The following is a 115,343-nucleotide window of genomic DNA, read 5'->3' as shown; positions in this document are numbered from 1 at the left end:
GGTAACAAACGGTGATTGTCAGACAGGCAGTTCTCCTGACTCCGGATCTTTGCTTGCTTAACCCTTCCCAAGATTTCATCCCAGTGGCATTTCTTAAGCTTGCTCCCCGTTACAGTGGCGGGACCGCGCCGGCATTTAACCGGTCTTCCCTATTAAGCCGTAAGGCACCTATCTCAACATATTTAGTTTTCTTATATGAAAATAGCATATCACCACAGGAAGCGATTGTCAATCCATTAGTCCCCGGCACTGACTGCACCGATAAAAAAACAATACGAATTTACTTAGATTTATGTGTATTACATAATTTTAAAAAATAAGGGTCAAATTGACCCGCGCCATCGCGCTAAGTTCGAAAGGAGTTTGAAGAAAAATGACTTAAAATATTAAAACTCCTGCCGTTTAAAAGGCAGGAGTAATAAACAGTATGCTAAATAAAAACTCCTGGCAGTTAACCAGGAGTGAATTAAGCTAGTACGCCATAAAGCGTATACTGTAATCCCCTCCCCATACCTCGTGGGTAACAAACGGTGATTGTCAGACAGGCAGTTCTCCTGACTCCGGATCTTTGCAGTTGCTTAAACCTTCCCAGGATATACATCCCAGTGGCAAATCTTAAGCTTGCTCCCCGTTACAGTGGCGGGACCGCGCCGGCATTTAACCGGTCTTCCCTATTAAGCCCGTAGGGCACCTATCTCAATAATATGTAATTTTTGGTTTATGAAGTTAGCATAACATCCTGGAAAACGAATGTCAATATCTCGTCCATTTTTAAAATTCATGATTTTTTCATAAGTTCTGCATAAGTTCTTCATATTTGTCATCTATACTGTACTTAAATCTTGAAGCAAAGGGAAGGTGTAGTATATGACAATGACTCATTATATGGAATTACTGGCTGTCAACCAACCATGGAACCTTATTATTTATATGGTTATCCCGGTAGCATTGGCAGAAGCACTTGTGGCAACAGAATTCTTCACGGTGTTTCTCCGCGGTTCTAATGCCGGCGGTTGGAAAACCCTGAACAAATGGATTGGAATTGTCCTGGGTTTTTATTTTTTAGGAATTTTCCTCAATTTGCTGATTACAGTTGTCCCCAGCATTGAGTGGCGTGGGATTGCTGATATCCTGGCAGTAGGTTCCTATCTCAGTGGTGTTATTCCCCTCTTTAGTATTGCCTTGCTTGAGCTTGGTGTGATTGGCAAAGGAAAATCGACAGATGAGAAAATGAAGCTCCACTTTATTCTTTTGACCGTCTTCCTTATAGTGGCACATATAGCCATGATCTTCGGCATGGTTGACCCGACAATTATGGGATGGAATTCCAACCCCAATAGCCATATGCAACATATGGGACACTAGTGAAAAAATGAAAGCAGCGCTTCCACCAGGCGCTGCTTTGTTATCCTTGAACAAACAATGATATCCAAAGCTTCTCGGAGCTTTGGATAGAGGATTGCTAATTGACAATTACTACAAAACAATTTATAGTTAAAGTAGTATTTGAATCATGAAGATTCAATAGGTCTGGTATGAAGCCTAAGGAAAAATCCTGGGTTGTTCATGCCTTTTTTTATTAATTGCTTTATCAGGAAGGTGACATTATATGTGTACTACCAAGTTTTGGACAGATGCCTGGCAGGAAGCGAGAGACACTGCCGGTCAATCAGGTTCTGACAGCAAACAGAATTGGCAGCAATTTTGGAATAATTTTGCCGAACTTCACGCCTTACGCAACCGTCAAAGCCGTCCTATATATAATGCCATTGTTGATGGACTTGTTGCTGACGGAGTAATAACCCCCTTTAGCACAGTTCTCGATATTGGTTGTGGTGCTGGTACTTACACACTGCCGTTAGCCAATAAAGCCAGACAGGTTACCGGACTGGATACAGCCAACCAAATGCTGTCCATGCTGCAATCGGAGGCTAATCATGAAGGCCTTAGCTGCCGGATCACCCCAGTCCAAGGTGATTGGCTGGATATCCCGGTCGAGCCAGCTTATGATGTGGTTTTTGCCGCTAATACGGCGGCCATTAATGACTATGACAGCTTAATGAAAATGAACAGTGTGTCGCAGCGAATCTGTTGTCTTATCGGGTTTGCCGGTACATATCACATTAAGGTACGTACCCTCCTCTGGGAACACCTTATGGGTACTCCACCTGAAAATGCAGCTTTTGATATACAATATCCCTTTAATATTCTCTATCAGGAACGGTTTCTCCCTAACATCAAATTTTACAGTTATCGGGAACGCTACCGGGAAACCCTGCCTTATATGATTGAATACTATACCAGCTACTTTAAGTTATTCGGCCTGGAAGGACCTGAAACAACAGCAAAAATCACCGAGTTTTTAGCCAATCGAGCGGTTGACGATTATTGCACCGAGCTCATTACTACAACCATCGGCGTGCTGTGGTGGCGTGCAGACCGCAAGACAACTCTTCTGGAATAGCAGGAAAACAATAACAACCCGGTTACCCGGGTTGTTTATTTTAGTTATTTACCAGCCTTTTCCATGCACAAGATCACTCACCTTAAGTACAGCTTCTTTAATGGATACTACTAACGGCCGGGTTTCCAAGCCAACAATGTCAAAATGATGCTGGTTAACAGGCACAAGTACCTTATGGGCATCAGACGAAGCCACAGCCTCAGCAATTTTTGGGGTTATTTCCCCCATCAAAGAATTAGGAATAATAATGCCAATGGGTCCCACAACGACATCCACTTTACGAATTGATACAACAACAGCATTTTCTCCGGTTGCGCCACGCATCGCTCCGGCTCGTACCATATTGTTCGTTGCTAGAGCGTTGGTTCCTAGTGCGATAATATCTACTTTTTGTCCCAGTTGTGCCGAAAGCTGAGTAACTAACTGTACCCCCAGACCCCCGCCCATACCATCAATAACTGCAATTAACATGAAATTGACCACCTTCCGCCTAAAACTGGACGATTGCCGTATGTATTCGGCAACAACTACCAAACTCCTGCAAACTTAGCATACTGGTTACAGCCAACAAACAGAATTGGCATATGCGTAAAAAAAGCCGCGAAAATATCGTTCGACACGAATACCTTCATGGCTACTTTCTCAAAATATAATATATAGGTTTTAAAAATATTCCAAACAGAAACACCACACCGAATTCCTACGGCCTGAAGCGGCTTCAGCCACCTCGTTATTGCAATTGTACCAAATTTCACTTTTGTGTGTCAATAAAAAAGTGCATATTACCCTTAAATACCGGTTTTTACTAAGAAAAGAATTGACAAGCTCCCGTAAAGTAAGAGATAATGATATTGTGAAAAATTACATTATGTTGAAAGCTAAAGGTATGAAGCCTTGTCGGGAAAACGCTCCCATTAGGTTTTTGTGCCTTTTTTTGCTAAATAAATAAAAAAATCATGAGGAGGTATTTGCTATGACTAATCGCCCTATCGATTATCAGAAAGCTATTGATTTTCACGGACACTGCTGTCCCGGCCTAACCATTGGCTACATGGCCGCCAAAGCGGCATTAGCCCATCTTAAGGTGGAACGCGCCGAAGATGAAGAGCTTGTAGCTATTGTCGAATCCGACGGCTGTGGGATTGACGCTATTCAAGTTCTGTTAGGCTGCACCATTGGTAAAGGCAACCTGATTTATAAGGACTACGGCAAACAAGCCTATACCATTGGCAACCGTAAAACCGGTGAGGCTGTGCGGATTGTGGCGACAGGTGATATGACGCCACTGACACCAGATCAACAGTTTCTCCGGACTGCCGTATTCAGCGGACAGGCTACTCCTGAACAAGAGGAAACCTGGCAAACGCTTCAAGCTGAACGTACTACCCGAATGCTGGCCACCCCGGCCAGCGAACTATTTAAAATCCAGGACGTTGAACTAAATCTGCCATCGGAAGCTAAAATATTTAACTCCGTCATTTGTGAATACTGCGGCGAAAAAGTTATGGAAGCCCGCGCCCGCTTAAAAAACGGCAAAACTGCCTGCCTTGCCTGCACCGAAGAATATACCCGGGGGTGGTAAGCTTTGACTGGCATCCACCGTTTGCTGGCAACATGGTTAACCGTATTTATCCTGTTGTCTGCCGGTTGCGGCAGCCAACAGGCCGGTCCGGCTGTCAATTCCCAAGTATATACCATTGCCGATGCCACCGGTGACTATGGTTTTCCTTCGCCGTTTGCCCATTACTCCCGCGGACCCGGTTATATCCGCATGAGTATGATTTTCGATACCCTAGTCTGGAAAGATGCCAATGGCTACGTTCCGGCACTTGCCGCCAAATGGGAATACCTTCCCAATGAAAACGCCTACTTATTTAACCTGAATGAGTCCGCTACCTGGCATGACGGCACCAAGATTACCGCCGACGATGTCGTATTCACCTTTAACTATCTGGAAAAACATCCGTATCAAGCGACAGATACCAGCATGATCCAAACAGTAACTGCAATTAACAGCAATACGGTAAAGATTTCTTTGTCCCGCCAGCATGCACCGTTTCTAGACCAGATAGCCGGAACAGTCCCCATACTGCCGAAGCATATTTGGCAAAACGTCGATGACCCCCTTCAGTTCCAGCAAAAAGAAGCTTTAATTGGTTCCGGTCCATATAAGCTTGTTGATTACAACAAAGAGCAGGGTTCTTATTTATACGAAGCCAACGATGGCTACTATCAAGGCAAGCCCAAATGTAAGCAGCTAAAATTCATCAAAATGACAACAGAAATGTCGGTTGCCGCCTTAAAGCAGCAGCAGGTTGACATTGCGCAAATTCCGCCCGAACTTGTTGACTCCCTAAAACAAGCCGGGCTTGAGATTCTGACGATGCCGCATGACTGGGTTGCCAAATTAGTATTTAACCATCAAAAAGAGCCTTTTAGTAACGTGGAATTCCGCCAAGCTTTAGCTTATGCTATTGACCGGCAGGCTCTTATTACAACAACGCTGCGCGGTCAGGCACTGTCCGGCAGTCCGGGAATACTGCCGTCAGATAGTGAATGGTACAATCCTGCTATAGCGGAAGCGTATCGCTACAGCCCTGATACTGCTGGCAAACTGCTAACCAAACTAGGCTATACCAAGGCAGGTACTTACTGGGAGAAAAATGGGCAACCTTTAGAAGTTGAATTGCTTGTCGGCCCTAATGCCGGAAATGCCGGTACTGTAGGCGAACGCCAAGGAGAATTTATCAAAAACCAGCTTGAGCAATTTGGTATTAAAATAAATTTGAGGACTTTGGAAAGCAAAACGTTAGACAGCCGGGTAAAGGAATGGAAGTTTGATCTGGTCTTAAACGGCCATGGCGGCCTGGGTGGTGACCCTGACTTCCTTACCAATATTATTACCGGCAAAAGCTTCAACAGCGCCCGTTATTTTAGCAACAGTAATCTGAACACATTACTTGCCAAGCAAGCTGCTACCTTGGATAAAGCAGCACGCAATCAAATTTTATGCGAAGTCCAGACTGCTTTTGCCAAAGATCTGCCGGCATTGCCCCTTTACTATCCTAATTGGTATTATGCGCACACCAAGAAAGCTGACGTGTACTTTACTAAACAGGGTGTCGGGTCAGGCGTTCCCATTCCTCTAAACAAAATGTCATTTGTCAAATAGGGAGCTTACTATGCTAAACACCAAAAAGTTGGTTGATTATGCTGTTGCTCTGGTTGTTATTTTTCTCCTAAACTTCATACTCCCCCGAATGCTTCCCGGTGACCCGCTGCATGCCATCTACGGCGACGAGGCGCTTTTATCCATGACGCCGGCGATGCAAGCTGAAATCATTCACCGTTTTGCCCTTGACCGGACTTGGAGTGAACAGCTAATTGCCTATCTATTGGCGCTTTTACGCGGGGATTTTGGTTATTCCTACTTTTATCATGCTCCTGTTACGAGCGTCATTGCCGGTGTATTACCCTGGACGCTGTTATTAACCGGTTCAGCCTTTGTATTATCAACACTTCTGGGCAGCTTGCTGGGAATTGAATCAGGCTACCGCCGGGGCAGCAAAATTGACGGTTCCCTTATGGGGTTTATGATGGTAATCAGCGGCTTTCCTGATTTTTTTGCGGGAATTCTGCTGCTTTTAGTATTTGGCGCCTGGCTGGCCTGGCTGCCCTTATCCGGAGCCATTACCCCGTACAGCGGCTTTACCGGAGCAGCGCTTGTTGCCGATATTGCCAATCATTTAATCTTGCCGCTGTCAGCCTTGGTATTTATCCGGATGACTGCCGCCTATTTATTCAGCCGCAGCGCTATGATTGGAGTTATGGGACAGGCCTATATCCGCACAGCCCGGGCGAAAGGCTGCCCTAGCCCGGCCATTCGTTACCGTCATGCAGCACGAGCTGCTCTGCTGCCAATGGTTACTGCCGCCGGCGTACGCTTTACCCATGTAATTAGCAACGTACTGTTTGTCGAGACTGTCTTTTCTTATCCAGGGCTTGGTTCCCTACTTTATAAGGCTGTCCTGACCCGTGACTATCCGCTGTTGCAGGGAATTTTACTGCTGGCTGCCATGTTGGTGCTCACCGTTAATCTTATAACAGATTTGCTGTGTGTCCGGCTTGATCCACGGATAGCGGCAGTACCGGACAAGGTTAGGGAGATAAACCATGCATATCCAGTATCATAATGAACTAGTCCAAAGCCAGTGGGGCCGCATCGGACTGCTGCTGCTTGCTACGGTATTGACAGCCGCCTTTCTGGCACCCGCTCTTGCCAATTACGATCCATCATCCTATACTGGAGATATATTCCACAGGCCCTGCGCCAATTACTGGCTGGGAACCAATGAGGTCGGACAAGATATTTGGTCGCAGCTAATCTACGGTGCCCGTACCTCACTAGCCATCGCCTTTGGCACCGCTTTACTTGCCGTAATAACAAGCTTGCTATCTGGTGCCCTGGCGGCAATCCTTGGCGGATTATATGACCGTACTATTATGCGCATTGTCGATATATGTCTGGTTATTCCGCCGGTAATTGTTATCCTGCTGTTTGCTGCCTACCTTAGTCCTGGCATAACCATACTGATAGTATTGCTGGCCGCCTTCCTCTGGCCTGAGGGCGCCCGCATTATCCGGACGCAGACATTTGCTTTAAAAACTAAAGCAAGCTATGCAGCCGCTACTACCTTTGGCGCGACAGAAACCTACCTGTTAAGAAAGCATATCCTGCCTGATTTAAGCCCCACTCTTTCCACCTTATTCATCCAATATGCCCGCCGTGCCATTTTTATGGAAGCCGGATTATCTTTTTTGGGCATTAGTGACCCTACACTCATAAGTTGGGGAAAAATGATCCACCAAGCTCTTGCCTTTACTTATATGGATGTATGGCAGTGGTGGTTACTACCACCCGGCTTAGCCGTATCCCTGACAATTGCCGGTTTGGCGTTTATCGGCTTACCCCTTGAAACATCTCTTGACCCTAGACTGCGGCAGGAAAAGAGGTAATTATGGAACAAAAACCTTTGGTACTTGAAATCAAAAACCTAACTGTCAGCTACAACCAGTCTACTGTACTCAAGGATATTAACCTGACACTGAAAGCTAACCAAACCTTGGCCATAATCGGCGAATCCGGGGCTGGAAAGAGCACACTTGCCCTTAGTATTGCCCGGCTCTGTGCCGGCAGTACTGCCGGGGAAATTCATTTTAACGGCAACAATCTACTAGAGGAACAAGAAGAACAGCTTCGCCACATTCGCGGCAACGACCTGGCACTGGTATTCCAAAATACCGATAACGCCTTACATCCGCTGTACCCTGTTGCCGGACAAGTTGCGGAAACGGTACGACTACATAATAACCTTGATAAAGCAGCCGCTCATGAGCGGGCGCTAGAAGCTCTGGCCGCTACCGGACTCACCGGCGGTTTAGCCGCCGCTTACCCGCACGAATTAAGCGGCGGCCAGCAGCAAAGGGTACTCATTGCCATGGCGCTTGTTAACAATCCCAAGCTGCTACTGCTTGATGAGCCAACCGCCTCGCTTGACCCGCTGACCAAACGGGAAATTACCGCCCTCTTAAAACAATCAGCAAATGAGCGGGCTGTTATTATCATCACTCATGACATTGCCACAGCCGCTGAATTGGCTGATACGGTAGCTGTCTTATATGGCGGCCGGATTATAGAAACAGGTTCTACCCGGACGATATTGGAAAATCCTCGCCACCCCTATACCCGCGGGCTGTTAAGAGCCTATCCCAACATGACTACCGTAAAAGACCTGCAAGGCATTCCGGGCTCTATGGAACATAACCTTCCCGGCTGTCCGTTCCAGCCGCGCTGTACTCAATCGCTGCCCATTTGCGCTACCAAGGTGCCGCCGCTTACAATAACCAACGACCGTGCGCTGGCCTGCCATCGCGGCGGTATTATACCAGTCCTTGAGGTAGCCGGCTTAACCAAGACCTGGGGCGAACGCACGGCCGTAAAAAATCTCGACTTAACCTTGTATGAAGGGGAAACTCTAGCTATTGTCGGCGAAAGCGGCTCGGGCAAGACAACACTGGCCAAGGCCATCATCGGGCTTACTCCTCCCTCATACGGCGAGATAAAGCTTAACGGCCTGCCGGTAAAAGAACGCAAACAAGCCTTTTACCAACAAATCCAGCTAGTCTTTCAAAATCCCAAAGACGCACTTAGCCACCGTTTGACTGTCGGCCACTTAGTTAAGGAACCACTGGATATTCAAAATATCGGCACGGAAGCAGACCGGAAATCGCTTGTCAAAAACCTGCTTGCCGAAGTTGAGTTACCAACAGATGAAGTTTTCCTGCATAGATACCCCCATGAGTTGAGCGGCGGCGAAGCCCAACGGGTTGTCATTGCGCGGGCTTTAGCTCTTAACCCGAAAGTTCTCATTGCTGATGAACCAACCTCAGCTTTGGATGCCAGTATCCAAGCTAAAGTAGTTAAGCTACTGCTCCGGCTGCAGGAAACCCGTGGCCTAGCCATATTGTTTATCACCCATGACATTGCCTTAGCACGAAAACTCAGCGATTGTCTAGCCATTATGCAGAATGGACAAATTATTGAACAAGGCTTAGCTTATAAAATTACAACTGCACCAGCTCACCCCTATACGCAAAAACTTTTGGCTGCAGCCGCCCACCTTCACTGGCGGCAAGATTTCTAAGTAATTTTCAAGAGGTGATTATAATGTATAACGCCCAGTTCTGGGCCAAAGCCTGGGAAGAATACCGTCAGTCCGCCAACAGACGTCGTCCGGACCCTAACGCCTGGATTGAATATTGGAATTGTTTTGCCAGCCGTTATGCCAAACACAATGAAGCCACTATGCAAGTTCATCAGAATATCATTGATAATCTTGCTGTCCAAGGCACTGTAAAATCCGGCGATACCCTGCTTGACATTGGCTGCGGCCCCGGCACCTACGCTTTACCGCTCGCTGCCAAAGGAGTTAAAGTAACCGGGTTGGACACTGCCAAACAAATGCTGGATACCCTGCGTGAAACAGCACATACAACAGGGCTGTCCGAAAACATCTGCTGCCTGCAAGCAGACTGGCGTAATATTGCGCCAGAACCTGCCTATGATGTAACCTTTGCTGCCAAGAGTCCCGCCATTTACGACTATGACAGCCTGATGAAAATGACGAAAACAGCCCGGCGTACCTGCTGCCTGATTGGGTTTGCCGGTCAACATGACTTGAACTTGCGCCGCCTGTTATGGGAAAAGATTTTAGGCGAACTGTCTCCTGCCCCCTCCTTTGATATCATTTATCCGCTCAACATCCTCTATCAGGAAGGCTACCGTCCCAATATTACCTTTTACAGTTACAGCCAATCCCATGACGAACCCCTGGATTATTTGATACCCCACTATATCCGTTATTTTGCTATGTTCGGCATAAATGGAACTTTTGTAGAAGACAATATCCGGAGTTTTTTAGAAAACCGCGCAACAAACGGCATGTGTACCGAACAAACGGCCACTACTGTTGGCGTAATGTGGTGGAATGTAAATAGGTCCTAGCCACTGAGCATGAATGCTGGTAAGCCATATGAAATGGCGGCCTTCAAACCTATTGTAAAATAGATAATACAGTAAGAATTGACCATGATGGTCTGTTTTCGGCATGTATGCCGGAGAGCGGATGATTGTGGTCAATTTTTTTATATGAAAGCAGGTGAAAACAGCAACTACCTATCAGTTAACTTACGAAAGGAGAGCATGATTTGTATAAACATAGTAAGAATCGTACAGCCCTGTCATTGGCAGTGGTATCCTGGCTTTGCTTTTCGTGCCAGCTTCCAAGCTTGGCCGCTCCGGAGGAAGCACCCGAATACAACCTGGAAACCGTCATTGTTACAGGTAAAAGTATAAATGACAATAATGAAACCCAAAAAAAAGTTTCAATTAACGTCAAAGATAAAATTGACGCCGGACAAATTGCCAGTGTCACCGACCTGTTGCGGGATGTGGCCGGTTTTACTGTCAAAACTGACCCTCAGGCCGGAACACAAGTGACCATGCGCGGGGTCAGCAATGATCGCTTCTTGGTGGCAATTAACGGCAATATCCTGGAAAACCAGGGTGGTTTAATGCGCGGCCGCGGCTTAGAATGGGATATGATCCCCATTAATAATGTTAAAAAAATTGAAATCATCCGTGGTGCCAGTTCTGCCGTGTATGGCGGCACCTGGGGCGGTGTTGTCAATATTGTGACTATGCAGGAGCCCGGTGAATTTAAAACCGATATTAAAACAAGCTATGGCAGTAACAATACCAAAAAGTATTCACTAACCAACCAAGGGACAACGGAAAACGGTAAGTTTTCCTGGACAATTAATGCCAACAAACGCGAATCTGACGGTTTTTACCGCAACAACTGGAACGATAGCAAGGACTTCAACCTCAATCTGGCTTACAAACTGCCGGAAGACAAAAAGCTTACCTTTGCCTGGACACATATGAACCGCAAGGAAGGTTCGATCACCGGTAACTATCTTGGTTCTACTAATGGGTATGACCCCGATTACCCGACAATTCCGGACGCACCTTCTTTTGGCAAGCCACCTTCTGCTTGGATTGACGGCAGTTACCGCTTCTGGCGCGGCAACAACTATTCCTTGAACTATAACACGGATTCTTCCAAGCTAAATCTATTTAAGAACGATCAATTCCGCGACGAGTGGGTCCGTACTAAGCTCCAGCCTACTCTGGCCAAAAGTTGGGAATCCAACTTAGATACTCAAGGTATCAACTGGCAGCGAACCGTAAAGTATGACAAGCATAAACTGACTTATGGCATTCAGTACCATGACATGGATTATGATCTTGTCAGCTCACAATCAGACTTACAAACTAGCTTGTCCAGTGTATTTTTGCAGGACAACTGGCAATGCCGGGATAACCTTGTTATCGGACTGGGAGCCAGGTATGACCGGCATAATCTGGATATGACAGTTTCGGATCCAACTCTCAAGCAAAAACCCCGCAATGATACAACCTCTCAACTTAGCCCCAAACTTAGTGTTACTTACAATGTAAACGCCAAAGAGGCTTTCTTCTCCAGTATCAGTTCCGTTTTCCGTCCGCCTACCGCCTCTGACTACTATCGTTGGAGCGGCAACTATTTTGACTGGGCTCCCGGCAGCAATCCCCGGCTGGGCGCGGCGGCACTGGGCTTTAAAAACCAGACTGAATGGCAACAAGCTATGGGAGTACTGGAACCAGAACACGGTATGTCCTACGAGCTTGGCTGGAAAAAACGGTTTAACGACAGACTCAACTGGCAGATAACTGGCTACCTAAATGACATTGATGATTATATAAATACCTACAATCCGCCTGGAAGCAAAGGCTACCCGCCGACCTATAATATTAAGAATGCTAAAATTAAGGGTTTAGAGGTATCTGCCGATTATGCGTTAAGTAATACCATTACCCTGGTTTCAGCCTTCACCAATCAAATTGGTTCCAAAAGCGGCGACAATATGGATCCGGGCGGAACGACTTTAAGCAATATCCCCCGCAATACATTAAATGTCGGAATACGCTACAATAATAAACAAGGCTTCAGCGCTGCGCTGGATACCCGCTATACCAGCGAGCGCCACGCCAGCGGTACAGTCCTGGGCGGCTATACAACGACCGATTTAGCCTTTGCCCTACAAAAAAAAGATTCAGCCATAACTTTGGCCATTAATAATATCTTCGATAAAAAATATGAAGAAACCTCCGGCTACGAAATGCCAGGTACTACTTACAGCATAGCCTGGCAAAAAAGCTTATAAGAAAAGAACTCGCAATTAATGCGAGCCTAATCCCTTCATACTATTTTTTTCTGAATGAACGCAGGTAAGTTGAAATACTGATGCCGATCAGGCCAACCAGGGAGATGGCTAACAGTAATTCTTCCATACGCAACCGCTCCTATTAACGTAATATGTTTGTTCTATTATATGTAACTTTTCGAGGAGGGTGACAACAGGTTGGTTAAATAATACGGAAAGGAGAAACAATACATATAAACATTTACAGTTTTGCTTGAAAAGAAGCCTAAATGAAAGGGCCTGAACATTAATTTCGTTCAGACCCTTTTGCTTTAAACCATTTTATTTAATTAACCCAAGTTTCTCCAATACATTGGTTCCCAGCGCTGCATAACTTTCCGGCTTTTCCCCTGGTGCCAGTGCAAAGTTTTTAATTATATTTACAAAAACCTCCGGTTTGTCATAGTAATCCAGGAGGAATAGATCCATTTTTAGTTTACTTTCCCACGGAAAACCCTTGCTATTGTCAATGCCACTGATTGCATTTGCTTGAGAAAAATCAAATGACAGTACTAAACCATCACCAGTCTGAGTTTTGCTGTTCCAGCGAATATATATGCCTGCCAGATTTTGGGCTTCAGGAATCAGTCTCTCTTTCCCATTATTGTCAAGCGGCAATATCGCCATGCCCGATTTGCCCGGAGTTGTATTCAGCAAGGTCTGAAGAGCATCTTCCTTGCACCAGACCGGTGTGGAAATAATGTAATATTTCTCGTCAGCCGATCTAAGCGGCAGCTGCTTGTCCAAATAATTGGCAATAAGATAACCGCTGTTAACACCAGGACACAGATGATCATGATACAGCGCCGCTTTAACAAAATCATAAGGCGCACCGGCAGCAGCCACATTGGCTAAAGTAACCAGAGCAAATTCTTTGCCGTTAAACACTTTGGCCTTTACTTGATCATTCCAAGCCGTTGGATTAGCCAAGATAGTTTTTGCATCAATATTGGCGGCCGATATTTTGCTAAACAACCGGTCAGTGGCAATAAGTCCAACCGGTTTTCCATTACCTAGATTAGCAGGCACAGCTTGGCTGTTTACCTCACAATACACGCTGTTGCCGGTATCCTTGTCAAATACCAGGAACCACAGCGGATTCTCCCTCGAACTATGAGCTTCCAGCAGATTGGCTTTGCCAATAGTTGCACCGGTAGCTTGCGAAAGTCCGTCAATGCAGCCTTCCGTTGATGAACCTTGAACAACAGCATAGCCGGCATTTGTAAGCACAATAACCTCAGCCGGTTTACTCCCCATCAACCGCCAGGCTTCGACCGTGCCCTGTTTTGCAACATCACGCCAAAAGCCATAATTAGTTGTATTGCCTGCGGCGAAAGTTGCTCCAGGTTGTCCCACAACTCCCAATATTACCAACAAACATAAAGTCACCCGGAAAAACGAATTCATTTTACTACACCTCACTCCAGTTAATAGCAAAACAAGACCTACCCTCCCCCTCCTTTCCATAGACATCCGGGCACCATTGCGACAAACTCGGCTACCTCTCAGCTGTTAATCGTTCAGATATTTCCCGGGAAATGACACTAACCGACAACAGACCGGTGCACCCATACCGCCAAATAAAAAAGGCATGCGCAAACAGGGAACTTCAGTTCCTTATTGGCTTCATACCTTATGTCACAAATAATATACGTCTTTTAAGAAGCAACCCTAGTTAGAGTTTTCACAACTCCTCTATTATTATTTTACCGCATTCTTGATTTTTTGTAAACATATTCCTTATTGGGATTAAATTCACATGTAATGTATTGACATAGTTTTACATAAAAGTGTATGATTAACACAGATGCGAGAATCATGAAGATTCTAAAAATAAGGTATGAAACCTAGGACTTTCCTATGGGTTCATACCTTTTTTATTTTTCTACGGAAAGTATAGCCTTCGCCAAGACCCGGTGTCAGCCCGATTTACTTTATTGGTGGTGTGTCATGCATAACAATAGCTTATTCCAAAGAGTATTTCAGCTATTTCTTACTTTGTTCGTCGTTCTAAGTATTAATTTTGCTCTCCCCCGCTTAATGCCGGGAGATCCGGTCATTACATTACTAGGACAGGATGTGACTGTAGTAACAAATTCTAATTTGGCTGAACTAAGAAGCAAGTATGGCCTTGATAAATCTCTGGGCTATCAGTATGCGGCTTACTGGCAAAACTTGTTCCAGGGCGAGCTTGGCTACTCGTCTCACTACCGTCAGCCTGTAACCGAAACCATCAAAGACCATTTAAGCTGGACGCTGGCTTTATTAATGCCCGTGATTGCATTTTCCACGTTATTGGCCACTATTCTTGGTACTTTTGCCGGTTGGAAAGCAGGTTCAAAACTTGACTACACCTTAACCTTAGGCTCACTTCTTACATACTCCTTGCCACAATTTCTCATCGGCATGCTGCTGCTCAAAGTATTTGCCTTTGAACTGCGGCTGTTCCCGTTAGGCGGTCTGGGTTCAGGCAGCAGTGATTCCGCCTTAACTAATTTCCTGGATACAGTTTGGCACTTAACTTTGCCGGTACTGGCCTTAACCATTTCGGCCACGGCGCCTAAATTGCTGGTCATGCGCAACAGCGCTGCGAAAGAGCAGCAGCAAGACTATATTACCTATGCAACCGCCAAGGGGTTATCAACCTGCCGGATTTTATCTGTCCATCTGCTGCGTAATGCCTGCCTGCCTTTACTCAGTTTACTCGCTTTGAATATTGGGTTTATTGTATCCGGAGCGCTAGTTGTAGAAATTGTGTTTTCGATCAGCGGCATGGGTACGCTCATTTATGAAGCAGCCATTTACCGCGATTACCCGCTGCTGCAAGGTTGTTTTTTAATTCTAACAGTGTTTGTAGTCTGTATTAATACACTGGCTGACTTTCTCTATCGGATTATTGACCCGCGAATTACTAACCCACTCTAAAATACGGAGGCTTTTCATGTTTCGATCCCGTCTATCGCTGCCAATGTACTGCGGCCTGTCGCTGCTTATGATATTAATACTGCTGGCGTTGTTAGCACCAATGTTAGCCCCTTATTCACCGTCTGAACGGTTTACACCTTTTGCCTTACCTTCAGCAGCACATCGTTTAGGCTGTGATGATATCGGGCATGACATTTTGAGCCAGCTTATCTTTGCCAGCCGTGTCTCCCTGCTTGTCGGACTTACCGCAGCAGTAGCTTCGGCCGGGTTAGGTACAGCTATCGGTGTTCTTTCGGGTTATTGCCAGGGGTACACTGCTCTTTTTTTCAATAGCATCATACACATTGTCTTACTTATTCCGGCACTGCCGCTAATGCTTACATTGGCCGCCTATGTTGGACCAAGTCTTGGCAATATTATCGCCATTATCGGCTTGTTGGGCTGGTGTTCCACCGCCAGAGTAGTTCAAGCCAGAGTACTGCAGCTTAAAAGTATGCCGTATGTCGAAGCCTTACGTAGTCTGGGCATTCCTGAACATCAAATAATTGTAAAACATATTATTCCTAATGTCTATGAAGTCATTGCCGCCAAATTTATTCTCGCAGTGGCATATGCCATGCTGACTGAATCAGCACTTAGCTTTCTCGGCCTTGGCGACCCAATGACCATAAGCTGGGGTACTATCTTATACTATGCTTTTCATCGCGGCGGCTTTGTCAATGACCTATGGCACTGGTATCTGCCGCCCGGATTATGTATCGCAGCCGCTACTTTGGCCTTTACCCTGCTAGCCTTCTACCTCGAACAAAAAGCGCAACAAGCTAAGATATTAACGGAGGACTCAGCTCATGCTGCTTAATCTCGACAAATTGCAAGTTTACTTTACCGTTGGCAGGTCGGTCCTGCAGGCAGTTAATGAAGTCGATCTGTCAATTACCGAACGAACCAAAACAGCCATCATTGGCGAAACAGGTTGCGGCAAGTCAGTGTTGGCAGCTGCTATTGCCGGTATCTTACCCGATAATGCCCAAGCTTCTGGAACGATTACCTGGGAAAATACCCTACTGTCACCTAAGCTTCTGCGCACCATTCGCGGCAAAGAATTGACACTGGTGCCGCAAAACCCGCTGGGAAGCCTCAATCCGGTACTTACGGCAGGGTGTCAGGTCAGTGAAACTCTGGCCAGAATTAAGCCTGAGCTAACTTCGGCCGAGCGGTATCATAACACCCTAGAGTTGTTTGGTACTGTGGGCTTGGCTCAGCCGGGGACGGTTTATCGTGCTTATCCCCACCAGTTGTCCGGCGGTATGGCACAACGGGTATTGCTAGCTGCCACTATAGCCGGCACACCCAAGTTAGTTATCGCGGATGAACCAACAAAGGGCCTGGATATTAATACCCGCAATCAAAATGTTTTACTCATGCACCAAGTATTTGCCGCCAGTGCTCTCTTACTAATTACACACGATATTGAAGTGGCTGCCACTTGTAATTCGCTGATAGTCATGTATGCCGGCGAGCTTGTGGAAGCAGGTTCAGCCAAAGAAGTATTAAAAGATCCATTACATCCTTACACCTGTCAACTATTGCATTCCCACCCCTCACACGGTCTAACACCTATTCCCGGATTGCCGCCTGACCTTACCAGCCTGCCGGCCGGGTGCCGTTTTGCCAACCGCTGTGCACTTTACAATAAACTAAATAACTCGCAGAAGCAGCTTTGCCTCACCGAACATCCTCCTCTGAAACCACCTGGATCAACCACTGCTGTGAGGTGCTGGCATGCTTGAAGCAATCAACCTAACCAAATATTTTACCCAAGGCTTACTCAACCAGAAAACCATTTGTGCGGTAGAGAATGTCTCCTTCCAAGTGCCACCGGGAAAAACGCTGGGGATTATGGGAACCAGCGGCAGCGGCAAAACTACGGTTGCCAAATTACTAGCCGGACTTATCCGGCCTACGGCCGGCCAAATTGTATACAAAGGCACTGTTCTAAGCGAATTATCCTCAGCCCAGGCAAGACTTTTCCGGAGCAAGTTGCAAATGATTTTTCAGCATCCCAGCCTGGCGCTTGACCCCCGGCAGACAATTGTCGACGCACTCTTAGAACCATTATTCGTCCATAAGTTAATTGATTCCCGCCGTCAAGGCTTGGCTAAAATAGACAGCCTGTTACATCTTACCCAACTGTCAGCGGACATCCTGCCTAAATATCCTTGGCAAATCTCCGGTGGACAAGCCCAGCGCATAGTTATTGCCAGAGCGTTGGGGCTGGAGCCTGAGCTTCTCATTGCCGACGAGCCTACTGCCATGCTGGATGTATCTATACAAGCCCAAATACTAACCCTGCTTAACGATATTCAGCGCCAAACAGGCCTCAGTCTTATTTTAATTTCCCATGACCCTGACGTTATAAGAGCTTGCGCTGACCGCATGATTGGTATGGAAGAAGGCAAAGTGGTCATGAACGGAATTCCTGCTGCTATTCTTCCCCCATCAGACGGCTTATTTGCTTTGCGCAATACCTTGCCAACCTATAATACCGGAGGATTATGATGAGAAAAATCACTTTAGTTGCGCTATCTTTACTGCTTGCTGTTACCAGCCTGTTCACAGGCTGCGGCAGTAACAAACAACCAGTTAGCGGCAATTCCTCAAACATCCCCTCCCTAACCATCGGGACAACCATGAAGGTAGAAGGCATCAACATTGAAGATTATTATTTTGGGATACTGCGCGGCATTTTTACGCACAAAGGTCTTGTTAAACTGGATGAAAACAGTAACTTTACCGGTGATATGGCTAAATCCTGGAGTACCGCTGACGGTCAAATCTGGACATTTCTTTTGCAGGATGGTCTGACTTGGCACGACGGAACTAAGGTCACCGCTGCTGATGTGAAATTTGCTCTGGAATACAACATGAAACACAGCGTCGAATATCGAAGCCACTTTTCCTTAATAAAATCCATCAGCACTCCTGACGAAAAGACGGTTGTCATTACTTTAAGCAAACCTAATCCCCGTTTTCTTGTCAATCTGCTCGTCCTTAGAACGCTGCCACAACATATTTTTTCTGCAGTAGACAATCCGGCGACGTACAACGATCCCAAAGCCGCTATTGGCTGTGGACCGTATGTGTTTGAGAAACTGGATACTAAAGCCGGTATTATTACCTTCAGGGCCAATACGACGTATTTCCGTGGCCCACCGCCTATTCCCGAAATAAAAGTACGGCTGTTTAAAAACCCTGACGCACTCTATATGGCCCTGCAAAACGGCGAGATTGCTTTACCCTACACTTATTCGGCAGGAACCGACCCCATCTATGCCGCCAATCTGGCGAAAAACCCACAAATCAAACTTACTAACATCCCCAACCTGGGTGTCAGCAAAGCGCTGATCTTCAATGTCACTAAGCCGGTTGTCAATGACCCCCAGGTACGTACGGCCTTATCCTATGCTATTGACTATAACGAACTTGTCCGCTTGTTCGCGCCCACTAGTGGAATAGCGCCAACTGCGGGCTTAGTACCGCGTGGCACACCGGGATTTGTTGAAACCCGCCCCTTAGAGTTCAATCCTGAGCATGCAAAACGGTTATTGGAACAGGCAGGATATCACCTTACCGACAGTAATATCCGAGAAAAGAACGGACAACCACTAACCTTCGAACTGCTCATTCGAAGTGATATCCCGGAGAACATCCGGTTAGCCGAATTGCTGCAAAAATATTTCAATAATATTGGCGCTAAACTTACCCCTAAAACAGTTGATATCACCCTATTTCAAACCATTATCGATAAGGATAGATCACATACCAGTATGCTCTCCCGCACCACTCCCTGGGGTATGATGATGTGGGCCGGAATGGGTACAGGCTATATGGATGCCCGCAATATCGGCTGGGCCATGGTGAGTGATGCCAAATTTATAGACCTTATCGACAATATGAATAGTACTCTTGAACCAGAGGCCTACAAAATACACAGTGCTGCCTTGCAGCAATATTATGCGGAAAACCTCCCGGCCATTCCTCTCTATTGGGACAGCTTCATCCAACCGCATAATGCAGCTCTGACAGGCTGGAAGATTAGCCCGATGTACGGCGTTCTTAATGAAGAAACCTGGTACAACCTAAAAAATAGTACCAGGTAAATGAGAGGAGATAAATTATTATGAAGAAAAAACGACACAAGCTAACCCTTATGACCGCACTTGCCGGCATGCTACTGACCAATTCGGCAGCATTGGCCGCCCCAGCCGAAGACTCTCAGCAATTTGAATTAGACACAGTTGTTGTCACGGCTACCAAAACTGAGAAAAAGATCAAGGATGTTCCGGCTAGCGTATCGGTAATAACTGCTAACGATTTAGCCAAAGCAAACATTCAAACCCTTGACCAGGCGCTGCATTACGTCCCTGGCATGTATGTAAAAGAATCGGAAGGAATGATGGGAACAAAGATTTCGCTGCGCGGCATGTCACAAAGCCAAGTACTTGTGCTCATGGATGGAATACCCTTAAATAATGGTTATTCCGGCGGCGTAAACTGGAGCAATATTCCTATCGAAATCATAGATAGAGTAGAGATTACCAAAGGCTCATTTTCCTCCCTGTATGGTACAAATGCTATGGGGGGTGTTATTAATATTATTACGAAAACCGATGCAAAAAACCAGACGATCGCCAAGGGCGGGGTTGGTGGTAATGGCACAACCACTAGCTCCTTCTTCACCAGCGGACAAAGCGATAATAACAAATTTCATTATGTTATAACTTATGACAAGCGGGATGTTGATGGTTATGTAAATCAGCCTGAACAATTGCCCGGAGGACTCCGTTATGGAAAATTTACCACCAAGAATGAAAACACCGGTATAAAATTAATATATGATTTCAGTGAGGGCGAACGCCTATCCTTATTGCGGACAGAAAGCGATTACACATATGGCTATTACGAAGGCGGCAAGGATAAAGGCCAGCGCAAATTGGAACTCACAGGAATTAATTACGAAAAAAAGTTAGATGATACCAAAGAACTCAAAGTGCATCTGGGAGAACAAAACTATAAAAATTACTGGCAAATCGCCAATGGCGTTGGCCCCAATCCCAATCCTGTCAAAACCAAAGAAGCAGATGTTAGTTTAAGCTGGGCATTTAATACTAAGAATCTGCTTACTATCGGTGTTGCCACCAAAGAAGACAAGGGGGTCGCAATACAACAGTGCTGGAAGCCTCACAGCGACTGCTATCACTAAAACTAATGCGGTTTATCTTCAGGATGAAATTACTCTAAATCCCAAAAGCACCCTCTATTTAGGTGCTCGTTATGATGAATGGAAAACCAGCGACACAGTGAAAAACGGCAAAGTCATCGCCGACAGAAGTATAAGCAATGTATCGCCAAAAGCATCCTTCCATTATAAGGCAGATAGTAAAGTAACCTTATACGCCTCAGCCGGAAAAGCTTTTAACAGCCCAACAATTATGAACATAGCCTTTGATTATGTTAACCTAGGTGCAAACTCAGAATTACAACCCGAAGAAATTACCTCCTATGAAATAGGTGCTTATTTAACTGCTAGCCCTAAAACTACAACAAAAATTGCTGTCTTTAAAAATAATGTATCAAATTTAATTTATCAAAATACCACCAAGAAACGTTGGGAACAAGCAGATGCAGAAATACTTGGTTTTGAATTAGAATTCAAACACAAATTTACTCCTGAATTGAGCGGATTTATTAACTACACATATAACGATACCGAATTTACTAAATTTACGAAAGACCCTACCTGTACCGGTAACCGCATTCCGACAGTCCCCATGGATACTCTGACCTTTGGTTGTACTTACGCAAAAGATAAATGGACGACCAATTTACTTGGACGATATATTGGTACTGCTTATGAAAATGAACAAAATACCATTGGGTTCATGAGCCATTTTGTTGCCGATGTAAAACTTAATTATGCCATGTCGAAAAACACCAGCTTGGCATTATCTATTGATAATATTTTTGATAAAAAATATAGCCAGCGTCTTGACAATTTTGATATTTATGCACCTGGACGTGTTGCCTATCTTGAACTAACTCAAAAATTCTAAATAGACTGCTGTACATAAAAACACCGACACTAACATGCCATACCACTTGATTAAAATCCATCTCTTTTGGGTAAAATCTAATTGGAGTGCGCAACTCCCTAAAGCCGGAGTCTCTGCATGAAGCAGAGCTCTGGCATTTTTATTTACGCTGTAATGAAGAAACTCCCAGACATACAGCGTTTATTAACCAAAATCAAAGTTCTAATTAAACAAAAACTCTTTTGTTTTTACTTACCAAACTTCTCCTACATCTCTGGACATTTTGCCATACGGCAGCAGTAAAGCATCAAGCCCGGCACATAAAAAATGCCGCAAACAAAAAGACCATCTGCCCTATACCAATAAAACTCATGTGAGAGCTTTGTGGGTCAAACAATGTACTCCTCCTTTCACAACAGATTGATGCTCTTTTATGCCAATAAAAAAAGTATGAACAAACAAAGGAAAATTCAAATTTAAATTTTTATCTAATCGAGAACGCTTGCGCTTCTTGCCTCATATTATGGTAATAGGAAGTCCCTTATTAATTAATGGAGGAGATTTAATGAAGCGATATAAATCAATGTCAGGTATGAATTCCTGCAAATCTATGGATTCCTGCAAATCTATGGATTCTTGTAAGGCTATGGATTCCTGCAAAGCCATGGATTCCTGCAAGGCTATGGATTCCTGCAAAGCCATGGATTCCTGCAAGGCTATGGATTCCTGCAAATCTATGTATTCCTGTAAATCTATGGATTCCTGTAAAGCCATGGATTGCTGTAAATCTATGGATTCCTGCAAATCTATGTATTCCTGTAAATCTATGGATTCCTGTAAAGCCATGGATTCCTGTAAAGCCATGGATTCCTGCAAAGCCATGGATTCCTGCAAATCTATGTATTCCTGTAAATCTATGGATTCCTGTAAAGCCATGGATTCCTGTAAAGCCATGGATTCCTGCAAATCTATGGATTCTTGTAAATCTATGGACAGTATGCAATCTGCAAAGTGCATGCATTGTTCGAAAGCAATGCATTGCATGAATTGCATGGCGTACTAGCAAAAAAAGCAAGGTAACCTTTAAACAAAAGCCCGTAGCATGTTCCAAATCTGGAACATGCTACGGGCTTTTCATATTTTCTAATTTCAATACCACTACGAAACCGTTAGCTTGGTTAATGTAGTTTGGCTAATTGGATTTGCAGTATAGCGCTCCTTTAACGCTTTATATACTTTTTCATGTGACATATACGAACATCGTTGACTGTATTTACATTGATCACATTGCCAACAGGAAAGATATCCGAAGGTATCAAAAAATTGTCCTGCACCACCAAATTCATTAATCACCCCTTGAATCATATCTGGCTGGTACATGGTACTTAGAAGGTCAATGGCCTCCTTCTCCGCTATGCTGTCGGCACGTGTCCCCAAATAATCTCTTACACATTTGTAGAAACATAATAGACCCCTGTCAAACATTTCCGGCATATACTTTGCCCGGTGCAGGAATTTGTCAAAAGTATAATAAGCGTTAGCAAAATCACCTTGACGATAATAAAGCGCTCCAACAAATAAAACATTATTGGCGTAGTACCATGGAACAGGAGCTTTAATCGCTATATTTAACCAATTTTCTACCGGAGCGCTGCCATTTTGCATTTTACCGAAGAAATCAATTACTTCATCAATTTCTTTTGCTGATAAGGCCGCTAAATTTCTAATATACCGTTTCAACTTATTGTATTGTACATATTCCTCTATTTCTTTCACATCATAGAAATGTTCGATTTCGCTCATGCCCGGCACAATAATATGAAAACTGGGAAATTCCAAAATTGAATTATCCCGAACAAAAACATGGTAGCCTAATTTTTGGACTAGCTGAACTAAATAGTCAAGTAACTGTTTATTATTATATGTTTTCAAATCAATAAACTCGGTAAATTCATAGCTGGCGGTACCTCGGAAAAATCCGGCATGATAGTACCCAGAACCATTTACCAGTATTCCGAGCAAATTTTCATGTTCTTCCTCAACGGGAATTTTGTAAGAAAACTCTTTTACGCCCATCATATTGCGAATATCCTGCCCCTGTAACAGCTCAGTCAGTGTCCGTTCAGCCGCTATCGCAAATATCGGATGGGCGCCAAATTTTACGAAATAACTCTGGTCATCCTTGTTAATAAAAATAACGCCCACTACCGGCAAACCTTTGCCAAGTGAACAATCTTTTAGAATGACAGTGAAATTTCCGCTTCTTTCAATCTCTTCAATCATAGCAAATATTTTAGGATATTGCTTCAAATATTCCAGCGGAATATCAGGCGGAGCCATTTTGTCTAACACTATTCTCATATTTACATAGCGTTCTAATACTTCTGATAAGCCTTGTACCAACGCTTCTTCCGGCGTGTTACCGGCACACATTCCATTAGACATATACATTTTGGAAACCATCTTTATCGGAATATGCGATATGCGACTAGTAGTCATATCGAAATAGGGTAAGGCGATAAAATCAGCAGGAGTTTCCTCATAGGAAACTTGCATCCACTTTTTGAGCAATTCCTTACCATCCATGTTTTGCGGGACATTGTCAAGTTGAATCTTCGACCAGTCTTCGCCGCTATTGATAAAATCCTCCATGCTAATCTGCTTCTCATCAGGAGCGTAGTAAAATCCCTGAAATTCCAGCGCCTCTTTACTCAAATCAAAATTTAACCGAAAGAACGCTTGGTTTTGTAATCTTTCCATAAGTTCGGCGTAAGCACTTGCCAAAGCATATTCATATGTTGTCCCCTTACCGTTTGTCGATATCTGTGTGTTTCTAATATTGACCGTAACTGAATAAAATCCATCAATAGAATTTTTCCAACTGGACTCAACTGTTAGAATGTCCAAATCAGCAAGAATACTTCGTATTTTATTGATAGTTTTTAACGGTAATTCATCCTTGTATTTACAGGCACTTAAGGTCATTCGTAATCACTCCATCCTTAATTTGCAACCTCAGTGCCAGTATATTCTTGAATACAAAATGTGTTACTGAAATACAAATGCACATTAATCCCTTCAAACATTTGCAGCATGATAACCCGGCTTTCCCTGACTCGTAATGGCTCCCAGGCCCTAGCCAAACGGTAAATAACATGTCTGTCTAATCAGGATGAAAAAGCCATGAAGAATTACGCGGACGCCGCCCTTATGGCGTCTGTTAATAACCTTCATGGCTACTTTTTTTGAATTATGATTTATTCTTTTAATTTAATTAAGAGAATGTAAACCATTTATTCCACATTCATGTAAAAGTTCAAAATTCCACTCTAATCACGGCAATGCGCCAAAGTCCAAATTCCAACACCTGTTAAAGCAATTGTATATGTACTCAAAATCAGCACCGGAATCCAGGAAATACTGCCGCCAGCGCCAAGTATCCTCAGCGCATATGTCGCATGTGTCAACGGCAAAATCTCAATGACCCAACGCAAAACTACCGGCAAACTGTCAATAGCAAAAAAAGTGGCACATAAAAATGACATAGGCAACAAAAAGTAAGTGCTAACGTTCCCCATATCCTCATGCGAATCAATTACCATGGCGGCAACAACACCCATCGCGGCAAACAAAGTACATACTAATGTCAGCACCAATAAGAAGCCTACATTTATTGCAATTGTAGCGCCAAAAAAATGCGCCAGAATAAAGATAACCGCGCAGGATAACAAGCCCCGCAAGGTACCTGCCAAAATCTTGCCGATTACAAAGGCTACCGAACTAACCGGAGCAATAAGATACTCCTCAAATGATTTGTGATACAGACGCATCATATTAAGCGGTGAGGCTACGGAATTAAAGCTGATATTCATGGCATTCAAAGCAATGATTCCCGGAACAATGAAGTTCAGATAATTTCCGCCATTCATCTGGATACCTCGTCCAAGCCCCCAGCCGAAAGCTACCAGATATAAAATTGGGGTTACCATCCGTGACAGGATAAACTTAAGCATACGGCGGTTTAGCACCAGCCAGTCACGCCAAAACACCGTATATATATCGTAAAAAAACATTATCCTGCCACCTTTCGCCCGGTTAACTCAACAAAGGCATCTTCCAGGTTAGATCGGCGGATAATGGTATCTACTGATAAACTGCCGGCAAAAACGCTGGCCTCACACCTATTGGCAAAGAACCGGTAATCTGTCTCGCCGGTTTCATTCCATTCAACAACAAATTCACCCAGACGCCGGCATAGTTCCACCGGGCTGTTAAGGGCAATCAACTTGCCTTTATCAAGAATGGCAACACGTTTGCAGAGATTTTCCGCTTCTTCAATATAATGAGTAGTTAACAGCACAGTAATGCCGTCCCCGTTTAACCTACGCACCAAATCCCATAATCGCCGCCGTACCTGTGGGTCTAAACCAACAGTAGGCTCATCGAGAAACAATATTTGGGGACGGTGTAAAAGCGCTCTGGCAATCATCAAGCGGCGTTTCATACCTCCGGAAAATTTCTGCACCATATCACTGCTTCTGTCGGCCAGTTCCACATACTCTAAGAGTTCATCAATGCGCTTATTGCGTTCAAGACAAGGCATATGATGCAAGCGGCCATGCAAGTCGAGATTCTCCCTGGCCGTCAAATCAATATCCAAATTAAAATGCTGCGGCACAAACCCAATAGTTTTCTTTATCTCCAAATCGTTTTCCGGCAGTTTCCAGCCGTTGATGGTAATCGTACCAGCAGTGGATTCTGTCAGCATTGTTAAAATGCGGATAGTGGTCGTCTTGCCCGCACCATTTGGCCCTAAAAGGCCAAACGTTTCTCCCTGTTCAATAGTAAGGCTGAGTTTGTCGACTACAGTACGCTCCCCGAATTTCTTAACAAGACCGTCAATCACAATCATGTGTCCAACTCCCATCATTTATGCGCATGGGTATGCGAATTGTGATAGGAATGATCATGGTTATGCATATGTTGATGTCCCACAATTTCCTGAAGCTTCTTTTGGTCTGAACCAATTTCCTGGAACGGTTTTTTACGCATACGGTGCATAAGCGCCAGTTCAACCACTTCCGCAACATCCGAGCGCTCGACCTTATCCCGGCCATTAAGTGCCGCCAATGCTTTGGCAGCCTTAAGCATTACCAAGTCGGCGCGATGGCCGTCAACGCCCATCTGAATAGCAATATCGGCAATATTATACAGCACTTCGTCATCATAGCTGACTGAAGTCAGCAAGTTCTGGGCTGCTACCATCTTGTCCCGGAGTTTGGTTTGTTCCGCTTCCCACTGATCGGCAAACACTTCCTGGTCTTCTTCAAACGCCGTCCGGCGTTTAATAACATCAACACGCTTGGACGGATCAGTAATGCCTTCAATGGTAACACACAAGCCAAAACGGTCAAGAAGCTGCGGTCTCAACTCGCCTTCTTCCGGATTCATCGTACCAACAAGAATGAACTGAGACGGATGGGAAAAAGAAACGCCTTCCCGTTCAACAGTATTTACTCCCATAGCCGCAGCATCCAGAAGTACGTCAACAATATGATCATCCAAGAGATTGACCTCATCCACATAGAGAATCCCGCGATTAGCTTCAGCTAATACCCCAGGCTCAAATTTTTTCTCGCCATGTTTAATAGCATGTTCAATATCAAGGGTGCCGACAACCCTGTCCTCAGTTGCTGATACCGGCAAATTTACCACTTTCATAGGACGCTTGGCCCGCGGCAGTATTTCGCCGTTTACATAACGTTCATGACACTGCGGGCAATGCATTAACGGCTGATCCGGATCGCAATGGTATGGACAGTCGGCCACCACTTCAATTTCTGGCAATAGTTCAGCTAAAGCCCGCACTGCCGTTGATTTTGCCGTTCCTTTTTCGCCACGGATAAGAATGCCGGACAGACGCGGATTGATTACATTGAGCATCAATCCTTTTTTCATGCATTCCTGGCCGACAATAGCCGAAAACGGATAATTTCTTGGTTTATGATTGTGCATGCTTCATTCTCCTCTTTTCTACAACAATTATTTAAGCAAGCGCGCCGCGAACAATATCTACCAGGCTATCTACTTTCAACTGATCAATTGTATAACACTCAGCGCCTAACCGGCCTGCCAGTTCCTGCGCCTTGCCAAACGACAGCAGTCCTTTCTGCTCGGTATCCACAACAATGTATTTGATATTAAACTCTTCGCGCATACTGTCGGCTACCCGGTGGGCTTCCGCCAGCGGCTTATCTTCAGCCATGGCGACATTGGCCTTGCCGTCAGACAAAATGACAACAATAGGGCGCATATGCGGACTCCGCTTCAAGTGCTGCCTTATTACCTCCTGAGCCTTGGTAAGTCCCGCCGCTAACGGCGTTTTCCCGCCGACCGGCAGCTCAACCAAACATTTTTGTGCCATCTCCACGCTATTGGTTGGCGGCAGTAATACTTCGGCTTGATCGCCTTTAAAAGCCACCATGCCAACCCGGTCACGCTTCTGATAAGCATCCTGCAATAAAGATAATATTGCGCCCTTGGTTTCAATCATGCGCTGCTTGGCGCCCATCGAGCCACTGGCATCCACGACAAACAGCATAAAGTTGCCAATGCGTTTTTCCCTGACTTTTTCCCTGATATCACTTGTTTCTATAACCAGCGCCATGCTATTTGACTTACGACTGCGCTGGAAAGGTGCCGCTGCCCGGATAGTAGCATCAATAGCCAAATCATCCCGCTCGCGGTGGCTGGTACTCTTTACATAGCGGCCAACGCTGGAATCGGTTTTGGTGCGTGATCGCCGGCCGGAACCGCGTCTGGCCTGACGATCTTTACCCATGCTAATACGCTTGATGGCAAAAGGCTTGCCAATGGCAAAAACAACTTCGGAAGACGGATTAGTTTGACTATTATTGTCTTTATCATCCTTATCGTCCTTGTTGTCTTCCTGCTGCCCCTCCTGTTGCTGATTATCAGGCGGTGGGGGAGGCGGATTTTGCTGCTGTTCCTGCTCATCGTTCTCATTCTCAGGCGGTTCAGGCTGCTCCTGTTCCTGGTGCTCAGGTGTTTTTGACTCCTCTGGCGGCTCGCGGCGGCGGTGCGCCAGCACCAGTGGCGCAATATCCAGCACATCCTCTTCCGTTACCTCCTGATGTCCGCGCCAAGCAGCCAAGGCTACCGCCGCCCGCACCAACATAATATCTGCCCGGTGACCGGCAGCATAAGCTTCTGCACACAGTTGGCTGATCATGGAATAGCGGTCTTCAGGCAGTACTACTTCCGACAGTAGTTTGCGGGCAGTGATTACCTTTGCCCGTAAAGTATCCTGCTCTTTTTGCCAAAGCTCCCGGAAAGACGCCGGATGTGTTTCAAAAGCTTCCCGGCGCTTGATGATTTCGACCCGTGCCTCCCTGTCGGCAAGACCTGACACTTCAACGCACAGCGCAAACCGATCCAAAAGCTGCGGTCTTAAGTCTCCCTCTTCAGGATTCATTGTTCCGACAAGAATAAACTCAGCCGGGTGAATTATGCTGATACCTTCGCGTTCGACTACATTAATGCCGCTGCCGGCAGCATCTAAAAGCACATCGACAATATGATCATCCAGCAAATTGATTTCATCAATATAAATAATGCCTCTGTTGGCTTCTCCCATAAGACCTGGCATAAAAGAACGCTGCCCGGCCTTGATTGCCTGTTCAAAATCCAGACTGCCCACTACCCGGTCTTCTGTTGCCGATACCGGAATGTCAATAATCGGTACCGGCATGGTGAAGGTGGGAAACTCCCCTGCCAAGCTGCGGCACTCGCCGCAAGCTTGGCTTTTATCCTCCGGGTCACAGTGATACGGACAGCCGGCAACCGCCTGCATATCTGGCAGCATTTCTGCCAAACCTCTGACAGCAGTCGATTTTGCCGTTCCTTTTTCTCCGCGAATCAATATCCCCCCAAGCTGGGGATTAACAGCATGTAATAGCAGCCCCAGCTGCAATTCCTCCTGACCGGTCAAAGCCGCAAAGGGATAAATAACGCGGCGCTGTTTACTATGTTTTTGCACATTATCGCCTCAACTTTATTGCCGGTACAGTAAGTTCCGGCCGTTGTGTTTCTTAAAGCCGCTGTTAGGAAATATTACATCTTTTGAGATTTAGAACTTATGTGAAACTTGAATGCTGTATGTTCTGCCTGGAGCTACATAGTAATCGAAATATTGGCGGTCAAACAGGTTATCTACCCCAAGAGTCACACTGTTATTTTTATCCCACTGATATTGCACATTGGCATTTACAATAAAATAAGGATCATATGACTGAGGAACGTCATTTACAACATCCGTATTATCATCTTTACCGTATCGCTTACTGACATAGCTGCCGAATACATTGCCAGACACTTTGTCCTTTTTATAATCAAATCCAAAGTTAACTATTTGTTTTGGTATCCCTGTAACTTGCTTGCCTTCACTTGCTAAATTAACAGAATTTTTACTGATGATAGCATTTTGCCAAGTATAGTTAAAAAATCCGGACCACTCTGTATTAAACTTATGACTAAGTTCCAACTCCACACCATTAGTCGTCCCCTCGCCAGCATTTTCATACCGCTGCGGAGTTAATGTCACTCCATTTTGAACAATTGGCAACAATGTCTTTTTGTACACCATGTTATCAATTTTATTATGGAAATATGAAATATTAGCAGTAGTGTTTTCGCTAAGCTGTTTACGCCACCCCAGTTCTGCCGTCGTAACAGTTTCGGCTTTAAGATCTGGATTAGCCATATATAAAGTACCCGTCGTACCATCACTATTGATTGACGTCCAGGTACGGTACATATTATACATATCAGGAGGATTAAACGACTTACCTGCTGATACATATATTTGTGACGAATCATTTTGCTTATATAATAAGGCTACTTTTGGACTAAACGCGGAGTCACTACGGTCATTGCCATTGTTTATTTCGTCCTGATTTTTCCATGAGTCATAGCGTCCCCCTATAGTTAAACTGAATTTATCGTTAATCTTGTGCTCGTTTTGTACAAATAGGCCTACAGTCTGTGCTCGCCCCTCTGCTTCCGACTTTAGCGTTAACTTACTTGTCTTGTTGTTCCAATTTTTAAGATTAGTTTCCATGTTGTGAATCCAATCATTACGATAATTAATACCAACTACCATACGATTTTTTTCATTTAACTGCAATTCTTTTTGCAAATCCATATTCCATCTGCGGTTAGGCGTTTCACTAATAGACGGAATCGAGGTGGAACTGGTAGGTGGAGTGATATACCAATTACTTGCCATATCGGTTAGACCTAAATTAAATACAATCCCGTTTTCCTTATCTTTGTACCCTAATGAATAAACATTAGTTTCTTTGCCACCCGGCCCGGATAAAAATGAATAAGCTAAACCATTGGTATAGGGTGTCCCATCACTTTTTACAAGATAGTTATGCCCTTGACCATATCCATATTCACTTTTATCATGTTGAATGCCAAATGTTAAACTGCGCTTATCGTCAAAATTATAAACAAACTTAGCATGAACGTTGTCTTGCTCCCAAGTGTTGTTCCCCTTGTCGCCGATAATGTAGGTTTTTGCCCCAGTAATATAATCAGCCGTATCTCTATATCCGGTAACATTGCTGGATTTATTTTTAGAAGTTGTTAATGAAGAGGCATATCCGTCTGAGGTTTTTCGCTCGTAGCCTAAACGATAGCTAAACTTGTCACTTAACTTATCGCCAACTTCCAACTGCTGAGTCCAAGTATTATAGCTTTCATATTTTAATGATATCCGCGCATCGCTTTTCCGCGGATTTTTTGTAATTATATTAATAACACCCCCCATTGCCTGAGCACCATAAAGCGCTGAGTTAGAGCCTTTTACTACTTCGATACGTTCAATACTTTGCATGGGAATAGCCGCCCAGTTAACTGAACCAGCGTAAGCCTGATTCAGAGGCTGGCCATCCAGTAAAACGAGAGTCCGGCCCGAACCACTAAATCCTCGCAAACTAATAGATGCTGTAGTATCTGTAATGCCTTTCGATCGCTTATCAAACACCCCGCCTGCCATCCGCAGTGCCTGGTCAATTGTTTGCACATTCATCTTTTCAATATCTTTGGCGGTAATGACAGTAACGCTTGCCGGCACATCTTTAACCGATTGCTCTACTTTGGTTGCCGTAACAACAACAGTATCCATGTCATATACCGGTGTTTCTTCAGCTTGTGCCACATTTAACATGGCGCTTGAACCCAAAACCAATGCCATAACAATAGATCTTTTCAAGAACTCGTTTCTTTTTTTACTATTCATGAATTCTCCCATCCATTTTTACAAATTTATTGAATTGTGCCATTCCTATTTATACAGCTTGGCTTTCCAAGCCGGAACATCTTCAGCGGTCAGGATATCAATGCTGCTGCCCTGGTACTCGCCGTCCACATCGCCCATACGTTCTTCCATCCAGCCTTCAATCTCCATATAGGTCTCTTTAAGTTCATCAAGCACATCCTTGTCGGCTTGCCACAAGCCCCGTTCGGCAGCTTCCAGCAAGCGGCGGTTGATCTCCTCCATCGCCCAGGGATTATTCTCCTCAAACCATTCTCGCATCTCCTGGTCAAGCACATAGGTTTTGGCCAAGTCGTCAAATACCCAGTCGGCCACCTCACCGGTTGTCGCTTCCCAGCCATAGACATGGGCAATACGTTTAGCCATATCGCCTGCCCCTTTATAGCCATGGCGTTTCATCCCGTCAATCCAGTCCGGATTAAGAATCTTAACCCGGATGATATTATTGATTTCCTCCGCCAGCGTGGTCACGCCCGGACGTTCCGGGTCTCGGGTATCACCAAAATAGGTCTTGACCTTGCTCCGGCTCTCACTACGTGCCGCAGCCGTTAAGCCGCCGTAATAGGAGAAGTGGCAGCAGCAGCCAAAGATATCGTACTCATCTGTTGCCGCTTTGTTATAGGTCAAATCAACCGTAGCCAACTGACGTTTAAACTGCTCGCCAGCCGCTTGGCCGCCACGGTTCTTGCCGTAGGCATAACCGCTCCAGTGAATGAATATGTCAGCAAGGTCTTTTTCTGTTTTCCACGCTGAAGCATGAACAGCCAGGCTGACACCAGCGCCATAGGTATTCGGTCTGCTGCCGAAAATCCGCGCTGTAGCCTGTTCCCAGGATTCAGGAGTATTTTCCCCGGCTACTGCCAGTTGTTCTAAAGCGTGTTTCCTTATGTAATTTCTTTCACAAGATTCATTAAGCGTGGCCACCGCCCGGATAGCTTCATCCAAATACTCAATAATGCCCGGGAAGCAGTCGCGCGTCACTCCGCCAATACGCAGCGTCACATCAATCCGCGGCCGCCCCAGCTCTTCCAGGGACAAAATACGGAACCCCTTGACCCTGCCCCCGGCAATCCATTTGGGCTCTACACCTAAGAGCGCCAGAATTTGCGCCACCTGCTCGCCATCTGTCCACATACAGTCGGTAGCAAACAGCACCATGCCGCAATTTTCCGGAATCCGTCCGGTATCTTCCTTATGTTTGGCAATTAACGCTTCGGCCAGTTTTTGCCCAACCTTCCATGCCGCCTTGGTCGGAATACGTTCAGGATCGGCGCTGTAGAAATTACGGCCTGTCGGTAAAATATCGGCTCTTCCTCGGGTTATTAATCCTGATGGCCCGGCTGGCAGGTAACCGCCGTTAAAACCGTGCAACAGGCTGTCAATCTCCTTTGAGGCCGCGAGACCGGTGGCAATGTTCTTGACCTTGTCCAACCAGAAGCCGAGTTCTTCCACCTTGGCCAAATCTTTTAAACTCTTACCCATTACCTGTTTGGCTAAGACCTTAAGGTCTGTTCCCGCAGCACATTCGATAAATTTTCGCACAAACTCTTTTACCTGGTTATTGGCATCATCGAGTACCAAACCGTAATGCTTGACAAAATCTGTATTCCAAGTTTGCGGATTGTCCTTTACTTCGTCATAATCTAACCCCATAAGCTCCACCACTAACCGGGTCAGCGTTCCCTTCTCACCGGTATCATGCTTTAAGACGGCCTGAATAAAGCTAATCCCGCGCTCGTCTTGAGGAATATCACCAAAAACATGCAGTCCGTCCTGATGCATCCGGTTTTTCAGCTTGGTAATCAAACCATGAAGTTTCTCTGCCACCACTTCAAACGCTCCGTGATTATAGCCGATATCCTCCATCAGCTTAGCCTCTACCGCTTTTTCCATAATCAAATGTTCCAGCTCATGGCTGCGGGTCGGGTCGGTATGCCTGGCCTGGATGTATTGATCAAGGCAGTGCTCTAATTCCTCAATATTGCCATAAGTGGCTGCTTCCACCATAACTGTCTGCATATGCCCGACTAAGGCTGCATAGCTGCGGCGTTTGGCAATCGTGCCTTCCGGCGGGTTATCTGTGTTATAGATATATAAATGTGGAATTGTACCTAGAGTAATTTCCGGAAAGCAGTTTTCCGACAATCCTACCGATTTTCCCGGCAAAAATTCAAGATTGCCATGTGTCCCGACATGCACCAGTACATCAGCTCCCCACATATCCTCCAAATAACGGTATGTAGCAACATACTGGTGCGTAGGCGGACATTCCGGATCATGCAGAATTTTACAAACCTGGCCGTCGCAACGCGCTCCGGCACACCCCCGTTTAGGCTGACAGCAAATGACGACATTGCCATATTCCACGCCGGTTATTAAAATTTTGCTATCATAAACCATGGCAGCAGGCACGCCGTCCTTTTCTTCGCCGGGCGGGTTCCCCCAGGTCTCAATCATCGACTGCTGCGCCCTAGCCGGAAAAGTATCAAACCAGCGCCGGTACTCGTCTGCTGTTAAATACTTGATTATGCCGCCTTTTTGCACAATCTCCTCGATTGGTGTCCAGCGGAAATCCGAAATAGCTTTTGCGCCCATAATGCGGTCAATCAGTTCTTTACCTGATACAGGCAGATTTTCAATACTGTACCCGGCTTCTTGCATGGCTGCCATAATACGAGCGACACTCTCCAGCGAATCCAGATTGGCCGCACCACCGACTGCCAGTTCTACACCATGACACGGACTATTATGTAAAATAAAAGCCACCTTGCAGTCTGCCGGCTTTTTCCGCCGGAGTTCAATCCATTTGCTTACCCGCCGGCATAAATACCGTACTCTCCCGGCAATCGGACGGTAGTTTTCCAACGAGCCGCCAATCCCCGGATCCAGAGTCCTGTCCAAACAACCGATTACAATAGGCTCAATAACACCGTTCATCTCCGGCATGGAAACCGACATTACCAGTGACGCTCCGCCGATACCTTGCGAATCGGCCCTCCACTCTGCCTCGGTTTTCCCGTAAGTAAACAGCGCCTTGATAATCGGCACATCCAGTTGTTTTAAGAGTTCTTCCCCGGCCGGTTTGGCTATCCGCTCGGTCTCACCCTGCTTAACCAGCAAAAACGACTGTACGTTAATTAAACAATCAATGATAGGGGTATTGTCTTGGGAAAAATATTTTTCAATGACATAAGCATTATCGCGCGAGCCTGTTTCTATATCATGGCGGCCTGTACTAAAGACCGGGATGGCATTTAGCCCAAGCCCATCAAGCTCGCTGACAATAGCATCTATACTCTCAGTATTAAAATTCACCCACAAATGGCGGTAAAATAAAATGCCTACCGTTGGTCTGCCCGGACGCCAGCCTGGACAATTACCCATAAAATCGGCGGCTCCCTCATATAGGCGTTCATTTCCTGGGTAATAGATCCCCTGCCAGGAAATTTCTTCAGGGGGAAGAACCGTAACAGCAGCGCCCCAAACCTCTTTCATGATATACAGTAAGGCATTTTTGGCGTTTTGTTGACCGCCCATTGTCAAGTAACGTTGTACAGTCAGAGCTGTTTTCGCGCCAACAGTATTGTAGGACAGTAAACCCGGATCATAGCCAAAAGCTACTATCGGCTTTTGCACCGATATCTTACCGATATCACGAGCCATTTCCTCCCAGCTACCGTTGGTAGAAGGAAAGAGGAACAGCGTATCTGCCTCATTCTGCAGGTACTGCAAAAAACTCTCCCGAAATGTTATATCTTCCAGATCACGAATACTGCACATTCTGAGCTCCAGACCGGAAATCTCCTTGGCCGCAGCCGCCAACGGCGTCATGTAACTTGTCCACATAATTGCTCCGATTTTTATCACAACATTGCCCCCTTCAAAGTAGACTTAGTCTCAACTCCATTTTTCCGAAGCTGATTCTTAACACTGCTTACTCTTAAGACAAAAATCTTCTGGCAAATTCATAGACCGGAGCTGTTTTACTGACCATCATCGCCAGGCAGCCTGCCAGAATTTAACAGTCAGGCGAAGTTAAAAATAAAAAGCCATGAAAAATAACCCCCATTATATAACAGGATGTGTTCACCTTCATGGCTATAAATTCGCAGAGTATTATATTTTTGTATACCGGAATACTAGCGACGGCTTAAAACCATTGTCTTATACTTTGACACCCAAAGCTTTTAATAGTTTCTTAGCTAATTCTATTGCTTCCTTTTCTTCCGGTGGAATGTTGGCCAGCAACGCTTTATACGTGGTGATTGCCTCTTGGTTACGCTTTAATTTTTGGTAACACACACCTTTTACCAAATAAGCGCCCGGACGTTTCGGGTTAAGCTTAATGGCCTGATCAAAATCCCCGATAGCTGCTTCAAGCTCATTTTTATAGTAATAGCAGGCACCGCGCCGGAAATACGCCTCAGCATACTTGGAATCTAATTTGATAATTTTATCAAAATCACTCCAGGCAGCATCATAAGACTTGTCTTCATAATAGGCCAGACCACGCTCCATATAAGCTGGCACATATTCCGAACTTAGCTCAATAGCATGGTTAAAATCGGCCATTGCCAACTCCTTTTCCTGAGTATTGTGGTATGCCCGCCCTCGTTCGACATACAACGCAGGATTATTGGGACTATCACCAATAGCCCGGGTAAAATCGGCAATTATCTTTTGATCGGCGGTTGTACCGGCTGCTCTTCGGCAGCGTAAACAACGGCTACACCGGCAAGCATTAGAACAATCATTGAAAAACAAAACAACTTTTTCAAATAACTCCTCCTAAAAATAAAAAGCCAAAAAAGATCATGTCTCCATCACGAGACATGAAACCTTCATGGCTTCTCTAAGTGTCATTCAAATGCCTTTTAATTCATTTCGGTACTGCATTCATGCAGCATTTATCCCCATCTAATTATGTCACAATTTTCACTTACTTGTCAATATAGAACATCAGGGATATACAATAATCCCTTTTGCTTCCACATTATAAAACTCTTTTTTCATCTGTTTATAAACTTCATAAGGGTCAATGTCCGAGAATCTGTCCGGATACATGGTTTTCACCATATATAACATACCAATAACACTGCCTTCCGGCGTCGTTCCAATATCCTGTGCCAACAAAATGACTTTGTTGTTTTTCACAGCCGCCAACTCATTCCAGCCAGGCCGGGAAATTACATTGTCATAAAGAGACTTCGCAGCTGCCTCGGCTGTGTAACCTTCTCCCATTGCCCGGTTATTGCTGGAAATGGTTTTTACAATAACCTGGGGATTTTTTTGCAGCACCCACTCGGCGCTGACTTTGGGGTATTTCACATTCTCCTGACTGGCAATATTGATACCGCCAGCCCTATTAACCAACTCATCGCCGCCTGTTCCCGGTGCTACAGTTGCATAATCGCCATAACCCTCAAAATATACGGTAGCCTTATCCTCTGATTTAATATCCTTGACCCGGCTTTCAATAAGGTTCCGGTACTTCATAATAAAATCAGCATACTTTTGCGCCTCAGCCTCTTTATTAAACAGTTTTCCTAATGTGTGAATTTCATCCAGTAAAATAGACGGCAGGTAAAATTCAAAAAATATTACCGTAATACCGGCGTCTTCCAATTGTTTTACCTGCGTCGGGTTAATCGTAGTATTCCCCAGCACGGCATCAGGCTTTGCCTCAATTATTTTCTCCACATTAGGCTGCCTGAACGTTCCAAAAACCGCCTTATTGGCCGCCGCAGGCTCGGTTTGCTGTGTACTGTCATTGACGCCGATAACGGAATCGGCAGCACCAATTGCCGTAATCATATTAAATGTTGAGGAATTTAAAGCAATTACCCGCTGCATCCTGACCGGAATCTTGATTTCTCTACCGGCTACATCTTTGATTGTTGCACTAGCTGCCGAAGAACTTACAGCTGGTTTTGCAGTTTCTGTCCGGCCACAGCCGGTAAATAGCAGTGCTGCCATAATAACCGCCAGAGCTGCCCAGATTGTGTTTTTTCTCATTTTTTACCCCTCTCTAACCTGCCGTTTCTGCAAGCGGTTCTATGGGTATAACATAATGGCCGTATTTAGTTTCGATAATAGCGGCCGAAACATTGTATACTTCCTGGATATTGTCTGCTGTAATAATCTCATTTGGTTTTCCCACTGCATAAATAGAACCTTGCTTCAGCATCACCAGAGTATCAGAAAATCGGGCTGCAAGATTCAAATCATGTACAACCACAATAACTGTCCGTCCCTCAGTCTCAGCCAATTGCTTAATGGTTGCAAAAACCTCAAGTTGATGTCTGACATCAAGGTTGCTTGTCGGTTCATCAAACAGGAATATCGCAGGTTGCTGCGCTAAGGCACGGGCGACAAATACTTTTTGCTTTTGCCCGCCGCTTAACTGATCAAGCGGCCGCTCGGCCAAATTTTCTATCCCCAAAAAATTCATAACCTGCGTAACCACCCGAAAGTCCTCGTCGCCGACTTCCCAGGCTACATGCGGTTTTCGCCCCATTAACACAGTTTCCAGTACGGTAAAAGAAAAAACATCTCTGGTGTTTTGTGGAACATATCCCATAGCTTTTGCCAACTCACGCGAGTTTTTCCCGGCAATATCCTTGCCGTCTAAATGCACTGTGCCTGTTTGCGGTTTTAATAAGCGAACCATGCATTTTAACAGTGTGGATTTTCCTGCGCCATTAGGACCAACAATACTCACAACTTGCCCCTGCTGTACATCCAGACTGACATCCTGTAATATGGGATGACTGTTGTAGGAAAAGCAGACATTTTGCACTGCAATATTCATGTTATCAACCTTTTCTTATTCTGGATTTTAGTTAAATTGTTTTTTCTTTAAAAGCATATAGAGAAAATACGGTCCCCCAAGCAAACCTGTCACAATACCAACCGGAATCTCTACCGGCGAAACGATTGTCCTGCCTACTGTATCTGCACAAAGTAGAATTAGCGCCCCCATGATACAGGAACAGGGAATTAAAAATCTGTTATCACTGCCGATGAGCATCCGGGATATGTGCGGCGCAATCAGTCCGATAAAACCGATGATACCGGTAAAAGCAACCGTGGCCGAAGCCGCCAGTGTGGCTACTGTAAGGCAAATAAACTGCAACCGTTTAATATTCACCCCTAGATTGGTCGCCACTGCTTCACCAGCCGCAAGGGCATTCATGTCCCAGGCGTAACTCACCAAAACCAGCATACAAATGCTTACAACAGGTACCAATAACCCAACCGACTGCCAGGTTGCTCCCCACATCCCACCCATCAGCCAAACAACAAGGTCTTTTAAGGCGTCATTATTGGAAAAATACTTCAAAGCAGATACTCCGGCAGAAAAAATATAGCCCAAAGCAACACCGGCCAGCACCAGCGTTGCCGGAGAACCACCCTTCATCCGGGCAAAACCAATAATAACGAAAATAGTAATAAAACCGAAAATAAAAGCATTAAAAACAATAAAATAGGGTCCCATACTGTCAAAATTGCTGCCAAATAAGCCTTTTCCCAACACAATGGCAATGGCTGCACCTAGGGATGCCGCCCCTGACATTCCCAGTGTGTATGGACTGACCAAGGGATTATGGAGAATGCCCTGCATAACAGCCCCCGCTCCAGCTAGGCTTATGCCAGTAAGAATAGCTAATAGGACACGCGGAAACCTAAGTTTCATTACAATGGTGTCAGCCAGATTATTGGTATATTCGTACTGAGTATAAAACACCTTATTACTGATGGACTTAACTACATCACTGACACTTATGGATGCTGTGCCAATCGAAATAGAGAATAGCACCAGCATAGTCAGAAACAAAATCAGTATAAATAAAATGAAATATTTTTTTCCTGTCTGCCTGACATATATCTCTTTAAGTTTTGCTGCACCAACATGAGTACAAACACTACTGCTAATGTCCGACAAAATTCTTCACCTTCCCCTTATCCGATGACCAAGTTTCTCTAAGATCCCGCTTATACAAGCGGATTAGTAATTCGACTAAACTTCAGATGGGTAAAAATAACCCACCTGAAGCTAACTCTCACTTTATTACTTATCTGGATATGCATATGCTTTTTATTCAAGCTAAACCCTTCGGGAATTCTGTATCAGCCTGGCAAAACAAGAGACGTGTCAGGTGATATATGTATAAAATAAAACAGCTCACCTTTTGCACGCCACTTTCAGACAAGGCTCAGCGTGCTGTCAAACCACCATCAACTGTCCATATAGCTCCGGTAACAAACGATGCAGCATCTGAAGCAAGAAAACAGACTACTTGTGCGACTTCTTCCGGCTTTGCAATTCGGCCCAAAGGATACAGATTTTTCAAAGATTCAACATATTGTTCTGAATCTTTAGCTTCAGATATTTGCCTTTCCAGCATAGGAGTTGCCACATCACCAGGACATATGCAATTCACGCGAATACCATATGGAGCTACTTCTAACGCTAATGCTTTTGTAAAAGCGATAATTGCCCCCTTCGCTGCGCAATAAGCTGTACATAGTAGATTTCCGTTGAGCCCAGCATCAGAAGAAATATTGATGATCGCACCACTTACTGCTTTTCGTAATTCGGGCACAGAAAACTTCGAGATAAAATATGTCCCCTCAATATTTGTGCTTATAACAGAATGCAAGTCCGCTACTGTAGTCTCAGCTATCAACTTTTCCAAGTAACACCCTGCCGAATTTACGACTATGTCCAAGCATCCATAATAAGCTACTGTACGCTGTACAATCTGCTGACATTCATCACACTTTGCAACATCACCCTGAATAAATATTGCAGCCGCACTTATTTCTTTTAGAACATCTAATGCCTTTTCCCCCTTGGTGGAATTACGACCATTTATTGCTACTTTGGCACCAAGCTGCAACAGCAATTTAGCTACTGCCAAGCCAATCCCGGAAGTTCCTCCTGTTATTAGGGCTACTTTGCCATTTAAATCCTCAGTCATATATAAGCCTCCTTAAGCGCTCCTGGACAGCCCAGATGTTTGCCACCCTATGTATTATGCTCCTCAGGATAACCCCAAGTCCCTTGCAGCTTTAGTCTCCAAAACCTCTCCAGCATTTCTTGGTGCAGAGCCTGAGGGTCAAGATCGGCAAAAAGTTCCGGGTGGAGCCAGCGGGCATAGTAATACAGACCAATAATCTGTCTGGGCCCGGCACACATTTTGGAATGAATAATATATACCCTGCCTGCTTTGACTGCGGCAAGATTTTTCAGGCCTTCCCGCTGCATGATTTCTGTCCGAACCTGCTGCAGGGATTCTTTAGTAGGTATGGCAGCACGGTCAGCATTGCGGAAAACCTTAATGATAACATCCGGATTTTTCTCCATTACCCATTCCACACTGACAATAGGCGCTCTGACTGATTGCTGCCCTACACAGTTTATCCCGCCAGACAATGCAAATTTGGCTTCTTCAGAGTTACCCATCAGAAAAGTTCCCCAAGGGGTCTCCAACGGCATTTTGCCTATAGATGTAGTTTGATAGGGAATAAATGATTCGTAAAACACCTTAGGCAGCTTGTCCTGCGGCAGTTTTTTCGTCCGTTCTTCAATCACAGCCATTTTTGTCTGAATAAACCGGCACAGTTCTTGTGATTTTGATTGTTGATCCAGCAGCTTTCCCATCTGCCCGGCAAAGAACTGCAACTCTTCAAAGGTCCAGGCTCTAAAACACAGAACCGGTATCTGGCATCGTTCCAGTTCGTCAATCACTTCTTTTTTAGTCCATTGATAGGCTATGACCAAGTCCGGCCGCAATTCCAGAATCTTTTCCAAATCAGGTGTTACCGAAGAATTTCCCACAGATTGTTTGCCTCGCAGTTCAGTGAAATCTTCCGCAAGCGGATTACAGATACCGACAATCCGGTTTCCGGCATTCAGTGCACAGAGCACTTCGGCTGGATAACCGTTCAAAACCACTATTCGTTCTGGACTCCGAGGGAAAATTACCTTTCTGCCTGCCTCATCCTCAACTGTTATGCCTGCCGTCATTACCTGGGTTACCTCCGGTAACCCAGGTCCGGCGGCTGGTTTAACGTTTGTATAAACCAGCACTACCGCGCCAGATAACAATAGCGCAAATATCAGCCAAATCCCTAGCCTTTGTTTCATTTTTTCGCATTCAACCTAGCTCTAACTTCGTTCATCTTAGCATTCCAGTCGGCAACATCTTCTGTTGTCATAACATCTACAGCTCCTCCTTGGAAATCGCCCTCTAGCCACCCCTCTACTTCCAGATAGAGAGATATTTACTGCGTCTGGCACCAGTGTATTGCTTATTATGAACAATACACCTATCCTGCAAAGCAATGATGCGCTGCACCTGTTTAAGAATGTCCGGCTCATGAGTAACAATAATAAGTGTTCGTCCCTGTCTGTTCAGCTTTTTAAAAGCACACATAGAGGGAAACGGTAGTATTTTCTGTCATTTTGTACATTATCTTTGTGTCTGCCTACGTTTTCGGGCGCTACGGTGCTTTTAGTCACCTTGGCATCAGTGTGTAATTAATAAAACTACTCCAGGCATCATTTATAAGCTTATTCAAGCCAACTTCTAATCCGTTGATTCTTGCCTTACCGGAGTTACATCTATTCGCACCTCGTGCTTTTGAATAAATTCATCATCTACCGGCCTTGCAGTAAAGCCTCCTTGAAATAAATATAGCCATGATAAATAAACATACCCGCTCGTGCAGATTCTGTTCACCGTCATGGCTAACGATATCCATAATAATTCAGTTACTGCCAAACCAAAAATAAAGAAAACACGGCTCGCGCCAAGCCTTGGTGAAAGCGGAAGCCGAAAGTTGCACTTTCTGTTAGAACAAAAAAGACCATGAAAGATAGTCGTGTTCCCAAGACTATAGCCTTCATGGTCTATTCACTCTTAATTCTGTTGTTTCAACGTAGAAACAGTCTTTACCTAAATAGTAGCTTCAGCTACCAACTATGTTACATTTTACACTTGCTTCCTTTCTCTGTCAACGAAATTTTTGTCAATTATCTAATCAATTTGTCAATTCAGATTATATTTTTTGTTGAACAAGGGTATTTTTCAGCTAATCCGGTACTCAGACTATAAGACAATTGACTAAGGCATGAAGTAACGTTCATCTGACTAAGCGAAATATGCTCAGGTACACATACCGATACAGCGGAAAAATTGGCAATGCCTTTGATTCCGGCTTTTACCATACTATTAACTACCTTCTGCGCCTGTTTATATGGCACTGCGATTACCCCAATAGAAATATGGTGGGACCTAATCAATTTTTCCAAACTCGCAGGCGGATTTATCGTCAGCTGCATCCCCGGAACTTTGTAACCGCCATTTCTTTTATCCAAGTCAACAATTGCAGCAAATTCAAACCCAGGCGGAAGCAGTTCCCGGTAGTTCCCAATACCGGTCGTTGGGATATCATTACCAACAAACATTGCCCGCCATACCGTATTATAGCCCATTATATGACCAATCCAGGACAGTAGATAATCTACTTCATAACCTACGCCCTTAGTACCAAATCCGCCAAAATAGGCTAAATCCCGCCGAATCACCGAAGAGGCAATCCCTGTCCGTTTGCTTAATTTATTAGAGGCAAACAACACTTCTCCCTCATCCTTCATCTTCTTTAATGTATTATAGTATACCGCCATTCTGCCAACAGTCAGCTTGGATACATCTTCCCGCGCCTTAACCATTTCCTATCAACTCCTATAATGTTATTAAAAGAAAAAGGCATGAACCAGCAAAACATCGCCGGTTTCATACCTACGCTTACCTTTCGTTGTCTTAATTTTTGTTAGTTTCCGTTCTGCGCAAATTTCCTATTTGCGCAATTCTTATCATAACTAACCAGCTTTTACAGCTTTAATAAAATAGCGATCATCGGCATCCAACACTTCTGTGACTTGATATCCAGCAACTATCAGCCATTTTCGCAAGGTTTCCCCCGATACCAGGCGATCATCTTTAACCACCTGACTGCCTTGATGGATAGCATTAACCTGCTGTCGTGAAATATCATGCATAATAACTAACATTCCACCAACCTGCAGGTAATTGTGGACAAGGTTCAGAAACTGCTGTTTGTCCTTGATATGAGGAAAAAAGTTAAAGCATATCACGGCATCCATAGCACCTTCAGGCACAAACTCCATAATATCGGCAACAATAAAATTGATATTGCCCAGACTGTCATACTTTTCTTTGGCTTTATCCAGCATATTAGCGGAAAAATCTACGGCCGTGATTGAACCGGCAGAACCAATCGCTTTCTTAATAAAAGGCAGCAATATCCCTGTGCCGCTGCCGGCGTCCAGTACTTTTTCCCCCTGTCCTAACCCGGCCAATGCCACCAGCTCGGATATCTTCCTGGCATCCGCTAACCGGGTGGTATCCCAGGAACTTGCCAGCATATCGAAAAATACCCGTTCATCAATCATAAATTTTCACCTGCCTTAAATAATCCTGGAACAGCCTCCAGCCTTTTTACCAACAACGGGACAAATAGCATTTGAATTACAATTCCGGGTAAGCCCGTAGTAATTGCCCCGATAACAAACAAGAGCGGCTTAAGGTTAACGCCCAGTATGGCTACCATCCCGGCTACGGTTAAGCCAGCCACCAATCTCCCAACCGCCATAGCACCTAACAGTGACCAAATTAGCGGCAGCCGCTGCTGCCGGTAAAGATATCCGGTCACTGCCCCATAGGTTCCCAGTTCGGCTGCCATAACAGGCAACATCGGCATTAACGGCGGCATACCGGTAGTCAGACTGCTAATAAGCGGCGTCAGCACCCCAACAGCCAGACCACCTTTCATCCCCAATAGCAAACCCGCTATCAATACCGGGATATGCATTGGCAGAAATATTGATCCTGCCCCGCCGCAAAAGTGAAAGGCGACAGGAAGTATTATCCCAAAAGCAATTAACACAGCAATATTAATTAATTTGCGAGTATAGCTCATGCTGCACCTCCACTATCGACTATATTTTTTGCGTCAGGCTGACATAGTAGGAGCGTCCTGGTAAAGGATAGCCAATTTGTTCAACATATTGTTTATCAAAGAGATTATCGACATAGAGGCTAACCGATCTTGTCTTATCGAGTTCACGGACTATTGCCAGATTGTGCGTTGTATAACCGCCGATTTCCCTTATAGTATTATTATTATAGAGTGCCTTCTGCGAACTTACAAAGTTTACACTATAGCGCAGTTGCCACGGCTTGGCATCATAATTATAGGCAAAAGCGGCTTTATGACGCGGCCGATAATCAAGCTCCCCGGCCAGCCCGGCATTGGTTAAGTCGGAACCCGCCTTAGCCGTATGCTGGTTGGTATATGTAAACATAATTTTATTGGCATCATTGAGCCTATAGACATTCTCCCACTCAGCGCCCCACACCTTGACCTTATCGATGTTGTAGCACCAGAAGGGGAACGTGTGCTGAAAGTTAATGTAATCATTAATATCTTGACGATACAAAGTAACTTTTGTTTGGTACTTATCACTGACTTTTTGTTCTGCCCCGATTTCATAACTGTATCCTTGCTCAGGCTTAATTTGTTTATGATATCCGGGATTATTGACATCCGGCCCGGAATTGGCGTTATACTTCATGCCCCACCAGTAATACTCGGCCATGGATGGAGCCCGCCATAATTTGTTTACAGAGATAAAGGTTGTTGTCGTATCATTATTTTTAAAGGATAAACTTATTTTTGGTGAAAGTTCTCCGGTATCAAAATCCCGCATCATAGTGGCTCTGGCATCATCCTGACTGGCAGACAAGTGGTCATATCTAAGTCCCAGATAAGCCGACCATCTGTCGTCGATTTTGAAGCTGTCATCGATATAAGCGCCCCACAAATCAATCTTCTGGGAAGGGTATATGTCATTTGCTTTTTTCGGGCACACATCAAAATAACCATAGCCATAACGCAGTTGCTTATATTCACCGCCATAACCGATAGTATGAGCCCCGGCTTTCGTTTGTCCGGAAAAACCAATGCTGTCTGATTTATCACTTACCACCGTTCGGTCAAGCTCAATTTTGGTTCCTTCGGGGTTAAAATTGACTTCCCGCCGTTTTTCATCATTTTTCCAGTAGTCCAACCGCCAATATCCTGTTTCGGTATTATGTTTATAGCTTAAATCATAATAAGTATTATACTTTTCCCAAAAAGCTCCCGGATTCGGCTTGGTAAAGATTCCTGCATCCGGCGACAGCATTTCCCCGTCACTCACCGGAAAACCCGGATCATAATTTGCCCCTGGCTTATTTTCCATAATAAAACCACGTTTGGTCTCGGTTCTGTTAACCCCAACGCTAATGGTATCCTTTGCGGTAATATTATAACTTAGTCTTAGTCCGTATTGGTCGGCATCATAGTCATTGTTACGCAAAAAAGCATTGGCTCCCGTCTTGTTGGCGATTACATGGAAATTCAACTTATCCGTTGAGCCAGCATAATTAAATAAATAATCATACCGTCCCCGGCTGCCTCCCAGGATATTAATTTCGCCGCCGTCTGCTCCCTTTTCCCGGGTAATAATATTAATTACCCCGCCCAGTGTGTTGCCATGGGCAGCTGATTTGCCGCCTTTGATAATTTGGATCTTCTCAACGATATTGAGCGGAATTGTTGTCCAGTCAACATACTGGCCGCCCATAACCCCGGCTGCATTAATCTGTCGGCCATTTAAGAGTACGGTATACCGTCTGGCATCAAACCCCCTTAGCTTTACCGTAGTATCCTGATTATCACCGGCTCCTGCCCGCTGCTGGATATCAATCCCGGCAGATCCCCGCAATAATTCCGGAATTGTGCTTGCTTTTCCCGGGCTAACTGTTTTAACGCTGATCGTTGTATCAGCGTTATCTTTTTTTACGTTTTCGGCCTGGATAACAATTTCTTCTAAACTATACGTAGGCGTTTCCTGGGCTGCAACGGGTATTCCCGCCAGCATTACACTGGCTACGGCCGCAATTGCAAGTGCTTTCTTAGTCCGTCTCATGCGCATCTCTCCATTACTTATTTTTCAAAATAAAAAAAGGTATAAAAACCTAGAGGATGCTATCCCCGAGCGGTTTCATACCTTTATTTCAACTATATATGGTTGGCTTATAAGACAAGATTTCTTGTACAAGCTTTCACAACTTGCATTACAAGAATAATTTTACATTAGTGTAATAATTTTGTAAACATCTAATTTGAATATTTAATCTAGCCGGAATCGTACCGGCAACCTGGTAAAACACCGCATATTGTGCCCATTCTCGTCTTGGGCCGGCACAAAACGCCATTTGCGGACTGCCCGCACAGCCGCTTCGTCCAGTGAACTCCGTCCCGAAGAACTCACTACCTGCACGGCACCCGGACGGCCGTTTTCCAAAACTTCAATACTTATGTATACCGTACCTGTAGCACCGTCCTGCCTGGCATCTTCCGGATAAACAGGTTCCACACTACTTAACACCCGTGGCCCGATTTTTTGTCGGGGAGCTGCCGGCGCGGAATTGCCTGAGCTGCCTGATCCAACTGGTGCTACAGCAGGTACGGCATCATCACCAGAACCTCCTGACGCCCCCGTTCCCGTAGATGGACTATAGCTTTCGGCTACCTCACTCTCAGTACTTGCCGGTACACTAGAATTAACCATGGGCCTTTGGGCGGCGACAGACTGCACCTGCTCGCTCTTCACAGATTGACTAATTTGAGTAGTACGCGGGGTAGTAACTGATACAGGAGCCGGTTCCTTTATAGCTGCATTACTGATTAATTCCATCTCGATATATTCGGGCTCTGTTACCTTGCTAAATATAGCGCCTGCCAACCAGCCCGCAGCCAATATTACCAGACAGTTAATCAAGCAGGAAGCAATCAAACCCTTCCGTAAGTAAGAGTTACTTGTCATACCCTCACCTCTGCCCTTGATCGGTCGCTACAGCCACTTTTTTTACTCCAAGAGATTTAAAATCATCAAGCACCTTAACAACGCGCCCATATTCTGCTTGTTTATCAGCCCTCAGCACAAAGGCAGTATCGCTCTGCTGGGCAAGCTGAGCCTGAATTCGTGCTTTGAACAATTCAGGTGGCAGTTGTTCTTGCCCGATATAAATAGCACCATCACGGGCAATTGTTACCGTAACGTTCTTGGCAAAATCAGTCTGTGATGTGCTGGCCTGCGGCAGATTGACAGGCAAAGTCCGCTGCTCCACCATATATAATGTACTCATCATAAAAAAGACCAATAGGAAAAAGATAATATCAATCATCGGAATAATCATGAGTTTGGGCTGGCGCTCAACTCTCATATTACGCAGTTTCACGGCGGTCACTCCGTCTCTTAGCTTCAATTAACATAGAACCGTATTGCTCCATGTCATTAACGATAGTATCCAGCCGGTGACTAAAATAGGTGTGGACAATGAGAGCGAGTACAGCTACACACAGCCCGGTGGCTGTAGCTACCAGAGCTTCGCCTACACCGCCGGTAATGGCGTGCGGCTGGCCGGACTTGATTGTCATGATACTGAAGGAAGAGATCATACCGATAACCGTCCCCAGTAAACCTAACAGCGGCGCCATGGTAACAATCGCATCAAGATACCCCAGCCGTTCCCGCAGTCTGGCAGCAGACTGCGCAGCAGAGTTGGTCATCGTGCTCTCTAAATCGCAGGCATCAAAACTTATATTAGCCAAACCACGTGCCAACATTTGTGCCGTAACACCTGAGGCGCCTTCACATACCCGTTGTGCGCCCTGCCAATCCCTATTTTCCAGCCGGGGAGTCAATTCTGTTATCAGGCTGTTTGTGTCTGTCGCCGACTTGCGGTAAATTAAAAACCGTTCAACGGCAATTGTCATTACTATGAGCGAGCAAAGCAACAGGGGATACATAACAAGTCCGCCTTTTTTGAAAAGTTCAATGCCGTTTATAAAAAGTTCCATCACCCAACCTCCTATTCGATAAAGTAGCCTTGCCATTTGGTGGTATGTTAGGCACCTGATGGTTAGCTGCCCTTATCCCGTCTAAAAAAGCTATACTGCCTGTTAAAGTAAGAATAAGAAACTTGCCGGGACAAAATAAAACCACAAAAACATACGGTCAATTCATAACCATATACCTTCGTGGTTTCCTATTCTGTCATTATTTTAATGTCTTTTCAAAAACTGCACGTTCACAGCCTTCTTGACTGTATTTGTTAAAATAATAACATACTTTCCTTATTTTGACAAGATAAAATAAGACAATCCCTTAGATATTGTTCGCAACTTATCCCAATTTTCCCACTAATAAAAAGTGTCCTTTTGCTCATCATATAATAGCACCATTTGAACCAAGCGCCCTAACGCTAACAATTGAACAACTTGTTACTATAAAAGGGGGCAGCCATGTCTGAAGCAATCGAATACTCACTTAGAACAGCCTTGTCCTTCTTTCTTTTGCTCCTATTAACTCGTACCTTTGGCCGGAAGCAGCTTGCCGAAATCACTTTATTTGATTTTATCAGTACAATTACCCTGGGTACGCTGGCGGTTTCTTCCTTAATAACCCCTATTTTAAACCTTGTCACAGGCCTGATTACTTTAGCCGTATGGGCCGGTTTAGTTATGGTAAGCAATTTTCTTAGTTTAAAAAGCCTGCCTGCCCGTAAGTTTCTCGAAGGCGAACCGGTAATGGTAATCCATAATGGCCAGGTACTAGAAAATAATTTAGCCAAGACCTACTATACTGTCAACGACCTATTGGCTCAACTGAGGATTAAAAATATCTTTGATCCGTCAGAAATACAAATCGGCATCCTGGAGGCCAATGGTGAACTGAGCATTTTAAAAAAGTCAGATCTCCAGGCATCCGTCCCAGCGGCTATGAACTATACCGGCAAAGAACTCATTATTGACGGGCAGATTATTGACACAGCGTTGCGCCGGGCTGGTCTTACCCGGCAATGGCTGCAAAACGAACTAAAAAACCGCTCAATACCAACGGTTGCGGAGGTAAGTCTGGCTATTATCACACCTTCCGGCAAAGTCTATATTGACCTGAAGGATGATGAATTTGAAAAATAACGGTTCTGTATCAAACGGGCTTTACCGGAACTTGATCGTAAAAATCGTTCCCTGCCCTACTGCACTTTTCACTTCCGGTATAGCATTATGAAAATGTATTATTTCTTTTGCAATAGCTAATCCCAATCCTGTGCCGCCACCGGCCCGGGTATGCGCCTTATCGCCTTTGTAGAAGCGTTCCCACACATAGGGTAAATCTTCCTCCGGAATACCTGCACCCGTATCGGCTACCACCAGTGTTACCAACCCTGTTTCTGCCGTTACACCTACGGTAACCGTCCCACCGGCCTGAGTAAATTTAAGAGCATTATCCAGTAAAATGACAACAAGCTGCGCCAGGCGATCACCATTCCCGTAGATATCAGGTATACCTTCGGCAATATTAGTGACAAGGTTAATTCCTTTGTCCAAGCTGCGCTGTCTAAATAAGGTCGCAATATTATCAACAATCTCCGGTAAGGCAATTGGTTGGGTTTCCAGTGTTAGAGTACGCGCTTCCAACTGACTTAGGTCTAACAACTCGGCAATAAGTTTTTCCAGACGTATAGCCTCATCCCGCATAATCTGATGATATTTTACTGCCTGCTCCGGATTATCCACCGTACCGTCCAGCATCGCTTCGTTGTACCCGCGCATAATCGTTAACGGTGTTCTCAGTTCATGAGACACATTGGCCACGAAATCCCGCCTAAGTTTATCGGTTTTTTCGGTCTTACTCACAAACGCGCGCAGGGCTTCGGCTAATGAATTAAGAGACCGGCTCATATCACCTACTTCATCGTTGGTTTCTACCTTGGCATGAACGGAATAGTCCCCGTCAGCCATGGACGAAGCTACTGCCTGCATGGATTTTAAGGGTCGTATAATACCTGTTGCCAAATAATTGACGATGAATATAGTAATAAGTACAACCACTGCGCCTGAGGCCGCAATATACCAATAAATCCGGTTTAAGAAACTTTCAAAGCCCGCTAAGGGGGCATGTATCAGCACCGTTCCCTGCATGTTACCGCTTGGTTTAACGGGAACCCCGACCACCAGCATGTTCTCTTCATAATACGGATGATAAAAGGTTTTAGCCCAGGCTGTTTCTCCGGTATTTTCCACCTGCTGTTTAATAATATCCAACCCACGAATATCCTTTAGATTCCGCACCTGCTGCGGCGGTTCCGGGCTGCTTTGAGGCGCTAGTTCTCCGCTCATCCCACGCTGCATCATCCTATTGCCATTGTGCATGCCGTGATGCATCTCTGCGGGGTTATCTCCCGCTGGCGGCCCTAGGGGGCTTTTTTTCATCATCCCTGCCCGGGGTGGGCGGCCGGCAGGCGGCATAGGCTGCTGCTCCTCAGAGGCTGCAATCAAGTTTTCAGAAGCATCGAGTACCCAAACCCTGGCACCGAGCAAACGGTCAATACTATTGATAAAACCGGCAAGCTGACCAAAATTGATCTGCCCGGCATAATAACTTTCAACGACCCGCGCGGTCTCAAACGCTTTATCGGTAAACTCCCGCTGTTTGGTGGCAATAAAGTAATCCCTGATAAGCACAGAAACACCGGCAGACACACTGGCCAATACCAAAGCTACGACAATAATAAAACTGCCCAGCAATTTATGCTTTAGCGATAATCTCACGGTTTCACCTCAAACTTATAACCAATTCCCCACACAGTCTTGATGTCCCAGGGAGAATCAGCGGGAATCCCCAGCTTCTTGCGAATCCGCTTGATATGAGTATCGACGGTACGAGTGTCGCCGCAATAACTATAATCCCAGACGCTCTCCAGCAATTGTTCCCGCGAAACAGCAACGCCGGGATGCGAAGCTAAATGCCACAACAGCTCCATTTCCTTATTGGCTAGCGCAACTTCCTCCCCAAAGGCAATTACCGTATGTTTAGCCATATCAATTAGCAGATTGGGATAGCTCAATGCCTCCGCCGGCTTCTCTTTCGGAGCTGATTGACGACGTAAGACCGCTTTAACCCGCGCAACAACCTCCCGGGGATTAAACGGCTTTGTTACATAATCGTCCGCCCCGATATCGAGCCCCAAAATGCGGTCATCATCTTCCGCCCGGGAAGTCAGCATAATGATAGGTATCTCTGAAAATTTCCGGATTTGGCGGCATACTTCCAAACCATCCAGCACCGGCATCATAATATCTAATAAAATAAGATCAGGCTTTTTTTCCTGATGTTTAATCAACGCCTGCGCTCCGTCAGCCGCTTCCGTTACTGTAAAACCTTCTCTAGTCAGATAAAGAGCCAGCAGCTCCCTAATAGGTTGTTCATCATCTACAATAAGTACGGTTTTTCCGGTCAAAGTTATCACCTCTCTTTAAGCATATCATAGCCAGAGAGGGAAGAAAACATAGCTAGGCAAACAGAGCGAAAAACTCCCTAAGCGAAAGGAGAAAATGCGAAGGACTGACAACGTATAAAAACGATGTCAGTCCTGTGTAATTCAAAACACTATTTACTATTTACGTGCTTCTTAGCCTTCGGCAGGTGCAAGGTGAGCCTGGAAGTGGCGAAGAATTGGCGGTTCCCAGCTAATTTTGTAACCATGTTTAATCTCATGTGCTCTTTCTTTAATGGCGATAAGAGCGTCAGCCATAATATCAATATGGGCCTGAGTATATACACGGCGTGGAATAGCAAAGCGGGTAAACTCAAAATCCGCCTTAAGCTGCTCTTTGGTATCAGGATCGTTGCCCAGCATATAAGATCCTATATCACAGGTACGAATGCCTGCTTCCTTATACAACTCAATGGCAAGAACCTGACCTGGGAACTCATAGTAAGGAAGCTGCGGGAACATGGCTTTCGCGTCTACGAATACACCGTGGCCGCCAACCGGCGCCTGGTAGGCAATACCTGCATCATCCAATCTGGCTGCCAAATATTCCATCTGACCAATACGATATTTTAAATAATCTTCATTAAGTCCTTCATAAAGACCAATGGCTAACGCTTCCAAATCACGTCCGGAAAGGCCGCCATAGGTTGTAAAGCCCTCAAAAGAAATACACCGGGCCTTGATTGGCAGAATCAGCGGAGAATCTGCATTCTTAACGCCGATTAACCCACCCATGTTTACTATGGTATCTTTCTTGGCAGACATAGTAAACATATCGCCACAGTCAAACATGGCTCTGATGATTTCTTTAATAGACTTGTTCTTAAACTCTTCTTCACGCTGTTTAATGAAATAGGCATTCTCGGCATAACGTGCAGCATCAATATTAAGAGGAATATTGTATTTCTTACAAACAGCCGCTACGTCGCGAACATTCTGTACAGATACCGGCTGGCCGCCGGCAGAGTTATTGGTAACGGTCATAACAACAAGCCCAACATTTTCCGGGCCTTGTTCCAAAATAATTTTTTCCATTTTTTCAACATTCATATTGCCTTTGAAGGGAGCTCTTTTCGTAGGATCTTTTGCTTCTTCAACAACACAGTCGATAGCCCGTGCCCCGCACAGTTCAACGTGAGCCCTGGTAGTGTCAAAGAACATATTGGAAATGGCGACCTTTCCTTTTTCCAGCATTGTCCCAAAAAGAACCTTTTCAGCGGCACGCCCCTGGTGAACAGGCTGGATAAAGCCATAGTTAAAAATATCTTTACCTGCTTCAACCAGCTTGTAATAGCTGCTTGAACCGGCATACGCCTCATCGCCCCGCATAACGCCTGCCCACATTTGGTCAGACATGGCATTGGTTCCCGAGTCTGTCAACAAATCAATGTAAACATCTTGTCCAGCAAGATTGAATAAATTGTATTTTGCTTCTTTGATTTTTTGTTCCCGTTCCTCACGGGTAAGCATTTTAATTGGTTCTACCATCTTAATTCTAAAAGGTTCCGGAATATACTTAATTGCCATAACGAATTCCCCCATTTTAAAATTATAGTTAATTTCTTATATGTATTTAAAGTAAGCAAGTATTGTGCCAAACAAATAATTGCAACATAAACAGACATTTTCAAACTCCTGATAAAAAAAATTGACAAGTTTTCTTATCATCTCGATAAGAAAACTTGTCAAAATAACTTACTTTCCTATGCTGTTACTGATATTTGAAGGTAAATATCTTTGCTTAAGCTTAAATCCAATCCATAAAATGACCAGCCATAACGGCATAATATATACCGACAATTTCATGTCTTCGATTTGCAGCATTAAGACAATAATCATTGCTAAGAAACCTAAACAAACATAATTTGAAAGCGGATACAGCGGGACTTTAAAGTCCAATTTTGCCGCATCAGCACCTTTGACGGCACGAAACTTAAGGTTGGCAATAATAATCATAGCCCAGTTAATAATGGCCGCTAAAATTGCAACCGAAATTAAATACATGAACACTTTTCCCGGCAGCAGATAATTTAATACCACGGCAACCAGCGTACAGGCCGAAGAGGCTAGAACGCTTGTAACCGGAACACCCTTATTATTTAACTTGGCAAACAACTTAGGCGCGTTTCCTTGCTGCGCCAACCCATACAGCATGCGGGCATTGCTATAAATACCGCTATTATAAACTGATAAAGCAGCCGTAAGAACTACTATATTCAGGATAGTAGCGGCTGACGAAATACCCATTTTTGAAAAAATCTGCACAAACGGACTTCCATCTAAGCCCACTTTGTTCCAGGGATAAATAATCATTAATACGGTTAAGGCTCCGACATAGAAGATGAGAATTCGCCAGATTACCTGATTAATCGCCTGAGCAATTGATTTTTTAGGATTGTCGGCTTCGCCGGCGGTAATCCCAATTAGTTCAATCCCCCCGAAAGAAAACATGACTATGACCAAGGAAAGCAGCAGTCCCCATACTCCGTTAGGCATAAACCCGCCATGGACCCAAAGATTATCGAATCCAATAGCGTGGCCGCCTAAACCTATACCTGTAAAGATCATCAAAAGCCCAAAAACAATCATACCAACAATAGCGGCTACTTTAATGATAGCAAACCAGAACTCAAGTTCCCCATACATCTTAACTTCAATTAAATTTAACAACGTTATTACCACCAGACACACTAAAGCCGATACCCAGTGAGGCACTTCCGGCCACCAATAATTAATATAAATACCTACTGCAGTTAATTCAGCCATGCTGACAATAATGTAATTAAACCAATAGTTCCAGCCGGACAAGAACCCCGGAAACTCCCCCCAGTACTTGTAAGCAAAATGACTAAAGGAACCGGAAACAGGCTCGTCCACCGACATTTCGCCAAGCATTCTCATAATGAAAAAAATTACTGTTCCACCGATAAGATACGAGAGCGTAATTGCCGGTCCTGCTAATTGAATTGTTTGAGCCGAACCATAGAATAGGCCTGTGCCGATTGCTCCACCAAGAGCAATCATTTGGATATGACGATTTTTTAATCCTCGATGCATGCCATTGTTTTCTGAATTCATTTTTCGCTCCTTTCGCATTTTTGGCAAAAAATAAAAAACTCTGATAATTCAATATATGCAATTTATATGCCAGCAGCGAAAAAAACTCACCTGAAGCTAACTCTACTTTATCAAATTTTGTACGCATGGATTTTATTTAAAATCGTGGTGTTTGACACCCCTAACACTTGTCCGGCCTGCCGGGATGACGGATATTTCTTTAAAACCTGTGAAATCACTTCTTTTTCAACACTGGCTACAATATCCTTTAGTTGCGGCCATTCACCCTCAAGCGGAATTTCCACCTGGAATGCTTGCTGTTTGCCTAAAGTAGTTTTAATGCTATTATTCACATTTGTTATATCTGTCCAGGCAAAAATATGCTCAGGCTGGATTTCCGCGGCATCCGTCAAATTAATTAACCGTTCCAGGGTATTTTCTAATTGCCGGACATTGCCCGGCCAGTCTTGCACCATAAACAGTTCCAGACTTTCTTTGCTTAAATAAACCTCGGGTTTATTTAACTTTTTACAAATTTTCCGGATTAAATGCTGGGCAAGCAAAGGAATATCCTCTTTTCTTTCCCGCAGCGGCAAAATTCTCAAAGGAATAACATTAAGGCGGTAATATAAATCCTCCCGGAATTGACCGCTAGAAATCATTTCTTCCAAATTTCGGTGGGTAGCGGCTATTATGCGTACATCTACCGCAATCTCCTTACTTCCTCCCACCCGCCGGATTGTCCCCTCTTGCAGCACACGCAGCAGTTGGACTTGCAGGCGCGGTGAGATATCTCCTACTTCGTCTAAAAATAACGTTCCCCCGTTAGCCTGTTCAAACAAACCTTGCTTCCCGCCTTTAGCCGCACCCGTAAAAGCACCTTCTTCATAGCCAAACAGCTCACTTTCCAAAAGCGTATCTGTTAATGCCGTACAATTGATTGCAATAAATTGATTACGGCACCTTAGGCTGTTTGTGTGAATAGCGGTTGCAAACAGTTCTTTGCCTGTGCCGCTTTCTCCGCGTAATAATACAGTTGAGGCGCTCTTGGCTACCGTGCGCGCAGCGGTTATAAGCTGAGTCATTTGGCGGCTTTGATGCACAATATCATCAAAAGTAATTAACTGTCGTCTCTTATCCGCCTGCAGAATTACTTTTTCTACTTGATAAAAATCTTGGATGGTAGATACAACTCCGATGATCCGCCCTTGATCATTCTTAACCGGGACACTGCTTGTGAGAAATTGTATAGTTTTGCCGTCTTTCCTTATCTTTCGTTCTTTCAATCGGCATGGATTACCAAGCCTTAGTGTTTCAAGGACCGGTGTATTTTCACCCAGCACTTTTTCCACACCTAGACCTTTGACCTCTTCCGGAAGGCAATTAAATATGTTGCAGGCAACTTCGTTAATATGCGATATCTTCCCATCCTTATCGATAGCAAGCACCCCTTCGCTAACAGAGTCAAGAATAGTTCTTAATTCATGCTCCTTTTCCTGATAGGGCATTTGATTGCGAAAGGTAACTGCGGTAATATTATTCAATGCCTTTAGGTCTGCTACTAATTTTTGAACCTGCTCATCCAAAGCACACTGAAACTGAATAACCATTCCATGTTTAGGAAGTACCTCCATGGCTATTTTATCAATGCCATTGTTTTCGGTGATTTTAAATATCTCATATCCTAATCCCGGGCGGTCCGTAAAATCAATCTGGATTATGAATTCCGGCATTGCCTATCTTCCTCTCATGTATAATACAAGTTTCATTCACAATTATTATATCAAAAATTGTAATTATCTGCCGGAGAGTTTGTCATTGTTAGACTTTCGCAGAAAGCACTGTAGAAATTTGATGAATGCAAAAAGCCATATTGCCTCTATCCAGGCGAAAGTTAGCTTTATAGACAAAACAGAATAAACAGCCTGCCGCAATACTCGGCGACAGGCTGTTCATAAGTCAACTATTGTTTTTGTCCGGCAGGGGCGAAGTTAGGGCATTCACCATTTCGGGGTCCCATTCCCATACCTTTCCCATGATGCCCATGACCCATTCCCATACCAAAGTTTCCATCTTTTTGGTGCTGTTCCATAAAGGCTATCCGTTTGTCGGCCTGCTCCTGGGTTATCCAGCCCCATTCCACTTGTTTTTTCAGAACTTGTTTTTCCTGTTCAACTCTTTCCTGATGCCAGGTAGCAAACTGTGCCTTTTGCTCATCTGTCAAAGTAACCTGCTTTTGACGCTGTTCCATAAAAGCTATCCTCTGGTCGGCCTGCTCTTGGGTTATCCAGCCCCACTCCACTTGTTTTTTCAGAACTTGTTTTTCCTGTTCAATTCTTTCTTGGTGCCAAGCAGCAAACTGTGCCTTTTGCTCATCATTTAATGTAACCTGCTGACCATTGGGGCCGACAGGCGGGCAGAACCCTCCTGGTCCAAAATCACCTTTCGGCGCTGCAAAAACTACTGCTCCGGCCAGTGACAACACCAGTACGCCAACAAGAGCAAAACCGGTAATTTTTTTCATTGTCAATCACTCCTTGCGGTTTATTTGATTTAAGTATATCGTACTTTGTCGGCAAAATTGTGACAGAACTGTGAACAATTGGTGAACTAATCCATACTTTTATTGCAAACTTCTTCCATTCAAGGTGGGTAAATATATTATTAAAAATTACTGAAAACCGGAAAAATAACAGAGACTAACCTCGTTCTGCCGTTAGATGTACCAAATCTATTACCTAATGATATTATTCTATCATCAGCAATAGCAATTTCGTAACTTTCCTATTTACAAACAGTATTTGGTAAAGTATAATGTTGTACGGTTTGCGCCCCAATCAAACGGAAAGGTGGTTTTGTAATGACTGAAAAATTTGACATTGGCATCGTCGGCGGTGGTCCTGCCGCTGTATTTGCCGCCTATGAACTTATCAAAAACAATCCCGACGTCAAGGTAGTTCTCATAGAAGCCGGTCACGATATTTATACCCGAAGCTGCCCTATCTCGGATAAAAAAGTACCTGCTTGCATAAAGTGCAATCCTTGTGCCATTATGCGCGGTTTTGGCGGCGCAGGTGCCTTCTCCGACGGTAAATACAATTTTACCACCCAATTCGGCGGCTGGCTCAACGAATACTTGCCTGATCAAACCGTCCTTGACCTAATTGACTATGTTGACCAAATTAATATAAACTACGGCGCCCCGGTTGAATACTTCAGCACTCAGAATAGTAATCTGGGCAAGGAAGCCTTGAAATATGACCTGCATTTACTTGATGCCAAGGTTCGCCACCTGGGAACCGAAAATAACCTGAAAATCCTGCAGTCATTATATGACTATTTAAAAGAACATATCACCATGATGTTCGGTGTTACTGTTAGCTCTATCAAAAAGCAGGATAACGGTTTTGTTATGGAAACAGCAAAAAACGGCATCATTGCCTGTGATTATCTTATCGCCGCTCCTGGCCGCGCCGGTTCAGAATGGTTTGCTAATCAATGCCGGGATTTGGGTCTGTCGTTAACGAATAACCAGGTTGACGTCGGTGTCCGGGTGGAAATTCCGGCGGAAATCTTCCAGCATATCACCGATGATGTCTATGAAGCCAAATTAGTATATCGAACCAAACAGTACGGCGACTTAGTCCGGACTTTCTGCATGAATCCTAAAGGCTATGTTGTCGCTGAAAATACCGATGGTATTGTTACTGTAAATGGTCACAGCTACCGGGACGAAAAACTGCACAGTAAAAATACCAACTTTGCGCTCCTCGTAAGCAACCGGTTTACCGAGCCTTTCAATGAGCCACACCAATATGGTAAACGGATTGCTTCTTTCTCGAATATGTTGGGCGGCGGCGTATTAGTGCAGCGGTTCGGCGATCTGTTAAAAGGCCGGCGAACCAATGAACACCGTTTGTCTCAAAGCTTTACCAAACCAACCCTGGAAGCTACTCCCGGCGATCTGAGCCTGGTTCTGCCCAAACGTCATCTTGACAATATTATTGAAATGATCTACGCGCTCAATAAAATCGCTCCAGGTATGACCAATGACGATACCCTGTTGTATGGAGTTGAGGTTAAATTCTATAGTTCACGCCTCAAATTGACAGGGGAGCTAGAAACTGAAATTGACAACATGTTTGCCATCGGTGACGGCGCCGGTATTACCCGCGGCCTATCGCAAGCCAGCGCCAGCGGTATCCATGCTGCCCGGATTATCAGCAAACGGATGAAAAATAAATAAACTGCGAAAATGCCTAAAACGCCCTTCCTTGCAAAGTGAACCTAACATTCTCTTTAGCAAGGAAGGGCGTTTATGCGTCTACCGTTCGAATCACAAATTAGCGGCACGGGGAATCCGCTCTAAGCTTCCACTTGTAAAAGCTAGAATTCTTAGAGCAGGTTAGTCACGGAATAAACTTATTTTTGGCAAGTACCATAACAAGTCGGTCATGTCCCTCGCCATATTCATTCTGCCTAAATTCCGTTACTTCAAATCCTAGTTTTTTATATATCTTGACGGCTACCACATTGGCAGAATCCACTGTCAACTCGATCTCGGTAATTTTATCGGCGAATAACATGTCTATACTTTTTTTAAGAAGCTTCGTTCCTGTTCCTTTGCCGCGGTTCTGTCTTGTTACTGATACTCCAATCATATAAGCTAAATGGGGATTATTCCAGTCCAGCATGTACTGAATACAACCAATTACTAAATCTGCCTCCTTAATAACAAATACCTGTCCATGCCGAATTACAGGTACAAGATGCCACTCATTCATTCCCCCATGACCAAAAACTTCTTGTTCCAATTCTACCAATCGCTCAACTATTTCGTGTTCTACCGTAGTAATTAACTCAACCATACTGCATCCTTCCTAAATACTTTAGTAACATACTTTGATTGACTAACTGACAATAGCCCAGAATAAGTAACCCGAAACTCCAGTTCATCGCCAACACTTATCTGTTGACGTGTATCGGTAATGTCTAAAATCATATGGTCACTACTAGCTCCTAATATCGATGTCTGGTCATCAACAGGTATAAGGCCCTCAATGTATACATCTTGTTTGCCCAAAGCCACAATAGCTCTGTTCCTCATACCATTATCTGCAAATTCCGGTATATTACCAAATGCATCCCGGCCAATATTACCGATAGGAACTGATGGTTTAGTTTTCACTTCGATAACCTCAGCCTTTAATAAAAAAGCATCCGTTTTAAGCCAGTCTATTATACGATTATTTGTTGTATCGGTTCCTAAAAACATTGCCTCACCAACCCTCAACTGGTTAATCCCAGCAGGAACTCCTCCTTCTTCAACAAGAAGCAAACTGGAACTTCCACCGCCGGAAAGTACCTGCAAAGAAACTCCTACTTTTAACGCAATTTCCTGGGCAAGTTCTACCAAAATGCTCAGATTGCTGTATTCTGGTAAAATGCCACCAAAGCATCCCATATTGGTCCCAAGCCCTTGGAGAGTAATACCTTCTATTTGTATTACTTTGCGAACTATATCAAGGACATTCTCACTCATAACACCTTCCCGCAGGTCGCCAACATCCACCATTAAAATAATATCATGATCGATCCCCAAATTTTGCGCCGCCCGCCCCAATGCCCGAATCACCTCAATTTCAGAGTTAACACTTACGTTACTGTATTTTACAACATTTTCCACATCGCTTAGCCGTGGAATACGCAATAAAGTTATTGGGGCAGTAAAGCCTTCATTACGTAGTTCAATAATATTTTCCGTTCTGGCATCAGCCAATCCATCAACACCCCCTTCCAGCAAGGCCGATACAATTTGGGGAATAGCGGCAATACCTTTAGTAACGCCAAGTACGGCTATACCGTGTTGATGACAAAGAGCTACTATTCGAGCTGCGTTATATTTAATTTTATCGAGATCAACTTCAAGCCTGGGACTAAAATTCACGGTTCCCCCTCCTGTCATCCCTGTTATAAAGTAGATTAGAAACTGGGATTCTTAAAAGCGAGTTAGTCTCAGAATAAATACCGAAGGTAAATATATACCGTTGATATGGCAATGGAAAGCAGCATAAGAGGAAACCCGACTAGCAAAAATCGAAGAAAAGATATCGGATGTCCCTGTTGAGCTGCTAACCCGGCAACAATCAAGTTGGCACTTGAGCCAATAAGGCTGCCGTTGCCTCCTAGGCAAGCTCCCAACGCCAAACTCCACCACAACGGCTCCAGATTAGCAATACCCAGATTGCCCAAATCCTGAATCATGGGAATCATAGTAGCCACGAACGGGATATTGTCAATAAAACCTGATGCAATAGCACTCAGCCATAACACAAACATAGCAGCGGCTGTTACATCGCCCTTAGTCAATACCATGGCCTGACCAGCTAAAGACGAGATAATACCTGTCTCAACTAAGCCAGACACTAACACAAAGAGTCCTGCGAAAAAGAAAATCGTAGTCCACTCCACCCTGCTAAATGCATGTTCCAAAGCGTGTTCTGATTTTGCAGTTATTAGTAATAACACAAAAGCACCACTTAACGCCACTGTGGCTGATTCCAAATGGAAAATTTGGTGGAGAAAGAAACCTAAGATTGTCAACACTAATACCAATAGACATTTTCGCAGTAACTGGGCATCTGTTATTACCTGGCCTTCATCTATATTCATAAGATCCTGTTTTAAAACTGTTGTCGTTATTAGCGAGTTGCGGTAAAGCCATGCCAGAATCAACAGCGTTATTACCAGAATGATAGCTGAAATAACTGCTAGATTATTGATAAAATCCATAAAGCTAAGTTCTTTTACTGCGCTGCCTATCATGATATTGGGCGGATCACCAATCAAAGTAGCTGTGCCACCAATATTGGAAGCAACAATTTGGGTGATTAGATAAGGTTCCGGATTAACTTGAAGCTGCCGGGTTATGCTGAAAGTAACTGGAACCATTAATAGAACTGTTGTCACATTATCAAGAAAAGCAGAGGCTGACGCAGTAATAAGACCTAAGAGAATGAGAATTCTCAGTGGATCACCCTGCGCTTTCTTTGCCGCAGATATAGCGACATAGTTAAATACTCCGGTTTCGCCGGTAATAGCGACAATTATCATCATTCCCGCCAAAAGTCCCAAAGTATTAAAATCAATGTGATGCAAAGCCTGACTTTGGTCGACAATACCTAAAACAATCATTGCTAAACCGCCTATCATAGCGATAATGGTCCTGTGAATTTTTTCTGATATTATCATGGCATAAGCAATCAAGAAAATCCCCGATGCCAGCACTGCCTGCGTATCCATTTTATCCCCTTTCTCATAAATAGAGCACAAGCCTTGAGCGATAGTGTAAGAATGCAAATACTCTACCAAATTAGCTTAAACATATTCTCAGCTAATATGCCAAATTAGACAAGATATCTCAAATACACATATACACTTGCGATAAGAATAGACAGTAACATCAACGGAAAACCAACTTTTAGAAACTTAATAAACGATATTTGATATCCTTCCTGCGCAGCTAGACCAGCAACAATAACATTGGCACTAGCGCCAACAAGAGTACCGTTTCCGCCCAAACAAGCCCCCAGAGCCAGACTCCACCATAACGGTTCCAGATTGGTTAACCCCAATGCGCCCATATCCTTAATTAACGGAATCATGGTAGCTACAAAGGGGATATTATCCACAAATGCGGAAGCAATAGCACTAAGCCATAAAATTAACATCGCGGTAGTTGCCGGATTGCCTGCGGTAAGTTCCATTGATTTTTGCGCCAGTAAAGAAATAACACCTGTATCAACAAGACCTCCAACCAAGATAAACAAACCGACAAAGAAGAGCAGGGCAACCCACTCTACTTTATGGAAAATATGCTCTAGATCGTGGTCAGTATTTTTCTTTGCTAAAACAAGCAATAGAACCGCACCAAACAGAGCCACCGTGGCTGATTCCAGATGTAGTTGCTGATGCAAGAAGAACATGGATACGGTAATAGCTAACACAAATAAACAGATTTTTAAAAGCTTCGGATTTTGTATTTGTTTGCTTGGATCCAAGCTTATAATTGTTTCACTTACTCCTGCTTTCGCTACCAGCTGCTTCCGGTAGATTACAGCTAATAACGCAATATTTACCACAAGAATAATCATAGAAATAGCGGCAAGATTGTTGATAAACGCCAGGAAGGTCAATTCTTTCACCGCACTGCCGATCATAATATTAGGGGGATCACCAACAAGAGTAGCCGTACCACCAATATTGGATGCAATTATTTGTGAAATCAAATACGGGGTTGGGTTAACTTGAAGCTGCTTTGTGATACTTATAGTTACCGGAACAGTTAGTAGTACTGTTGTAACATTGTCAAGAAAAGCAGAGCATATTGCTGTAATTACACTTAAGGCAATCATTAGCTTCAATGGATTGCCATCAACCACTTTTGCCGCCCAGATAGCTAAATAGCGGAAAACGCCTGTTTCACTCGTAACAGCGACAATAACCATCATTCCTACCAATAAGCCCAGGGTATTAAAATCAATATGATGGATGGCCTGTTCCTGGCTTACCACACCAAACATAATGACAAGCACTGCTCCCGCTAAAGCAACAACGGTGCGATGAATTTTTTCTGAAATGATTAATCCATATGCCACAAGAAAAATTCCTACGGCGATTGCCGCTTGATTAGTATACATTGTAAATACTCCTTCTAATTATTTTGGTTGAAGACAACTCTAGTTTATCCAAAAATGCAATACCTCCTTACCCCGAAATTAAAAGGAAAAGGAGGAGCCTGCCAGGGCTCTCCTTTTCCTTTCTTAAAAAAACACAGGAGAAGCCCCTTGGTGACAGGCTCCTCCTAAAATAAATTCGTATTTTTTTGTGCTTATATCATAAACAAAAACAAATCCATTGTCAAGTATACTGAAAAATTACTTACCAAAGGGACAATGCGGATACACGCATTCCTGGCAGGACAGGCACAAGCCGCCATGTCCCATAGCAGCCAAATCGGCTTTGGTAACCGGAATATCGGCAAGTACCCTTGGTAAAACTAAGTCAAATACGGTTGTCTGCGAGTACATACCGCAGGCTGGCATGCCCATGATGGTCATACCGTCAAGCTCAGCAAGCATAAACATAGCGCCCGGCAGTATCGGTGTTCCATAAGTAACTACTTTCGCGCCGGTAGCTCTAATGGCATCTGGCGTAACATCATCAGGGTCTACTGACATGCCGCCGGAGGCGATAACAATATCTACGCCCTGCTGTTTAAAGTCAAGGATACTGGCAGTAATACGTTCTCTGTCATCAGGCTGATAAACAGTACCTAAAATCGTAGCTCCGTACTGGGCAGCCTTCTTCGCAAATACAGGTGCATATTTATCAGTAATCCGTCCGTAGAATACTTCATTGCCGGTAATGATGATGCCTACTTTTTTATTGCGCATAGCCTTCACCGTAATGACAGGCCGGTATTTACCGGCACTGGCCTCTACCTGTTTAAGCAGCTCTTCTGCAATTACCAGCGGAATGATTTTGGCTCCGGCCACCAGCGCTCCAGCCTCAACCACAGTACCACTATGGAGAGTAGCAAGCGCTAAATGATCAGTCATGTTAACAGCAGTGAGCGCCTCTAGGTTTACGGTAAGCATACCACTGACAGCGGCCCGCAAATTTACGCGTCCCTCGCCCGGCGCATCAAGAGTTATGCCTTCCCCAGCTACAGCTTTAGCTAATCGCAAAGCAGCTTCGTTTTCATGAACTTCATCAGGACCAAGTTCAAACAAATAGATATGATCTTTGCCGATACTTTTAAGATGAACAATATCTTCGGGCTGAATGATGTGTCCTTTCCTAAAAGCCGGTCCTTTGTACTCACCGGGCACAATTTTAGTCAATTCATGCCCCAGTACCATACCAACTGCATCTTCCACCCGTACTTGCCGCATTGCCATAGTTTATTCCTCCAGCACCTAGTACAGCTTTTGTCAATAACTACCTTCTTCCAGATTGCTGTTTTTCTATACCCTTAGGCAAAACCAGAAGTTAGCGGTAGTTAGTCCCTATATAAGGGGACGACTTATCTCCAGATAGATAACTTCCCATCTGAAGATAAGTCTGTTTTCAACAAGTATTACTATATCACAAAAATCTTGCTCTAATTCATGCTAACGAATTAGATTAATTTTTCCTTAGCTACTGCCAAAGCAACAGCTTCCGGCGACATTGGTAAGTGATAGAAGTTAATGCCAAGAGCATCATACAAAGCATTAGCAATGACTGAAGGTACGGAAACCATCGGGTGTTCCCCAATACCGCGGGCGCCGAACGGTCCATCGGTCTGCGGATATTCTACAATAATTGGTACAATTTTACCAGGAAGGTCTTTGGCTGTCGGAATCTTATTGTCGGTAAAGGAAGGATTGAGCATACGGCCATCAGGACTAAACTTGAAGGTCTCCAGTACAGCTGAACCAATACCTTGTACTACGCCGCCGATAATTTGTCCTTCAACCAGTTTTCTATTAATTGCTTGACCAATATCGAAAGCCGAAGCAATTTTTATAATCTCAATATCACCAGTCTCAAGGTCAACCTCAAGTTCTACTCCGTGAGCACCAAACGTCCAGTCTAAGGCCGGCAGACCTTGACCATTTTCAGGATTAAGGTAAGTTAACCCTTCGGCCATATAGACACCGTGAGAGACGAGTGCTCCACCGATACCGTTGCCGTTTTCGTAGACATAACCCATGGCTAACTCTTTATAGGAAATACGTTTATTAGTGTGTTGGATATGGTAAATAGCTTCATCGCCATGTTCCAGTTCCTCAACAGGACACCTTAGAACCTGAGCGGCAATCTCTTTCATTTGTTTAACCATGTTCTGAGCGCAGCGTTTTACGGCATTACCGCCCATAAAGGTGTATTTGGAGGCGACCGTTGACCAGTCATAAGGATTGCGGTCAGTATCATTTTCCCAAACAACTTTAACTTTTTCCAGCGGCATATCCAATACTTCGGCAGCAATCTGACCCATTACCGTATTGGAACCTTGGCCCATATCTACACCGCCAACCATTACCCGTACATTACCGTCTGCATCCATCTGCATAATGGCAGCTGTCGAAGTATTGGAAGGCATAGCAGGAGCTTTTTGTAAGCAGGCAATACCTTTACCGCGAACCTTACCGGTCTTAAATTGAGCTTTACGGTCGGCTTCAGGTTGGAAACCAGTCCAGCCAATTTCGTTAGCAACTGCTTCCAAGCACTTATCAGGACGACCGGAGCTTGCAGTGAAGTGCTCGCCACTGATTGTGTGAGCGCCATCACGCAGAATGTTCTTCATACGGAACTCGTACGGATCCATACCAAGTTTTTGGGCTACTAAATCCATCTGGCGTTCAACAATCCAGTGGGTCTCTAAGTGACCGAAACCACGGTATGCGGTGCTGAATACTTTATTGGTATATACCGTACGGGAATGCAATTCGATGTTGGGGAGTTCATAAGCGCCGGCACCGGAATAGGTTGCTGCTCTACCAACGTTTACACCATAATCGGCGTATGCACCGCTGTCCCAGTCATAGATAATCTCAACAGCAGTGATTTTACCGTCTTTGGTTACGCCGGTCTTAATATGGCCACGCATGCCGGCACGACACGGCAGTTGGTTGAACTCTTCTTCACGAGTAGCTGTTAATTTAACCGGACGGCCTTTGCAAGCCCGCGAAAGAACAACTACCAGTGGCTCAAGATGAATACCGGCCTTACCGCCGAAACCGCCGCCTACATAAGGAGCAGTTACTTGAATTTCACCTTCGGAAATGCCAAAAGCTTTACCTAAAAGCTGTCTTACACCAAAAGGAGATTGGGTGGAAGTCCAGATCTTAATTTGATTAGAGAAAGGATCCGCCTGAGCAATAGCAACATGTGTCTCCATTGGAACGTGTGCTACCGGCGGCAAGGTCAACTCGCTTTCAACAATTAGATCTGCTTCAGCAAAGCCTTTTTTGATGTCGCCTTTAATAGTTTTGTTCCAGCTGGCAATATTGGAATCAGGCTGCGGGAAGAATACGCCCTTGATATACTCAAGTTCGTTAATGTCTTCGTGTACCAGAATTTTAGCTTCCAAAGCTTCATCAATTGTCTGTACACTTGGCAACTGTTTATATTCAATCTTTATAAGTGAAAGTGCTCTCTCAGCAGTTTCTTCATCGACTGCGGCAACAGCTACGACTGCCTCGCCTTGATATCTTACCGCGCCCCGGGCCAATACACGTTTATCAATCATGTATAAACCGAGTAGATACGGAATATCTTCACCGGTAAGAACGGCCTTAACACCAGGCAAAGCTTTAGCGGCACTACTATCTATGCTGACAATCTCGGCGCGGGCATAGGGCGAATGCAGACATTTAGCATACAGCATTCCCGGCAGTTCCATATCAAACGTATATGTCGCCCGGCCTGTTACTTTTTCACGAGCCTCGACCCGCAAGGGAGATTTACCGATATGACGATATTTTTTTTCATTCATTATCTCTTCGCCTCCCGCTCCAGCTTGGCTGCTGAGGATATAGCGGCAATAATGGTGACATATCCTGTGCAGCGACAGAAATTCCCGGCAATTGCTTCTTTGATTTCTTCTTCAGTCGGATCCGGATTCCGGTCAAGCAAGTTCCGCGCAGACATCAGCATGCCAGGAGTACAAAAACCACATTGGAGACCATCATGCTTCATAAATTCTTGCTGCAGAATTGAGAGCTCGCCATCGTTGCTTAGGCCTTCTACTGTAGTAATATCAGCACTTTGAGCCTCAACAGCCAGAACTAGGCAGGAGTTAACGGTCACACCATTCATTATAACGGTGCATGCGCCGCACTCGCCTTCGCCGCAACCTTCCTTAACACCAAAAAGCTTCATGTCTTTACGGAGGAAGCTAAGCAGCGTCATAGTCGGATCGATCATAGCATGAACGGTTTCACCGTTAACAACACATTTCAGAAAAACACGGGGTAAACCGGAGTCGATATATTCAAAACAGTCTTTTTGATTGTGTTTATCGCACATCTTACTTACCTCCCCTGGCCATCAACTGGGTTAAAGCGCGTTTAACCATTACTCCGGAGACATGCAGACGGTATTCGGCAGAAGAACGCACATCCGAAATTGGTTTTATGATTTTACGCACTTCCTCGCCTGCCAAGGCAGCGGTTTCGGCTGTCAGTGGCTTCGAGTTAATGAATTCTTCCAGTTTGGTAAGGCGAATCGGTGTTGGCGCCACAGCGGACATGGCAACCACAACTTTCTTGTCGGCAGTTAGACGCATTGCTACACCGGCAATACCCAAGTCGTGACCTTTAACACGGGTTCTCTTAAGGTATATACCAGCATCTCCGGAGGCAACATCAGGTATCGATACACCGATTACCAGCTCGCCTTGCTTCAAGACGGTCTTTTTAACACCGGTAAAAAATTCGTTAATATCTACAGTACGGCCGCCTTCTACGTTGGCAATATGAACTTTTGCTCCATAGATCAAAAGCGGACCGGATAAATCAGCACCCGGTGAGGCATTACAGATGTTTCCAACTAACGTAGCACGATTGCGTAATTGATAAGAGGCTAATGAGTCGGCTGCCTGAGCTATTGCCGCATACTTTTCTTTAATAAAATCTGCTTCTGCAACTTGATTAACTGTAACTGAAGCACCAATATAAAGACCTTCTTGCGGCTTATATTCAAATCGTTTAGTTTCAGGCAATGCCTTGATGTCTAAGACATGTTCAGGCATTTCTGCATTACGGCGTAACATTACCATTAAATCGGTACCACCGGCCAAGATCTTAGTGCCAGCATTTTGCTCCAGATAAGTTAGAGCGTCTTGAAGAACCTGTGGTCTTACATAATCAAACCTACTTAACACTGTTCGTACCTCCTCACCGTTTTACGATAAAGTAGAGCCTTAGCCAGGGACTTATCCGCTCTAACTTCTACTTATAAAACGGGGTGTCTTAGAGCGGGGTAGTCACAGGATAAAGATGAGTGCGTCTGCACTATACATAATATCTTATAGTTTAATGGTATATTATTATGAGAATATTATCAATGGAATTACTAGTCATTTAATTGTGACTTTTCTATAAAGATTACTACTAATTTTCTGACTTTATTGTAGATAGTCCCAAACGAAACCGGCTAACCCTTTAGGCTACGGAAACCAGCGCAGTTCCTGTTTGGACAGGATCCCCTGCTTTTACTAAAACAGATTTTACCACGCCATCAGCAGGAGAAAGAATCGGGTTATGCATCTTCATAGCTTCCACAATCAACAATTCTTGACCTTTTTTGACAGCCTCACCAACACTTACCTTTACAGCAATAACCTTGCCAGGCATCGGAGCTGCCACTTGCTGGCCGTCGCCGGCCGCAGGTGCTGTGACTGGAGCTGGTGCCGGTGCAACCGGTGCAGCAGCCGGTGCGGCTGCAACTATAGCGGCTGCAGGAGATACGGCTTTAGGAGTTGCTGGTGCGACAGCACCAGCCTTGTTTTTCACAACTGCAACATCATATTCCTTGCCATTAACAGTAATTGTATATGTTGTCATTTTGATCTTCCTCCTTAATTTAATCGACTGTTGATAAGTTCCTGACAGCCGGTCAGCTTCCAATTATTTGATCTTCTTTTAATACTGGCAACCTGAAAATCACTGTCACCTTCAAATTCAGCAATCGCCGCGGTAATAACCGCTAATATTTCGGACTCTTCATCCTCTTCCATAACAGCACAGGGAACAAACGCGGCAGCAGCCGGAGCAGCTTCGGTTACCGGCATCGCTGCCGTCCCTTTCCGAGTTTTTACCATAAGAACAACAGCAACGATGGCAATTCCTAAGACCAACCAAGTCATTGAGTCCTCCTCCTTTCACTATCGGTTATTTATCCTGTGCCCAAGTTGCTCTAAGACTCTGGCTTCTACAAGCAGGAATTTGCACCTACGGGCACAGGCAAGCATCTAAGTCCCCGGATAAAGGGCGACTAACCTTCAGATGGGGTTTTAACCCTATCTGAAGCTAAGTCTTCTTTATCATTTTTCCGGCCTTGCCGGACACTATAAAAGTAATACCCTAGACTAACAATGATCCCAATAAGAAAGGCTGTCGTATTCATACTTACCTTCCTCCTATTTCACACCGAGTAAGGCTAAGAGAATGCCTCCGGATATAGCGGTACCAAACACACCGGCCAAGTTAGGCCCCATGGCATGCATAATCAAGAAGTTATAAGGATTTTCCTTTAAGCCAACAACGTGGGAAACACGGGCAGCAATAGGAACTGAGGCAATACCGGCAGAACCAATCAACGGATTAACCTTACCGCCACTCACCCAGTTCATAACTTTAGCACCAATTACACCTGATGCTGTACCGCCAATAAAGGCTACCAGGCCTAAGAGGATAATCTGCAGAGTTTGGATATTTAAGAATTTCTCCGCTGCCATGGTCGAACCAATAGCTACAGTTAAGGTTATAGTGATAACGTTCATCAAATCGTTGGCTGCTGTTTGCGCAAGACGGTCAACTAATAGAACTTCTCTAAGCATGTTGCCAAGCATCAGCATGGTAATGAGCGGGGCAACCGGCGGTAACAGTAAGTTAACTATAACGGCAATAGCGAAAGGAAAAACGATCTTCTCCAGACGGCTAACCGGTCTGGCTTGTTCCATCATAATTTGACGCTCTTCTTTCGTAGTCAACAACTTCATAACAGGGGGCTGAATTAACGGCATTAACGCCATATAAGAATACGCAGCTACAGCAATCTGCGGCAGCAGATGTGGTGCCAGTTTCATGGTTACAAAGATAGCCATTGGGCCGTCAGCGCCACCGATAATACCGATTGCGCCGGCTTCTGCCAGGGTAAAGCCCAGTGCTTTAGCACCCAGGATAGCAACAAAGATACCTAAGTGAGCGGCTGCTCCTAAAATCATTAGACTTGGATTGGCAATCATCGGACCGAAATCAGTCATAGCTCCTACACCAAGAAAAATGAGGGGCGGAATGATAATAAGTTCTACTCCCCGATAAGCGTAATAAAATAACCCACCAGGTTGTGTTAAATCTGATCCCGGTACATTGGCAACTATACAGGAAAAGCCTATGCCCAACAGTAAGAACGGCTCATATTTTTTCGCGAGCGCCAGATAAATAAGCACGGCACCAACGGCGATCATCACAACGTTGCCCCACCAGAGTTGAGCCAAGCCGGTCTGTTCGGCCAACGATACCATTAATGATGTAATTTGCTCGGTCATTTAGGGTATTTCCTCCTCTATAAAATCTGCTTATGCTATATCTACAGCTTTTTAGTGTCCGCCTTTTAAATGTTCGTCTGATACTTTACCAAGCTTATTCAAATAAGGGAACAGGTACAACACTAAACTAATTCCCCAGATGATTGCGATACTAAGGAAGAAGTCAATAATACTTAAAATGATCGCGCCTTCCATAGTGTCAGGAACTGTCATGATACATCTCTCCTTGTTTTAGTTTATTGGATTTTTTTTATCCGATGACTAACCCGCTCTAAGACTCCCTCTTCTCTAAACGGGAGTTAAAAGCGGCTAAGTCCCTGGATAAGGGCGACTAACCTTCAGGTGGGGTTAAAACCCCATCTAAAGCTAAGTCTACTTTATACCGGAATGCTGCCGTGTTTCTTAGCAGGACGACCTTCCCGCTTGCTTGCCAGCATGTTAAGAGCTGCGATAATTCTCGGACGGCTTTGATGGGGCGGAATAACACTGTCTACATAACCGTGTTCTGCTGCCTTGTAAGGAGTAGCGAATTCTTCCACGTACTTGTCGGTTTTGGCCTTGCTATCAGGGTCGTTCTTGAAGATGATATTAGCCGCACCCGCTGGTCCCATAACAGCAATCTCAGCCGACGGCCATGCCAGCACCTGATCGGCGCCAAGATCCTGGCAGCACATGGCTAGGTAGGCTCCACCATAAGCTTTGCGCGTAATCATGGTAACTTTAGGTACAGTAGCTTCCGAGTAAGCATACAGCATTTTAGCACCATGCCGGATGATGCCGCCGTATTCTTGGGCAGTGCCAGGCAAGAAACCAGGAACGTCAACAAGGTTAACCAGCGGCAGGTTAAACGCATCACAGAAGCGGATGAATCGGGCGGCCTTATCAGATGCGTTGATATCCAGACAACCGGCCATCACTGCGGGCTGATTAGCAATGATACCTACAGGCTGACCGTTGAAACGGGCAAAGCAAGTAATCATGTTTTGCGCGTAATGAGCATGAACCTCGTAAAACTCGCCATTGTCAACAATTAGTTTGATAAGATCTTTCATGTTATAAGGCATATTGGGATTATCCGGCAGCAAGGAGTCAAGTTCTTCATCCATGCGGTTAGGATCGTCACCAGTCTCGAAGCAAGGTGCTTCCTCTAAATTGTTGCTCGGCAGGAAACTCAGTAAATACCGGATCTGCTCAATGCAGTCATCCTCATTTTCAGTCGCAAAGTGTGCCACTCCGGATACGCTGTTGTGGGTCATAGCACCGCCAAGCTGTTCTACAGTCACTTCTTCGGCGGTTACTGTCTTGATAACCTGGGGACCGGTAATAAACATTTGACTGGTGTTTTTCACCATAAAGATAAAGTCGGTCAAAGCAGGTGAGTATACCGCACCGCCGGCACATGGTCCCAAAATAACCGATATTTGAGGAATTACACCGGACGCCATGGTATTTTGGAAGAAGATCTTACCAAAGCCTGCCAGAGCATCAATCCCCTCTTGAATGCGGGCTCCGCCTGAATCGTTGATACCGATGATTGGCGCTCCCATCTTCATAGCCATCTTCTGTACTTTGACAATTTTGGCAGCATGCATTTCACCAAGCGAACCGCCTTCTACGGTAAAGTCTTGCGCATAAGCGTATACTAGTCTGCCGTCAATTGTGCCATAACCGGTTACAACACCTTCACCAGGCAACTCTTTTTCATTCATGCCAAAGTTGCTGCAGCGGTGGCTGACAAACTCGTCAACTTCGATAAAACTTCCGGCATCGAAAAGTTTTTCAATTCTTTCCCTTGCCGTCATTTTGCCTGACGCATGCTGTTTTTCAATCCGTTTCACGCCGCCGCCAAGCTTAATTTTTTCTTGTTTCTGCTTCAAAAGGTCCATTTTTTCCTGCATATAGCCCATGATGGCACCTCCATTATGTGATTATTAAAAATCAAGCACCGGGCAAGTAAACAGCTGCGTAGATACCAAATGATTTCGGTATAGCAGTGATTCGTACCCGGTGCAAGTTACTTCTACCTATTATTGTGAAATAATAAGCCGTAAACTTGTAACCAAAATCGCGGCTGGATGCACTTCCAGTCCGGCCGCAACCGTCCCGTCTATACATCTGGTTCAAGCCCGATCATAAACCTCTTTTTAGTATTTTTGGCTTAGCTTTCGTACTATTTTTTATAAGGAATACGCTTACTTGGTTCAAAAGGACATTGCCCTGATTGTAAAATGCCGTCAACTGCTTTTAGATTACGATCCTCCACATGATCAAAAATCATGGGCGCCTTAGAACCATAGGTAATATATTTTAACGGCTCCGCCGATAGCTTAGCCGATATTATTTCCTCTGTTCCCCTGGCTTGTGCTAAGCGCTGGGCGATTGGGCTTACAATCATGCTATGGCCGGCAAAATAATTGTTGCCTGCATCCGGTCCCACCGCATTAACACCTACAACATAAACGTGATTGTCATAAGCGCGCGCCCGGCAGGTTAATTCCCAAATATCAAAACTTCTAAGAAAAGCCGACGGCCGAGTAATTATTTCCGCTCCCTTAAGGGTAAGTTCCCTGGCAAGTTCGGGGAAATCGCCGTCATAACAAATTATCATGCCGATTTTACCAAGAGCTGTATCAAAAACCGGCGCTTCGGTACCTGGAGTCGTCCAGCCGCCACCTTCCATTCTCTCAGTGGGAAAAGGATGGGTCTTACGGTAAACACCAATAATCTCTCCATCAGGTCCAATTAGCACCGAGGAATTATATACAATGGGAGAAGAAGGTCCTTTTTCATACATTGGTAAAACTACATGCACACCAAACCGTCGTGCCGCTGCTCCTACCAGCCGGGTAATAACACCGGGAATGGGCTCAGCCAACTGTTCATACATCTGTTCAACAGGCATATTCGGGGTAAAACCGGTAGTCACATCTTCAGGAAAAACTACCAGCTCTGCACCGTGTTCGACAACGGCTTTTTCCAACCATTCAATAACTTTGGCTGTATTGTATTCTATATCATTAGGTTTAACCGCAATTTGCACGGCGCAAGCAACGAAATCCCTCACTACTTCTCCCCCCTTCCGCCTTATTTGTGGTATAACTGCCTAACTTAGACAGTTATCATTGTTCCGCTTTCTCCGGTAAACGCTAAGTTAGCTTTTTCCAGCGATACTATAACAGCTTGACGATCATTGCCGCCTGTAACAAACCGTAAAGCAGCTTCTACTTTCGGTCCCATGCTGCCGGCCGGGAATTGACCGTCTGCCTGATACTTGCGGGCTTCCTCTACTGTCATTTTCTCGAGTTGTTTCTGGTCTGGACGACCAAAGTTGATGCACACCCGTTCTACCTCTGTTAATAAGAAAAACGAATCGGCATTAACTTCATTGGCTAACAGCTGTCCAGCCATATCCTTATCAATTACTGCTTCGACACCGGCAAGACCATCGGCAGTCTCTACTACCGGAATGCCGCCGCCGCCAGCCGCAACAACAATTGTACCGGCATCAAGAAGATTCCGTATTACATCTTTTTCCACAATAGCTTTAGGCTCGGGTGATGGCACTACTCGCCGCCAGCCGCGACCGCTGTCCTCTTTCATCGTAAAACCTTTTTCCGCCATTAATTGTTTGGCTTCGGTTTCGCTGAAAAATGAACCAACGAACTTGGTTGGATTTTGGAAAGCAGGATCATTGGCATCAACTACAACCTGGGTAACTACTGCCGCTACCGGTATGGATAATCCGGCTTTAGCCATATAATTGCTTAGATTTTGGCAAACAGCATATCCAAGCGAGCCTTGCGTATTGGAAACACAAACATCTAACGGCATAGCTGGAACCACTTCTTTGGCAATTTCATTTTTACGTAATAAATTGCCTACCTGCGGCCCATTACCATGAGTAATGACAATGCGATGCCCTTCCTTAGCCAGAGCGACAATATGCTGACAAGTACTTCTAACATTACTCCATTGTTCTTCACGTGTCCCTTTTTCTTGGGCTTTGGTAATGGCATTGCCCCCTAAAGCCAGTACAATAGTTCTTGCCACTCGTCTTTTCCTCCTATTACTAGTCGCCTTGATTCTTAAGTGTCCTACTATATTTCAGAAAATTCAATTAATTATTTTTAGAAAAGGGGGCGTTTTAACCCGCCCCCTAATTAATTTTACTCTTCGTCGTAAGCAACGATACGGCAGATAGAAGATTCGCCGCCTTCAAAACGCCAAGGATAGCAGCCAACAATTAAACGTTTGTTGAGAACTTCTTTAATTTGGCCACCAAGGTTCTCAGCATGGATGATGTCATGCGGGAACAGGTCAACGTGCATTAATTGATAATGGTCATCAGGGAAGATATCAGAGATGCCTTTGCCAAATTTCTTTTGGAAATAAGCTTCGCACTGAGCTGCTTCTTTCGGGCACCAATCTTTGATCTTGGTATTCATCGGATGGTCGGCAGAACCGCAGTCAACGCCAATCCATTTGATTTCCATTTCGCGGCACCATTTGGCGAATTCACGGGTAGGTCCTGGATGTTTAAGCATGTAGCGTTGTTCGTCAGCTTCTGGCTGATCCCAGGCGTATTTGGAGTAACCGGTATGGATAATAAGGATGTCGCCTTTTTTAACTTCTACGCGGTCGGTGATATCTTTGGAACTGTAAATGCCATAGTCTTCAGCAATATCGCTCAGGTCGACTACTACCGCTTGACCGATAAGGTCAGTAAGAGGGATGCTGGCAATATCACGGCCATGTGTGCAGAAATGCATGGAGCCGTCTAAGTGGGTACCTACGTGGTTAGAAGTGGTGATAACCTGGCCATTAGCACCGTTTGAGCTAAGACGCTTGAAGAATTTGATTTGCAGTGGCTCATAGGTCGGCCAAGGCGGGGTAAGATGACTTAATTTTTGTGTAAGGTCATACATTTTCACTTTGTCCCAATTTTTTACCATTTGAACATCGCTCCTTTGATTTTGGTTAGATTACTTAATGCGCTCTGCTAAAGCTAACAGCGCTTTTTCGAAGCATTCAACCGGCGGTCTAACAACTCCCGCGCCTACCTGTCCAACACCTGGGTCTTTATGAGCCATACCGGTATTAATAACAGGCAGTATACCGCTGGCAATAACCTTACGTACATCAATACCTGTTGATGCACCGCGGAAATTCAAATTAGGATTAGCATAATTCGGGTTTTCGCCCAAGGTAATTTCAAACATTTTTTGCGAATAACCCAGAGCATCTTCTGCAGTACCACCAACGAACTGTACAATTGCGGGTGCACCGCCCATTGCAAAGCCGCCAATACCGCAGGTCTCGGTAATTGCGCTGTCACCAATGTCAGGGTTGGCATCTTCCATAGTATAACCAGGGAACATGAGACCAACGATCATTTGTGCCGGGCCGGTAAACCAAGTATGGCCAGGGCAGCCGCTTACGCGAATACCGAATTCTACACCGTTACGGCACATAGTGGTAACAACTGTACTATTTTCAATGCCGTGAGCGGCGTCCAACGCAGCTTTACAAGCAGGCATCGAAAGGTTAAGGAAGAAGTGGTCGTTAGAGTTGATAAATTCGATTACACGGATAACTGCTTCAGGATCAGCACCGGTTCGTAAGAGATACGGAGTAATCGCTCTGATGAACATGCTGGTGCCGGCTTTATTACGGTTATGGCACTCATCGCCCATTTGTACAGCTTGGGCGATAAGGCTGCGAACATCGATGCCGCCGGAAAGTTTAACTGCAGTTTTTAAGATAGGACCAAGTTCGGTTTCAATCCATTTCAGGCGGGTGATAACCTCTTCATTGAAGGCACCGAAACGCAATACTTTGCCAAGACCTTCATTAAGTGTGCAGTAAGCAAAGTTACCATGGGTTTTATTTTCAATAATTTGTACAGGCATCGAGGCGGACACAATACCAGCCATCGGGCCTACAGCATCATGCTCATGGCATGGGGAGAAGGTGATTTTTCCGGAAGCAGCCAATTTAACAGCTTCTTCTTCGTTTTTAGCCAATCCTTCATAAATCAGGGCTCCGATAACAGCGCCCTTCATTGGGCCGGCCATTTTTTCCCAGGTTACAGGAGGTCCGGCATGAAGAATCGTGTGTTTGGTCATTCCGGGAACAACGTTAATTGCAGTATCAACATCTACAAACACCGGACGAGCAGCAATAATACGGGAAACAGCTTCGGCATTGGCAGCTTCGATTTTTTCTAGATCGATTAATTTATCCAAAGCTTTGATAAGCTCTACCTTACCACCGGCAGGCGGCTTCCAATCCATCTGGACAACATCTGCGCCTTGCAAGCCAAGTTCTGTTTTAAAAGTTTCAGCACCGATATTTACAACGGCAAGTTTATTTTGAAATAAAGTATCTATCTGGCTCATTATTTCTCCTCCCGTCCTGCCACAATCAGACCTGCCAAACGGGCAGCTTTGGCATTACTCTTGGCTACAGTAACCCCAGCGGCAGCCAGTTTCTGCTCCGATCTGGTCAAACCTTGCGGATCTTGTTCGGTTCCACATACATAACCGATTATTTCCAAATGACGGCCTGCTTCCTTAGCAGCACGCTTCGCTTCCATAATAGCCGGCATTGTAATCCCAACCGGATCAGCGTGAGAACCATAACCAATTTCAAAGTCCATTAGGATAACTGCGGTTTCAGGATCAGCAGCTTCTTTGAGTAACCGTTCTAAACGTAAGGAAGGCTCAATCATCGGATGTGGTTTCCCTTGGGTAAATACATCATCGCCCAGGTCGATAAAGGTATGGCTTTTGCTGGTATGGGGATCTGCCAGCTTTTCTTCTGCCTTTTTGGCAATATTAGAATATGTTTTGAGTCCGCAGTCTTTAGCAATATGCATAGCCTCATCACAGAGGGTGCCGCCGCAGAACAAACCGCGAATATATTTTTGTGTTTTTCCTAACTTTTCTGCTTTGCTGGCAGCCTGTTCTTTCAGAGCAGCATCATCACCGCAGCAAGCGGCCGGTTTTTCACCATTGCCTAAAGCTACTGCCATTTGGGCGGTAACTTCAAGATTTTTACCGAAATAAGCGCCGGCTTTTTCAACTTGAGCAGCATCGCCATTAATGAAGCAGATAACTACCGGTTTCTTAATACCTTTTACTTCTTTAAGAATTTTATTGGCCACCGATTCAGCTGGCGGCTTGGAAATCAGTACAATAACTTTTGTTTCTTCGTGGCGGGCCAGAGCAGCCAGACCATCAAGCATGGTAATGCCACCAACCGCTTCTGTGAGGTCCCGTCCGCCGGTACCAATAACCTCAGAAACACCACCGCCCAGACGGTCAATGAGTACTGTTACTTCTTGCGTGCCTGTACCGGATGCTCCTACAATACCGATGTTTCCTTGACGAACTACGTTGGCAAAACACAAACCAACATTATTTATAATAGCAGTTCCGCAGTCAGGACCCATCATTAAAAGTCCTTGCTCATGCGCAAACTGTTTCAAAGCAACTTCTTCTTCTACGCTTACATTATCACTGAACATCATGACATTCAGGCCGTTTTTCAATGCTTGCATGGCTTCCCGGGCCGCATACTGACCAGGAACCGAAATAATTGCCATATTGGCTTCCGGCATTAACTTTACTGCTGATGCTACAGATGCAGGATGTACTTCGCCGCCACTTTTTCTGGCGTTGGTCTTTTTAGCCAGTGATTCTTCCGCGAGTCTGATTGCTTCTTCAGAAATTGTCTCATTTTCTGCTCTGACGGCAATAACCAGGTCATTTGCACCTGCTGCAGCTACCGCATCAGTATAAAGGTCAACCCTTTGCAGCAGCTCTTTATTCATGTCTGTTGCCATAGATACTACAGCATCAGCAACTCCTGGCAATGCTGACACTTTGCCTGACAGTGACATTAATGCCACTGAATCATGATAGGCATCTTTTTTGACTATGATTCTTACATCCATTTAATTTCCCCCTTGCTCGGATATTTCGGCTAATTCCCTTCCAAGCTCCAGACCGGCAGTTAAACCAACCGCCCAGTCTGTCCCGGATAAGGAACCCATCTGCAGTACTTTTAAAGCAGCTGCCTCAATCGTTACCTCTGAACCGCTAATGACTTCACGCAATAGCGTAATTACATTTTCCCTTGCCTGTCCTTCCGCCGCTGTTATCAGCATTTCCTGACTGATCGCCGTAGTCTGACGGACGGCAGCCTCAGCTAAACGGTATCCAAGGCTTTGGTATTTTTCACTAAAGGGACTGCCCGGCATATTCATTACCGTAAGCAGCGCAGCGCAGAAATCATCTCCTGACGGCGTTAGTCCCCCGCCCAGGCCAATTAACTTACACCCCGTGCGATAAGCATCATCAAATCTTTTGGAACGTAGTGCTGTTAAAAAGGCTTGCGCCCGTTCTGTCAAACTTGCAATAAACACATTCTGATTACAGCAAGCGGCTTTGGAAAACCATACATCCCACAGTCCACCACTTTTACCGTTACTGGCAATGCATTTTCGCATAATCTTTGTGTTATCTTCCAAAAGGTTCGCGGGATATTTGCAAGGAAACTCCGGTAGTATGGATTCCCAAAGAACTATGTCGGCTAAATCAATAGTAAGCTTACCAACAAGCAATTTTCCAGGAGTCGCCTCTACTTTGTCACCAGGCTGAATCCCCATTTCACTAAAGTGCATCGGGGCTGCCACGCGAATATTGTGGGGAGCGTTATCTATGTGTGCTGCAGCAATACTATATAACCGGCTATCGGCGGTACTGATATTTACCGTCTGGTTGAATACACTGTGAACCTGTCCGAAATAGTCCAAGTCTAGCATTTTTTTTACAAACGTACTATCTCCTGTAAGCGCCTGTAAACGCGAAGCACCTCACCTCCCTATTGAAATAATATCACAATTCAGACTTTACTCACCATATGAATACTATATAAGCTTATGCGGTTTTTTACCTACTTTTTTGTATATTCTCACAAAGACACTACCGCCGTCTTACGTATTTAAAAGGCTCTCACTTCTTACCCTTCGCCCAAGAAAAAAGCCCCCGGCTCTTCGCGAACCGCGAGGGCTTGCACCACTGTTAGTCATTCATAATTTTCAATAGTTTGAGAGCCAATTGAAAATCAAGACATACTGTAGCATCTTCCAGACTGCGTCCAGTAATCTGCTGGATGCGGTCAAGCCGGTATAATATCGTATTGTAGTGTACATACATCTTTTCTGTGACTTTTTTCAGCTTCCCGTTACATTCAAAATAAACTTCCAGGGTTTTTATCAACTCGGCCCCTTTTTCCTGATCATATAGGAGGATTTTTCCTAGAGTTTCATTGATAAAACTATGCAATTCCTGTTTATCCTGAATGTTGCCTAACAGCCGCCAAACACCCAAGGCGTCATAATAGCAAATATGTTCCTTAGGCCAGATTTTTCTTCCCATCTGGCAAGCCTGCAATGCTTCCCGGTAACTATTTTGAATACCGGCAAGTCCACTTTCGGCCCGGCCGACGCCGATATAGCCATACTCTTTTGTAAAAAATCTACTAAAGCGGACAACTAATTGTTCATGAATAACTTTTATCGTTTCCCGCACTTTATCCAGATCTTTATCGGTAGCATCCTTGGGAATAGGAATAAGCATGATAATACTGTCCAGCTTAAAGCCTACGGCAATTTCCGGGAATTTTTCCCTCACACCTTGAATAATCCGCTGGAAAATAAGCCGGTGCTCTTCTTCTCTATCGTCATTCTTATAATGGAACCAGATAGCTGCTACCACATGGGGGGCCTGCAAATCAATCCCCAAACTCATGGCACGTCCCTTTAAATTCTTTTCCTCCCCAAGATCAGCGACAAGTATTTCATTTAGAAATTCGTTATAATAACGCCTTTCCACAGAAGCAACGGCCAACTGATTAACAAGTACCAAGGCGGCAACAGCGGCTGTCCGCTCAATGGTAACTTCATCACAACGTGACAGGGGCTCATTCGTTTCCAGGACGGATATCGTTCCATACCACTTCTTACCGACACAAATGGCAGTTCTGAAATAGCCGGTTTCCTTTCCGTCTATTACTACTGTTCCCCGGCCCAAGCCTGTCCCATACCTGCTGTTGGAAGCAATAAATTTTTTTATATCCTTATGCTCTTTATCATATTCTTCATGAGCTACAACAGCTTCATGAGAAAACGTCTGTATAATTGCCAGATTATTGCTGAGTGAGGCAACCAGCACCTTGGCGATATCCTGCATATCGCCCCCTTCAAGTACAACTCTGTTTAGCTGGAGATGAACCTCGTCGACACGCTGAATAATAGCCAGCTGCTGATTGCTGATTTCACTAAGGATCGGATTAAGAATATCCGGAAACGAAACATCCTGCCCGATTTCCAGCAATGGGAAGTTAAACTTATCCGCCTGCTCAATCATTACATTGGGTATTTTTTCGATATATCGCCCTGGCTTAATAGCTAATCCGGCCAAGTTTCGGTTAGCCAGTTCCGGAATAAGGCGCGATTGGGCAATTGAATCATCGCGAATAGAGTAGACTGTCGTCAGCAATAATTCTCCCGCCCGAGTCCAATCGAGGATATCAGGAACCTCCATAATATTAACTGAACGAACTATGTTATCGAGACCACTGGCTCCGGCAATCAGCCGGACATTTTTCAAACTTGGCAATGCCAGCATTTCACGTAAACTAATACCTGCGCTATGAATCAACATTGTGCACCACCCATCGATTTAACTTTAGCTGCAACTTGGTAATTATCTCTAATTATAGCACAGCTGAAGTCAGACCAATGCCTTATAATCTAAATTTGCCAACCGAGGCATGCAGTTCCTGAGCCATACCTGCCAAACTTTCACTGGAAGAAGCAATTTCAGTCATGGCTGTAGATTGTTTTTCCACAACTGATGATACAGCTTGCGTTGCTTTTGTGACATTATTGCTAACTTGTTCAATGTTTTGCACTGAGTCTACGATTGTTCGGCTGCCACTGGCAATTTCCTGAATTGCGGCGGCAATACCTGTTACTTGTCCGGATAAGTCGTTCACCAGCGTAATTATTTGGCTAAAGGTATCACCTGCACTGTTAACGACTTCCGCACCAATCTTAACTTCCTTAGTGCCCGCACTCATAGATGTTACTGCTAACTCTGTTTCAGACTGTATTTCTGTAATTAAGGTCGAGATTTGCTTGGCCGCTTCGTGAGACTGTTCGGCCAATTTCCGCACCTCGTCTGCTACCACCGCAAAGCCCCGGCCTTGCTCTCCGGCGCGGGCAGCCTCAATGGCGGCATTTAACGCCAGCAGATTGGTTTGACCGGCAATACTGGCAATAGTATCTACTATCTGACCAATTTCGTGTGAACGTTCACCCAATTTAGCAACTACCTGGGCAGAGCTTGTCACAGTTTTCTCTATATTTGTCATTTGAGAAACGGCCGAGTTAATGGTATTACCCCCAAATTGGGCTTTTGATGCCGTTTCAACAGATTTATCAGTAACATACTGGATATTGTCTGCGACTTCCTTAATACTCGCTACCATCTGCTCTACAACAGCGGCAGCCTGTTCAATAGATTGAAGCTGATCGGTAGTTCCGCTAGTTATCTCCATAACTTCAGTTGCAATCCGGTTGGCGGCCTGAGCCGAACCGTCGGCGCTTGCCGTTAATTGTTCAGATGCTGCGGCAACTTGTTCGGATGCACTGGCAACCTGACGAACAAGACCGGATAGTTTACTTTTCATTTCATTAACAGCCTGTGCCAACCGCCCCAACTCATCCCCGGAGGTTACAGGAACAGGCTCACCCACTAAGTCACCATTGGCGATTTCCTGAACACTGCCTAAAACCACGCCAAGCGGTTTTACCAATAACCGGCTGACAAGGCGGGAAATTACAAATATGAGTAAAATAACGGCAATCAGCAAGGTACTCAGAACGGTTGTCTTAAGCCCTGTCACATAGGATGCAATCTCCGCAACCGGTATAACAACAATAGCTACATATTCGCCAATTCTCTTATAGGATACAAATTTCTCCTCACCATTATCAGAATAGGTGAGAATCCCTTTTTCCTTGGCTAAAGCCTCTTTGCCCCATTCTCCGCTATCTTTTATATTTTTACCGACTCGTTCTTTAGCAGGATGGGCTACTATGACTCCATCCCTACTAACAATACCTACATAGCCACTCTTACCGATATGCGTTTTCTCAGCTAAGTCTTGCATATCCATTTTACTAAGTAATTCCTGAATCTCTCTGGGTTCTACACCAATCTGAATAATTCCCGGCTTGTCAATCCTCGCAACTCCGATATATTGGAATAAACTTTTGTCAGTTCCCCGAATCATGGGTTCCTGAGCAAGAGTATAGTTTTTGTCTTGCATAATCTTCATAAACGGTTTTGTCTGCTCAGATGATTTAAAGTCGAAACCGTAAAACGCTTGTACATTTCCATGGGTCAATATCCCGTTCTCATCAATTACATGTATTTCTGCTACGTGAAGTTCTTTAGCTAGTTTTGTCATATTTTCCAAAGATAATGCCGCAGGTGAATTGTCCAAAGCAATAATTTGGGCAACCGAACGGTTCAGTGCTATGTTTTTTTCGTCCATGGCTTTTCTCGTTATGTTCATAACTTCCAGTCGTGATTGCATCGTGTCCATGACGTTGTCGAACTGGCTGTCAATTTGCCGGTAAAAAACGTCAAGAATTATAGATTTGGTGGTATTGTAACTGTATACGCCAAATGAAGCAATAACGACGACAGTAATAAGCAGTATCGGCCAAAGCAGTTTCAATTTCAAACTTTTTTTAAGGCCTAGTAGTGACATAATATTCATGAACAACTCACCCTTGTAGATAGATTCACAGTTAGTACTCCATTGTTAAATTTTAAAGAAAACACGGCTTGCGCCGAGCCTTTGGCGAAAGTGGAAGCCGATGTTGCCCTTATCCAGGCGAAAGTTATACTTTCTATCAGGAAAACAAAACACGGCTTACGCCGAGCCCTTGGCGACAGCGAAAGCCGATGTTTTATCTTTTGTAGCATTTTACCAAAACAGAAGTGTCTGTAGGAGGAAAGAGACCGTCTGTCGCGGGCCTTTTCCCTCGAGACTTTTAGTAAGCTTATTTTAGTGACCGGAGCTGTTTTCTTCAGTGTCGTTCATAAAAGATACCATTTCCAGTAACTTGAAGACTAAGCTAATGAAAATCGCTACCACAGTAGCCAAAGCCATACCCTTCATTTCTACAGTACCAAGTTGGATATGGGCACCGCTAATGCCGACAATAAGAACAACCGAAGTCAAGATCAAGTTTCTCGCTTTGCTGTAATCCACTTTGGATTCGACCAGCATACGTATACCAGATGCGGCAATAATGCCGTACAATAACATGGATACACCGCCCATTACCGGGACAGGAATACTTTGAATAGCAGCAGCAAGTTTTCCCACGAAAGAAAGGACGATGGCGAAAACGGCTGCGCCGCCGATTACATAAGTGCTATATACTCTGGTCATAGCCATAACACCAATGTTTTCGCCGTAGGTAGTGTTAGGAGTAGAACCAAAAAAGCCGGAAATCATTGTTGATATACCATTCCCTAAGAGTGAGCGGTCAAGACCTGGGTCTTTTACCAAATCACGGCCAACGATGTTACCGGTAACCAGGAGATGGCCAACGTGCTCGGCGATTACTACCAGCGCTGCAGGCAGGATAATAGCAATAGCGCTTAATTGGAAGGATGGTGTGTAGAATGTCGGAACTGCAAGCCAAGGAGCTGCAGCAATAGCAGTTGTATCAACAAGCCCGAGCGCGAAAGCCAAAGCATAACCAGAAAGTACGCCAATAAGAATGGGGATAATAGCCAAAAAACCACGGAAAACTACTGATCCTAAGATTGTGATTGCTAAAGTAGCCAGTGAAACAGTGATTACTTTGGGATCAAGAACTTTAGCTGTCAGACCGGCCATATCTGCCGCTACCGGAGCAAGCTCGAGGCCGATTACGGCAACGATTGCCCCCATTGCAGCCGGCGGAAAGACCACGTCAATCCACTTGAGGCCGACAACCCTAATTGATAGGCCGACTAAGCTGAAAACCAAACCGACTACAATGAAGCCGCCGAGAGCTGCTTCGTACCCGTACTGGGGTAAAACAACAAATACCGGCGATAAAAACGCAAAGCTTGAACCAAGATAACCAGGGATCTTACCTTTAGTAATAAAAATATAGAGCAATGTGCCAATACCATTAAATAACAATACGGTGGCAGGGTTTACTTTAAAAAGAATAGGAACCAGAACAGTTGCACCAAACATAGCAAACAAATGTTGCAGGCTAAGGGGAAATGTTTCCAGCAATGATGGACGTTCTTCAACTTCAATAATCCTTCTGGCCATTTTTTCACCGTCTTTTCATTTTTATTTTATTTAACGTTGCAGGTACTCTACATCACTATCTCCCTGCTGATAGTAAAGTTTTTTTAAGCAACCACCCCCGAAAAATAAAATTGCACAAAGGCCGTCGGCATATTCTGGTTTAACTAAGTTAGGAATCTTGTAAATATTAAGTCTTTTTCGACAAACTAGCATCTTTAGCCTTTGTGCAACCACTACAAATCAAAGAGTATTTAGCAATCCCACTTTGTATAAATATCTATTTACAGTGCTTTCTTGCCTCTCAATTCGGCAACTTGTTCGCTTGTTAATCCTAGCATTTCCTTCAGGATTTCCTCAGTGTGCTCACCCAAGAGCGGTGCTGCATTTTCGACAGCGCCCGGAGTTGCGGACATTTTGATGGGAATTCCCGCCATTTTAACAGGGCCAGCCACACTATGAACGGTCTCTACAATCATGTCACGTGCTTTAATTTGTGGATCGTTGATAACTCTGTCAACGGTATTAAGAGGACCGGAAGGAATTCCCTGGCCGTCTAAGGCTGCAAGCCATTCGTCTACCGTTTTATCCGGGAAAACATCATCCAAAATTGCTTTTAACTGGCGCTGATTTTCTGTCCGGGCTGGGTTGGTAGCAAACCGTTCATCATTGATTAACTCTTGTCGTCCAATCAGATTGCAGAATTTTTCCCATAACTTATCGTTGCCAACGGCAATGATAACATAGCCGTCTTTCGCTTTGAATGGTTCGAACGGCGTAATGGACGGGTGACGGTTGCCAAGCGGAGTAGGTACTTTACCGGAAGCAAGATAGCGGGCAATCGCGTTTTCTAAAATCGCTACCTGACAATCCAGCATAGCCACATCTACTTTTTGCCCTTCGCCGGTTTGATTCCGGTGATGCAAGGCTGTTAAAAGGCCAATGACCGCGAAGAGTCCGGCGGTAATATCCCCGATAGAAGCCCCTACCCGGGTAGGTTCACCGTTTTCCTGTCCGGTAATGCTCATTACTCCGCCCATGCCTTGTACAATTACATCATAAGCAGGTTTTTTACTATATGGGCCGGTATGACCAAAACCCGAACAAGCTGCATAAATAATTGACGGGTTAATCTCTTTCAGTGTGTCATATCCTAAGCCTAATTTCTCCATTGTGCCAGGCCGGTAATTTTCCAAAACAACGTCGGCTTTCTTAACCATATCGATAAATATTTGCTTACCTTCGGCAGTCTTCAGATTTAGCGTCATGGAGCGTTTATTTCTGTTTAAGCTCATAAAGTAGACGCTTTCCGTACCGGCAAAAGGACCAAATGCTCTTGAATCGTCACCACCATCGGGAGTTTCAATTTTAATCACATTGGCGCCAAAGTCAGCCAGCATCATTGACGCATAGGGTCCAGCTAATACCCTTGTTAAATCTAATACAACCAGTTCTTGTAGCGCTTTCATTTTGTTTCCTCCTTTTTGTTTACACAATTATTTTGCATTTTTAAATTTTCAGGTTTTGTATTCCCGTTAATTTCTATAAACTCCTTTGTTAATTACCACAAAGCCCTATCATATTTTCTTAAAATTTCGTAATTTTTTTTGTTACTTTACCAAATAGCCTGCAAAACTGCTTGCTTTTTTATTATCATCTTAAGTGCAATATGGCTTCTAATGCCCCGCCGGCGACAGCTCTTGCTTTGTCGGATATGCTATGACAGTGTTCCTGACGACAACGCGGGTCGACATCACCAATCTTCATTCCTGTTGTTACCAGTATACCATCTTGAATAAGCCCTCGCAAAATGCCGGGAATCGCCACTTTTACTTCGACCCCGTTTACCGTTCCGACTACGTCACCGGCACAAACGGTATCCCCAATATTTCGCAAGCTGGCAAACTCTCCTGGCGCCGGTGATTTAATTAATCGTTCCAGCGTATAGCCGCCAACTTCACCGGGAATTCCGGTATTTTTAATGGCGCCACCTTCGTAATAAACGCGGCCTAAGTCATGACCGCGCATAGTCTCGACTACAGCCCCAACATCAACTCCAGCCGTAAAACCTGGTCCAATACCAATCACTACCGGAGCATCGCTTAATGCCGTACCGGTATTGCTTTTAGCGATAATAGCATCGACAACAGCATCAGGCTTTAATTGTGAAATGCACGTGGCAGAAGGATCGATAACTACGGGAATCATGTCCTGCGATAAAGTTGCATGGATGTCACTCATTTCAGTTAGTTTTGCCCGAACCCCTTCAACGGCAATCTCTCCACTGAATATTGCCTGCGCAAAAGCTACTGTGCGTCTTACCACGGTAGGCTTGTCCACTTCGGTAATTACAACCTTAAACCTACTCCGAAACAGGCGATGAGCAATTCCTGTTGCCAAATCACCGCCACCTTTTATAACTACTAAACCCTTCATTGCAACACCCCATACCCGACAGCTCTTTTTATAAACAGACTAGTAGAATTAAACAAAAACCATTATACCAGTAGACTAGAAGCACTAAAACAAAAACCGTGAAACAAGGATACGGAAAATCGCTTATCCAATTACTTTTTTTAGGGATTCTAGGCCTTCCGAGGCAACGCTCCAGACTATGATAGTAATTGCTGTATTCCCGTTATTTACTACAAACTCCTTTGTTATTTACCACAAAAGCCCGGGCTGATTTTTGCAAATTTTCGTAAAAATACAAAATAGATTGCCATTTAGGTCTGAATAATCTAACTTTTGCCAGCGAGCGTCCTGCAATAGAAATCGGCTTGCTCTCCGGTATTCTGGAATAATGGACATCCATATTACACTTGTCAGATACTTTCGTCAGGACAAAAAAATAAGACAGCTATCGTTCTGCCACAATAGCCATCTTATATTATAGGCATTGTGATGAAACCTATTCGCCCCTGGTCTGCTCTAATCTCATCCAAACAGCCTCTAAAGGTGCAATAAATTCATCGTTTTCTCATCGGTAACGCCTGTTTCCGGCAGCCGATTATCCCGTTGGAAGGCTCTAAGTGCCGCTTCCGTATCTTTACCAAATGTTCCTTTGGCTCGTTCCTGATAATAGCCTAATTTAACAAGTTTAAGCTGCAATACAACAACATCAGGCCCCATCATACCAGGCCGTAAAACCCGGTCAATGTTAGGTTTAGTGCCGATAATATCAACAGGTGTGCCCTCAGGTACCCATTCATACAATTCCTCCGAATCCTGATTTCTCATACGAATACAGCCTTGGCTGGCGAAGCTGCCGATAGACCATGGCGCACTTGTCCCATGAATTCCATAACTGCCCCAGGGAATATCCAGTCCCATCCAGCGGGTACCTGTTATTTCCCTAGGGCTCCAGCACTTATACTGGATATTCCACTCACCGATAGGCGTAGGCGTAGCTTTTTTACCTACAGCCACCCGGTAGCGCTTAAACAGTCTGCCATTATCATATAACTCCAGCACCCTGTCATTTATCCGTATTACCAGTTTTATTTCTCCTTCCGGTGCTTGCGTCGGTGTACTGACAGAGTAATTCAGAGCCGCCGCATCTATAAATTCAAGAAACCAAATACCGCCAAAGGTAATGAACAAAGCTGCAATAACAATACCGAAGAAGTTTTTGACCCGCTTGGCATTCCAAAAAGGCATACATAAGTGCCCCCTTTAGGATTTGTTACTCTATAATATTAGCTTTGCTTGTAATCCATGCTTATTATTGTTCTTAATCAGCTCTGTTTTTTTGCAAAAGTTGACAGGATTATTTAAAGGAATATAGTAATCCCTATCTTCTTTGTTGTACAGACAGAAATGCCAATTGGTTAGACCAATTCACGACAATCAAAAAAGTAAAAGTATTCAAAATAGTTTGTCAAAAAAGGGCAAACCTCAAGAATGAAACATAAACTCTCAAAATTCACTTAAATGAATTTTGGTATTTAATCCCAAATTGTTTATAATTATTATGGAATTACATTATTAGGAGGGATCCTGAATGAACCGGAAAACGTATTTGCTGCTCGCGATTGTTTGCCTGGTGGTTTTTAGTCTTCAGGCCGTATGCTTCGCAGAAGCAACAGACAAGCTCCCTAATGTCAAAATTCTTGCCACTGGCGGCACCATTGCCGGCGCCGGCGCAACAAACACTACTACCGTAGGCTATACAGCTGCGGTAGCCCCTGTCGAAGCCTTAATCAACAATGTACCCGAATTGAAAAAAGTTGCGAATGTCAGCGGTGAGCAAATTTCTCAGATTGCCAGCGAAAACATGTCAAACGAAGTCTGGCTGAAGCTTGGCAAACGCGTTAATCAACTGCTGGCTCAAGACGATGTAGACGGCATCGTTATCACCCATGGTACTGACACCTTGGAAGAAACCGCGTATTTCTTAAACTTAGTAGTTAAAAGCGATAAACCGGTTGTTCTTGTAGGTTCCATGCGTCCGCCCACAGCTATGAGCGCTGACGGTATGCTTAACCTCTATCGTGCCACCATTCTGGCCGGCAGCAAAGAAGCCGTTGGCAAAGGCGTTCTGGTTATGCTTAATGACACCATCCACTCTGGTCGTGATGTAACTAAAACTATCACTGACCGCGTAGATACCTTTAAAGCTCCTGAAATTGGTCCACTCGGGTTCTTCACTGGTGATAAACCCGTATTCTACCGTGCTCCTTTACGCAAACATACTGCTGCTACCGAATTTGATATCAGCCATTTAAATGAATTACCCCGCGTTGATATCGCTTACCACTATGCCGGCAATACCGGCGTTGTAATTGAAGCTCTTACTAAAGCCGGCGCCAAAGGTATTGTTCATGCCGGTACCGGCAACGGCAGCATCGGTAAAGCCGAGTATCCGGCAATCGAAGCTGCTCAGAAAAAAGGGGTTGTAATTGTAAGAAGCGCCCGCGTCGGTAACGGCATTATCGCCCGTAACGGTGAAGCTAACGACGACAAATATAACTTTGTCGCTGCCGACAGCCTTAACCCACAAAAAGCCCGTATCCTTTTAATGCTTGCTTTAACCAAAACCGACAACCCGCAAGAAATTCAAAAGATGTTCTGGGAGTACTAATAAAAACTAAGAGCTTCAGGCTAAAACCTGAAGCTCTATTTTTTTGTAAAAAAGCAACTTTTTCAACAAAGAATCTGAGATTCGAACCTTTTATATTATTTCTCCCCTTGGAGTTACTGGATTTTTGTTTTAAAATAGTAATCAATGAATTATTTACCAAATTTGATGGATTTGTAGAAAAAACTAAACAAATTTCAAATATTTATTTGATAAATTTAATAAATAAATGTTTCCATGGAAGGAAAATTTCTACAAGGCTGTTCATAAAGGAGATTCCCCTTTAATGTTTCAGAGGCTGCGCCTTCGACTTACTCTAATTAACGTTGTTATCATACTCACTCTCTTCCTGCTGCTCATTGGCGGCGCCTATTTTTTTTCTAAAGCCAATATCACACACCATACAGAATCAATATCCAGAAAACTTGCCGCAGACATTCATGCAGGTCTTATTAACGATTGGCCGCCACATCCGCCCCCCGGCAATATGCCTAGACCTCCCGAGAGACTGGAGACTCTGCGTTTCCTTGTTCCCCGCGACAGCGAATCACTCCCCCCATCGCCACGGCCAGATTTCTTTTTTGTTAAAACTTTACCTGATGGCAGCATTAGTTTCCAATCATCCGGACAACCACTTGCTGCGAATTGCCTGATGGCACTCACCCAAGCCGCCTTAACGTCCCCCTCAGAACAAGCTACCGTTACCCACGAACAAACAACCTATTCCTATTGTAAGACTCCTTTGATGAATCAAAACGGAACTTTGATTGTTTTCCATGATTTAACCCCGGAAACTAATATGCTTCACCTTGTGATAGCTATCCTGATCGCCGTTGGCTTCTGCTGTTCTTTTCTTTCTTTTGGTGCCAGTTTCTACATGACATACCGGGCTATCATCCCAATCAAACAAGCTTGGCAGCAGCAGCGTAATTTTCTATCAGATGTCTCGCACGAATTACGCACTCCGTTATCGATAATTCAAACCAACTTAGAGATAATCAAGCTAAGCCGGGATGAAACCGTAGCCAGTCAGGATAAATGGATTGATAATATCCAGGAAGAAAGTCTGCGTACGATAGGATTGGTTAACGATCTCCTGTTTTTAGCCAGAGCTGACTCAGAGCGGCAGCCATTACATAAGCAGTCATTTTCATTAGATACTGCTCTCAGACAAGTAGCTGCTCCCTTTGAAGCAGTAACTCTACAAAAAGGATTATTTCTTAAGATTAAATGCTCAGCGCCTCTTGAGTTTTATGGCGATGAAGCTCGCATAAAACAAGTCATAGCAATATTACTGGATAATGCTATCCGGCATACATTAGCCGGGGGCATAATTGTTTCACTGGAACAAACCAACAGTAAAATGCAAATAAGCGTTACCGATTCCGGGGAAGGAATTGAACCGGAATATCTGGATAAAATTTTCGACAGATTTTATCAGATAGATAAGTCCCGCAATAAGGGTAGTTCCGGCTTGGGTCTGGCAATTGCCAAATGGATTATTGAAAAACATGACGGCTCTATCACAGTTACAAGTTCCATAGGAATTGGTACCACTTTTACAGTGGAACTTCCAATAAATAAACATAGTCACGGGTGGGGTTTTAGCCCCTTTGAAGGTTGTCACAGGATGAACTAAGTTAATTACTTTCAAATAAATATTGGAATTAAATAAAATTCCAATATTTATTTGCGAAAAGTAAATAGAGATACCAAGGATGGAAAAACTTCACAAGGCTGTGGTGACAAAGGGTGTAATATATGAAACTTCTGCTGGTAGAAGACGAAAGCAAGTTTTCAGAATCACTATCACACTTATTGAGGAAAAATGGCTTTGTAGTGGATACTGCTCTTGATGGCCAAACAGGGTTAGAAATGGCCTGTACCGGAATCTATGACATCATTATCCTTGACCGCGTGCTGCCCTATCAAGATGGGGTCTCTTTACTCAGAGAGTTCCGCAGTCTGGGACATGATACCCCGGTTATCTTCTTAACCGCCAAAGATTCTCCTGAAGACCGGGCCGAAGGTTTAGATGCCGGAGCCGATGATTATCTGGTCAAGCCCTTCTTTTCTGTAGAATTATTAGCAAGACTTAAAGCCCTAACCCGGCGCCGCGGCAAAACGTTAACGGAAAATGTACTGACTGCCGACGACCTTGTCTTAAACCCAATGCGCTGCCAGGTAATCAAAGGCAACAAGGTCATTCAGTTAACCCTAAAGGAATCTCAACTATTGGAAGTGTTGATTCGTAACTATGGTAATGTAGTGACTAAGGAGCTAATTATTCAAAAAGTCTGGGGTTATTTTTCCGAAGCTGAATTTACTACCGTCAATCTTTACATTCATTACCTGCGCAAGAAGCTTAATCTCTCGAATCTAAAAACAGTATGGGGCGTTGGCTATTATTTGCATAAAGAAAAAGATAGCTCGTTAACCGCTAATTGAGATTCAAAAAGAGGACTATCAAACCTAGCTCCCTTTAATGGCTAGGCTTTGGTAGTCCTCTTTATGTAAAAATCACCAACCTCGCTTAACGAAAATTCATAAAGCAAGCCTCGGATACGATAATCCAAAGGCTTGCTTTTTTTGTCGACTTCCGCTTTCGCCAAAGGCTCGGCGCAAGCCGTGTTTTCTTTATGGAATTATAATGTTCGGACCCTGACAAATTTCGCGATTTTTCTGGTTTAACACCAAAAAAGTGAAAATATTTGCTAACTTAATATTTTCCTAATATTTTTTTAAACATTTTTATAATATTGCTCTCCGAATTTCCAGTTAGAACATCGAAAGGAGGTACAAGAATAACGGCAATCCCGTTGTTCTATCCAAAATTAACAAGCATGGAAGCCTATTTTTCTTAAATCAAGGAGGAATTAAATTATGGGAATGATTATTAATCACAATCTTTCAGCGCTGAACACGTTTAACAAACTGAGTGCCAATAATGCGCTGATGAACAAGTCACTGGAGAAACTATCTTCGGGTTACCGGATCAACACGGCTGCCGACGATGCCGCCGGTCTGGCTATCTCGGAAAAAATGCGCGGCCAAATCCGCGGTCTTGATCAGGCTAAGTCCAATTCGCAGGACGCTATCTCCATGACCCAAACCGCTGAAGGCGCGTTAGACGAAACCACCAGCATTCTCCAACGTATGCGTGAACTGTCAGTAAAAGCTTCTACCGATACCTTAACCGACTCTAACCGTACCGCTGTCCAGGATGAAATTGATGCCTTGACTTCGGAAATTAATCGGATTGGCAATACCACATCGTTCAATACCAAAAGCCTGCTGAAAGGTGACGGTTCTACTAATCTTGGTTCTACCAGCTTGGTAAGTGTAGGTACTTCAACTACTGGTGGAGCTGTCGCCAAAACGCAAGCTTCAATGCTATTTGATAAACTAACTGTTAAAGCTGGCACAACTGCATCCAATAGCTTCAAAACTGTTGTAGGTGGCGAAACATTAACTATTAATCTTGTAAATGATGCGACTATGAGTGCAGATGGTGCTGCAATTGACACTTCTTCGGCAACCGGAAATTCGATTACTGTTAAGTATAAAGCAGCAGCTGATACCGATATTAGTACTGTTCTTGGTAACGCTGTCTCAAGCATGATCTCCAAAAACTCCACGCTGGCTAATAATTGGAAAGTAACTAACCCAGCCGCGGAGCAAGTCAAGATAGAAGCAGTCAAAGATGGAGCTGCCGATGGAGCTGCAGGTACCATTGGAGTAGGATCCATGACAGATGCTACTACTACATTCTGGAAAGCAGCCCCGGTGATACCTTCTGCAGGTGTCATGGGTACGACAACAGAAACAAAAGCAAGTACACAAATTGACCTATCTAGTATTAACTCGGTTACTAAAGCAACTGCATTATTAGGCAAGGGTTTTACTATCAATGGTAAACAAGTTGAATTTTATGATGCAGATGCAGGTGCCTATACCGGAACTGCTATTGGTATCAATATCAGTTCTTTGGTAAATACTGGCGCTACTGTTACTGGTGCAAAGATTGCAGACGCCATTGTTGAACAGGCGAATGGAAAAATTGACGGTGTCCTACTAAGTACTGATACTACCAATAATAAATTGACAGTGACAGCAACAGCTACCGGCGACAAGGGCAACGGTATTAATGTTAAAGATGGCGGCGTTCAGGAAGCGTTCAAAGCTACCTTCCAAATCGGTGCCAATACCGGACAAACTATGTCCCTTAGCATTAACGACATGCGGGCAAAGGCGCTTACCGTTTCTTCAACAACGGCTGGCGGATCTATCACCGTTAAAGACAGTGAAGGCAAGGATGTAACTGCAAGCTATAAGGCTGCTAAAAATGTAACAGACGGCACTTCCGACACCTCCATCGAATATTCACTTGATTTATCCACTGCGGATAAGGCAACTGCCGCCATCAGCGTTATTGATCAAGCTACCACCACAGTATCGGCTGAACGTTCCAAAATGGGCGCCGTTATTAACCGTCTGGAGCATACTATCAACAACCTGACTACTTCGAGCGAAAATCTGACCTCGGCCGAATCCAATATCCGCGACGTAGATATGGCTTCGGAAATGGCGAAATATACCAATAAGAGCGTGCTGAACCAAGCAGCTACTGCTATGCTGGCCAAAGCCAATCAGCAACCCCAGCAAGTACTGACTCTGCTGCAAGGCTAATATTTACCAATAAAAAAGACAGTGGGAAGCTTAGTAATAAGTTTCTCCACTGTCTTTTTTTGTGCATTTTGCACCCAAAACCTCCGCTGGCCGCTTGTGGCAGCCGAAAGTCTATCGATAAAGAAAACAGGCTTGCACTGAACCTTTGGCGAAAGCGGATGGGGACTCACGGAGTCGACGATAACCCCCGTAACTCCCGTAACCCCTGGCCTTTGCCGGAAAAAGCGTTCCGCAGGAGAAAAGCCAGGTGGTATTCCGTTAAGAAATCCGTACTGTTTGAGCACAGCGAGTTACGGATTTTAGGAGTACCGCCTGGCTTTTCAGCTTTTGGAGGCTTCGGGCCTAGACCTTTTGCTACTTTTGGGGCAATGCCAAAAGTAAGACCCCTTTCTTCCCAGCTTTATACTGGCGATGTATGTTCTTTTTAATTCTGATATATTAAAAAATCCCCTTACTTCGTCTAGAAGTAGGGAGATTTTTTGGTTAGCCTTTTATACTTAATTGGCACCCAGCGCCCATACCCGTCCATGGCGGAGCATAGTGGTTTTTTAGAAGACGCCCGGCTTTAATTTCGCGCAGTTTATCGGCAATCTGCAGACGGGCTGCTATCGCCTCCTGCGCGACAAGCTTGCAGGAGTCCAGCAGCGCGGATTGTTCTTGGTTGATGGGTTGCAGGATTTCCTTCCACTCTGCTGCTTGCCGCCAGTTGCCCCCGTCATTTCTTAGCTTACCTTCCACTGTTGCAAGTTGGCTAATCAAAGCATCCCGTTCCAATAGCAGCCGCTGTAACCCCTTCATGTTTTGCCGCTTAATAAAAAGGCGCTGTGTTTCGTTATTGGCGAGGATACTTTGGATTATTTGCCGCTTTTGTGTCAGGCATTCTTTGAGCTCAAACTGATTCATCCTGCCTTAACTCCTTATCATTGTGAAGTTATAGCCGATATTTGCGACAACTGGTTATTCATTTTGTTTATATACTTTTCCAATTGTGTGTATTTTTTATAAAGGCGGTCTTCTTCACTGTCTAAATGTTTCTCTTCTTTTTCAATTCTTGTCTTCAAATCTTTAATCTGATCGCTCAGCGCATTATCAGTATCAGTAGTGTCATTTTTAATACCAGCCTTTTCCAGCAGCAAACCCTTGTTGCCATGACTGTCGCCCAGGGTTGAGATATTATCCTGCAAGATATCATAGAGCCGGTAAGCAATGCCTTCCTGTTTATACCTTGTCGTGCGTTGACTTGCTGTTAATTTGCGCATGTTAGTTCCGGGAAAATCGGTAGATTGCTTGGTAAATAGATTCAAAACGCCTTCCGGATTATTTTTGATCGCGCTTTTCAATTTATCTTCGTCAATATACAGCTTGCCTTTTTCTTTATATTTACGGTCGCCGGGCTCAATACCAATACCGGAAAGACTTACGCCGGAGATAGCTTCCGATAATACCTCCCGCATATTGCCTACAAAACTCGACAGGGTTGAATCACTTGCCAACAGACCGACCTTGGCCTTTTTCTCCCAGTTTTTAATTTCATCGTCAGACATATCTTTTTTCTGGTCATCGGTAAGCGGCGGGTAATCGTCGTCATATTCCTCAGCAAGCTTAGTATTGATTGTATTGATTAACGCATTATAGTCATCGACAAAGTTTGAGATATTTTTATAGATGGTGTCCGCATCCTGAGCTACGTTAATGGTTGCCGGCGTCCCCGCCGGTGTTTCCTTGTTCAGGGTATAAATAATGCCACTAATAGTCACCGTGTTGGAACTGCGAGTAAAATTAACATTATCTACAGTCAGTTTGGCATCCTGTCCGGCAGTGTCTGTCCCAAGCGCCGCAGACAAAAAGGTACTGCCTGTCTCGCTGACGGTGAGCGTAGTACCGGCACCGGTCTTAGCTGCTGTCATTATCAATTTGTCGGAAATCTCGTCGTATTTCATCGTAACGCCGGCTGTGGTGCTGTTATTGACCTCGCTGATCATTTCCGCAAGGGTTGTGTCTTTGTCAAAGGAAAAATTGGTGCCGTTGATCGTGAGTTCTACTTGGTCGTGCGAATCAAAACTAAAGCCGCCATTTACACTCGTTGCCAGTGTTGCCAGCGTCGACTGGGTGCTAATCCGGTTTGACTGTTTGTTAGTCAGTCCCAGGATACTTAATGAACTAGTGACAGGGCTGCTACTGCTGCTGGCCGGATCACTGACCGTAATTTTCTGAACCCCGCTGTTAGTGGCCGCAGAAATTTTTAAATAGCCGGAACTTGTATCAACAGTTACCTTATTTGATCCCACAGCAGAGTCTATGGCTGCTTGCAGCTTGGTGGCATCGGTAACGGTAGAATCCAGTTTAACAGTATAGCTGGCTCCGTCAATGGTCATTTTAAAACTGGTGTTCGCCAAGGCCGCATAATTAATACTTGCGGCTGCCGTTGTGCCGGTAATATCCTTGGAAAGCTTGCCGGTAGTACTCTTGGCGGCGGCTGTTGCCAGTTGGGTGACTGTCACGGTATGCGTGCCTGCCACGGCATCACCGGTATAGTCGGCGGAAACAGCCGTACTGCTGCTTGATACCGCAAAAGCCTGAAAGGTTTGCCTGTTCATGATGCTGCTGGTAGAGGAAACAGAAAAGTATTTATCGGCAAATGCCTGGATATCGTCCGTGATATCCCGATAGGACTCTTGTATCCACTCGGCCTTTTGTTTCTGCTGCTTTAACTTATTCACCTTGGTTGTCTCTGCCGCCACGCTTTGCTTCACCAAAGAATCTACATCAAGACCTGAAGACAAACCAGTCATTCTTGTTGTGCCATTAACAGTTGTTGCCGCTATACTGCCGCTACTTGAGGTTGCCATGAAATCTCCTCCCTTTCCGGTTATTGACTATCGCAAATAGTCTACAAGTGACTTGCCCATTACTTTGGAGCTGACAGACAGTGAGGCATTGTATACTGTCTGAGCCGTAGTTACATTGGTGTAGGATTCTGCCAAATCGGTGTCTTCATTGTTGCTCATAAGTTCGGTATACGTAGCCTTGTCACTGTCAATACGAGTCTTGGCCATATTGGTATAGTTCATGCGTGCCCCAAGGTCGGCGCGCGCGGTTAGGATGGTATTATTGTTGGCGGCCAGTTCGTCAAGCGTGTCGGTGAGTTTGAAAGAGGTACTAGTGACGTGTACCGACCCTGGCGTCGGATTACTGTCAACAGTTGCGGTCTTATAGCTGGTGCCGCCGTCAAGGCCGATTAGGATTTTAGAAAAAGTATCAAACAGATTATCCAATCCTGCTCCTGTCACATTCTGCCCTTCCACATTAACCGGCACGCTGGTGCCAAAACCGACATTATACTGAATATCCTGCGCGGCGGCTGTGCTGTTGTAAATTTTTGAATTGGTGTAGGCAGCACTGCAAAAGCTGGTAATGTCGCTATCAGCGGTTGTTCCGGCCATTGCGCCGCCAACACTCAAGTATTGCCCTTTAAATTTTATCCGGTTTCCTACCGCGGTTGACTCAATTTCGTAGGGAGGCTTATCGGTATCATAACCGGCAAATACATAGCGGCCGGCATAGGAGGTATTCAGATAGTCAACTGCTTGTTGCTGCAACTCGTTGACCTCGGCCTTGATGTCCTGCAGTTCCGAGTTAGTAAGGGTGCCGCTGGAGGAACCCTTGGTGACAAGTTCTTTGAGACGGACAATAACATTGCCCAGTCCGTCCATCGCGCCATCAGTAACCTTTTCCCAGGAGACGGCGCCATTCACATTTTTCTGGTACTGCTCAATATTCGCCACATAACTACGGTATTTGACCGCCCGGCTAGCTACAATCGGATCATCGGACGGCAGTTGAATTTTGGACTGTGTCGTGTATTTTTGCTGAGCATCGTTCAATCGCTCCATATTTTTATTGATGTTCCATACAGAATTATCCGTTATCATGCTATTGGTAATACGCACAAGCTTCCCTCCTTACGAGTCAGATACCATGTCAATGGTAGTTTTATAGATACTGCTCCAGGTGTTCACCATTATGGCCGAAGCATTATAGGCCTCCTCATATTTGGTCAAATTAGCCGTCTCTTCATTGGACGAGACGCCGGAAACCGATTTCCTGCGAGTATCAATGGTATTAACAAATGAACTCTGCTTTTTTGACATGGTATCAGAATAATCGCTGGCAACTCCCAGGGTGGTAATAATCGAACCCATATGATCTGTTGGTGTGCCGTCCGTATACATATTTGAATCTGCCAGCAGGTCAATCAGAGAATCAATGTTCTTCGCATTGTCCGTCCCGCCCACAGCATCGGCTGCAGCAATGTTGTTCGTATTGTCCAGCACTTCCTTGGAGAGTGATATATTGGCGGCCGTGATTTTGCTGTAGTCCAGCCCGGTGCCTGTCAGGCTGTCATAGGAAAAGAAGCGATTTCCTGTTGGGGCAGTTGCACCGGCTGCAGCCGGCAATCCATACCCTCCGGCATGTCCTGGATAGGTAGTTGTACTACCATCGGCCTTGGTATATGATCCGCCTTCATTGAAGACCTTGGCCAGCGTCTGGGCATAGTTATCAAGCTGGTTAAGATAATACGGGATACCTTTATAGTCCGCGTTTGTCCCGGTTCCATCCCGCAACTCCAGAGCTGCTTTTAATTCACCGCCCTCGGGCGTAAAGGCTTCCTTGGTATCCTGCCAGCGAACACCATACATGCCGTCTGCATTCTGATAGCACTCCAGTTGCCGGCATTTGTCATTGTTGACTAGCGTAACACCGCCGGCATTGACAGAAAGAACAATATCATCACTACCGTCGGCCAATTTGCCGACCACCGCTTGATTTACAGTGATATCTGTCAGCTTGGAAAGCTTGTCCAGCAGCAATGTACGCTGATCTTTCAGGTCATTGGTCGAAGCGCCGCAGCCGGCCGCTGCCCTGATCTGGCTATTTAAGGTCGCGATTTGCGAGGCGTAAGAGTTAATCTGTTCGGCAGCTGATTTTACTTCCGTATTAAGGCCTTCCCGTAATTGGGTCAATTTCTTAGAAGTGGAATTAAGATATTCACAAAAGTTTTTTCCTTTTTGCTGCAGTGACTTCCTGGCGCTGGAACTGCCGGGGTCTGTGGATACACTCTCCAAGGCGGAATTAAAATCAGTCATGGCCTTGGTAAACGCCTTATTGTCCGCTTCCCCGAAGATGCTTTCCACTTCTTTTAGCATATCTGATTTTGCCTGAACCTCACCCAGATCGCTATTTTCCTGCCAGTATTTCTGGTCAAGGCGGTCATTTCTGGCACGGATAACCGACTCCACCTCGGAACCGCTGCCGATCATATATTTACTGTTATATATGGCAGCCGGTGTAACGGCTACTTGGTTTACCTCTTGCCGGGAATACCCTTTTGTATTCGAGTTACTAATATTATTGTTGGTAACCAGTAAGCCTGCTTTACTTGAAAATAATCCACGCGTTGAAATACATAGTCCGGTCCAGGTAGAATTCATTCCGCTCCCCCCTTTATTTACTTATAAGTAGGCTTAGCTTCAGGTGGGGTTTTAACCCCATCTGAAGGTTAGTCTCAGAACTAACCAAGCTCTTGTATTAATCCGGCAATGAGATTGTCCATGGTGCTTAGCACCCTCGCCGACGCACCATAAGCATTTTGAAACATGATCATGTTGGACATCTCTTCATCCAGTGAAACCGAGGACATACCCTGCCTTTGATTGTCGACCTGATTGGCAAGTGTTGACGCCGTGTCGTAATAGCCGGAAGCATTACTGCCCGCGGTTCCCACCCAGGTAACCAATGATTGATAAAAACCGGTAATATCCTGGGAAAGGCCATCAGAGTTATAGAGCTTCGCCGTTTTTAGATCGGCTATCGCATCAGCAACCGTGTTGTCCCCCTTTTGCCCACTGTTGCCGGCAGCCAGCTTATTACTGTTGCTGGCAATTTGGGGATTGACCTGCATGTTGTCGATACTTAACGGTTCATTGGCGTTGACCGGCACAAAAAAATCAATACCGGTACTGCCATCCAAACCTTTGCCGGCTTTATGCAAGTCGTTAATCTTGACTGTGAGTGTAGTAATTACATTATTTAGTCCCTGCCGCAGATTGCTGATTGAGCTTATAGCATCCGCACTGTAGTTATAACTTACAGGATTGGTAATCGCCGCAACCCCGGTTTGATCAGCATCTTCAAGACAAGCCTTCAATGTGCCGCTGGTTATTTTCGCGGTTTGATCCAGCCCGACCCATTGCACTTCCAGCGGATGTCCCACTGAGCCGTCGCCGGTAACCGCTAATTTGTTTGTTTTGTCCATACTTACCAGCGCCACTCCGCCAATTTCCACAGAGACTGAACCATTGGCCTGTTCCTGCATGCTGAAGTTGGTATAGTTAGACAAGCTGTCCAATAAGTAATCCCGTTGATCCCTCAAGTCGCCGGCTTGTGCGTAAGTCGCCTCTGCCTGGGCTATTTGCACATTGAGTGCCGCCACTTGTTCAGCAATACTATTGATTTCTTTTACGATATCCTTCGTCGAATTGCTGGCATCCCGCTGCAAATTGGCCAGATCTTCATCCGCCTTGCGAAAACAATCCAGCAGTGCAGCTGCCTGTTCTACGACTTCTTTACGATTGTTGACACTACCAGGTTCCTGGGACAATTCGTCCCAGGAATTGAAAAAGTCAGTCATTTTTAGCTGCAAGCCATTATTGTCTGTAGTTCTGGTTGTGGACGTGGTGGAAAACTCGTCAAGTATTTGCTGCGCGTAAGTAAGCATGCCGCTTTTGGTACTCCAATAGGAGGCTGTTGCATTTTTCTTATGATAGGCGTTATCAAGCAACTCATTTCGGGCCCGGACAACCTCATTAACGCTGACACCTGTTCCCTCTGTCTGATGGCCTGAATAGGCAGTTACTGTCGCCACACTTCTTACCTGTTGACGGGAAAAACCAGCGGTATTGATATTGGATAGATTATGACTTGTCACCGTTAGCGCGGATTGGTTGGCCTGCATGCCCGTACGCGCTATACTATAGACCCCAAAGGTTGAGCTCATAGCTGCGTCTCCCCCTTTTCACTAACGCACCATATTAATAACAGCTTGCAAACACTCATCAGAAGCTGAAATGATCTTACTATTCGCCTGATAAGCACGCTGGGTGATCATCATCTCACTGAATTGTTCTGATAAATCGACATTGGACATTTCCAGAGTACCGGCGCTCAGGCCGCCGGTACCGGCACTGCCTGCCGTCACTCCACCGGTAAATTCACCGGAGTTAACGGTAGTTGTATATAAGTTGTCGCCAATTTTATCCAGACCGCCCGAATTGGTAAATTTAGCAAGGCCAATGACACCTAACGACTGGGTTTGACCATTATCATAACTGCCAACAATCACGCCATCGGAAGTAATACTAAAATCGTCCAGGCTGCCGGACTTATAGCCGTCAGTAGTATTTGTCAGACTATCGGTGCCGGTACTGGCATAAGAAGTCAAGTCACCCATAGCCAGGCTGATATCGAAAGGTGCGGTTCCGGCATTGGAATTTGCCGGTGTTATTTTTATGGAAGAGGTAGCAGGATAACTTGTTGTGAGTATCTTGCCGTTTTTGTCAAACTGAATATAGCCGCTGCCGTTGACAGACAGATTTTTGTCTGCAGTATCAGCTTCCCAGTACCAGGTTGTCGTAGGATTATCCGGATCGGTAGTAGACGTGTCAGCCTTATAGAGGTTGACCTGAACATTGTAGCTGTTTCCTAGTTTGTCATATACCAATAATGTAGTGGATGAGTCAGCCTTCGTAGTCGTGCTTGCTGAAGCCGACGTGTCCGTGGTACTTGTAGTCGCCGCAAAAATATCTGTCAACGCCGCATTGTTACCTGACAGATTAATTTTGGACGTACTGCCGGCAGTAGTCGAATTTAGTTGAATAAAACCATTTGTACCATCACCGGCATTCCAGGCGGCGGTCACACCGGTAGCTGCAGTCTGGGCGTTAATTTTGTTAATAAGCTGCGTGATTGTGTCACCATCAGCTATAGTAATAGTAGTTCCGTTAATTTTGATGTCTCCCGCTTGTGCAGCACTAGCCGTGCCGGCTGCGGTTAACCCGGTAGCATTGGTAGTGGCATTAGCCGCTGTGCCTAAGCTCGACGAAATTTTGCTGGATCCTGAAGCAGAAACAGTGCCAAGCGAAGTACTGCTGGTTGCTGCAAACAGTTTCGTTAGTGTGCTATTATTAGCATCCAGGGTAATATTGTTCACCGTACCGGCCGGATTCCCAGCCTTGGTTAACTGAATATACCCATTTGTGCCATCACCGGTATTCCAGGTAGCAGTTACTCCGGTGGTTGCAGTCTGGGCATTAATGTTACTGATAATAGATGATATTGTGTCCGTAGCAGCTATGGAAATATTGGTACCATTAATGGTGACGGTATCCGGAGTTCCGTAGAGTTTGGTTACGTCATTCAATCCTGTGTTATTGGCAGTAGCCACTGTCTTACTGCCAATGGTTGCGGCAGTTCCCTGCGAAGTTGCCGAACTGTTAATGCTGCCCGACAAGGTAGACTTGGTAGAAGCTTTGGGCGCCAGGGTTTTCTTGCCGTTTGCAAATAAATTCAAAGGCTCTACTGCTGATTCTGTGTCATAGTTATAGGTGCCATCAGCATTTACCGTATACTTATCCCAACCACAAACTTTATAGCCATTTACTGTCAAATTGCCGGAAACGTCAACACCAAAGTTGCCTGCCCGGGTATATTGGTACTTACTTTTCCCGCCTCCCTCAACAATAAAAAATCCATCACCGCTAATCGAAACGTCACGGGAGTTGCCTGTCGATTGCGTACTGCCGGGAGTCATCAGCATTGAGATAGATGACATGCCTACACCTAAACCAATCTGCATAGGATTGGTTCCCCCTCTACCGCTGGCAGCATTTCCTGCAGAAGCACCCCTTATAGTCTGACTTAACAAATCGGCAAAACCCGCTGTTTGCCCCTTATAACCAAGTGTATTCACATTGGCAATGTTATTGCCAATGACACTTAGTTTACTTTGCTGGGCCTTAATTCCGGATACCCCGGAATATATCGAAGACATCATAATGATTCGCCCTCCCAAAATTGCTATTTCTTCTGTCATTCAGAAATAGGCGTCAGCCCCTCCGTAGAGTCCAGCCGACAACTGATTTGTTTACGATCTCAACAAGCTGCAGCTAGCATCTACCTTATTTTGTGGTAGTTTCGCCAACAGACGTAACCTCGCTAAGCTTGACTTGCTGATTGCCTATATTAAGATAGGGAACACCGTCTTTGATACTTACCGAGCTTACCGTCCCGGACCCCTCGGTCTCTTTTCCGGCACTATCTTTTGTTTTGTAACTTACTGATTTGCCAATTAAGCCATAAGCCTGGTTTGCTGCCATACCGTACGCAAGGTCCTGTAATTGATCCGATGTATTTATGGCGCTACCGCCAACAGTCACAACATCACTAAGTTTGACTTGCTGATTGCCTATATTAAGATAGGGAACATTATTTTTGAGACTTACCGAGCCTACCGCCCCTGTTGCGTAGCCCTGGTTCCCAGCATCATCTTTGGTTTTGTAAATCACTGATTTGCCGATTAAGCTATAGGCCTGGTTGGCATCAACACTGTTCGTAATGGTCTGTACTTGATTCAAGGATGAAAACGAAGCCATTTGGGACACGTATTCCGTGGCTTTAACAGGGTCCTGCGGGTCCTGATATTGCAGTTCGGTTGCCAGTAGTTTCAAGAATGACTGAAAGTCAATTGAGCTGTTGCTTTTAGTTCTGTCGGTTTCTGTTGATGTGGGTTTTTTCCAATAATCTGTAGAATCTGATACTCCGCTAACACTCATAAATTTTCTCCTCCTGATATTTAATATTTAAATTGTGGATAACGTGATTTTTACACTAATCCATTTATCTCTTCGCCCTCAGGTGTTTAGTATTTATTCAAATAATTATTAGAAAAATGTTTAGTCGGTCAAATAGCGTCAAAAAAGATAAAATCCCAACAGTCTTCGACTGTTGGGATTTTATCTTTTTCATGCGCAATCAAAAAGAGCCTGACTGCCACTTACGGCAAATCAGGCTCCGCTATTTAAAAACAGTAATCTATTATTCGTAGCGTAAAGCATCAATCGGGTTAAGCAGGGCTGCTTTTCTGGCTGGGTATAGACCAAAGAACAGGCCAATGCCCACTGAAAATGCAAAGGATACAATGATTGGCGTCGGTGTAATTACTGTTTGCCAGCCTGCAAAAGAGGAAATGGCAAAAGAAGTGCCGATACCTAAGGCAATACCGATAGCACCGCCAATGACGCCGATGACTACAGCTTCAATGAGGAACTGCATCAAAATATTGGAGAATCTGGCTCCTAACGCCTTGCGGATACCAATTTCCCTGGTCCGTTCAGTTACCGATACCAGCATAATATTCATAATGCCAATACCGCCAACCAGCAGGGAGATCGCTGCAATACTACCAAGCAGCATAGTGATGGTGCCGGTGGTTTCCTGCGCCGTCGCCATAACACTGGCGAGATTGCGTACGGTAAAATCATCGGTTTTATCTCCGGCAATCCCGTGCCTGGCCCTTAACAGACTGGTTATACCGTCTTGCACCTGGTCTACCACATCAGCATTAGCGGCTTGCACACTGATTGCCTGAACATAGGTTATCCCCATCATCCGTTCCTGCGCTGTGGTAATTGGAATAATAACAGTATCGTCCTGGTCCTGGCCACCCGCCGACTGGCCTTTGCTCGCCAGCACCCCAATTACCGTAAAGGGAGCATTGTTAATCCGGACACTTTGGCCAATGGGGTTGGTATTGTCAAACAAGTTACTGGCAACTGTCGCGCCAATAACCGCTACCCTTTTACGACTATCTACATCTTCATTGGTAATAAAACTGCCGGCTTGCATACTTAGGTTACGCACATCCAGATATTCCGGGGTAGTCCCTTGCACCCCCGAGTTCCAGTTCATATTACCGGCAACCAATTGATACTGCTTGCTAACACTGGGAGCAACGGCACCGACTCCGGCCACTTCTTTTGCTATTGCCTGTGCGTCTTTCAAGCTCAGCGTAGTATTACTGCCGGCCGCCTGTCTGACACCGGACGAAGACGCCGCTCCCGGGGTAACAATGATTAGGTTGCTGCCTAAGCTGGCAATGGAACTTGACACTTTTTCCCTTACGCCCATACCAATCGACACCATGGCAATTACAGCGCCAACCCCGATAATAATGCCCAGCATCGTCAGAATGGAACGTAATTTATTAGAGATTAATGCGTCTAAGGCAATCTTTACACTTTCCCAAAACACATTACTCATCCCTTTCTGTGTCCCGGACAATTAATCCGTCGCGGACGTGGATCACCCGTTTAGCATGGGCAGCAATATCCGGTTCATGCGTAACCAGAATAATTGTGCGGCCATAGGTGTTTAACGTTTTAAAAATATCCATGACCTCATCACCTGATTTAGTATCAAGCGCCCCGGTAGGTTCGTCGGCCATGATAATAGTAGGCTCGTTGACAAGCGCTCTGGCGATGGCAACCCGTTGGCGCTGACCGCCTGACAACTCATTAGGCAGGTGATCCATTCTTTTCTCCAGGCCAACCGAAGCCAAGGCGTCGGCAGCCCGTTGTTTGCGGTCCTTAGTATTTACCCCGGCATATACCAATGGCAAAGCCACATTGTCAAGTGCCGTTATGCGGGGCAGCAGGTTAAAGTTCTGAAAGACGAAGCCGATTTTTTTATTACGGGTAAGTGCCAACTCATCATCATTCAGCGAGGCTACTTCTTGACCGTCCAGCATATAGGAACCGCTTGTCGGCCTGTCTAAGCACCCCAAAATATTCATTAATGTCGACTTACCTGAACCGGATGGTCCCATGATGGCGGTAAATTCGCCTTCACGAATATCCAGACTGACTCCCGCCAGAGCAGCTACCACCGAATCCCCCATTTGATAGGTTTTTATTATATGATTTAATGCAATTGTCATGTTATGCCCCCCTTAAAACATGCGAGGAGGCCGTCCCTGCTGCTGGCCGCCGGTCTGTCCCTGAGATTGTGATTTAATTTGCGAAACAACCACTTTATCACTCTCGCCTAATCCACCGGTAATTTCTACCCGGTCATCTCCTGTATTACCGGTAGTAACAGGTACATTTTGGGTTTGACCATTTGGTCCGGCCACAACTACATATTTACCGTTTTTATCTGAACGTATAGCTGAGAGCGGCAGGGTCAGAACTCCTTTGCTTTCGCTGACAATAACAGATACTCTGGCCACCATGCCGGGGTTTAAGAGGTTTTCGGCATTATCAACATCAATAGTTACCGGATAGTAGGTAACGTTTTGGGATACAGTTGCTTTACGGGAAATAGTGGTTACCGTTCCGGTAAACTCTTTACCGGGATACGCGTCAACTGCAAAAGTAACTTTTTGCCCCATGGCTATTTGGCCAATATCGGTTTGGTCTACATTGGCTTCGATTTGCATCCTGGACATATCGGCAACAGTCATAATAACTGTGGGATTATTGACCCCCTGCGCTACCATGTCCCCGGTTGACAGAGGTTTGCCGATAACACTGCCGGCCATTGGCGAAACAATGATGGTATCGTCAAGTTTGGACATTACCTCATCATAATTGGCTTTAGCAATATTATAATCCATGCTGGCATTATCCAGTGTTTCTTTAGAAGTACCGCCAATAGTAGTCAGTCTCGAGGTTCGCTGATATTTAACTGCCGCATTATCCAGTCTTTCTTTCGCCTGAGTTATCTGCGCTTGCAGGCCGGCGTCTTCCAATATAGCAAGTACTTGCCCGGCTGTGACCTGTTCATTTTCTTTGACCTTGATTTCCTTGATACGGGCTGTAATCTTAGAACTAATATCAACACTGTTTATCGCCTTGATTGTGCCGGTAGCGGCGACCACTGAAGTAAGATCACGCCGTTCGGGTTTAATGGTCTGCATTGGTGCTGTCGCTACTTTGCTTTGACTTTGATAATAATAGCCACCACCGGCCAAAGCTGCTAGAGCGATTACGAGCGCACTTAATAGCATCTTATGGTTTCGCAGTTTCTGCCATACATTTTTCATAGTTTTCCTCCGCCTATAGACTACCGGCTGATATGCCCATAGCTTTATCAAGTTTGGCCTTGTTAACATTATAATCATACAGGGCCTGTACGTGGTTAGTTTTAGCCTGGGTAAGTGCCAACTGGGAGTCAAATACATCAAGGTTTGTTCCCACACCGGCTTTGTAAGATTCCTGAGCAATATATAAATCTTCGTTAGCCTTGTTCACCGTTACATCGGTGCTAGTCAGACGTTTCTCTGCTTCTTTCATGTTAAGATAACTTTGACGGACATCCTGGTCAATACTATCCCATGTCTGCTCGACCTGCAAGTTGGCTTTAGCCAGCGAGGTCTCCGCCTGACTGACTCTGGACTTGGTTACACCGGCATCAAAAATATCCCAGTTTGCTGAGGCACCAACCGACCAACTGTTGTCATTGCCAGGCAGCACTGAGTCATTCCAACCGGTGGAAGCGGAAAGAGATACCGATGGGCGCTTACCGCTTTCAGCAATTTCGATACCTTTTTGGGCGCTGTCAACACTGACTTTCGCTTGCAAAGCTTCCGGGCGGTTCTGTTTAGCATATTGAATCGCTTGCTCCAGTGTTCTGGTATCTGGCTGGTAAGTTAGCGCGCCGTTTAACTTAAGCTCGGTTCCAGAATCCATGTGCATGGTTGTCAGCAAACTGGATACTGCCAGATCATACTGGTTCTGAGCTTTAATTAGATTTTGGTTAGCATTGGCTACCTCAACCTCAGCCCGCAGCAATTCAGATTTGGCTACCATGCCTTCCTGGTATTTTGCCTGCACTATATTTAGATGCGCCTGCAGATTGCTGACACTTTCCTGATTCACTGTCAACATGTTTTGCGCCTCAAGTACCCCATAGTAATTGGTGGTGGCATCAAGGGTCAACTGTTGTTTGGTTTTTTCTACGTTGAGGTCGGCGGTACGAACCCCAAGCTTGGCCTGGCTAATCTGAGCTTCAGTTCGACCGCCGTTATACAACTGCCAGCTCATCCGCAAATCGTTGTTCCATTTGTCCGAAGTGGAATTACTTTTGGAGTAACCACTGCCCAGGGAAAGTGTCGGCATATTGCCTGCTTTAGTTTCATTAACACTAAGCTCGGATTTCTTTTTATCCTGGTCGGCAATTTGAATAGACGGGTTATTTTTCAGCGTATAATTAATGCTGTCTTGTAAACTCAATTCAGTGGGCGCAGCAAAAGCAAAGGTTTGCTGCAGAAAGATCAGACCTGCAGCAATATATGCCGCCTTACTCTTCAATTTTAGCATGGCCTAACCAGCCTCCTAAGTAGTTTTAAATCTAAATACCTGTATTGCCTATTGTAGTCATGCTTTTTTTGAATTTCATTAGATTTGTGGATAATTACTACCCTGATTAAAATAACGATACCCCTATGATAGTTGATTTCTACTACTAGGGGTATCGCATACATTTTGCCTGCGCCTACGGCGGTTAGGTACTAAAAATGAACTGAAGTTAAAAATCTACTAATCAATGGTTGGATACCAGCTTGGTAATCTCGAGAATCATGCTACAAGACTTTTCAAACGAACCCACAGGTAAAAATTCACAATTAGAATGGAAGTTATGCGCACCAGTGAAAAAGTTGGGAGTAGGCAGCCCTCTGGCCGACAACGCGGAACCGTCAGTACCGCCCCGCATGGCAATAGTTTTTGGCGTAATCGACAAGTTTCTCATTGCCTGATAAATAAACTCAATACACTGCTTGCTGCCTTCGTTTAGTGAATCGGCAATATTACCGTAGATATCAGTTATTTTGTACGAGATTTGCGCCTTCGGATGCTTGGCGGCAATTAGCTTCATCAAGTCGACTAGGTATGTTTTCCTTGCTTCATAAAGACTCTTATCGAAATCCCGAATGTTAATATTCATCTGAGCCTCGTTGGCATTGCCGGTAATACGATTTACCCAGAAATATCCCTGCTTGCCGTCCGTATGCTCCGGTGTGTCTTTGTGGTCAAAATGATTAATAATATCATTGGCCACAAGTACAGGGTTTACCATTACCCCTTTGGCCGACATGGGGTGGGCCGATACCCCTTTTATAGTAATTGCCATACTGCCGGCATTGAAGGTTTCATACACTACTTCGCCCAATTCACAGGAGTCGATCGTATAAGCAAACGCAACCGGAAAATCAGCCAGATCCATGGCTTTTGAACCACGTAAGCCGACTTCTTCATCCGGGACAAACGCAATATAGATATCGCCATGATAACAAGACTTTTCTGTCTGGAAGTATTCCAGGGCCACCATTATCGCGGAAATTGCAGCCTTATTATCAGCGCCAAGTACACTAGTACCATCGGACACGATAATATCTTGTCCGATATAATTTAAAATCTCTTTATGGCTGGCCGTTCTCAGCCAAATATTCTGCTCTTGATTAAGCAAAATGTCGTTGCCGTCATAGTGCTTGACAACACGCGGCTTTATGTTGGGGCTTAAGCTGACGTCAACAGTATCCAAATGTGCCAAAAAACCAATCGGTGGAACTTTCTCTAAAGAATCCGCCGGAAGGTTGGCTGGCAGCTTGGCGGTAAGTATGGCATGTTCAGTTAGTTTAATATCAGTTAGACCAAGTGCAGTCAAATCTGTTTGTAAAAGTTGAGCTAATTCCAGCTGCCCGGGTGTGCTGGGAATAGTCTCACTCCCAGACTTACTTTGACTTTCTACCGCCGCATAGCGGAAAAAACGTTCAACAAGTTTTGTTTTAAAATCAAAATTGTTCATATCCTACTGTCCCTTCTCACCATTATTTCGATTTGTTATCTGTAATTTTAGTGCGCCGCTTCCTTAGCGAGTTCTGCCAGCAGTTCACACAATAATTGCAGCCTGGGTTCTACCGAGTCCAGCTCTAAATACTCTTCCACTGTATGAGATAATCCGCCAATCGGTCCCAGACCATCAATGCTTGGCACCCCCATGGCTGCAGTAATATTAGCATCAGAGCCACCGCCTGTCGCAATCCATTTAAAATCAATTCCCAGGCGTTCAGCAATCTTATCCACCTTGCCGCACAGCTCCAGCGCTGCCGGCGACGGATTCATCGGCGGCCGGGTAACACCACCCTTAACATTGACCTTAATACCAGGCGTCTTAGGATTATCTAATAAGTATTTTATTGTATTTTCAATCCGGGTAACTTCGCTCATTTCTTTCATGCGTAAGTCAACTAAGGCTACTGCGTTCTCGGCCACCGTATTGGCCGTAGTACCGCCTTTGACTACGCCCACGTTAACATTAGTTCCCAATTCATAATTAGTTACCGCATGAAGTCCTGAGATCCAATGTGCCAGCTCATTAATAGCACTTATACCTTTCTCCGGCGCCACCCCCGAATGAGATGCCACTCCTTTAAACTCGATGGTATACCGGCCTACGCCGCGACGGGTATGAACCATAGAACCATCAGCCCGTGCCGGTTCTACAACAAGAGCGTATTTACTTTTTGCTGCCAGGCCTTCCAGCCAGGGCCGCGAATAGGCAGAGCTTTTTTCTTCGTCGCTATTGAAGGCAATGCATACAGCCGCTGACTGAAGCTTTCCCTGTGCTTCTAAATGTTTCATAGCATAATAGACGGATAAAAGCGAGGCTTTCATATCAACAACACCTGGACCGCAGGCCCGGTTGCCGGTAATCGAAAATGGCCGTTCTTTAGCAGTTCCCTTAGAGAAAACAGTATCCATATGACCGATCAGCAGCATATTGAACTGTGCAGCAGTTCGGTTGGTAATTTCTAAGCAAGGGCCAACCGCTTCACTCACTTTAACCTTTTTAACCGACCAGCCCATTTTGGAAAATTTCTCGGCGAAATAAGCGGCTATCTGAGCCGTGCCCTCCGGGTCGTCGCTGCCACTGTCGATGTTTACTAATTGCGCCAATTCTTTTAGGTACTCATCTAGATTAAAATCCAGCTTTTCCATATAAATAGCCTCCTGTATCTACAATAGCATAAGCATGCCGGCAATCGCAGCAATAATCATGCCTGGTGTATTACGTTTAGCAAGTTCGATAGGATCCACGCCTGCCAACTGCGAACAAACAATAGCAGCACCGGCCACTGGTGACATGGTTCTTCCGAATGTTCCGCTTAAAAAGGCGGCTGAACCCATTTGTGATATGCCGAAGCCAAAATCCTGGGCATGAGGAGTAATAGCACCATTAAAGGCCAATGTGGCGGCATCGCCGGAGCCACATAAAATAGCTATTATCATCGGCCCAAACGCAGCAGCAAGCCGGGAGATTTGTTCGGAATGTTTCATAACCTCAATTAGCGAACCCGTTAACCCAATGAGCTCCATACCTCTGGTAAACACGGCTGCGGCAATAATAATACCGATTACACTGCCATAGGCACTGCCCATACCATTAAAGAACTCTTTGGAAACTTCCTGAGGATTGCAGCGGCAAACAACCAAACCTAAAATAGTACCAAAGATCATTGCCTCAGGCACCGAGACGGCCGGCAAGACATTTAGCTGCTTGCTTCCCAGTACCAATAAGACTAGAGGTACTATTGGCACGATGGCTTTAATATAGTTAACCTGGAATTGTTCCGCTGTATCAGCAGCTACTTCACATAGCTCAACATTACAACCTTTATTCTCCTTACGCATGATCGCAATTACCATCAACGAAACAGCGCCGATAAGAGCACAAATAATCGCAGCAACGGTATGACCGGCGATAACACTCATAACATCAGTCCCGGCAAGCTTGGCGATAAAAGGCGGATGGGCAGATCCCGGGCTCAAAACCCCGCCACAGGTTCCGGCAAGTACTGCACTGCCGGCTATTGCCGGATGAACACCAGCCCGTATCAAAGTAGGAATTAAGATAGCACCAACTGCGGCTGAACAACCGGCTGCACTTGGTAAAGCAATATTAATAGCAAAAGTCACCATAACAGTTGTCGGAATTAAGATAGCCCGCATACGGGTAATTCCACCAGCCAACAACTGAACCATATGCCTGTCACAAGTTGTATATTTCATAACAAAAGCAAAACCCATAACAGTACAAATAACAGGCACCAAACCTCCGTTAACCATTGCTTTGGCAAAAGCGTCAATTACATCCAAAATCTTACCGGCAATTGCCGCCATAGCTAAACCGGATACAAATAAAACCATCCGTGTTTCCCACCGTTTAATAATGGCATAAAACGTAAGTATAACAATTATTCCACCAATCCAAATCATTCTTTGAGTTTCTCCCCTTCTGTGTATGTTATAGAATTTATTACCATTATTTATAGTGTAGCATATAATTGATATATTTTGTTACATTTTGTTACCATTATCTCTATTTAAGCATTTAGCCCTGTTACCTGAACGAATATATATAGAAACATAAAGACCTCCTGTTGTAGATTTCTAACTCTACGGCAGGAGGTCTGTAACCATTCAAATTGCTAGGTGCTAAGCAAACCTTTAGGAAATATAAAAAAAGTCAGTATCTCTCTACTGACTTTTTTTCTGGTCGGAGCGACACGACTTGAACGTGCGGCCTCTACCACCCCAAGGTAGCGCTCTACCAAACTGAGCTACGCCCCGATATGGAGCGGGTGAAGGGAATCGAACCCTCGTAGCTAGCTTGGAAGGCTAGTGCTCTACCATTGAGCTACACCCGCATTGAAAGCTGGTGGCGGCGCAGGGATTTGAACCCCGGACACTTCGGGTATGAACCGAATGCTCTAGCCAGCTGAGCTACGCCGCCGTATTAAAAAATTTAGTTAAAATCATAGGAAGTTCCGCACTGTCGTTTGGAACTAAGCGACTCACTCAGCTTCTTATTTCGCCTATCGGCTCGTAAGAAGCTGGTTCGCTGCTTATGGCGACCCCGGCAGGATTCGAACCTGCGACCTTTTGATTCGTAGTCAAACGCTCTATCCAGCTGAGCTACGGAGTCATTTCGACTGTCGACTTTAGACATTCGATTTTCGATTTAGTATCGACTGTCGAGCGTCGAGCAGCTAATAGCGAAAATGGCGACCCTGAACGGATTTGAACCGTCGATCTCCGCCGTGACAGGGCGGCATGTTAGACCGCTACACCACAGGGCCGTTATTTCGATTTTCGACCTTAGATCTTCGATGTTCGATTTTATCGAGTGTCGAACGTCTAGCGTCGAATATCGAGAATGGCAGGGGCGGCTGGACTCGAACCAACGCATGACGGAGTCAAAGTCCGTTGCCTTACCGACTTGGCTACGCCCCTATTATTTTTTTGGGGTGACTGGAGGGTCTCGAACCCTCGAATACCGGAGCCACAATCCGGCGTGTTAACCGCTTCACCACAGCCACCATTAAGCAAGGATTCAAGTTATTAGGTGCACAGCGACGCTAGACTTGCGAGAGTCGCTTAGCGTTAGCGAGTAACATCCTTATATTGCCCGGCGGTTAGATTATAAATG

The 115,343-nt window shown here is 44.9% G+C and carries 91 protein-coding genes, 7 tRNA genes and 2 riboswitches; of the genes, 22 read left to right on the top strand and 76 right to left on the bottom strand.

Annotation, left to right across the window (positions count from 1 at the left end; all coding sequences use genetic code 11):
- Window positions 1–7 precede the first annotated feature (7 nt).
- Window positions 8–187, bottom strand: a riboswitch (cobalamin riboswitch).
- Window positions 188–526: 339 nt separating this feature from the next.
- A riboswitch (cobalamin riboswitch) is annotated at window positions 527–710 on the bottom strand.
- 157 nt (window positions 711–867) lie between these two features.
- Both SRRS_RS05130 and SRRS_RS05125 read left to right on the top strand, forming a co-directional pair.
- Window positions 868–1,365, top strand: coding sequence for a DUF6803 family protein (locus SRRS_RS05130; RefSeq protein ID WP_371366827.1), 498 nt, complete (start codon window positions 868–870; stop codon window positions 1,363–1,365).
- A gap of 244 nt (window positions 1,366–1,609) precedes the next feature.
- On the top strand, window positions 1,610–2,464 hold the full coding sequence (locus SRRS_RS05125; RefSeq protein WP_371366825.1) for a class I SAM-dependent methyltransferase: 855 nt from the start codon (window positions 1,610–1,612) through the stop codon (window positions 2,462–2,464).
- Between the two features lie 48 nt (window positions 2,465–2,512).
- Here the strand turns inward: SRRS_RS05125 and SRRS_RS05120 are convergent, their stop codons facing one another.
- A complete protein-coding gene (locus tag SRRS_RS05120) occupies window positions 2,513–2,935 on the bottom strand; it encodes a DUF3842 family protein (RefSeq protein ID WP_371366823.1) in 423 nt (140 codons plus the stop codon).
- A gap of 502 nt (window positions 2,936–3,437) precedes the next feature.
- On the opposite strand from SRRS_RS05120, the gene SRRS_RS05115 reads away from it, so the two are divergent.
- The 7 genes from SRRS_RS05115 to SRRS_RS05085 all read left to right on the top strand — a co-directional run bounded on the left by SRRS_RS05115 (window position 3,438) and on the right by SRRS_RS05085 (window position 12,292).
- Entirely contained in the window at window positions 3,438–4,046 is a 609-nt protein-coding gene (locus tag SRRS_RS05115) for an FmdE family protein (RefSeq protein ID WP_371366821.1), read from the top strand.
- A 3-nt stretch (window positions 4,047–4,049) separates the two neighbouring features.
- Window positions 4,050–5,636, top strand: coding sequence for an ABC transporter substrate-binding protein (locus tag SRRS_RS05110; RefSeq protein WP_371366819.1), 1,587 nt, complete (start codon window positions 4,050–4,052; stop codon window positions 5,634–5,636).
- 10 nt (window positions 5,637–5,646) lie between these two features.
- On the top strand, window positions 5,647–6,657 hold the full coding sequence (locus SRRS_RS05105; RefSeq protein WP_371366817.1) for an ABC transporter permease: 1,011 nt from the start codon (window positions 5,647–5,649) through the stop codon (window positions 6,655–6,657).
- Window positions 6,638–7,480: an ABC transporter permease gene (locus SRRS_RS05100; RefSeq protein ID WP_371366815.1), complete on the top strand. Its 843-nt coding sequence runs from the start codon at window positions 6,638–6,640 to the stop codon at window positions 7,478–7,480. The genes SRRS_RS05105 and SRRS_RS05100 overlap by 20 nt, the downstream gene beginning before the upstream one ends.
- A 2-nt stretch (window positions 7,481–7,482) precedes the next feature.
- Window positions 7,483–9,168 (top strand): dipeptide ABC transporter ATP-binding protein, encoded by a 1,686-nt coding sequence (locus SRRS_RS05095; protein ID WP_371366813.1) that lies wholly within the window; start codon window positions 7,483–7,485, stop codon window positions 9,166–9,168.
- Between the two features lie 23 nt (window positions 9,169–9,191).
- Entirely contained in the window at window positions 9,192–10,028 is an 837-nt protein-coding gene (locus SRRS_RS05090) for a cyclopropane-fatty-acyl-phospholipid synthase family protein (RefSeq protein ID WP_371366811.1), read from the top strand.
- A gap of 203 nt (window positions 10,029–10,231) precedes the next feature.
- Window positions 10,232–12,292: a TonB-dependent receptor gene (locus SRRS_RS05085; RefSeq protein WP_371366809.1), complete on the top strand. Its 2,061-nt coding sequence runs from the start codon at window positions 10,232–10,234 to the stop codon at window positions 12,290–12,292.
- A gap of 321 nt (window positions 12,293–12,613) precedes the next feature.
- On the opposite strand, the gene SRRS_RS05080 is transcribed toward SRRS_RS05085, so the two are convergent.
- Window positions 12,614–13,738, bottom strand: coding sequence for an FmdE family protein (locus SRRS_RS05080; RefSeq protein WP_371366807.1), 1,125 nt, complete (start codon window positions 13,736–13,738; stop codon window positions 12,614–12,616).
- A gap of 543 nt (window positions 13,739–14,281) precedes the next feature.
- Between SRRS_RS05080 and SRRS_RS05075 the strand changes: the two genes are divergently transcribed.
- Genes SRRS_RS05075 through SRRS_RS05045 form a run of 7 tightly spaced genes read left to right on the top strand, consistent with a single transcriptional unit; the run spans window position 14,282 to window position 21,369 of the window.
- On the top strand, window positions 14,282–15,256 hold the full coding sequence (locus tag SRRS_RS05075) for an ABC transporter permease (RefSeq protein WP_371366805.1): 975 nt from the start codon (window positions 14,282–14,284) through the stop codon (window positions 15,254–15,256).
- A 16-nt stretch (window positions 15,257–15,272) separates the two neighbouring features.
- Window positions 15,273–16,115 carry an ABC transporter permease gene (locus SRRS_RS05070; protein WP_371366803.1) on the top strand — a complete coding sequence of 281 codons (843 nt, stop codon included), beginning with the start codon at window positions 15,273–15,275 and terminating at the stop codon, window positions 16,113–16,115.
- Window positions 16,105–17,046, top strand: a complete 942-nt coding sequence (locus tag SRRS_RS05065; RefSeq protein WP_371366802.1) for an ABC transporter ATP-binding protein — start codon at window positions 16,105–16,107, stop codon at window positions 17,044–17,046. Before SRRS_RS05070 ends, SRRS_RS05065 begins: the two co-directional genes overlap by 11 nt.
- Window positions 17,039–17,815 (top strand): ABC transporter ATP-binding protein, encoded by a 777-nt coding sequence (locus SRRS_RS05060; RefSeq protein WP_371366800.1) that lies wholly within the window; start codon window positions 17,039–17,041, stop codon window positions 17,813–17,815. The genes SRRS_RS05065 and SRRS_RS05060 overlap by 8 nt, the downstream gene beginning before the upstream one ends.
- Window positions 17,812–19,416, top strand: coding sequence for an ABC transporter substrate-binding protein (locus SRRS_RS05055; protein WP_371366799.1), 1,605 nt, complete (start codon window positions 17,812–17,814; stop codon window positions 19,414–19,416). Before SRRS_RS05060 ends, SRRS_RS05055 begins: the two co-directional genes overlap by 4 nt.
- 20 nt (window positions 19,417–19,436) lie before the next feature.
- Window positions 19,437–20,519, top strand: a complete 1,083-nt coding sequence (locus SRRS_RS05050; RefSeq protein ID WP_371366797.1) for a TonB-dependent receptor plug domain-containing protein — start codon at window positions 19,437–19,439, stop codon at window positions 20,517–20,519.
- Window positions 20,446–21,369 (top strand): TonB-dependent receptor domain-containing protein, encoded by a 924-nt coding sequence (locus SRRS_RS05045; RefSeq protein WP_371366795.1) that lies wholly within the window; start codon window positions 20,446–20,448, stop codon window positions 21,367–21,369. The genes SRRS_RS05050 and SRRS_RS05045 overlap by 74 nt, the downstream gene beginning before the upstream one ends.
- 495 nt (window positions 21,370–21,864) lie before the next feature.
- On the opposite strand, the gene SRRS_RS05040 is transcribed toward SRRS_RS05045, so the two are convergent.
- The 21 genes from SRRS_RS05040 to SRRS_RS04940 form a co-directional block, all read right to left on the bottom strand.
- On the bottom strand, window positions 21,865–22,302 hold the full coding sequence (locus SRRS_RS05040) for a hypothetical protein (RefSeq protein WP_371366793.1): 438 nt from the start codon (window positions 22,300–22,302) through the stop codon (window positions 21,865–21,867).
- Window positions 22,303–22,506: 204 nt separating this feature from the next.
- The gene (locus SRRS_RS05035; RefSeq protein ID WP_371366791.1) at window positions 22,507–24,333 is read right to left on the bottom strand and encodes a YcaO-like family protein; all 1,827 of its coding nucleotides are present in this window, start codon (window positions 24,331–24,333) and stop codon (window positions 22,507–22,509) included.
- Window positions 24,334–24,677: 344 nt separating this feature from the next.
- The gene (locus tag SRRS_RS05030) at window positions 24,678–25,421 is read right to left on the bottom strand and encodes an ABC transporter permease (protein ID WP_371366789.1); all 744 of its coding nucleotides are present in this window, start codon (window positions 25,419–25,421) and stop codon (window positions 24,678–24,680) included.
- Window positions 25,421–26,260: an ABC transporter ATP-binding protein gene (locus tag SRRS_RS05025; RefSeq protein WP_371366787.1), complete on the bottom strand. Its 840-nt coding sequence runs from the start codon at window positions 26,258–26,260 to the stop codon at window positions 25,421–25,423. The genes SRRS_RS05030 and SRRS_RS05025 overlap by 1 nt, the downstream gene beginning before the upstream one ends.
- A gap of 14 nt (window positions 26,261–26,274) precedes the next feature.
- Complete coding sequence (locus SRRS_RS05020) at window positions 26,275–27,363, bottom strand: ATP-binding protein (RefSeq protein WP_371366785.1); 1,089 nt, start codon at window positions 27,361–27,363, stop codon at window positions 26,275–26,277.
- Between the two features lie 31 nt (window positions 27,364–27,394).
- A complete protein-coding gene (locus tag SRRS_RS05015; RefSeq protein ID WP_371366783.1) occupies window positions 27,395–29,407 on the bottom strand; it encodes a putative cobaltochelatase in 2,013 nt (670 codons plus the stop codon).
- Between the two features lie 90 nt (window positions 29,408–29,497).
- The gene (locus SRRS_RS05010) at window positions 29,498–31,675 is read right to left on the bottom strand and encodes a TonB-dependent receptor (protein ID WP_371366781.1); all 2,178 of its coding nucleotides are present in this window, start codon (window positions 31,673–31,675) and stop codon (window positions 29,498–29,500) included.
- Between the two features lie 45 nt (window positions 31,676–31,720).
- Window positions 31,721–35,578 (bottom strand): cobaltochelatase subunit CobN, encoded by a 3,858-nt coding sequence (gene cobN / locus SRRS_RS05005; protein WP_371366779.1) that lies wholly within the window; start codon window positions 35,576–35,578, stop codon window positions 31,721–31,723.
- Between the two features lie 297 nt (window positions 35,579–35,875).
- Window positions 35,876–36,337: a tetratricopeptide repeat protein gene (locus SRRS_RS05000; protein ID WP_371369717.1), complete on the bottom strand. Its 462-nt coding sequence runs from the start codon at window positions 36,335–36,337 to the stop codon at window positions 35,876–35,878.
- Between the two features lie 333 nt (window positions 36,338–36,670).
- A complete protein-coding gene (locus tag SRRS_RS04995; protein ID WP_371366778.1) occupies window positions 36,671–37,726 on the bottom strand; it encodes an ABC transporter substrate-binding protein in 1,056 nt (351 codons plus the stop codon).
- A gap of 13 nt (window positions 37,727–37,739) precedes the next feature.
- Window positions 37,740–38,522 carry an ABC transporter ATP-binding protein gene (locus SRRS_RS04990; RefSeq protein ID WP_371366776.1) on the bottom strand — a complete coding sequence of 261 codons (783 nt, stop codon included), beginning with the start codon at window positions 38,520–38,522 and terminating at the stop codon, window positions 37,740–37,742.
- Window positions 38,523–38,549: 27 nt separating this feature from the next.
- Window positions 38,550–39,656 carry a FecCD family ABC transporter permease gene (locus tag SRRS_RS04985; protein WP_371366774.1) on the bottom strand — a complete coding sequence of 369 codons (1,107 nt, stop codon included), beginning with the start codon at window positions 39,654–39,656 and terminating at the stop codon, window positions 38,550–38,552.
- Between the two features lie 271 nt (window positions 39,657–39,927).
- A complete protein-coding gene (locus SRRS_RS04980; RefSeq protein ID WP_371366772.1) occupies window positions 39,928–40,695 on the bottom strand; it encodes an SDR family NAD(P)-dependent oxidoreductase in 768 nt (255 codons plus the stop codon).
- A gap of 47 nt (window positions 40,696–40,742) precedes the next feature.
- A complete protein-coding gene (locus SRRS_RS04975; RefSeq protein ID WP_371366770.1) occupies window positions 40,743–41,864 on the bottom strand; it encodes an ABC transporter substrate-binding protein in 1,122 nt (373 codons plus the stop codon).
- Between the two features lie 909 nt (window positions 41,865–42,773).
- Window positions 42,774–43,451: a redox-sensing transcriptional repressor Rex gene (locus SRRS_RS04970; RefSeq protein WP_371366768.1), complete on the bottom strand. Its 678-nt coding sequence runs from the start codon at window positions 43,449–43,451 to the stop codon at window positions 42,774–42,776.
- A 150-nt stretch (window positions 43,452–43,601) separates the two neighbouring features.
- Complete coding sequence (locus SRRS_RS04965; RefSeq protein WP_371366766.1) at window positions 43,602–44,195, bottom strand: class I SAM-dependent methyltransferase; 594 nt, start codon at window positions 44,193–44,195, stop codon at window positions 43,602–43,604.
- Complete coding sequence (locus SRRS_RS04960; RefSeq protein ID WP_371366764.1) at window positions 44,192–44,722, bottom strand: ECF transporter S component; 531 nt, start codon at window positions 44,720–44,722, stop codon at window positions 44,192–44,194. Before SRRS_RS04960 ends, SRRS_RS04965 begins: the two co-directional genes overlap by 4 nt.
- Before the next feature lie 19 nt (window positions 44,723–44,741).
- On the bottom strand, window positions 44,742–46,775 hold the full coding sequence (locus SRRS_RS04955) for a TonB-dependent receptor plug domain-containing protein (RefSeq protein WP_371366762.1): 2,034 nt from the start codon (window positions 46,773–46,775) through the stop codon (window positions 44,742–44,744).
- A 204-nt stretch (window positions 46,776–46,979) separates the two neighbouring features.
- Window positions 46,980–47,675, bottom strand: coding sequence for an energy transducer TonB (locus SRRS_RS04950; RefSeq protein WP_371366761.1), 696 nt, complete (start codon window positions 47,673–47,675; stop codon window positions 46,980–46,982).
- A 4-nt stretch (window positions 47,676–47,679) separates the two neighbouring features.
- Window positions 47,680–48,090: an ExbD/TolR family protein gene (locus SRRS_RS04945; protein ID WP_371366759.1), complete on the bottom strand. Its 411-nt coding sequence runs from the start codon at window positions 48,088–48,090 to the stop codon at window positions 47,680–47,682.
- The gene (locus SRRS_RS04940) at window positions 48,077–48,712 is read right to left on the bottom strand and encodes a MotA/TolQ/ExbB proton channel family protein (protein WP_371366757.1); all 636 of its coding nucleotides are present in this window, start codon (window positions 48,710–48,712) and stop codon (window positions 48,077–48,079) included. The genes SRRS_RS04945 and SRRS_RS04940 overlap by 14 nt, the downstream gene beginning before the upstream one ends.
- A gap of 444 nt (window positions 48,713–49,156) precedes the next feature.
- Between SRRS_RS04940 and SRRS_RS04935 the strand changes: the two genes are divergently transcribed.
- Window positions 49,157–49,834, top strand: a complete 678-nt coding sequence (locus SRRS_RS04935) for a DUF421 domain-containing protein (RefSeq protein ID WP_371366755.1) — start codon at window positions 49,157–49,159, stop codon at window positions 49,832–49,834.
- Between the two features lie 21 nt (window positions 49,835–49,855).
- On the opposite strand, the gene SRRS_RS04930 is transcribed toward SRRS_RS04935, so the two are convergent.
- The 6 genes from SRRS_RS04930 to SRRS_RS04905 form a co-directional block, all read right to left on the bottom strand.
- Window positions 49,856–51,469: a sensor histidine kinase gene (locus tag SRRS_RS04930; RefSeq protein ID WP_371366753.1), complete on the bottom strand. Its 1,614-nt coding sequence runs from the start codon at window positions 51,467–51,469 to the stop codon at window positions 49,856–49,858.
- A complete protein-coding gene (locus SRRS_RS04925) occupies window positions 51,466–52,158 on the bottom strand; it encodes a response regulator transcription factor (RefSeq protein ID WP_371366751.1) in 693 nt (230 codons plus the stop codon). The genes SRRS_RS04930 and SRRS_RS04925 overlap by 4 nt, the downstream gene beginning before the upstream one ends.
- 171 nt (window positions 52,159–52,329) lie before the next feature.
- Window positions 52,330–53,721 (bottom strand): tryptophanase, encoded by a 1,392-nt coding sequence (locus SRRS_RS04920; protein ID WP_371366749.1) that lies wholly within the window; start codon window positions 53,719–53,721, stop codon window positions 52,330–52,332.
- Window positions 53,722–53,889: 168 nt separating this feature from the next.
- Window positions 53,890–55,272 carry an amino acid permease gene (locus SRRS_RS04915; protein ID WP_371366747.1) on the bottom strand — a complete coding sequence of 461 codons (1,383 nt, stop codon included), beginning with the start codon at window positions 55,270–55,272 and terminating at the stop codon, window positions 53,890–53,892.
- 110 nt (window positions 55,273–55,382) lie between these two features.
- Window positions 55,383–56,984, bottom strand: coding sequence for a sigma 54-interacting transcriptional regulator (locus tag SRRS_RS04910; protein WP_371366745.1), 1,602 nt, complete (start codon window positions 56,982–56,984; stop codon window positions 55,383–55,385).
- A 230-nt stretch (window positions 56,985–57,214) separates the two neighbouring features.
- The gene (locus SRRS_RS04905; protein WP_371366744.1) at window positions 57,215–57,775 is read right to left on the bottom strand and encodes a DUF2680 domain-containing protein; all 561 of its coding nucleotides are present in this window, start codon (window positions 57,773–57,775) and stop codon (window positions 57,215–57,217) included.
- Between the two features lie 336 nt (window positions 57,776–58,111).
- On the opposite strand from SRRS_RS04905, the gene SRRS_RS04900 reads away from it, so the two are divergent.
- Window positions 58,112–59,497, top strand: coding sequence for an NAD(P)/FAD-dependent oxidoreductase (locus SRRS_RS04900; protein ID WP_371366742.1), 1,386 nt, complete (start codon window positions 58,112–58,114; stop codon window positions 59,495–59,497).
- A gap of 163 nt (window positions 59,498–59,660) precedes the next feature.
- Here SRRS_RS04900 and SRRS_RS04895 read toward each other — a convergent pair whose 3' ends face one another.
- From SRRS_RS04895 to SRRS_RS04770, 26 genes are all read right to left on the bottom strand, one after another.
- On the bottom strand, window positions 59,661–60,119 hold the full coding sequence (locus tag SRRS_RS04895) for a GNAT family N-acetyltransferase (protein ID WP_371366740.1): 459 nt from the start codon (window positions 60,117–60,119) through the stop codon (window positions 59,661–59,663).
- Entirely contained in the window at window positions 60,107–61,198 is a 1,092-nt protein-coding gene (locus SRRS_RS04890) for an alanine/ornithine racemase family PLP-dependent enzyme (RefSeq protein WP_371366738.1), read from the bottom strand. The genes SRRS_RS04895 and SRRS_RS04890 overlap by 13 nt, the downstream gene beginning before the upstream one ends.
- A gap of 68 nt (window positions 61,199–61,266) precedes the next feature.
- Entirely contained in the window at window positions 61,267–62,553 is a 1,287-nt protein-coding gene (locus tag SRRS_RS04885; protein WP_371366736.1) for an ArsB/NhaD family transporter, read from the bottom strand.
- Between the two features lie 104 nt (window positions 62,554–62,657).
- On the bottom strand, window positions 62,658–63,950 hold the full coding sequence (locus SRRS_RS04880; protein WP_371366734.1) for an ArsB/NhaD family transporter: 1,293 nt from the start codon (window positions 63,948–63,950) through the stop codon (window positions 62,658–62,660).
- Between the two features lie 237 nt (window positions 63,951–64,187).
- Window positions 64,188–65,213, bottom strand: a complete 1,026-nt coding sequence (locus SRRS_RS04875; protein WP_371366732.1) for a molybdopterin-binding protein — start codon at window positions 65,211–65,213, stop codon at window positions 64,188–64,190.
- Between the two features lie 221 nt (window positions 65,214–65,434).
- A complete protein-coding gene (locus SRRS_RS04870; protein ID WP_371366730.1) occupies window positions 65,435–67,795 on the bottom strand; it encodes a xanthine dehydrogenase family protein molybdopterin-binding subunit in 2,361 nt (786 codons plus the stop codon).
- Window positions 67,795–68,328 (bottom strand): (2Fe-2S)-binding protein, encoded by a 534-nt coding sequence (locus SRRS_RS04865; RefSeq protein ID WP_371366729.1) that lies wholly within the window; start codon window positions 68,326–68,328, stop codon window positions 67,795–67,797. Before SRRS_RS04865 ends, SRRS_RS04870 begins: the two co-directional genes overlap by 1 nt.
- Before the next feature lies 1 nt (window position 68,329).
- Window positions 68,330–69,184: a xanthine dehydrogenase family protein subunit M gene (locus tag SRRS_RS04860; RefSeq protein WP_371366727.1), complete on the bottom strand. Its 855-nt coding sequence runs from the start codon at window positions 69,182–69,184 to the stop codon at window positions 68,330–68,332.
- Between the two features lie 280 nt (window positions 69,185–69,464).
- Window positions 69,465–69,866: a biotin/lipoyl-containing protein gene (locus SRRS_RS04855; protein WP_371366726.1), complete on the bottom strand. Its 402-nt coding sequence runs from the start codon at window positions 69,864–69,866 to the stop codon at window positions 69,465–69,467.
- A gap of 14 nt (window positions 69,867–69,880) precedes the next feature.
- Entirely contained in the window at window positions 69,881–70,168 is a 288-nt protein-coding gene (locus tag SRRS_RS04850; protein ID WP_371366724.1) for a hypothetical protein, read from the bottom strand.
- 128 nt (window positions 70,169–70,296) lie between these two features.
- A complete protein-coding gene (locus SRRS_RS04845) occupies window positions 70,297–70,428 on the bottom strand; it encodes a hypothetical protein (protein ID WP_371366722.1) in 132 nt (43 codons plus the stop codon).
- Between the two features lie 13 nt (window positions 70,429–70,441).
- A complete protein-coding gene (locus SRRS_RS04840; protein WP_371366720.1) occupies window positions 70,442–71,572 on the bottom strand; it encodes a sodium ion-translocating decarboxylase subunit beta in 1,131 nt (376 codons plus the stop codon).
- Window positions 71,573–71,623: 51 nt separating this feature from the next.
- Complete coding sequence (locus tag SRRS_RS04835) at window positions 71,624–71,785, bottom strand: hypothetical protein (protein ID WP_371366718.1); 162 nt, start codon at window positions 71,783–71,785, stop codon at window positions 71,624–71,626.
- Window positions 71,786–71,949: 164 nt separating this feature from the next.
- Window positions 71,950–73,479, bottom strand: a complete 1,530-nt coding sequence (locus SRRS_RS04830; RefSeq protein ID WP_371366716.1) for a carboxyl transferase domain-containing protein — start codon at window positions 73,477–73,479, stop codon at window positions 71,950–71,952.
- A 263-nt stretch (window positions 73,480–73,742) separates the two neighbouring features.
- A complete protein-coding gene (locus tag SRRS_RS04825) occupies window positions 73,743–74,636 on the bottom strand; it encodes a carbon-nitrogen hydrolase family protein (protein WP_371366715.1) in 894 nt (297 codons plus the stop codon).
- Window positions 74,637–74,680: 44 nt separating this feature from the next.
- Window positions 74,681–75,622, bottom strand: a complete 942-nt coding sequence (gene arcC, locus SRRS_RS04820; protein WP_371366713.1) for a carbamate kinase — start codon at window positions 75,620–75,622, stop codon at window positions 74,681–74,683.
- Window positions 75,623–75,738: 116 nt separating this feature from the next.
- Complete coding sequence (locus tag SRRS_RS04815; RefSeq protein ID WP_371366711.1) at window positions 75,739–76,524, bottom strand: cyclase family protein; 786 nt, start codon at window positions 76,522–76,524, stop codon at window positions 75,739–75,741.
- Window positions 76,525–76,554: 30 nt separating this feature from the next.
- On the bottom strand, window positions 76,555–77,970 hold the full coding sequence (locus SRRS_RS04810) for a DUF1116 domain-containing protein (RefSeq protein WP_371366709.1): 1,416 nt from the start codon (window positions 77,968–77,970) through the stop codon (window positions 76,555–76,557).
- Window positions 77,970–79,529, bottom strand: coding sequence for an acyl-CoA synthetase FdrA (fdrA, locus tag SRRS_RS04805; RefSeq protein ID WP_371366707.1), 1,560 nt, complete (start codon window positions 79,527–79,529; stop codon window positions 77,970–77,972). Before fdrA ends, SRRS_RS04810 begins: the two co-directional genes overlap by 1 nt.
- A complete protein-coding gene (locus SRRS_RS04800; protein ID WP_371366705.1) occupies window positions 79,530–80,399 on the bottom strand; it encodes a DUF2877 domain-containing protein in 870 nt (289 codons plus the stop codon). It lies immediately after the preceding gene.
- 259 nt (window positions 80,400–80,658) lie between these two features.
- A complete protein-coding gene (locus SRRS_RS04795; RefSeq protein ID WP_371366703.1) occupies window positions 80,659–82,302 on the bottom strand; it encodes a PucR family transcriptional regulator in 1,644 nt (547 codons plus the stop codon).
- An 82-nt stretch (window positions 82,303–82,384) separates the two neighbouring features.
- A complete protein-coding gene (locus SRRS_RS04790; RefSeq protein ID WP_371366701.1) occupies window positions 82,385–84,430 on the bottom strand; it encodes a methyl-accepting chemotaxis protein in 2,046 nt (681 codons plus the stop codon).
- A 291-nt stretch (window positions 84,431–84,721) separates the two neighbouring features.
- Window positions 84,722–85,993, bottom strand: coding sequence for a uracil permease (uraA, locus tag SRRS_RS04785; protein WP_371366699.1), 1,272 nt, complete (start codon window positions 85,991–85,993; stop codon window positions 84,722–84,724).
- Window positions 85,994–86,253: 260 nt separating this feature from the next.
- The gene (locus SRRS_RS04780; RefSeq protein WP_371366697.1) at window positions 86,254–87,438 is read right to left on the bottom strand and encodes a CaiB/BaiF CoA transferase family protein; all 1,185 of its coding nucleotides are present in this window, start codon (window positions 87,436–87,438) and stop codon (window positions 86,254–86,256) included.
- Between the two features lie 184 nt (window positions 87,439–87,622).
- Complete coding sequence (yqeB, locus tag SRRS_RS04775; RefSeq protein ID WP_371366695.1) at window positions 87,623–88,405, bottom strand: selenium-dependent molybdenum cofactor biosynthesis protein YqeB; 783 nt, start codon at window positions 88,403–88,405, stop codon at window positions 87,623–87,625.
- A 516-nt stretch (window positions 88,406–88,921) separates the two neighbouring features.
- Window positions 88,922–89,629 carry a L,D-transpeptidase family protein gene (locus SRRS_RS04770; RefSeq protein ID WP_371366694.1) on the bottom strand — a complete coding sequence of 236 codons (708 nt, stop codon included), beginning with the start codon at window positions 89,627–89,629 and terminating at the stop codon, window positions 88,922–88,924.
- 343 nt (window positions 89,630–89,972) lie between these two features.
- On the opposite strand from SRRS_RS04770, the gene SRRS_RS04765 reads away from it, so the two are divergent.
- The 4 genes from SRRS_RS04765 to SRRS_RS04750 all read left to right on the top strand — a co-directional run bounded on the left by SRRS_RS04765 (window position 89,973) and on the right by SRRS_RS04750 (window position 95,738).
- Entirely contained in the window at window positions 89,973–91,052 is a 1,080-nt protein-coding gene (locus SRRS_RS04765) for a type II asparaginase (RefSeq protein WP_371366692.1), read from the top strand.
- Window positions 91,053–91,335: 283 nt separating this feature from the next.
- Entirely contained in the window at window positions 91,336–92,688 is a 1,353-nt protein-coding gene (locus SRRS_RS04760) for a sensor histidine kinase (RefSeq protein WP_371366690.1), read from the top strand.
- A 122-nt stretch (window positions 92,689–92,810) separates the two neighbouring features.
- Window positions 92,811–93,497 (top strand): response regulator transcription factor, encoded by a 687-nt coding sequence (locus tag SRRS_RS04755; protein WP_371366689.1) that lies wholly within the window; start codon window positions 92,811–92,813, stop codon window positions 93,495–93,497.
- Between the two features lie 435 nt (window positions 93,498–93,932).
- Window positions 93,933–95,738 (top strand): flagellin, encoded by a 1,806-nt coding sequence (locus tag SRRS_RS04750; protein ID WP_371366688.1) that lies wholly within the window; start codon window positions 93,933–93,935, stop codon window positions 95,736–95,738.
- A 483-nt stretch (window positions 95,739–96,221) separates the two neighbouring features.
- Here SRRS_RS04750 and SRRS_RS04745 read toward each other — a convergent pair whose 3' ends face one another.
- The 21 genes from SRRS_RS04745 to SRRS_RS04645 all read right to left on the bottom strand — a co-directional run bounded on the left by SRRS_RS04745 (window position 96,222) and on the right by SRRS_RS04645 (window position 115,233).
- On the bottom strand, window positions 96,222–96,641 hold the full coding sequence (locus SRRS_RS04745) for a hypothetical protein (protein ID WP_371366686.1): 420 nt from the start codon (window positions 96,639–96,641) through the stop codon (window positions 96,222–96,224).
- 17 nt (window positions 96,642–96,658) lie between these two features.
- Window positions 96,659–98,587: a flagellar filament capping protein FliD gene (gene fliD / locus SRRS_RS04740; RefSeq protein WP_371366684.1), complete on the bottom strand. Its 1,929-nt coding sequence runs from the start codon at window positions 98,585–98,587 to the stop codon at window positions 96,659–96,661.
- Between the two features lie 27 nt (window positions 98,588–98,614).
- Window positions 98,615–99,688 carry a flagellar hook-associated protein FlgL gene (gene flgL / locus SRRS_RS04735; protein ID WP_371366682.1) on the bottom strand — a complete coding sequence of 358 codons (1,074 nt, stop codon included), beginning with the start codon at window positions 99,686–99,688 and terminating at the stop codon, window positions 98,615–98,617.
- 12 nt (window positions 99,689–99,700) lie between these two features.
- Window positions 99,701–101,230, bottom strand: coding sequence for a flagellar hook-associated protein FlgK (gene flgK, locus SRRS_RS04730; protein ID WP_371366680.1), 1,530 nt, complete (start codon window positions 101,228–101,230; stop codon window positions 99,701–99,703).
- 80 nt (window positions 101,231–101,310) lie between these two features.
- On the bottom strand, window positions 101,311–102,795 hold the full coding sequence (gene flgK / locus SRRS_RS04725) for a flagellar hook-associated protein FlgK (RefSeq protein WP_371366678.1): 1,485 nt from the start codon (window positions 102,793–102,795) through the stop codon (window positions 101,311–101,313).
- A 21-nt stretch (window positions 102,796–102,816) separates the two neighbouring features.
- Complete coding sequence (locus SRRS_RS04720; protein WP_371366676.1) at window positions 102,817–104,850, bottom strand: flagellar hook-basal body complex protein; 2,034 nt, start codon at window positions 104,848–104,850, stop codon at window positions 102,817–102,819.
- Window positions 104,851–104,974: 124 nt separating this feature from the next.
- Window positions 104,975–105,628, bottom strand: a complete 654-nt coding sequence (locus tag SRRS_RS04715) for a flagellar hook assembly protein FlgD (RefSeq protein ID WP_371366674.1) — start codon at window positions 105,626–105,628, stop codon at window positions 104,975–104,977.
- 262 nt (window positions 105,629–105,890) lie between these two features.
- Entirely contained in the window at window positions 105,891–107,105 is a 1,215-nt protein-coding gene (locus tag SRRS_RS04710; protein WP_371366672.1) for an ABC transporter permease, read from the bottom strand.
- Between the two features lies 1 nt (window position 107,106).
- Entirely contained in the window at window positions 107,107–107,790 is a 684-nt protein-coding gene (locus SRRS_RS04705; RefSeq protein ID WP_371366670.1) for an ABC transporter ATP-binding protein, read from the bottom strand.
- Window positions 107,791–107,802: 12 nt separating this feature from the next.
- The gene (locus SRRS_RS04700; RefSeq protein ID WP_371366668.1) at window positions 107,803–108,897 is read right to left on the bottom strand and encodes an efflux RND transporter periplasmic adaptor subunit; all 1,095 of its coding nucleotides are present in this window, start codon (window positions 108,895–108,897) and stop codon (window positions 107,803–107,805) included.
- A 13-nt stretch (window positions 108,898–108,910) separates the two neighbouring features.
- Window positions 108,911–110,173 carry a TolC family protein gene (locus SRRS_RS04695; protein WP_371366666.1) on the bottom strand — a complete coding sequence of 421 codons (1,263 nt, stop codon included), beginning with the start codon at window positions 110,171–110,173 and terminating at the stop codon, window positions 108,911–108,913.
- Window positions 110,174–110,396: 223 nt separating this feature from the next.
- Entirely contained in the window at window positions 110,397–111,659 is a 1,263-nt protein-coding gene (gene pepT, locus SRRS_RS04690; protein ID WP_371366664.1) for a peptidase T, read from the bottom strand.
- A 47-nt stretch (window positions 111,660–111,706) separates the two neighbouring features.
- Complete coding sequence (locus tag SRRS_RS04685; protein WP_371366662.1) at window positions 111,707–112,852, bottom strand: M20 family metallopeptidase; 1,146 nt, start codon at window positions 112,850–112,852, stop codon at window positions 111,707–111,709.
- Between the two features lie 18 nt (window positions 112,853–112,870).
- A complete protein-coding gene (dcuC, locus tag SRRS_RS04680; protein ID WP_371366660.1) occupies window positions 112,871–114,130 on the bottom strand; it encodes a C4-dicarboxylate transporter DcuC in 1,260 nt (419 codons plus the stop codon).
- A gap of 277 nt (window positions 114,131–114,407) precedes the next feature.
- Window positions 114,408–114,484: transfer RNA gene (locus SRRS_RS04675), tRNA-Pro, on the bottom strand.
- 3 nt (window positions 114,485–114,487) lie between these two features.
- Window positions 114,488–114,561: transfer RNA gene (locus tag SRRS_RS04670), tRNA-Gly, on the bottom strand.
- A 9-nt stretch (window positions 114,562–114,570) separates the two neighbouring features.
- Window positions 114,571–114,647, bottom strand: a tRNA-Met gene (locus SRRS_RS04665).
- 115 nt (window positions 114,648–114,762) lie between these two features.
- Window positions 114,763–114,839: transfer RNA gene (locus tag SRRS_RS04660), tRNA-Arg, on the bottom strand.
- A 77-nt stretch (window positions 114,840–114,916) separates the two neighbouring features.
- Window positions 114,917–114,993: transfer RNA gene (locus tag SRRS_RS04655), tRNA-Asp, on the bottom strand.
- 78 nt (window positions 114,994–115,071) lie between these two features.
- Window positions 115,072–115,147, bottom strand: a tRNA-Gln gene (locus SRRS_RS04650).
- 10 nt (window positions 115,148–115,157) lie between these two features.
- Window positions 115,158–115,233 (bottom strand) — tRNA-His (locus tag SRRS_RS04645).
- Between the last annotated feature and the right edge of the window lie 110 nt (window positions 115,234–115,343).

This window comes from Sporomusa rhizae (genome assembly GCF_041428845.1).
GTDB lineage: Bacteria > Bacillota > Negativicutes > Sporomusales > Sporomusaceae > Sporomusa > Sporomusa rhizae.
This window is presented reverse-complemented; position numbering and strand designations above follow the sequence as displayed.

What these genes read in the sequence shown, in the direction of transcription:
- SRRS_RS04835 (WP_371366718.1), bottom strand. Translation starts at nt 71,785, where the DNA reads ATGACAGTTCCTGACACTATGGAAGGCGCGATCATTTTAAGTATTATT.
- SRRS_RS04865 (WP_371366729.1), bottom strand. Translation starts at nt 68,328, where the DNA reads ATGTGCGATAAACACAATCAAAAAGACTGTTTTGAATATATCGACTCC.
- SRRS_RS04685 (WP_371366662.1), bottom strand. Translation starts at nt 112,852, where the DNA reads ATGGAAAAGCTGGATTTTAATCTAGATGAGTACCTAAAAGAATTGGCG.
- SRRS_RS05020 (WP_371366785.1), bottom strand. Translation starts at nt 27,363, where the DNA reads ATGCACAATCATAAACCAAGAAATTATCCGTTTTCGGCTATTGTCGGC.
- SRRS_RS04970 (WP_371366768.1), bottom strand. Translation starts at nt 43,451, where the DNA reads ATGGTTAAGGCGCGGGAAGATGTATCCAAGCTGACTGTTGGCAGAATG.
- SRRS_RS05050 (WP_371366797.1), top strand. Translation starts at nt 19,437, where the DNA reads ATGAAGAAAAAACGACACAAGCTAACCCTTATGACCGCACTTGCCGGC.
- SRRS_RS04845 (WP_371366722.1), bottom strand. Translation starts at nt 70,428, where the DNA reads ATGAATACGACAGCCTTTCTTATTGGGATCATTGTTAGTCTAGGGTAT.
- SRRS_RS04810 (WP_371366709.1), bottom strand. Translation starts at nt 77,970, where the DNA reads ATGAGCCAGATAGATACTTTATTTCAAAATAAACTTGCCGTTGTAAAT.
- SRRS_RS04875 (WP_371366732.1), bottom strand. Translation starts at nt 65,213, where the DNA reads ATGGCAATGCGGCAAGTACGGGTGGAAGATGCAGTTGGTATGGTACTG.
- SRRS_RS04940 (WP_371366757.1), bottom strand. Translation starts at nt 48,712, where the DNA reads ATGGAACTTTTTATAAACGGCATTGAACTTTTCAAAAAAGGCGGACTT.
- SRRS_RS04880 (WP_371366734.1), bottom strand. Translation starts at nt 63,950, where the DNA reads ATGTATACTAATCAAGCGGCAATCGCCGTAGGAATTTTTCTTGTGGCA.
- SRRS_RS04995 (WP_371366778.1), bottom strand. Translation starts at nt 37,726, where the DNA reads ATGAGAAAAAACACAATCTGGGCAGCTCTGGCGGTTATTATGGCAGCA.
- SRRS_RS05125 (WP_371366825.1), top strand. Translation starts at nt 1,610, where the DNA reads ATGTGTACTACCAAGTTTTGGACAGATGCCTGGCAGGAAGCGAGAGAC.
- SRRS_RS05055 (WP_371366799.1), top strand. Translation starts at nt 17,812, where the DNA reads ATGATGAGAAAAATCACTTTAGTTGCGCTATCTTTACTGCTTGCTGTT.
- SRRS_RS04915 (WP_371366747.1), bottom strand. Translation starts at nt 55,272, where the DNA reads ATGAATTCAGAAAACAATGGCATGCATCGAGGATTAAAAAATCGTCAT.
- SRRS_RS05115 (WP_371366821.1), top strand. Translation starts at nt 3,438, where the DNA reads ATGACTAATCGCCCTATCGATTATCAGAAAGCTATTGATTTTCACGGA.
- SRRS_RS04720 (WP_371366676.1), bottom strand. Translation starts at nt 104,850, where the DNA reads ATGATGTCTTCGATATATTCCGGGGTATCCGGAATTAAGGCCCAGCAA.
- yqeB (WP_371366695.1), bottom strand. Translation starts at nt 88,405, where the DNA reads ATGAAGGGTTTAGTAGTTATAAAAGGTGGCGGTGATTTGGCAACAGGA.
- SRRS_RS04815 (WP_371366711.1), bottom strand. Translation starts at nt 76,524, where the DNA reads ATGGTAAAAAATTGGGACAAAGTGAAAATGTATGACCTTACACAAAAA.
- SRRS_RS04975 (WP_371366770.1), bottom strand. Translation starts at nt 41,864, where the DNA reads ATGAAACAAAGGCTAGGGATTTGGCTGATATTTGCGCTATTGTTATCT.
- SRRS_RS05060 (WP_371366800.1), top strand. Translation starts at nt 17,039, where the DNA reads ATGCTTGAAGCAATCAACCTAACCAAATATTTTACCCAAGGCTTACTC.
- SRRS_RS05100 (WP_371366815.1), top strand. Translation starts at nt 6,638, where the DNA reads ATGCATATCCAGTATCATAATGAACTAGTCCAAAGCCAGTGGGGCCGC.
- SRRS_RS04920 (WP_371366749.1), bottom strand. Translation starts at nt 53,721, where the DNA reads ATGGCAATTAAGTATATTCCGGAACCTTTTAGAATTAAGATGGTAGAA.
- SRRS_RS04840 (WP_371366720.1), bottom strand. Translation starts at nt 71,572, where the DNA reads ATGACCGAGCAAATTACATCATTAATGGTATCGTTGGCCGAACAGACC.
- SRRS_RS04935 (WP_371366755.1), top strand. Translation starts at nt 49,157, where the DNA reads ATGTCTGAAGCAATCGAATACTCACTTAGAACAGCCTTGTCCTTCTTT.
- SRRS_RS05080 (WP_371366807.1), bottom strand. Translation starts at nt 13,738, where the DNA reads ATGAATTCGTTTTTCCGGGTGACTTTATGTTTGTTGGTAATATTGGGA.
- SRRS_RS05010 (WP_371366781.1), bottom strand. Translation starts at nt 31,675, where the DNA reads ATGAATAGTAAAAAAAGAAACGAGTTCTTGAAAAGATCTATTGTTATG.
- SRRS_RS04900 (WP_371366742.1), top strand. Translation starts at nt 58,112, where the DNA reads ATGACTGAAAAATTTGACATTGGCATCGTCGGCGGTGGTCCTGCCGCT.
- fliD (WP_371366684.1), bottom strand. Translation starts at nt 98,587, where the DNA reads ATGGCAACCTCAAGTAGCGGCAGTATAGCGGCAACAACTGTTAATGGC.
- SRRS_RS04695 (WP_371366666.1), bottom strand. Translation starts at nt 110,173, where the DNA reads ATGCTAAAATTGAAGAGTAAGGCGGCATATATTGCTGCAGGTCTGATC.
- SRRS_RS05035 (WP_371366791.1), bottom strand. Translation starts at nt 24,333, where the DNA reads ATGACCTTAAGTGCCTGTAAATACAAGGATGAATTACCGTTAAAAACT.
- SRRS_RS04950 (WP_371366761.1), bottom strand. Translation starts at nt 47,675, where the DNA reads ATGACAAGTAACTCTTACTTACGGAAGGGTTTGATTGCTTCCTGCTTG.
- SRRS_RS04745 (WP_371366686.1), bottom strand. Translation starts at nt 96,641, where the DNA reads ATGAATCAGTTTGAGCTCAAAGAATGCCTGACACAAAAGCGGCAAATA.
- SRRS_RS04770 (WP_371366694.1), bottom strand. Translation starts at nt 89,629, where the DNA reads ATGCCTTTTTGGAATGCCAAGCGGGTCAAAAACTTCTTCGGTATTGTT.
- SRRS_RS04765 (WP_371366692.1), top strand. Translation starts at nt 89,973, where the DNA reads ATGAACCGGAAAACGTATTTGCTGCTCGCGATTGTTTGCCTGGTGGTT.
- SRRS_RS05025 (WP_371366787.1), bottom strand. Translation starts at nt 26,260, where the DNA reads ATGATTGTGATTGACGGTCTTGTTAAGAAATTCGGGGAGCGTACTGTA.
- SRRS_RS04895 (WP_371366740.1), bottom strand. Translation starts at nt 60,119, where the DNA reads ATGGTTGAGTTAATTACTACGGTAGAACACGAAATAGTTGAGCGATTG.
- uraA (WP_371366699.1), bottom strand. Translation starts at nt 85,993, where the DNA reads ATGGCCAGAAGGATTATTGAAGTTGAAGAACGTCCATCATTGCTGGAA.
- SRRS_RS04885 (WP_371366736.1), bottom strand. Translation starts at nt 62,553, where the DNA reads ATGGATACGCAGGCAGTGCTGGCATCGGGGATTTTCTTGATTGCTTAT.
- SRRS_RS04780 (WP_371366697.1), bottom strand. Translation starts at nt 87,438, where the DNA reads ATGAAAGCGCTACAAGAACTGGTTGTATTAGATTTAACAAGGGTATTA.
- SRRS_RS04705 (WP_371366670.1), bottom strand. Translation starts at nt 107,790, where the DNA reads ATGACAATTGCATTAAATCATATAATAAAAACCTATCAAATGGGGGAT.
- SRRS_RS05075 (WP_371366805.1), top strand. Translation starts at nt 14,282, where the DNA reads ATGCATAACAATAGCTTATTCCAAAGAGTATTTCAGCTATTTCTTACT.
- SRRS_RS04910 (WP_371366745.1), bottom strand. Translation starts at nt 56,984, where the DNA reads ATGCCGGAATTCATAATCCAGATTGATTTTACGGACCGCCCGGGATTA.
- SRRS_RS04980 (WP_371366772.1), bottom strand. Translation starts at nt 40,695, where the DNA reads ATGACTGAGGATTTAAATGGCAAAGTAGCCCTAATAACAGGAGGAACT.
- SRRS_RS05130 (WP_371366827.1), top strand. Translation starts at nt 868, where the DNA reads ATGACAATGACTCATTATATGGAATTACTGGCTGTCAACCAACCATGG.
- SRRS_RS05120 (WP_371366823.1), bottom strand. Translation starts at nt 2,935, where the DNA reads ATGTTAATTGCAGTTATTGATGGTATGGGCGGGGGTCTGGGGGTACAG.
- SRRS_RS04855 (WP_371366726.1), bottom strand. Translation starts at nt 69,866, where the DNA reads ATGACAACATATACAATTACTGTTAATGGCAAGGAATATGATGTTGCA.
- SRRS_RS05030 (WP_371366789.1), bottom strand. Translation starts at nt 25,421, where the DNA reads ATGTTTTTTTACGATATATATACGGTGTTTTGGCGTGACTGGCTGGTG.
- SRRS_RS05095 (WP_371366813.1), top strand. Translation starts at nt 7,483, where the DNA reads ATGGAACAAAAACCTTTGGTACTTGAAATCAAAAACCTAACTGTCAGC.
- SRRS_RS04830 (WP_371366716.1), bottom strand. Translation starts at nt 73,479, where the DNA reads ATGGGCTATATGCAGGAAAAAATGGACCTTTTGAAGCAGAAACAAGAA.
- SRRS_RS04715 (WP_371366674.1), bottom strand. Translation starts at nt 105,628, where the DNA reads ATGAGTGTTAGCGGAGTATCAGATTCTACAGATTATTGGAAAAAACCC.
- SRRS_RS05090 (WP_371366811.1), top strand. Translation starts at nt 9,192, where the DNA reads ATGTATAACGCCCAGTTCTGGGCCAAAGCCTGGGAAGAATACCGTCAG.
- SRRS_RS04850 (WP_371366724.1), bottom strand. Translation starts at nt 70,168, where the DNA reads ATGACTTGGTTGGTCTTAGGAATTGCCATCGTTGCTGTTGTTCTTATG.
- SRRS_RS05065 (WP_371366802.1), top strand. Translation starts at nt 16,105, where the DNA reads ATGCTGCTTAATCTCGACAAATTGCAAGTTTACTTTACCGTTGGCAGG.
- SRRS_RS04800 (WP_371366705.1), bottom strand. Translation starts at nt 80,399, where the DNA reads ATGCTAGACTTGGACTATTTCGGACAGGTTCACAGTGTATTCAACCAG.
- dcuC (WP_371366660.1), bottom strand. Translation starts at nt 114,130, where the DNA reads ATGATTTGGATTGGTGGAATAATTGTTATACTTACGTTTTATGCCATT.
- SRRS_RS05105 (WP_371366817.1), top strand. Translation starts at nt 5,647, where the DNA reads ATGCTAAACACCAAAAAGTTGGTTGATTATGCTGTTGCTCTGGTTGTT.
- SRRS_RS04790 (WP_371366701.1), bottom strand. Translation starts at nt 84,430, where the DNA reads ATGAATATTATGTCACTACTAGGCCTTAAAAAAAGTTTGAAATTGAAA.
- SRRS_RS04965 (WP_371366766.1), bottom strand. Translation starts at nt 44,195, where the DNA reads ATGATTGATGAACGGGTATTTTTCGATATGCTGGCAAGTTCCTGGGAT.
- SRRS_RS04700 (WP_371366668.1), bottom strand. Translation starts at nt 108,897, where the DNA reads ATGAAAAATGTATGGCAGAAACTGCGAAACCATAAGATGCTATTAAGT.
- fdrA (WP_371366707.1), bottom strand. Translation starts at nt 79,529, where the DNA reads ATGGATGTAAGAATCATAGTCAAAAAAGATGCCTATCATGATTCAGTG.
- SRRS_RS04955 (WP_371366762.1), bottom strand. Translation starts at nt 46,775, where the DNA reads ATGAGACGGACTAAGAAAGCACTTGCAATTGCGGCCGTAGCCAGTGTA.
- flgK (WP_371366678.1), bottom strand. Translation starts at nt 102,795, where the DNA reads ATGAGCTCAACCTTTGGGGTCTATAGTATAGCGCGTACGGGCATGCAG.
- pepT (WP_371366664.1), bottom strand. Translation starts at nt 111,659, where the DNA reads ATGAACAATTTTGATTTTAAAACAAAACTTGTTGAACGTTTTTTCCGC.
- SRRS_RS04870 (WP_371366730.1), bottom strand. Translation starts at nt 67,795, where the DNA reads ATGAATGAAAAAAAATATCGTCATATCGGTAAATCTCCCTTGCGGGTC.
- SRRS_RS04755 (WP_371366689.1), top strand. Translation starts at nt 92,811, where the DNA reads ATGAAACTTCTGCTGGTAGAAGACGAAAGCAAGTTTTCAGAATCACTA.
- SRRS_RS04905 (WP_371366744.1), bottom strand. Translation starts at nt 57,775, where the DNA reads ATGAAAAAAATTACCGGTTTTGCTCTTGTTGGCGTACTGGTGTTGTCA.
- SRRS_RS04990 (WP_371366776.1), bottom strand. Translation starts at nt 38,522, where the DNA reads ATGAATATTGCAGTGCAAAATGTCTGCTTTTCCTACAACAGTCATCCC.
- flgK (WP_371366680.1), bottom strand. Translation starts at nt 101,230, where the DNA reads ATGAATTCTACCTGGACCGGACTATGTATTTCAACGCGTGGATTATTT.
- SRRS_RS05040 (WP_371366793.1), bottom strand. Translation starts at nt 22,302, where the DNA reads ATGGCTTTACAGGAATCCATGGCTTTACAGGAATCCATAGATTTACAG.
- SRRS_RS04750 (WP_371366688.1), top strand. Translation starts at nt 93,933, where the DNA reads ATGGGAATGATTATTAATCACAATCTTTCAGCGCTGAACACGTTTAAC.
- SRRS_RS04795 (WP_371366703.1), bottom strand. Translation starts at nt 82,302, where the DNA reads ATGTTGATTCATAGCGCAGGTATTAGTTTACGTGAAATGCTGGCATTG.
- SRRS_RS04960 (WP_371366764.1), bottom strand. Translation starts at nt 44,722, where the DNA reads ATGAGCTATACTCGCAAATTAATTAATATTGCTGTGTTAATTGCTTTT.
- SRRS_RS05070 (WP_371366803.1), top strand. Translation starts at nt 15,273, where the DNA reads ATGTTTCGATCCCGTCTATCGCTGCCAATGTACTGCGGCCTGTCGCTG.
- SRRS_RS04760 (WP_371366690.1), top strand. Translation starts at nt 91,336, where the DNA reads ATGTTTCAGAGGCTGCGCCTTCGACTTACTCTAATTAACGTTGTTATC.